The sequence below is a fragment of the Arthrobacter sp. SE2 genome (genome assembly GCF_058244265.1).
The window spans coordinates 1-91,389 of sequence record NZ_JBZAYA010000015.1 but is presented as its reverse complement, the minus strand read 5'-3'; the positions used below and the strand labels follow the sequence as shown (position 1 = coordinate 91,389).

The 91,389-nt window shown below is 64.0% G+C and carries 90 protein-coding genes, 1 tRNA gene and 4 riboswitches; of the genes, 38 read left to right on the top strand and 53 right to left on the bottom strand.

Annotated features, from left to right (window positions below):
• Positions 1-52: 52 nt before the first annotated feature.
• The 3 genes from AC4CS3_RS18585 to AC4CS3_RS18575 form a co-directional block, all read right to left on the bottom strand.
• Complete coding sequence (locus AC4CS3_RS18585) at positions 53-979, bottom strand: AEC family transporter (RefSeq protein ID WP_234750938.1); 927 nt, start codon at positions 977-979, stop codon at positions 53-55.
• Positions 980-1,123: 144 nt separating this feature from the next.
• Positions 1,124-1,552, bottom strand: coding sequence for an aspartate 1-decarboxylase (gene panD, locus AC4CS3_RS18580; protein WP_172465683.1), 429 nt, complete (start codon positions 1,550-1,552; stop codon positions 1,124-1,126).
• A gap of 55 nt (positions 1,553-1,607) precedes the next feature.
• Positions 1,608-1,964, bottom strand: a complete 357-nt coding sequence (locus AC4CS3_RS18575; protein ID WP_490784664.1) for a hypothetical protein — start codon at positions 1,962-1,964, stop codon at positions 1,608-1,610.
• 99 nt (positions 1,965-2,063) lie between these two features.
• Here AC4CS3_RS18575 and AC4CS3_RS18570 point away from each other — a divergent pair, with 99 nt between their 5' ends.
• A complete protein-coding gene (locus tag AC4CS3_RS18570; RefSeq protein WP_490784663.1) occupies positions 2,064-2,657 on the top strand; it encodes a TetR/AcrR family transcriptional regulator in 594 nt (197 codons plus the stop codon).
• Here AC4CS3_RS18570 and AC4CS3_RS18565 read toward each other — a convergent pair.
• The gene (locus AC4CS3_RS18565; RefSeq protein WP_490784662.1) at positions 2,641-3,495 is read right to left on the bottom strand and encodes a LysR substrate-binding domain-containing protein; all 855 of its coding nucleotides are present in this window, start codon (positions 3,493-3,495) and stop codon (positions 2,641-2,643) included. The two genes, AC4CS3_RS18570 and AC4CS3_RS18565, sit on opposite strands and share 17 nt — an antisense overlap.
• 150 nt (positions 3,496-3,645) lie before the next feature.
• Between AC4CS3_RS18565 and AC4CS3_RS18560 the strand changes: the two genes are divergently transcribed.
• Positions 3,646-5,043 (top strand): MFS transporter, encoded by a 1,398-nt coding sequence (locus AC4CS3_RS18560; RefSeq protein WP_490784661.1) that lies wholly within the window; start codon positions 3,646-3,648, stop codon positions 5,041-5,043.
• 78 nt (positions 5,044-5,121) lie between these two features.
• On the opposite strand, the gene AC4CS3_RS18555 is transcribed toward AC4CS3_RS18560, so the two are convergent.
• The 3 genes from AC4CS3_RS18555 to AC4CS3_RS18545 all read right to left on the bottom strand — a co-directional run bounded on the left by AC4CS3_RS18555 (position 5,122) and on the right by AC4CS3_RS18545 (position 6,567).
• Positions 5,122-6,276 carry a N(5)-(carboxyethyl)ornithine synthase gene (locus AC4CS3_RS18555; protein WP_490784660.1) on the bottom strand — a complete coding sequence of 385 codons (1,155 nt, stop codon included), beginning with the start codon at positions 6,274-6,276 and terminating at the stop codon, positions 5,122-5,124.
• Positions 6,273-6,407: a hypothetical protein gene (locus AC4CS3_RS18550; RefSeq protein WP_264637052.1), complete on the bottom strand. Its 135-nt coding sequence runs from the start codon at positions 6,405-6,407 to the stop codon at positions 6,273-6,275. The genes AC4CS3_RS18555 and AC4CS3_RS18550 overlap by 4 nt, the downstream gene beginning before the upstream one ends.
• Positions 6,408-6,493: 86 nt before the next feature.
• Positions 6,494-6,567 (bottom strand) — tRNA-Gly (locus AC4CS3_RS18545).
• 237 nt (positions 6,568-6,804) lie between these two features.
• On the opposite strand from AC4CS3_RS18545, the gene AC4CS3_RS18540 reads away from it, so the two are divergent.
• Positions 6,805-7,251, top strand: a complete 447-nt coding sequence (locus AC4CS3_RS18540) for an SRPBCC family protein (protein WP_345448491.1) — start codon at positions 6,805-6,807, stop codon at positions 7,249-7,251.
• A 3-nt stretch (positions 7,252-7,254) separates the two neighbouring features.
• On the opposite strand, the gene AC4CS3_RS18535 is transcribed toward AC4CS3_RS18540, so the two are convergent.
• Entirely contained in the window at positions 7,255-9,036 is a 1,782-nt protein-coding gene (locus tag AC4CS3_RS18535; RefSeq protein WP_490784659.1) for a CAP domain-containing protein, read from the bottom strand.
• A 134-nt stretch (positions 9,037-9,170) separates the two neighbouring features.
• Here AC4CS3_RS18535 and dcd point away from each other — a divergent pair, with 134 nt between their 5' ends.
• Complete coding sequence (gene dcd, locus AC4CS3_RS18530) at positions 9,171-9,746, top strand: dCTP deaminase (RefSeq protein ID WP_236813334.1); 576 nt, start codon at positions 9,171-9,173, stop codon at positions 9,744-9,746.
• A gap of 54 nt (positions 9,747-9,800) precedes the next feature.
• Here dcd and AC4CS3_RS18525 read toward each other — a convergent pair whose 3' ends face one another.
• The 7 genes from AC4CS3_RS18525 to AC4CS3_RS18495 form a co-directional block, all read right to left on the bottom strand.
• Positions 9,801-10,742 carry an endonuclease domain-containing protein gene (locus tag AC4CS3_RS18525; RefSeq protein WP_490784658.1) on the bottom strand — a complete coding sequence of 314 codons (942 nt, stop codon included), beginning with the start codon at positions 10,740-10,742 and terminating at the stop codon, positions 9,801-9,803.
• Between the two features lie 127 nt (positions 10,743-10,869).
• Positions 10,870-12,075, bottom strand: a complete 1,206-nt coding sequence (locus AC4CS3_RS18520; protein WP_490784657.1) for a cation:proton antiporter — start codon at positions 12,073-12,075, stop codon at positions 10,870-10,872.
• A 5-nt stretch (positions 12,076-12,080) separates the two neighbouring features.
• A complete protein-coding gene (locus AC4CS3_RS18515; protein WP_059389838.1) occupies positions 12,081-12,563 on the bottom strand; it encodes a cation:proton antiporter regulatory subunit in 483 nt (160 codons plus the stop codon).
• A 77-nt stretch (positions 12,564-12,640) separates the two neighbouring features.
• The gene (locus tag AC4CS3_RS18510) at positions 12,641-13,426 is read right to left on the bottom strand and encodes a glucosamine-6-phosphate deaminase (RefSeq protein ID WP_490784656.1); all 786 of its coding nucleotides are present in this window, start codon (positions 13,424-13,426) and stop codon (positions 12,641-12,643) included.
• 43 nt (positions 13,427-13,469) lie between these two features.
• A complete protein-coding gene (locus AC4CS3_RS18505; RefSeq protein WP_490784655.1) occupies positions 13,470-14,993 on the bottom strand; it encodes a glycoside hydrolase family 3 protein in 1,524 nt (507 codons plus the stop codon).
• A gap of 65 nt (positions 14,994-15,058) precedes the next feature.
• Positions 15,059-16,225, bottom strand: coding sequence for an ROK family transcriptional regulator (locus AC4CS3_RS18500; protein WP_490784654.1), 1,167 nt, complete (start codon positions 16,223-16,225; stop codon positions 15,059-15,061).
• A gap of 154 nt (positions 16,226-16,379) precedes the next feature.
• A complete protein-coding gene (locus tag AC4CS3_RS18495) occupies positions 16,380-17,783 on the bottom strand; it encodes an MFS transporter (RefSeq protein ID WP_490784653.1) in 1,404 nt (467 codons plus the stop codon).
• An 86-nt stretch (positions 17,784-17,869) separates the two neighbouring features.
• Here AC4CS3_RS18495 and AC4CS3_RS18490 point away from each other — a divergent pair, with 86 nt between their 5' ends.
• From AC4CS3_RS18490 to mnhG, 6 genes are read left to right on the top strand one after another with little or no spacing between them, the layout of a single operon-like run.
• Positions 17,870-20,947: a Na+/H+ antiporter subunit A gene (locus AC4CS3_RS18490; protein WP_490784652.1), complete on the top strand. Its 3,078-nt coding sequence runs from the start codon at positions 17,870-17,872 to the stop codon at positions 20,945-20,947.
• On the top strand, positions 20,944-21,399 hold the full coding sequence (locus tag AC4CS3_RS18485; protein WP_490784651.1) for a Na(+)/H(+) antiporter subunit C: 456 nt from the start codon (positions 20,944-20,946) through the stop codon (positions 21,397-21,399). Before AC4CS3_RS18490 ends, AC4CS3_RS18485 begins: the two co-directional genes overlap by 4 nt.
• Entirely contained in the window at positions 21,396-22,970 is a 1,575-nt protein-coding gene (locus AC4CS3_RS18480; RefSeq protein WP_490784650.1) for a Na+/H+ antiporter subunit D, read from the top strand. Before AC4CS3_RS18485 ends, AC4CS3_RS18480 begins: the two co-directional genes overlap by 4 nt.
• Positions 22,967-23,533, top strand: a complete 567-nt coding sequence (locus AC4CS3_RS18475; RefSeq protein WP_490784649.1) for a Na+/H+ antiporter subunit E — start codon at positions 22,967-22,969, stop codon at positions 23,531-23,533. The genes AC4CS3_RS18480 and AC4CS3_RS18475 overlap by 4 nt, the downstream gene beginning before the upstream one ends.
• Positions 23,530-23,808, top strand: coding sequence for an MrpF/PhaF family protein (locus AC4CS3_RS18470; RefSeq protein WP_078107371.1), 279 nt, complete (start codon positions 23,530-23,532; stop codon positions 23,806-23,808). The genes AC4CS3_RS18475 and AC4CS3_RS18470 overlap by 4 nt, the downstream gene beginning before the upstream one ends.
• Positions 23,798-24,268 carry a monovalent cation/H(+) antiporter subunit G gene (mnhG, locus tag AC4CS3_RS18465; RefSeq protein WP_490784648.1) on the top strand — a complete coding sequence of 157 codons (471 nt, stop codon included), beginning with the start codon at positions 23,798-23,800 and terminating at the stop codon, positions 24,266-24,268. Before AC4CS3_RS18470 ends, mnhG begins: the two co-directional genes overlap by 11 nt.
• Here the strand turns inward: mnhG and AC4CS3_RS18460 are convergent.
• Positions 24,265-24,525 carry a DUF4235 domain-containing protein gene (locus AC4CS3_RS18460; RefSeq protein ID WP_059389844.1) on the bottom strand — a complete coding sequence of 87 codons (261 nt, stop codon included), beginning with the start codon at positions 24,523-24,525 and terminating at the stop codon, positions 24,265-24,267. The two genes, mnhG and AC4CS3_RS18460, sit on opposite strands and share 4 nt — an antisense overlap.
• A 51-nt stretch (positions 24,526-24,576) precedes the next feature.
• Positions 24,577-25,323, bottom strand: coding sequence for an NUDIX hydrolase (locus AC4CS3_RS18455; RefSeq protein WP_490784647.1), 747 nt, complete (start codon positions 25,321-25,323; stop codon positions 24,577-24,579).
• Positions 25,324-25,536: 213 nt separating this feature from the next.
• Positions 25,537-25,673, top strand: a riboswitch (TPP riboswitch).
• Positions 25,674-25,747: 74 nt separating this feature from the next.
• Between AC4CS3_RS18455 and AC4CS3_RS18450 the strand changes: the two genes are divergently transcribed.
• From AC4CS3_RS18450 to AC4CS3_RS18435, 4 genes are all read left to right on the top strand, one after another.
• Positions 25,748-26,377: an ECF transporter S component gene (locus AC4CS3_RS18450; protein WP_490784646.1), complete on the top strand. Its 630-nt coding sequence runs from the start codon at positions 25,748-25,750 to the stop codon at positions 26,375-26,377.
• The gene (locus tag AC4CS3_RS18445; RefSeq protein ID WP_490784645.1) at positions 26,377-27,996 is read left to right on the top strand and encodes an ABC transporter ATP-binding protein; all 1,620 of its coding nucleotides are present in this window, start codon (positions 26,377-26,379) and stop codon (positions 27,994-27,996) included. Before AC4CS3_RS18450 ends, AC4CS3_RS18445 begins: the two co-directional genes overlap by 1 nt.
• Positions 27,993-28,799: an energy-coupling factor transporter transmembrane component T family protein gene (locus AC4CS3_RS18440; RefSeq protein WP_490784644.1), complete on the top strand. Its 807-nt coding sequence runs from the start codon at positions 27,993-27,995 to the stop codon at positions 28,797-28,799. Before AC4CS3_RS18445 ends, AC4CS3_RS18440 begins: the two co-directional genes overlap by 4 nt.
• Before the next feature lie 105 nt (positions 28,800-28,904).
• Entirely contained in the window at positions 28,905-30,428 is a 1,524-nt protein-coding gene (locus AC4CS3_RS18435; RefSeq protein WP_059389848.1) for a UDP-N-acetylglucosamine 1-carboxyvinyltransferase, read from the top strand.
• Positions 30,429-30,483: 55 nt separating this feature from the next.
• Here the strand turns inward: AC4CS3_RS18435 and AC4CS3_RS18430 are convergent, their stop codons facing one another.
• Entirely contained in the window at positions 30,484-30,618 is a 135-nt protein-coding gene (locus tag AC4CS3_RS18430; protein WP_490784643.1) for a hypothetical protein, read from the bottom strand.
• A 36-nt stretch (positions 30,619-30,654) separates the two neighbouring features.
• Entirely contained in the window at positions 30,655-31,065 is a 411-nt protein-coding gene (locus tag AC4CS3_RS18425; RefSeq protein ID WP_490784642.1) for a hypothetical protein, read from the bottom strand.
• A 466-nt stretch (positions 31,066-31,531) separates the two neighbouring features.
• Here AC4CS3_RS18425 and AC4CS3_RS18420 point away from each other — a divergent pair, with 466 nt between their 5' ends.
• Entirely contained in the window at positions 31,532-32,845 is a 1,314-nt protein-coding gene (locus AC4CS3_RS18420; RefSeq protein ID WP_490784641.1) for a glutamate--cysteine ligase, read from the top strand.
• Between the two features lie 9 nt (positions 32,846-32,854).
• Here the strand turns inward: AC4CS3_RS18420 and AC4CS3_RS18415 are convergent, their stop codons facing one another.
• The 4 genes from AC4CS3_RS18415 to AC4CS3_RS18400 all read right to left on the bottom strand — a co-directional run bounded on the left by AC4CS3_RS18415 (position 32,855) and on the right by AC4CS3_RS18400 (position 35,281).
• Positions 32,855-34,063, bottom strand: coding sequence for an O-succinylhomoserine sulfhydrylase (locus tag AC4CS3_RS18415; RefSeq protein WP_490784640.1), 1,209 nt, complete (start codon positions 34,061-34,063; stop codon positions 32,855-32,857).
• Positions 34,064-34,474, bottom strand: coding sequence for a rhodanese-like domain-containing protein (locus AC4CS3_RS18410; RefSeq protein WP_284752824.1), 411 nt, complete (start codon positions 34,472-34,474; stop codon positions 34,064-34,066).
• Complete coding sequence (locus AC4CS3_RS18405) at positions 34,471-34,728, bottom strand: DUF1737 domain-containing protein (RefSeq protein ID WP_490784639.1); 258 nt, start codon at positions 34,726-34,728, stop codon at positions 34,471-34,473. The genes AC4CS3_RS18410 and AC4CS3_RS18405 overlap by 4 nt, the downstream gene beginning before the upstream one ends.
• A gap of 10 nt (positions 34,729-34,738) precedes the next feature.
• Positions 34,739-34,851, bottom strand: a riboswitch (SAM riboswitch).
• A gap of 70 nt (positions 34,852-34,921) precedes the next feature.
• On the bottom strand, positions 34,922-35,281 hold the full coding sequence (locus tag AC4CS3_RS18400; RefSeq protein WP_490784638.1) for a hypothetical protein: 360 nt from the start codon (positions 35,279-35,281) through the stop codon (positions 34,922-34,924).
• Positions 35,282-35,336: 55 nt separating this feature from the next.
• Between AC4CS3_RS18400 and AC4CS3_RS18395 the strand changes: the two genes are divergently transcribed.
• The 3 genes from AC4CS3_RS18395 to AC4CS3_RS18385 all read left to right on the top strand — a co-directional run bounded on the left by AC4CS3_RS18395 (position 35,337) and on the right by AC4CS3_RS18385 (position 37,729).
• Complete coding sequence (locus tag AC4CS3_RS18395; RefSeq protein ID WP_059389854.1) at positions 35,337-35,768, top strand: Lrp/AsnC family transcriptional regulator; 432 nt, start codon at positions 35,337-35,339, stop codon at positions 35,766-35,768.
• 162 nt (positions 35,769-35,930) lie between these two features.
• The gene (gene ocd, locus AC4CS3_RS18390; RefSeq protein ID WP_490784637.1) at positions 35,931-36,962 is read left to right on the top strand and encodes an ornithine cyclodeaminase; all 1,032 of its coding nucleotides are present in this window, start codon (positions 35,931-35,933) and stop codon (positions 36,960-36,962) included.
• A gap of 209 nt (positions 36,963-37,171) precedes the next feature.
• On the top strand, positions 37,172-37,729 hold the full coding sequence (locus tag AC4CS3_RS18385) for a hypothetical protein (RefSeq protein WP_490784636.1): 558 nt from the start codon (positions 37,172-37,174) through the stop codon (positions 37,727-37,729).
• Between the two features lie 24 nt (positions 37,730-37,753).
• On the opposite strand, the gene AC4CS3_RS18380 is transcribed toward AC4CS3_RS18385, so the two are convergent.
• Positions 37,754-38,323 carry a hypothetical protein gene (locus AC4CS3_RS18380; RefSeq protein ID WP_490784635.1) on the bottom strand — a complete coding sequence of 190 codons (570 nt, stop codon included), beginning with the start codon at positions 38,321-38,323 and terminating at the stop codon, positions 37,754-37,756.
• Between the two features lie 107 nt (positions 38,324-38,430).
• Entirely contained in the window at positions 38,431-39,627 is a 1,197-nt protein-coding gene (locus AC4CS3_RS18375; protein ID WP_490784634.1) for an SLC13 family permease, read from the bottom strand.
• Between the two features lie 160 nt (positions 39,628-39,787).
• Here AC4CS3_RS18375 and AC4CS3_RS18370 point away from each other — a divergent pair, with 160 nt between their 5' ends.
• The 3 genes from AC4CS3_RS18370 to AC4CS3_RS18360 all read left to right on the top strand — a co-directional run bounded on the left by AC4CS3_RS18370 (position 39,788) and on the right by AC4CS3_RS18360 (position 42,797).
• Positions 39,788-40,234 (top strand): DinB family protein, encoded by a 447-nt coding sequence (locus AC4CS3_RS18370; protein ID WP_490784668.1) that lies wholly within the window; start codon positions 39,788-39,790, stop codon positions 40,232-40,234.
• Positions 40,235-40,570: 336 nt separating this feature from the next.
• A complete protein-coding gene (locus AC4CS3_RS18365) occupies positions 40,571-42,628 on the top strand; it encodes a polysaccharide deacetylase family protein (protein WP_490784633.1) in 2,058 nt (685 codons plus the stop codon).
• Positions 42,534-42,797, top strand: a complete 264-nt coding sequence (locus AC4CS3_RS18360; protein ID WP_490784632.1) for an LGFP repeat-containing protein — start codon at positions 42,534-42,536, stop codon at positions 42,795-42,797. Before AC4CS3_RS18365 ends, AC4CS3_RS18360 begins: the two co-directional genes overlap by 95 nt.
• Positions 42,798-42,950: 153 nt before the next feature.
• On the opposite strand, the gene AC4CS3_RS18355 is transcribed toward AC4CS3_RS18360, so the two are convergent.
• Entirely contained in the window at positions 42,951-43,892 is a 942-nt protein-coding gene (locus AC4CS3_RS18355) for an aminodeoxychorismate lyase (protein ID WP_490784631.1), read from the bottom strand.
• A gap of 120 nt (positions 43,893-44,012) precedes the next feature.
• On the opposite strand from AC4CS3_RS18355, the gene cls reads away from it, so the two are divergent.
• Positions 44,013-45,485 (top strand): cardiolipin synthase, encoded by a 1,473-nt coding sequence (cls, locus tag AC4CS3_RS18350; protein ID WP_490784630.1) that lies wholly within the window; start codon positions 44,013-44,015, stop codon positions 45,483-45,485.
• A gap of 4 nt (positions 45,486-45,489) precedes the next feature.
• Here cls and AC4CS3_RS18345 read toward each other — a convergent pair whose 3' ends face one another.
• Positions 45,490-45,939, bottom strand: a complete 450-nt coding sequence (locus AC4CS3_RS18345) for a MarR family winged helix-turn-helix transcriptional regulator (protein ID WP_490784629.1) — start codon at positions 45,937-45,939, stop codon at positions 45,490-45,492.
• Between the two features lie 112 nt (positions 45,940-46,051).
• Here AC4CS3_RS18345 and AC4CS3_RS18340 point away from each other — a divergent pair, with 112 nt between their 5' ends.
• Positions 46,052-47,149 (top strand): FAD-dependent oxidoreductase, encoded by a 1,098-nt coding sequence (locus AC4CS3_RS18340; RefSeq protein WP_490784628.1) that lies wholly within the window; start codon positions 46,052-46,054, stop codon positions 47,147-47,149.
• Between the two features lie 21 nt (positions 47,150-47,170).
• On the opposite strand, the gene AC4CS3_RS18335 is transcribed toward AC4CS3_RS18340, so the two are convergent.
• Together AC4CS3_RS18335 and AC4CS3_RS18330 are read right to left on the bottom strand one after the other, a co-directional pair.
• On the bottom strand, positions 47,171-47,875 hold the full coding sequence (locus AC4CS3_RS18335; RefSeq protein WP_490784627.1) for a hypothetical protein: 705 nt from the start codon (positions 47,873-47,875) through the stop codon (positions 47,171-47,173).
• Between the two features lie 194 nt (positions 47,876-48,069).
• Positions 48,070-48,534, bottom strand: a complete 465-nt coding sequence (locus AC4CS3_RS18330; RefSeq protein WP_490784626.1) for a DUF8821 family protein — start codon at positions 48,532-48,534, stop codon at positions 48,070-48,072.
• 137 nt (positions 48,535-48,671) lie between these two features.
• On the opposite strand from AC4CS3_RS18330, the gene AC4CS3_RS18325 reads away from it, so the two are divergent.
• The gene (locus tag AC4CS3_RS18325; protein ID WP_490784625.1) at positions 48,672-50,252 is read left to right on the top strand and encodes an NCS1 family nucleobase:cation symporter-1; all 1,581 of its coding nucleotides are present in this window, start codon (positions 48,672-48,674) and stop codon (positions 50,250-50,252) included.
• A 3-nt stretch (positions 50,253-50,255) separates the two neighbouring features.
• On the opposite strand, the gene pabB is transcribed toward AC4CS3_RS18325, so the two are convergent.
• The 5 genes from pabB to uriH all read right to left on the bottom strand — a co-directional run bounded on the left by pabB (position 50,256) and on the right by uriH (position 56,394).
• Entirely contained in the window at positions 50,256-52,328 is a 2,073-nt protein-coding gene (gene pabB / locus AC4CS3_RS18320) for an aminodeoxychorismate synthase component I (protein ID WP_490784624.1), read from the bottom strand.
• A complete protein-coding gene (locus AC4CS3_RS18315; protein ID WP_490784623.1) occupies positions 52,325-52,885 on the bottom strand; it encodes a low molecular weight protein-tyrosine-phosphatase in 561 nt (186 codons plus the stop codon). The genes pabB and AC4CS3_RS18315 overlap by 4 nt, the downstream gene beginning before the upstream one ends.
• Before the next feature lie 105 nt (positions 52,886-52,990).
• Complete coding sequence (locus AC4CS3_RS18310) at positions 52,991-53,935, bottom strand: ribokinase (protein ID WP_490784622.1); 945 nt, start codon at positions 53,933-53,935, stop codon at positions 52,991-52,993.
• Positions 53,932-55,359 carry a uridine transporter UriT gene (gene uriT, locus AC4CS3_RS18305; RefSeq protein ID WP_490784621.1) on the bottom strand — a complete coding sequence of 476 codons (1,428 nt, stop codon included), beginning with the start codon at positions 55,357-55,359 and terminating at the stop codon, positions 53,932-53,934. Before uriT ends, AC4CS3_RS18310 begins: the two co-directional genes overlap by 4 nt.
• Positions 55,360-56,394: a uridine-preferring nucleoside hydrolase UriH gene (gene uriH / locus AC4CS3_RS18300; RefSeq protein ID WP_490784620.1), complete on the bottom strand. Its 1,035-nt coding sequence runs from the start codon at positions 56,392-56,394 to the stop codon at positions 55,360-55,362.
• A gap of 222 nt (positions 56,395-56,616) precedes the next feature.
• Here uriH and AC4CS3_RS18295 point away from each other — a divergent pair, with 222 nt between their 5' ends.
• Positions 56,617-57,594: a LacI family DNA-binding transcriptional regulator gene (locus AC4CS3_RS18295; protein ID WP_490784667.1), complete on the top strand. Its 978-nt coding sequence runs from the start codon at positions 56,617-56,619 to the stop codon at positions 57,592-57,594.
• A 135-nt stretch (positions 57,595-57,729) separates the two neighbouring features.
• A complete protein-coding gene (locus AC4CS3_RS18290; protein WP_490784619.1) occupies positions 57,730-59,313 on the top strand; it encodes an HNH endonuclease in 1,584 nt (527 codons plus the stop codon).
• A gap of 53 nt (positions 59,314-59,366) precedes the next feature.
• Here the strand turns inward: AC4CS3_RS18290 and AC4CS3_RS18285 are convergent, their stop codons facing one another.
• From AC4CS3_RS18285 to AC4CS3_RS18240, 10 genes are all read right to left on the bottom strand, one after another.
• Entirely contained in the window at positions 59,367-59,990 is a 624-nt protein-coding gene (locus tag AC4CS3_RS18285) for a LysE family transporter (RefSeq protein ID WP_490784618.1), read from the bottom strand.
• A gap of 107 nt (positions 59,991-60,097) precedes the next feature.
• Positions 60,098-60,490, bottom strand: a complete 393-nt coding sequence (locus tag AC4CS3_RS18280; RefSeq protein ID WP_234751014.1) for a type II toxin-antitoxin system VapC family toxin — start codon at positions 60,488-60,490, stop codon at positions 60,098-60,100.
• Positions 60,487-60,711 carry a type II toxin-antitoxin system Phd/YefM family antitoxin gene (locus tag AC4CS3_RS18275; protein WP_490784617.1) on the bottom strand — a complete coding sequence of 75 codons (225 nt, stop codon included), beginning with the start codon at positions 60,709-60,711 and terminating at the stop codon, positions 60,487-60,489. The genes AC4CS3_RS18280 and AC4CS3_RS18275 overlap by 4 nt, the downstream gene beginning before the upstream one ends.
• A gap of 82 nt (positions 60,712-60,793) precedes the next feature.
• Complete coding sequence (locus AC4CS3_RS18270) at positions 60,794-61,255, bottom strand: hypothetical protein (protein WP_490784616.1); 462 nt, start codon at positions 61,253-61,255, stop codon at positions 60,794-60,796.
• Positions 61,256-61,303: 48 nt separating this feature from the next.
• Positions 61,304-62,557, bottom strand: coding sequence for an RNA polymerase sigma factor (locus AC4CS3_RS18265; protein WP_490784615.1), 1,254 nt, complete (start codon positions 62,555-62,557; stop codon positions 61,304-61,306).
• Positions 62,558-62,560: 3 nt separating this feature from the next.
• Positions 62,561-62,920 carry a YciI family protein gene (locus tag AC4CS3_RS18260; protein ID WP_345448446.1) on the bottom strand — a complete coding sequence of 120 codons (360 nt, stop codon included), beginning with the start codon at positions 62,918-62,920 and terminating at the stop codon, positions 62,561-62,563.
• 114 nt (positions 62,921-63,034) lie between these two features.
• The gene (locus AC4CS3_RS18255) at positions 63,035-63,850 is read right to left on the bottom strand and encodes a methyltransferase domain-containing protein (protein WP_490784614.1); all 816 of its coding nucleotides are present in this window, start codon (positions 63,848-63,850) and stop codon (positions 63,035-63,037) included.
• A 51-nt stretch (positions 63,851-63,901) separates the two neighbouring features.
• Positions 63,902-65,128, bottom strand: a complete 1,227-nt coding sequence (locus AC4CS3_RS18250) for a pyridoxal phosphate-dependent aminotransferase (protein WP_490784613.1) — start codon at positions 65,126-65,128, stop codon at positions 63,902-63,904.
• Positions 65,129-65,162: 34 nt separating this feature from the next.
• A complete protein-coding gene (locus tag AC4CS3_RS18245) occupies positions 65,163-65,825 on the bottom strand; it encodes a hypothetical protein (RefSeq protein WP_490784612.1) in 663 nt (220 codons plus the stop codon).
• Between the two features lie 72 nt (positions 65,826-65,897).
• The gene (locus AC4CS3_RS18240; RefSeq protein WP_490784611.1) at positions 65,898-66,410 is read right to left on the bottom strand and encodes a MarR family winged helix-turn-helix transcriptional regulator; all 513 of its coding nucleotides are present in this window, start codon (positions 66,408-66,410) and stop codon (positions 65,898-65,900) included.
• Positions 66,411-66,515: 105 nt separating this feature from the next.
• Here AC4CS3_RS18240 and AC4CS3_RS18235 point away from each other — a divergent pair, with 105 nt between their 5' ends.
• Positions 66,516-68,693, top strand: coding sequence for an MMPL family transporter (locus AC4CS3_RS18235; RefSeq protein WP_490784666.1), 2,178 nt, complete (start codon positions 66,516-66,518; stop codon positions 68,691-68,693).
• Here the strand turns inward: AC4CS3_RS18235 and AC4CS3_RS18230 are convergent.
• The gene (locus AC4CS3_RS18230) at positions 68,669-69,604 is read right to left on the bottom strand and encodes an NAD-dependent epimerase/dehydratase family protein (RefSeq protein WP_490784665.1); all 936 of its coding nucleotides are present in this window, start codon (positions 69,602-69,604) and stop codon (positions 68,669-68,671) included. The two genes, AC4CS3_RS18235 and AC4CS3_RS18230, sit on opposite strands and share 25 nt — an antisense overlap.
• A 157-nt stretch (positions 69,605-69,761) precedes the next feature.
• Between AC4CS3_RS18230 and AC4CS3_RS18225 the strand changes: the two genes are divergently transcribed.
• The 7 genes from AC4CS3_RS18225 (at position 69,762) to AC4CS3_RS18195 (ending at position 76,898) form a co-directional block, all read left to right on the top strand.
• On the top strand, positions 69,762-70,487 hold the full coding sequence (locus tag AC4CS3_RS18225; protein WP_490784610.1) for a TetR/AcrR family transcriptional regulator: 726 nt from the start codon (positions 69,762-69,764) through the stop codon (positions 70,485-70,487).
• A 52-nt stretch (positions 70,488-70,539) separates the two neighbouring features.
• Complete coding sequence (locus AC4CS3_RS18220; protein WP_490784609.1) at positions 70,540-71,331, top strand: oxygenase MpaB family protein; 792 nt, start codon at positions 70,540-70,542, stop codon at positions 71,329-71,331.
• 7 nt (positions 71,332-71,338) lie between these two features.
• Positions 71,339-72,208 (top strand): DUF817 domain-containing protein, encoded by an 870-nt coding sequence (locus AC4CS3_RS18215; RefSeq protein ID WP_490784608.1) that lies wholly within the window; start codon positions 71,339-71,341, stop codon positions 72,206-72,208.
• A 354-nt stretch (positions 72,209-72,562) separates the two neighbouring features.
• Complete coding sequence (gene dnaK / locus AC4CS3_RS18210; protein ID WP_490784607.1) at positions 72,563-74,443, top strand: molecular chaperone DnaK; 1,881 nt, start codon at positions 72,563-72,565, stop codon at positions 74,441-74,443.
• A 2-nt stretch (positions 74,444-74,445) separates the two neighbouring features.
• Entirely contained in the window at positions 74,446-75,129 is a 684-nt protein-coding gene (locus AC4CS3_RS18205; RefSeq protein WP_284983606.1) for a nucleotide exchange factor GrpE, read from the top strand.
• Positions 75,130-75,481: 352 nt separating this feature from the next.
• The gene (locus AC4CS3_RS18200) at positions 75,482-76,447 is read left to right on the top strand and encodes a DnaJ C-terminal domain-containing protein (protein ID WP_490784606.1); all 966 of its coding nucleotides are present in this window, start codon (positions 75,482-75,484) and stop codon (positions 76,445-76,447) included.
• A gap of 28 nt (positions 76,448-76,475) precedes the next feature.
• Positions 76,476-76,898 carry a heat shock protein transcriptional repressor HspR gene (locus AC4CS3_RS18195; RefSeq protein WP_490784605.1) on the top strand — a complete coding sequence of 141 codons (423 nt, stop codon included), beginning with the start codon at positions 76,476-76,478 and terminating at the stop codon, positions 76,896-76,898.
• 4 nt (positions 76,899-76,902) lie between these two features.
• On the opposite strand, the gene AC4CS3_RS18190 is transcribed toward AC4CS3_RS18195, so the two are convergent.
• From AC4CS3_RS18190 to AC4CS3_RS18180, 3 genes are all read right to left on the bottom strand, one after another.
• Positions 76,903-77,538, bottom strand: coding sequence for a CG0192-related protein (locus tag AC4CS3_RS18190; RefSeq protein WP_490784604.1), 636 nt, complete (start codon positions 77,536-77,538; stop codon positions 76,903-76,905).
• A 34-nt stretch (positions 77,539-77,572) separates the two neighbouring features.
• Positions 77,573-78,757, bottom strand: coding sequence for a Fic family protein (locus tag AC4CS3_RS18185; protein ID WP_490784603.1), 1,185 nt, complete (start codon positions 78,755-78,757; stop codon positions 77,573-77,575).
• Between the two features lie 102 nt (positions 78,758-78,859).
• Positions 78,860-82,252, bottom strand: coding sequence for a DEAD/DEAH box helicase (locus tag AC4CS3_RS18180; RefSeq protein ID WP_490784602.1), 3,393 nt, complete (start codon positions 82,250-82,252; stop codon positions 78,860-78,862).
• A 277-nt stretch (positions 82,253-82,529) separates the two neighbouring features.
• Between AC4CS3_RS18180 and AC4CS3_RS18175 the strand changes: the two genes are divergently transcribed.
• The gene (locus AC4CS3_RS18175) at positions 82,530-83,378 is read left to right on the top strand and encodes a DMP19 family protein (protein WP_236813182.1); all 849 of its coding nucleotides are present in this window, start codon (positions 82,530-82,532) and stop codon (positions 83,376-83,378) included.
• 114 nt (positions 83,379-83,492) lie between these two features.
• Here AC4CS3_RS18175 and AC4CS3_RS18170 read toward each other — a convergent pair whose 3' ends face one another.
• The gene (locus tag AC4CS3_RS18170) at positions 83,493-84,050 is read right to left on the bottom strand and encodes a COG4315 family predicted lipoprotein (protein WP_490784601.1); all 558 of its coding nucleotides are present in this window, start codon (positions 84,048-84,050) and stop codon (positions 83,493-83,495) included.
• Between the two features lie 153 nt (positions 84,051-84,203).
• On the opposite strand from AC4CS3_RS18170, the gene AC4CS3_RS18165 reads away from it, so the two are divergent.
• Complete coding sequence (locus AC4CS3_RS18165) at positions 84,204-84,704, top strand: sigma-70 family RNA polymerase sigma factor (RefSeq protein WP_059389901.1); 501 nt, start codon at positions 84,204-84,206, stop codon at positions 84,702-84,704.
• Positions 84,701-85,417, top strand: coding sequence for an anti-sigma factor family protein (locus AC4CS3_RS18160; RefSeq protein ID WP_490784600.1), 717 nt, complete (start codon positions 84,701-84,703; stop codon positions 85,415-85,417). Before AC4CS3_RS18165 ends, AC4CS3_RS18160 begins: the two co-directional genes overlap by 4 nt.
• A 35-nt stretch (positions 85,418-85,452) precedes the next feature.
• Here the strand turns inward: AC4CS3_RS18160 and AC4CS3_RS18155 are convergent, their stop codons facing one another.
• The 4 genes from AC4CS3_RS18155 to trmB form a co-directional block, all read right to left on the bottom strand.
• Entirely contained in the window at positions 85,453-86,265 is an 813-nt protein-coding gene (locus tag AC4CS3_RS18155) for a methylenetetrahydrofolate reductase (RefSeq protein WP_490784599.1), read from the bottom strand.
• A gap of 16 nt (positions 86,266-86,281) precedes the next feature.
• Positions 86,282-87,307 carry a lipoyl synthase gene (lipA, locus tag AC4CS3_RS18150; RefSeq protein WP_490784598.1) on the bottom strand — a complete coding sequence of 342 codons (1,026 nt, stop codon included), beginning with the start codon at positions 87,305-87,307 and terminating at the stop codon, positions 86,282-86,284.
• A 49-nt stretch (positions 87,308-87,356) separates the two neighbouring features.
• Positions 87,357-87,459, bottom strand: a riboswitch (glycine riboswitch).
• A gap of 1 nt (position 87,460) precedes the next feature.
• A riboswitch (glycine riboswitch) is annotated at positions 87,461-87,559 on the bottom strand.
• 484 nt (positions 87,560-88,043) lie between these two features.
• The gene (locus AC4CS3_RS18145; RefSeq protein ID WP_441431334.1) at positions 88,044-88,250 is read right to left on the bottom strand and encodes a DUF7336 domain-containing protein; all 207 of its coding nucleotides are present in this window, start codon (positions 88,248-88,250) and stop codon (positions 88,044-88,046) included.
• Between the two features lie 799 nt (positions 88,251-89,049).
• Complete coding sequence (gene trmB, locus AC4CS3_RS18140; RefSeq protein ID WP_490784597.1) at positions 89,050-89,973, bottom strand: tRNA (guanosine(46)-N7)-methyltransferase TrmB; 924 nt, start codon at positions 89,971-89,973, stop codon at positions 89,050-89,052.
• Positions 89,974-90,050: 77 nt separating this feature from the next.
• Between trmB and AC4CS3_RS18135 the strand changes: the two genes are divergently transcribed.
• Positions 90,051-91,337 (top strand): MFS transporter, encoded by a 1,287-nt coding sequence (locus tag AC4CS3_RS18135; RefSeq protein WP_490784596.1) that lies wholly within the window; start codon positions 90,051-90,053, stop codon positions 91,335-91,337.
• Positions 91,338-91,389: the final 52 nt, after the last annotated feature.

The following is a 91,389-nucleotide window of genomic DNA, read 5'->3' as shown; positions in this document are numbered from 1 at the left end:
CAAGGTTAACACTCAAAGCATCAACTATTTTGGAGACACACCACTAGTTGGGCTAAGTGAGCAGCAGGGCCACGGCGATCATTGCCGGGACGGCCACCACCGTGGTAATCAGGACCGTGTCCTTGGCCACGGTGATTCCCGTGTTGTAGCGGCTCGCGGCCACGAATACGTTCTGCGCAGTGGGCAGGGCCGCCGTGACCACCACGGCGAACAAGGCATGCGCCTCCAAGCCAAGGGCGAAGCGGGCGAACAGGTACGCCATTGTGGGGTGGACAAACAGCTTGAAGCCGCTGGCCAGGAGCGCGTCCGTCCGGCGACCTGTGTCCTTTTGCAGGGGACGGGAGCCATTCAGACTCATCCCGAACGCCATCAGCATCGCGGGAATGGCGGCACCTCCGATCAAGTGGATCGGGTCCATGATGAGCGAGGGCACTTGCCAGCCCGTTCCAGCCACCACCAATCCGAGGGCCGATCCCACGATCATCGGATTCCGCACGATCATCAGGACGAAGCGCAGAGGAGTGGTGCGGTGGGCGCTGGTGCTCGCGTCGAGCGCCATCAGGTACATGGGAGTGAAGAATGCGAGCTGGAAGATCAGCAGTGGAGCCACATAGCTTGCGTCGCCCAGGACGAACACGGCGATGGGGATGCCGAGGTTCGCTGAGTTGGCCAAGGAAGCGCTCATGGATGACATGAGCGATTCGGGCAGGGACCGTTTGAGCCAGAACTTCACGATGACGAAGAACAAACTGCCTGTGGCGACGGCGCCCACCGCCGTGACAAGGAGCGGGGCGGCAAAGATGTCGTGGAGACGGGCCTTGCCCAGGGTTTCAAAGAGGAGCGCAGGGCTCGCGACGAAGAAGGTCAGGCCGCTGAGGACCGAACGCGCATTGTCCCCCAGGATCCCGCGTTTGCCGACGAACATGCCCACCAGAATGATGGCCCACACCACGAAGAACCCGGAAAGGACGCCCAGCACTACGGCATCCGGAGGGGGATGGGCGCGGGGCGGCGTGGGTTCACAGTCCCAGCCTAAATCAGCTTTATTCGGCTGTAAGGCCCGACGGCGGCATGTTCCGCCATGTGGACCGCGAAGAAGGGGTGTCCGTGGGGGACTGGGAGTCTAGTTCAGCTGTGCGTTGTTGAGGGCATGAGGCGGGCGCATGATGCCCGGAGTAATGCCTTCAGCGGGATCACTGCCGAGCTGGACGATTTTGTTGGCCCTGTCCACATGGACAACCTTGGGCTGGTAGGCCTTGGCCTCTTCGGTGGTCATCTCGGCATAGGTGATGAGGATGACGACGTCACCCACGTGCACGAGGTGCGCTGCGGCACCGTTGATGCCAATGACGCCGGAGCCGCGTTCGCCGGCAATGGTGTAAGTTTCCAGGCGCGCGCCATTGGTCACGTCAACAATGGAGACGAGCTCGCCGGGGAGAATATCCGCGGCATCCAGCAGATCCAGGTCGACCGTCACTGAACCTACATAGTGCAGATCGGCATGGGTCACCGTGGCACGGTGGATCTTGGACTTAAACATTGTGCGGTTCATAACGTGACAAGTTTAGCGCGTGGCCGCTCGATCGCCTGGTGATACCTGACACAGGCTAGGCCTTGGCCGTGTCCTTTCCTGCCTGCCACCTCTTCAGCGAGCCGTAGGCAGCGAGCAGTTTCGGGACAACCACGTAGACGGCGGTAGGAACCACAACGAGGGTCAGGACGAGGGCGCGCAGCGCGGGGTGCCAGGACTCCGTGAGCGGAGCGAGGACCGTCATGCCGATCGCGACGAGGGGGAAGATGGCCAGCCACGTGATCACTGCACGCACGTGCACGGAAGGTATGTGCACAGAAGGCATGTGTATGGAAGGCAGGTGCACAGGGTGCGCAGAGTGCGGAGCGGGCGCGGGAACCGGCGCAACCGCGGCGCTATCCGCGTGTGCGGAAACGGGGATTTGGGTGCTCATGACATTCTCCAACTAATTGGTTGCTTTCGGCGTGAGTTCAGACTAGACCCCACCATCAAAAACTGCAACTACTTGGTTGGAATCTGTTAAGGTGAACACATGGCATGGGATACCGAGCGGACCAAGCGACTCCTCCTTGAGGCGGCGACTGCCGAGTTTTGCCAATTCGGACTCGCCGGCGCCAGGGTGGACCGCATCGCTGCTACGGCCGGAGTCAACAAGGAACGCATCTATCAGTACTTCGGCAAGAAAGATCTTCTCTTCGACGCCGTGATCGCGTCCCAGCTCAGCAAGGTGGTGGACGAAGTCCGCATCGAGGGCGCTGGTCCCGAAGCCTTGGCCGATTACGCCGGACGCCTGTTCGACCATCACCACCAAGATGCCACCCTTCCGAGGCTGCTGTTTTGGGAGGGTTTGGAGCGGGGCGAATATGTGGTCAACCGTCCGGACCGGGCCGCGAACTGCAGAAACAAAGTTGACGGCGTCATCCGAGCCATGCCGGGGACGTCCAGGGAAGATGCGGCCGATCTGATGCTCACCATCATTGCGTTGTGTGACGCCTGGCCGGTACTGCCCGAGCTGGATGGCCTCATGGCCGGCAGCAAGGGGTCAAGCAGGGCGGAGCGGCGCCGGAAGACGATTGTCGGGACCGTCCTCCTCGCCGCACAGTCGCTGGCTACGCCTGCTTGTTGAGCGTTCTGCCGATGATCGCCTGTGTCAGCGCATCCACTACCTCGGCGTTCGCCAAAGGGTTGCGGATCAAGGTGAAGTCGACGTCACCCACGGGCGGGAGGTCGAAGCGTTTGGTGATCACCGTGAGGTCCTCGGGAACCAGCGACGACGGCATGACTGCGACGCCGATGCCTGCGCGCACCGCTGCCAAGACGCCCGCGATCTGCTTGGTCGAGCAGGTGACCCGCCACGTCCGGCCCATGGCCTCCAGCGCGTCGATGGCAAGTTTCCGGCTGACGCTCGGGGCCGGATAGCAGATCAGCGGCACGGGGCTGGCGGGGTCCAGCGCCGTCTGTTCGACGCCCACCCAGGCAAACTTGTCGTGCCGGACGACCGTGCCGTCCTTCGCCTCGCCCACCCACTTCACGAATACGAGATCCAACTGCCCCGCATTGACGCGTTTGTAGAGCTGGTCACTCTGGCTGACCGTGAGCTCCAGGTTGATCTGGGGATACAGCTGCCGGAACTCGCGCAGGATCCGAGGCAAACCTGTGATGGCGAGATCGTCGGCGGTTCCGAACCGGAGGCGACCGCGCATCGCGGAGCCGGAAAAGTACCTCGCCGCGGAATCGTGCGCGGAGAGGATATTGCGGGCAAAGCCTGCCATGGCGTCGCCATTGTCCGTGAGCCGGACATCCCGGGTGTCGCGGGCTACAAGCGCCCGTTTGGCCGCCGTCTCCAGCTTTCTCACGTGCTGGCTGACCGTGGGCTGCGCCAAGCCGAGGCGCTCGGCGGCCTTCGTGAAACTCAAAGTCTCGGCCACGGCCAGGAAGGACCGCAGCTGCACGGGTTCGAACACGGGACTCCTTGAATAGCTACGTTCACCGCCGCTCACGCCGGTGTATTGCACTTCGCAATGCTAGTTATACGGCCAATTCACTTCCATAATCACCGCGGCCAACCCTAGCGTTAAAGGCATCCCAGCGAAACGTCTATCCAAGGACTACTTTTGGCACCCCCACCGCCCTCAGCGGCAAACGTCAGCCAACCCATCATCGATTCACTCGCCGCAAGCAGCCGAATTTCACACGCTGCCGAACCGGACACGGTCACCCAGCCAATCGCCGTCGTCAGCGAACGGTTGCCCTGGCGGCATACCTTCATTTCCCTCAAAGTACCCAACTTCCGGATATTCGCCGTGGGCCACTTCGTGGCTGTCATCGCACTTTGGATGCAGAGGATTGCCCAGGACTGGTTGGTACTCCAGCTCTCCGGATCCGTCACCGCCGTCGGAATAACCGTGGCATTGCAGTTCATGCCGTCGCTGTTCCTGGGCCCCTGGGGCGGCATGATGGCGGACCGCTTCCCCAAGCGACGCATCCTCATCCTGTGCCAAAGCGTGGCGGCCTCCCTGGCCGCCATCCTTGCCGTGTTGGCGTTGAGTCACCACATCGAGGTGTGGCACGTTTACGTGATCGCGTTTGTCCTGGGCCTTGTGACGGTCCTCGACCAGCCGGCCCGGCAGGTCTTCGTCAACGAACTCGTGGGACCGAAGTACCTGCGCAACGCCATCAGCGTCAACTCCACCACGTTCCAGCTGGGCGGCCTGATTGGTCCCGCCCTGGCTGGCGTGTTGCTGACCGCGGTCGGCGCGGGCTGGGCTTTCGCGGCGAACGCGGTGGCCTGCTGCTCCACCGTGACCATGCTCCTGATGCTGCGCAAGAACGAACTTTATGTCAGCACGCCCGTGCCAAAACGCAAGGGAATGCTGCAGGAAGGCCTGCGCTACGCCCTCAGCAAGCCCACCATCTACTGGCCGTGGCTCATGGCCGGCTTCGTAGCGGTCTTCGCGATGAGCCTGCCTGTGCTCCTCGCCGCCTTCGCGGACCACATCTACCATGCGGGTGCCGGCGGCTACGGCTTGCTCAACGCCATGGTTGCCCTTGGCGCGCTGGCCGGAGCAATCACTTCGGCCCGCCGCCGCCAATTGCGCCTACGCTCGGTGGTGCTGTGCGCCGGGATGTACGGCTTGATGCTGTGCCTGGCGGCGTTGGCACCGTCCATGGTGTGGCTCTCCGCCGCCATGGTTCTCTCCGGATTCTGGTGCCTCATGTTCCTGACTGCCGCCAACCAGCTGGTCCAGGTGAGCGCCAACATGAGCATCCGCGGTCGCGTCATGAGCCTCTACATCATGGTGCTCATCGGCGGCCAAGCCATCGGTGGACCCCTGATGGGCTGGCTTGCCGAGCACCTGAACCCGCACGCGGCTCTCTTGGTGTCAGGCGGGGTGCCGGCGCTCGCGGCAGCGACAGTCGCCGTCGTGCTCGCCCGGAAGTCTGAATTGCGGCTCAAAGTGAACGTCAGGGACCGACGCCGGATGGTGCGGATCGTCCCGCAGTCGGCATAGCGGAGTAACGCCTGAACGCGGTTGAGCCGGGCGCCCGACAGGCGCCCGCCTCAACCGCGTTCTTAGGCTACGAGTCGGCTACGCCGCAAGGTGCGGATAGTCCGCCGTGCGCCCTTGGAACTGCAGCACGTCCGGGTTGCGGATGACACCGTCCCGGATCTCGATGGCCCGGGAGATCGTTTCGCTGGCGTCCCAGGCCTCGGGGCCCGAAATGACCGTCCCAAGGAACGGCAGGAGCGCTTCGCTGATCTCCCAGCTGGACGAATTCCACAAGTAGGACGGGCTGTGGTCCACGGCGTAGTAGTTGATGTGGTCGCCCACCGTGAACATGGGTTCGGCGAACGTCGTGGTCCGCGCCCAACTGAAGCCCATGCCTTCGTCGCAGGAGACGTCAACAATCAAGCTGCCCGGCTGGAATGCGTCAAGGTCCTCGGTCCGCAGGTATGTCAGCGGCGAGTTGGGATCCTGAAGCGTGCAGTTGACCACGATGTCGCTCGCGGCAAGGAACGGCGCGAGTGGCAGGCGGCCACGATCGGTAATGACCTCGCTCAGGAAAGGGGCGTTCTGGTCGTGGTCGAACTGCACTATGCGCACCGAGTGGATGGGGGAACCGACCGCCGCAACGCCGCGGTTTGTCAGCACCTGGACATCGTGGACGCCGTGCGCGTTCAGGGCGGTGACCGCGCCGCGCGCTGTGGCTCCGAAGCCAATCACGACGGCGCTCAGCCGCCGCCCGTAGTCACCCGTCGAGCCCGTCAGGGCAAGGGCGTGGATGACGGAACAGTAGCCTGCAAGTTCGTTGTTCTTGTGGAAAACGTGGAGCCCGAAGCCGCCGTCGCTGGCCCAGTGGTTCATCGCCTCGAACGCGATCAGCGTCAGCTTCTTGTCGATGGCCAACTGGGTGATGGCCCTGTCCTGGACGCAGTGCGGCCAGCCCCAGAGAACCTGACCGTCGCGGAGGTCAGCAAGGTCTTCCGGCTGCGGTTTGGGCAGGAGAATGACATCCGAATCCGCGATCAGTTCTTCACGGCTTGCCATGCCAGCGACCAGCGGCTCAAGTTGGCTGTCCGAAAAGCCGAAGCGCTCGCCGTAGCCGCGCTCGAGCCGGATGTGCTGCCGGAGTTCGGGAGCAATACGCTCCAGGTGCAGGGGATGGACAGGCAGCCGGCGCTCGTCCGGCTTCCGCGAGGACGACAGGATGCCGAGCGTCTTGGCGCCTATATGGCCGCTCACTTTTTGTTGCCGGTTGCCGGCTTGGCCACCGTGGTTGCGGAGGACTCTGAGGCCCGCTTATCCGCGCGCTTTTCTTTGATGGATTTGCCGGATTTTTTCGATGCAGCTTGGCGAGGTGATTTGTCAGCCATGATCGCTCCCTTAGAGCAGAGCCGAAATGGCTCCTAGCTTCTGACGATACACCCAGGCGATGGGACGCCTTGTATCCGGTCAAAACTGGAGCGGGCGACGGGAATCGAACCCGCGTATCGAGCTTGGGAAGCTAGCGCTCTACCATTGAGCTACGCCCGCAATACTCCGCAAACCAGCCGGAGCAGATCCCAGCTTAGCGCAGATGGCGCGCCGATCCAGACACAGACTCACCGGTATCACGGTCTCATCAAATTCCCTACGGAGCTCGTAAAGATTCGGTTAAGGCTCGACGTGGGTGTGTTGCGCTGCGCCGCGCCTGACTATTCTGTAGCAGTTAGCTGCTGCGTCATGGGGAACCCGGCTATGTCCATGAGCCGTACGCCGAAAGAGGATTCCGTGGCATTTGCAGAGCATGAAGTACTCATTGGTCGCGATGCCATGACTGTCTATCAATTCCTGGTGGACGGACTCAACAATCCGCTGTGGCGCAGCGGTATCCGCAGCATTTCGCTCCGTTCGGGACACGCCGGCGAAAAAGGCGCCGTTTACCAGCAGACTTTGGCGGGCCCGGGCGGGCGGCCGATCGCGGCTGACTTCCAAATCACTGAAGCCAGGCCAGGCGCCGAAGTGCGTTTCGCCGTCGTCGCCGGTCCTGCGCGGCCCACAGGCGGCTACTACCTCAGCACCGAGGGGCCCAATACCCGCCTGCGCTTCGCCCTGGAGTACCACCCCAAGGGCCTGCAGAAACTCATGAACAGCATGATCCAGAAGACCATGGAAGATGAAGTGGTCCAGGTGGAGCAGCTCAAGTCGGTCATCGAAGAGCAAACCCCGGAGGCATGAGCGCTACTGCGCCAGCTTGAGTCCGCCCAAACCGGTTATCGGAGTGCTCGGCGTCGTGAGGCGTCCGCCGGTCAGGTCCCAATACTCGATCGTTCCATTGCTCAGCAGGCCCGCGATTCCGGCGGTGTTGAGGCCAGTGACACCCTTGAGCGAGCGCAATCCGGAGTAGTCGGTCCAGGCGGTTCCGACCACTAGATGTGCCTCTGCCCTCGGCGCGGTGAGCCCGGAGCCGCGGTAGAGTCGCAGGTTCCCGTTTGCTTCCAGAGCCAGCAGGTCCTGGAAGCCGTCGGCGTCGTAGTCCACCATGCTCAGCCGGATCGCGCTGACGCCCGAGCCCACTTGGGTCCGTCCGACCAGGGCGGTGAGCCCCAGGTTCCGGTACAGGTAGAGCGCGCCGCTGGAATCAGTGGCGAGGATTTGCGGGAGCCGGTTGTTGCCGCACCAAATGCCCACGGCCATGGTCATCGACTGCCAGCCCGATCCGCCTAACGTCACCGGCGCTTTGAATCCTCCGCTCACCGCTCCGGGGTAGAGCAGAAGCCGGCCGTCCAGCATTTGGACCAAGACGTCGATCACACCGTCGCGGTCCCAATCGGTGGTCATCACTTCTTTCGCCCCGGCGAAACCGGATCCGACCGTCCGGGCGGGACCGAACGTGCCGTTGCCGAGTGCCGGGTAGTCCCTCAAGTTGCCGGAGGGGTCGACGGCGACCAGGTCACCGGAGCTGCGGATGGCTGCGGCGCTGAGGTCCAGCGTGGGCGGCTGGTGCTTCGCGATGGGGTCGCAGACTGTCGGGGGCGGAAGCTGGGGAGGGGCTGTGCCGGCGCCCGGGCTGTTGACTGTGCCGGCAGGGAGCGTCGTATAGCCGAAGAGATTGACCACGCCCCACATCGTGTAGCTATTGGGGGTGGTCAGGTAGTTGCCGTCGGTGAACGTGATACCAACGCCGATCACGTTGAAACGGGGGTCACGCAGCAGCGCATCGTGGGCGGGTGAGCTTTTCCACCATTCGACAAGCTGGGCGGCATTCCGATCCCAGCGGACCGCGATGATCTCGCCTGCCCCGTTGTTGGGGTTCAAGGCCCTGGGGTCGGTCCAGAAGTTGCTGCGGTGTTCAATCACTTGGCGGCTGGCGATGTTGTTGGACCAGTCCTGGGAAAGAGTGGACACCGTGGGGTTGTACTTCACCGGAGTCAAGCCAAGCGACGTCCTGTAGGCATTGATGGCGTTGAACACGGCCAGCACCTGGGCGGAATTATCGTCATTGACCAATGCCTGCGTCGAGACCAGGGGCACAGCTGCGGGGGAGGACTTCGTAGGGGCTGGGGCCGGCTGTGTGGCGTCCCCCGCCCCGGTTCCGGGGAGCGGGTCCGGGCCGGATGCCGGCGGGATGGAGGGCAGCGGGGGCGGGCCGGCCACTGCCTGGGGTGAGGTGCCGTTGCCGGGCTCGATGACGGGGATCCCCTGCGCAGGGGAGGTCGCCGCCGGGACGGTTGAGGCGGTGCCCGCGCCAGCCGCGGCTGCAGCAGGGGCGGCTGCTTGTGGTGCGGGAGTGGCTGTTGGTGACCCCGGCGCGGGTGCGGCCTGCGGAAGGCTGGATCCCGACGGCGGTGCGGACGCCGTCGTCGTACTTTCAGCGCCTGCGGTGGTGTTTGAGGTGGGAGGCGCGGCAGCGGCGGCAGTTCCCGCGAGCGAATCCGGAACGGCGAGCGGGCCAGAGGCAGGGGCCGTCACCGTGAGAAGGCAGGCCACCAGCACGGCAACGGGCACCGCAATTCGTCTCAATGTTTCCCCAGATTCGCGTCGTGCCACCGTTCCCAAACACAACAGCGGTAACGGTAGTCTATGTGGTGCACTATAGTCCCATGCGCCACTCCGGCACCACGGGGTTGCGCGATGCATACGGTACTTTTGATCCTGTGCTGATCTCTGACCGCGACATACGTGCCGAAATCGACTCCCGACGTATCGTCCTGGAGCCCTACGACCCCGCGATGGTTCAGCCGTCCTCGGTGGATGTGAGGATTGACCGCTTCTTCCGGCTGTTCGACAACCACAAATACGCACACATCGACCCCTCGGAGGAGCAGCCTGAGCTGACCCGCCTGGTTGAGGTCGAGGGCGACGAGCCTTTCATCCTGCACCCGGGCGAGTTCGTGCTCGGTTCAACATACGAGACTGTGAGCCTGCCGGACGACGTCGCCGCTCGACTTGAAGGAAAGTCTTCGCTGGGGCGCCTCGGCTTGTTGACGCACTCCACGGCGGGCTTCATCGATCCCGGGTTCTCGGGCCATGTGACGCTGGAACTCTCCAACGTTGCGACGCTGCCCATCAAATTGTGGCCTGGCATGAAGATCGGCCAGTTGTGCTTCTTCCGGCTCTCGTCGGCCGCTGAGCATCCCTATGGTTCCGGCGGTTACGGCAACCGTTACCAAGGCCAGCGCGGCCCCACTGCGAGCCGCAGCCACCTGAACTTCCACCGGACGGCTGTTTAGCCCTTGCCGAGAGGTGAGATCTCGCCTCTTTGAAGGTACGAAAAGGCCGAGATCTCACGTCTCGCTGACCCAACCGGCGCGGGAAAGGGCATCGCGCACGCGCGGTACGACGCCGTCGAACCCCCACGCCTTCACGTGCCGTGCCGTAATGGTCACCGAGGTCCAGCCGATCGCGGCGATGGATTCGTCACGGCGAATGTCCGATTCCTTCTGCGTAGCAGTCAAGTGATGGCTACCGTCGTAATTGACGGCAACTTTGTACCGGGGGAAGGCCAAGTCCGGCCATGCCAGCTCCCAGCCGCTTGAATCCCTGACGACAAAGCGCAATACAGGTTCCGGCAATCCTCGCCGGCCGATGGCAAGACAGAGCTTGGTTTCCGGCACGGAGTCGGCTCCAACCCTCGCGAGTTCCAGCGCAAGCCGGGCGTTCCTGCGTCCACGGGTGCCTGGGTTTCCCTCAACTTGCGAACGCAAATCCTCAAGGGTACAAAGCGCGGAGCGGTTGTGGCCGAAACTGCGGGACTGACTGCAGATGAAGTGGTCGGCCGCGGCCACGAGATCGTCCAGGGGCAGCAACGCCGCCAAATCAAGCCACGTCCGGGCAGGACTCGTTACAGGGACGCCGTCAATGGTCCGGCGGTCGGCGGCCCCCAAAGCTACCCTGCGCCCGGCGACCCCCTTGCGAACTGGCCGGTTCCCGCCGTCCCACCGGAGCAAATGCACCAGCGGCTGGCGTTCGAGATCCAAGGGGAGGGGACAGCGCCACAGGATCGCCGCCGTCGGGCCGCAACACACGGTCCTGGGCGAGATGCGTGTCAGTAGGCGTGCTGTGTGGGAAAGCTCCTGGGCGGCGCTCCAATGAACACGGACTCCACGGCTGGCCACGCGAAGATCCTTGTTCCATGCCCGGTTGTCCGAAACCCCGGCAGCGCGTTGCTCGGAGAGCGTGAACGAGCGGCCCCTGAGGGTTTCAGGAAGAGGTCCAGGACTGCGCATGCACCAATTCTTGGCACAGCGTAGGCGCCCGTAGCCGGTTATCCACAGTGGGGAGGGATAGTGCCGGGCGGCCTACAGAGCGAGAGGTGAGATCTCGCCTCTTTGAAGGCTCGAAAAGGCCGAGATCTCACGCCTCGAAGGACGCAATAGGCTCGGATGCCTTCGGTTTGCGCGGCGACTTGCGGAAGGCCTTGACTGTCGGTTCCACGAAACGGGCCGCGAGCGGTCCGGTGATGGCCATGAGCAGCACATACGCGGTGGCGAGGGCGGCAAGTTCTCGCGGGACGACTCCCGAGGCCACGGCCAGGCCCGCAATGACTATGGAGAATTCGCCGCGGGCAATCAGGGCGGCCCCGGCGCGGAAACGGCCGGGAATGGCGATCCCTGCCCGCTTTGCCGCCCAGAATCCGGTCAGCACCTTGGTCACGGCTGTCGCGAGAGCAAGGAGCAGCGCCCAGCCCAGGACTGGCGGGATGCTGGACGGGTCCGTGTTGAGACCGAAGGCGACGAAGAAGATCGCCGCGAAGAGGTCCCGCAGCGGTTCAAGGATCCGCGTCGCGTTGTGGGCCGTTGCCCCCGAAATGGCGATGCCCAGCATGAACGCCCCGACGGCCGCGGAGACCTGGAGGGCGGACGCGATGCCCGCCACGAGAAGTGCGGCCCCAAGGAGATTGAGCAGGAAGACTTCGGAGTTTTCGCTGTGCACGGCCTGGGAAACCCGATGGCCGTGTTTCAGGGCCACCACCAGCACGAGGGTGACGACGGCCAAGGCAATGCCCACCGTCTGGAGCCCGCCTAGGAAGCCCACGCCTGCGAGGATCGCCGTCAGGATCGGGAGGTAGATGGCCATGGTGAGGTCTTCGAACACCAAGATGGCCAGAACCACTGGCGTTTCGCGGTTACCGATCCGGCCGAGGTCCGTGATCACCTTCGCGGCGATGCCGGAGGAAGAAATATAGGTGACACCGCCCATGACGATCGCGCCCACAAGTCCCCAGCCGAGCCACACGGCGATGCCCGCGCCCGGTAAGAAGTTCAACACCAGGTCCAGCACACCGGCTTGCCAGGAGCGGCGCAGTCCGGTGACGAGTTCCGCGGCCGTATATTCCAAGCCGAGCATCAACAGGAGCAGGATGACGCCGATTTCGCCGGAAAGATGGGCGAACTCGTGCATGCCATCGAGCTTGATCAGTCCACCCGCCCCGAACGCCAGTCCCCCCACCAGATAGAGCGGAATGGGGGACATGCCGATCCTGCCGGCCAAGCGCGCCAAGAGGCCGAGACAGAAAACGACTGCGCCCAGCTCAATGAGGGTCAGGGCCAGGGGGTCCATGGACGTCAGCCGTTGCGCAGAATCGCAGCCGCAGAGTCAAGACCTTCCTGCGTACCGACAGCCACCAGCAAATCACCCGTGTGAAGGACGACGTCGGGAGCCGGTGAGGGAACCACTTCGCCTTCGCGCATGATCGCCACGATCGAGACGCCACTGCGGGTGCGGATCTGGGCTTTGCCCATGGGCTGGTTGTTGAAAGGGGAGTCCGCGGTGATGGAGAACTGCCGCGTGACAATGCCGGGGATTTCCTTGTGGGCTTCGGCCAAACGCATCGCGATGTGCTGCCCGCCCAGCAGGTTGCCCAGTGCGGCGGCCTCGTCTGCGGTCAACGGGATGGATGCCTGGCAGGTATCGGGATCGTCCCATGTGGAGACGAAAAGCTCGGTCTCACCCTCCCGCATCTCGACAACACCGATCCGGCGTCCCGAGGCCGTGATGAAATCCTTGCGGACCCCGAGGCCTGGAAGTTCTGTCTCATCCACGTTCATAAGTCCACCCTAGCCCTCTTGAAGGGGCGGCGGAATGATGCCACTCGCAGCCGCCGCGCAAAGCGGTCCGCGACTTTCTAGGGGGTCAAAGCCAGGCCGCGCGCGGCGTCGTCGTAGTATCCGCGGTTCGCCAATCCGGCCGCTGCCGCCTCGTCCAGGACCACGACAGCGTCGGCATGCCATTGCAGGATCGAACCCGGGCACGACGCCGTCAGCGGTCCCTCGACGGCGGCTGCGACCGCGGCGGCTTTCGCGGCTCCGGTGGCGATGAGCACCAGCCGGCGCGCATCCAGCACGGTCCCCAATCCCTGGGTGATGCAGTGGGTCGGGACGTCGCCGTCGTCGTCGAAGAACCGGGCGTTGTCCTGCCTCGTGCGGGCCGTCAACCGCTTCAGACGGGTCCGGGAGGACAGGGAGGATCCGGGCTCATTGAAGCCCACATGGCCGTTGGCGCCGATTCCCAGGATCTGCACGTCGACGCCGCCGGCGGCACCGATTGCCGCGTCGTAGGCAGCAGCTCCCGCTTCGAGCTCGGCCTGGGTGGTGCCGGTACCGTCAGGGACATTCAGCCCGGCCAAGGGAAGTCCGATCACATCGCACACCTCGCGAATCAGGACCTGGCGGTATGACTGCGGGTGCTCCGCCGCAAGGCCTACATATTCGTCCAAGGCGAATCCCTTGGCGGCCGAGAAATCCACCCGGCCCGTGGCCGCAGCCGCTGCGAGCTCCGCGTACAGTCCCAGCGGCGACGAACCGGTGGCCAGACCCAGCACTGCCCCCCTGTCCGCAGGAAGTCCTGAAAGGACGGCGTGGGCGGCGGCCGAAGCGGCCGATTCCGGAGTGGGCGTGACAATGACTTCCATGGCAACTTTCTGTCGATGGGTGATGCGCGCTAGCTAGCCAAGTTCAGCTCTTGGCGCTGCCGTTCAGCAGCTCCGTCAGGGCCTGGGAGACCGTGAGGGACGCACCATAGGTGACAATGTCCGCCCCGCCGCGCGGCCAGCCGCACTCAACGGCGATCACCGCGTGTCCTTCCGCCCTCAATCGGGCGAAAACGGTCCAGAGCGGGTGCTCGGCATCCAAGCCGCGCCCGACGACGGCGACCCGCGCGCCGTCGGGCACCTCGCCTTCGCGGACCACGGCCGAAGTCGTGGCAGCGGGCCCCCACGGCATGCGGCCGACCGCGAAATTGGATCCGGTTTCAACCTGCACTATCGCCACGGGTTCCTCCCGTGCCAGCCACCTTTGGGCGGCTTCGGAGACCTCGAAGGCCTCTGCGATGCGCTCCCCGTCGAGCGCCTTCGGGTCGGCAGGCACGCCGGCAGGCTGCGGCTGGCCCGGCAGGCCGAGCTGGCCCCTGATGGCTGCCTCGTGGATTTCCGCAGCACCCGCAGCGGGGAACCGCGAGGAAAGTGCTGCCGTGCGTGCAACAGCGTCCGCGAGGCGTTCCATGGGCAAGCGTCCCTCTTCAACGGCATCGGTAATCGCGTCGAGCGTCTGTTCGAAGAGGGCCGGTCCTGTTTCGGAACCAAGGCACAGCAGGTCTGCCCCGGCGATCAGTGCGCGGACGGCTGCTTCCGGAACACCGGTCTGGGCGGACGCGCCGGCCATGTCCAGGGCGTCCGTGATGATGACGCCGTCGAATCCCATGTCACGGCGCAGCATGTCCTGCAGGATGCGCGAGGAGAAGGTGGCGGGATGATCCGGGTCCAGGGCTTCGACCAGGATGTGGCTGGTCATGACTGTGGCTCCGCGAGCTGCGACGAGTGCGCGGAACGGGACAAGCTCGCGTGCATCCAAAGTGGCGGCGTCGGCCGTGACCCGGGGAAGCGCCAGGTGGGAGTCCGTGGCGGTGTCGCCGTGGCCCGGGAAGTGTTTGGCGCAGGATGCCACACCGGCGTCTTCGAGACCACGGATCCAGGCAGCGGTATGCCTGGCCACCAAATCCGGTTCGGCCCCGAAGCTGCGCACGCCGATCACGGGATTGTCCGGAGCGGAATTGACGTCTGCGTCGGGGGCCAGGTTCAAGTTGATGCCCAGGCCTGCGAGTTCGTGGCCAATGGCGCTGGCGCTGGCAGCGGTCAGTTCGACGTCGTCCAAACGACCGAGCACCGCGTTCCCGGGCTGCGTTGATCCCGTGAGGTAGTGCAGCCTTGTGACGTCGCCACCCTCTTCGTCGACGGCGATGAGCGTGTTCGGCGAATGCGCGCGGAGTCCGGCGCAGAGCTCGCGTAATTGGACGGGAGACGCCACGTTGGTGCCGTAGAGGCACACAGCCGCCAGCCCGGCGTCGTAGGCTTCAAGGATCCAGACGGGGACGGCGATGCCGGTGAATCCGGGCATGAGGGTGCCTGCCGCGAGGCGGCGGAGGTGGGCGCGGGCGGGCCCGGTGGCAAAGGACTGAGTAGCAGGGGACTGAATTGTCTCCATGTCCGGCTCCTTCGAAGGGATGCTTGGCTGGTTAGTCAGGGCTGGAAACGGCAGCGGCGCGGCACTCAGGCCACACCAAGCTGGTTCCACAGGACCATCACGGCGGCTCCGCGCAGGACAATGTCCTGTGCGTCTGCCGCGAGACGGACGGACACCGGTGAAGGGTCCTGGTGCAATAGCCGCTCCAGCAGCGTCTGCTGGACGGCGTCGAGAAGTGGGCCTTCCAAAAGCTCCCGGGGTCCGCTGAGGACCACTTCGCCCAAATCGAGGGCGCCAACCACGGGTGCGAGGGCGATGGCGAGCCGCTCGCCTGCCTCCCGGAGTACGACGTCGGCCGCGGCCTCCGGTTCGGAGCTGCCTGCCGCTTCGGCCAGGGCCCGTTCGAGGCTGGGGACGGACATCCAGGTTTCGAGGCAGCCTGTTTTGCCGCACTTGCACGAGGTTCCGCCGTCGGTGCCGACCGTGACGTGGCCGATTTCGCCCGCCGCGGAGTGGGCCCCGCGGGCACGCCTGCCGCCCACGATGAGTCCTGAACCGACACCGCGCCCGATTTTCACGAGGACCATGTCGTCACTGCCGCCGCCGAAGGTGTGGTCCGCGTGGACTGCGGCGTCGGCGTCGTTGGAGACGAGGGTCGGCAGGCCAGTGTGTTCCTGCAGGAGATCGCGAAGGGGGATATCCTTCCATTCGAAGTTGGGGGCAGTGGTGACAACGCCGTCCGCGTTGACGATACCGGGGGTTCCGACGCCGATTCCGAGCAGTGTGGCGGTGGCTCGGCCGACGGCCTCCGAAGCGAGTTCGAGGACCTGGTTGACCACGTCGCGGCCGGTTTCCGAAGCAATGCTGCGTTCGACCCGTTCGAGAATATTGCCGTCAAGGTCGAGGACGGCCGCGCGCAGCACGGAATTTTCGGCCAAGTCCATACCGATCACCTGGAGGCCCCGCCGGTTGATGTCCACCAGGATGGCCGGCTTGCCAGGGCGGACTTCATCCGATTGGCCCAGCTCCACCACGTGGCCTCGTTCCAGGAGGTCCGAGACGAGGTCTGATACCGTGACGCGGGTCAGGCCCAGGGTCCGGGAGAGTTCCGCACGGCTCATCGCCCCTGCCGAGTGGAGCGTCTGGCGCACCAAGGAGAGGTTGTGGGCCCGCCCGTCGGAAGGCAGGGTTGCAGTGCCGGTTCGATCGGTGCGCTGACGGTCGGTGCGCTGACGGTCACGAAGGGCTTCCATGCAAGTTAGTAAACTCTACTAACAATCAAAGATCAAGGGTTTTCCGCAGATTGTGTGGAATCAAGGCACCCACTGATGACATAGGCACCCGCTAAGGACCTAGGCCCCCGGTTGACCTGGTGCGCCAATCCTTTTCGGGCGCGGGCCCCACCTCTCAGCTCAGCGGAACGGTGGCGATTTCCGTCTTGTTCGGTGACTTGACGGGCAGGATCACCAGCAGGCCGGCTAGGAGCACCACCATGATGCCCAGGATTCCCCAACGTTGGGCCGCGCCCGGGGCCACAAGAGGGGTCGCCAGGGTGATGCACAGGGTGAAGAGCGCCGGTGCCAGGAAGCTCACGGCCCGGCCGGTGGTGGCGTAGAGCCCGAACAGCTCGCCGGATTCGCCGTCCGGCGCCAGCCTCGCGAGGTAGGCGCGGGAGGAAGCCTGCGCTGGTCCCACGAAGAGGCAGAGGAATAACCCGAACACCCAGAACGTGGTGCTGCCTGCCCAATGGGCTCCGAAGAACACGTGGTCGCCGTTGCCGAGAACCAGGATCGCGGTGCCGGCTACCAGCAGTCCTAGAAGGGAGATGACGATGACGGCCTTGGGCCCGATCCTGTCGTCCAGGAATCCGCCGATCATGGCGCCGACGGCGGCCACCACGTTGCCGAAAATCGCGAAGAAGATGACTTGTTTGAGCTCGAAGCCAAAGGTCCCGGCAGCAATGACCCCGCCGAAGGTGAAGACCGCCGCCAGGCCGTCGCGGAAGATGGCGCTCGCGAGCAGGAAGTAGATGGTGTGCGGGCTGGTTCGATAGATGGCCTTGATCCTGCGGACCAGCAAACCGTAGGAGGCAAGGAACCCGAGACGGGATTCCGGTTTCTTGACGGAGAGTTCCGGAACCGCGAAAAGGACCGGTAGCGCGAAGATGAAGAACCAGAGTGCGGAGAAGACAGCCACGAGCCTGATATTCAGGCTGTCCTGGGTGGAGGCCCCGAACCACTCGAAGGACGGTTGGACGAATAGCTGCAGCACCACGAGCAGCGCGACAATTCCGCCCAGATACCCCATTCCCCAGCCGAAGCCGCTCACTTTGCCGATGTTGACCGGGGTGGAAATCTGGGCCAGCATGGCGTTGTAATTGACGCCCGCGAACTCGAAAAACACATTGCCGAGCGCGATCAATGAGACGCCCAGGAGCAGGAACTCCGGCTTGGGGAAAACAAAGAAGCACGAGCCAGTCAGGACGGCCACGAGCACGGTGTTGACTCCGAGCCACAGTTTCCGGCGGCCCCCCGAGTCGGAGCGTTGACCGGTGACCGGCGCGAGGAGCGCAATTGCGACGCCGGCAATCGCCAGCGCGGCACCCAACGTCGCCGACGCGGAGTCTTCGCCGCCAAACGCCTTGGACGTCAGGTAGACGGTGAACACGAAGGTGGTCATGACGGCATTGAATGCCGCGGAACCCCAGTCCCAGGATGCCCACGCAAGGATCTGGCCCTTGTTCGACAGGGCGGGCCCTGATGCAAGCTCGGATGCCGGGTGCCGGGCCTCAGGCGCAGTTGCCATGTTCATGGTTGATAAACTACCTGCACCGAACCCAACGTTTGACCGCCTGCTCCAACTTTTGACAATTCATTCCTGACTTTGCGGAGATTCCAGTGATCACAGTCCTTGCCGTGACCTTTGCAGCGGCAACTGTGGCGCCCTGGATCTTCCGGAAACTTCAGCGGAATGCCTTTTATGTCCTTGCGGCGGTTCCCGCCCTCGCTTTTGTCTGGCTGCTCCTGCAGTATGACCGGATCTATCCCGGAAAAGGCGGGGACCCCGCCGGCGGCTTCATTGAAGAAACCCTCCCGTGGATTCCGAACCTCAAGCTTGAATTCGCCTTCCGCATGGACGTCCTGGCGTGGGTGATGTCCCTGCTGGTCCTGGGGGTCGGCGCGCTGGTCCTGGTCTATTGCGCCCGGTACTTCAAGAACAAGGATGCCGACCTAGGCGGGTTCGGAGCGCAACTTCTTGCCTTCGCCGGGGCGATGTTCGGCCTGGTGACGGCCGACGACCTGCTGATGATGTTCATCTTCTGGGAACTCACCACCGTCCTGTCCTATCTGCTGATCGGCTATGCGCGAACCCGACTGTCCGCACGGCGCTCGGCTTTGCAGGCCCTCATGGTCACCACCGCTGGCGGCCTGGCCATGCTCGTCGGCCTCATCATTCTGGGCCAAGTGGCCGGAACATACCGGATATCGGCGATCATGACTCAAGCGGCCGCCCTCGTCGCGGGAACCGCACAAGGTGCGGTTGCTGCCGCCGTCGTACTCATCCTGGTAGGGGCGATTACCAAATCGGCGCTGGTCCCTTTCCACTTCTGGCTCCCGGGTGCCATGGCCGCCCCCACTCCGGTGAGCGCCTACCTGCACGCAGCGGCCATGGTGAAGGCCGGGATCTACATCGTCGCCCGCATGGCGCCCGGGTTCAGCGAAAGCCCTTACTGGTTGCCGCTGGTGCTCGGGCTCGGCCTGGCAACGATGCTTGTGGGCGGCTACCGGGCGCTCCGGCAGACTGACATCAAGCTCATCCTCGCCTATGGAACCGTCAGCCAGCTCGGGTTCCTCACCATGGTGGTGGGCCGCGGCCGGCCCGACGCCGCGCTGGCCGGACTCGCGCTTCTCCTGGCCCACGGGCTCTTCAAGGCTTCCCTATTCCTCGTGGTGGGCATCATCGACCACCAATCCGGCACGCGCGATATCCGCAAACTCTCGGGCGTGTACAAGTCCTCCAGGGCGCTCGCCATCGTGGCAGGCATCGCCGCCGCGTCCATGGCCGGAATACCTCCGCTTGCAGGTTTCGTGGCCAAGGAATCCGTGTTCGAAGCGTTCGTCCACTACGGCACTGGCCCTGCTTCCCAGCCATGGGGGCTGGTCCTCCTGGTCGGCTTGGTCCTGGGGTCCATCCTCACGTTCGCCTATAGCGCCCGCTTCATGTGGGGCGCGTTCGCCACCAAGCCGGGCGTGGACCGGACGCCGTTCAAGGCCATCCAGCCATCGTTCCTGGCGGCGCCTGCCATCTTGAGCTTCCTCACCATCGTGTACGGCCTGTGGCCGGATCCCGTTGACGGATGGATCCAGCCGTATGCCGCGCTATTTGTGGAACCCGCTGCCGGAACAAGCGCTGCCGGATCAAACGCAGCAAGCGCCAGCCACCTTGCGCTATGGCACGGGCTGACTCCCGCCTTGGGACTGACTGCCGTGACGTTCGCGGCCGGCGCCGTGATGTTCTATACCCGCAACCTGGTCTCCAGGGCGCAGGGCCGTGTCCCGGACTGGGTGGACGGTGACCGCGCCTACCAGCGCACCATCGGGGCCTTGGACGACGTCGCCGTGTGGGTCACCGGGCGAACGCAGCGCGGTTCCCTCTACTTCTACCTGGCGGTCATTCTCACCGTGGCTTTCGCCGTTCCGCTCACGGCGCTTATCGTCGCTAACAAGCCGCTCCCGGGCGGTCTCTATTTGATCGATCCGAATTCTCCGCTTCAGCTCATCGCAGCGGCAGGAATTGTTGTTGGCGCGCTCGCCGCGGTCCGTGCCAACAAGCGTTTCCTCGCCGTGCTCATGGTGTCCGTCACCGGCTATGGCATCGCGCTCATGTTCGCGTTGCAGGGAGCCCCGGACCTCGCGTTGACGCAGATGCTGGTGGAGACCATCATCCTGGTGGCCTTCGTGCTGGCGATGCGCAGCCTGCCTCCGGAGCTCCGGGACCGCACCGGCGGCAAATACCGGGTGGTTCGCGTCATTATCGGTGTGGCGTTCGCGGTCACCATGATCTTCGTGGCGATCTACGCGATGGGCGCACGCATCGCCGAGCCCGTGTCGCTCTCGTTCCCCCGGCTGGCCTATGAAGGCGGAGGCGGACTCAACGTGGTCAACGTGACGCTGGTGGACATCCGGGCGTGGGACACCTTCGGTGAGATCTCGGTGCTGGCAGTCGCCGCTACCGGCGTCGCGAGCTTGATCTTTGTCCGCGGCAGGGGTGAGCGCCTCAACAAGGCCGCCACGATTCCCGAGGGCACTGTCGGAAGGCGCGCCACGGCCGGGGGCAGTTCGCGCGACGACGCCTCGCTGGCACTCGTCCGCAAGTTCGCGGGCTCCCTGACGGACCCTTGGCTCGTGGCCGGCCGAACCCTTGCTCCGGAACGGCGTTCCATCATCTTCGAAGTGGTCACGCGGCTGATTTTCCACTCGATGATCGTCTTCTCCGTGTACCTCCTGCTGGCGGGACACAATCTTCCGGGGGGCGGCTTCGCCGGCGGACTCACTGCCGGGCTCGCCCTGACCATCCGCTACTTGGCCGGCGGACGGTTCGAGTTGCGGGAAGCCGCACCGATCAGCGCGGGCATGCTGCTGGGAACCGGTCTTGCAACGGCGGCCGCGGCAGGCTTCGTGCCGCTGCTGCTGGGCGGCCAAGTTTTCCAAAGTGCCATCATCGGGTTCTGGCTACCGCTGTTCGGTGACGTCAAGTTCGTGACCTCGACGGTCTTCGACATCGGCGTGTACCTCGTGGTCGTAGGGCTGGCCTTGGACGTGCTGCGCAGCTTGGGAGCCGAGATCGACGAACACTTCGAAGAGACCGTCGGCGGAGACGCTCAGGGTTCCGGGGAAGCCCGGTCCGAAGCCGCCACCGCCACCGCAACTGCGGCAACCACCGCAACTATTGCGCCAGGGAAGGGGACCCCATGAGCGTCAACTTGACCTTGTTGATCGTCATGGGAGTGCTCTATGCCTGTGGCATCTACTTGATCCTGGAACGCAGCCTGACGCGCGTTCTCCTGGGGCTCATGCTCCTGGCCAACGCAACCAACCTGTTGATCCTCGCCACGGGCGGATATGCCGGGCTGGCCCCGCTGTTCAACAAATCGACGGATCCTCGCGACTACAACGATCCTTTGCCACAAGCCTTGATCCTGACGTCGATCGTGATTTCCTTCGCGGTGACGGCATTCATGCTCGGCATCATCTACCGGACCTGGGCGTTGGCACGTCAAGACGACATCCAAGACGACGCCGAAGACCGACGTGTGGCGAAGACACCCAGCTTTGACGCCGAAGACGACTCCGTGGTTCCTGAGGAAACGTCCGAATTCCCGGTTACGGCAGTAACCGACGCAGCCAAGGAAGGGGGCCCCCAGTGAACATCGCCAGCCTGGCGCCGCTCGCCGTCGTACTTCCCATCCTCGGTGCCGCCCTGACGTTCGCCCTGAACAGGAATCCGCGGGCCCAACGCGCGGTCAGCATCGGTTTATTGTCCCTGACCTTGCTCCTGGAATGCTGGCTCCTTGCCTCGGTATGGACCACGGGCACAGCATCCGTCACCCTCGGTGGCTGGCAGCCGCCGTTTGGCGTGGTGATGGTGGTGGACCAGTTCTCCTCGCTCATGTTGGTGGTTTCCTCCGTCATCAGCCTCGCCGTGCTCATCTACGCCACCGGCCAGGGCATGGCCGACGGCGACCGCGAGGCGCCGGTGTCGATCTTCCACCCGACTTACCTGATCCTGGTGGCCGGCGTCTCGAACGCTTTCCTCACGGGTGACCTCTTCAACCTGTACGTGGGCTTCGAGATCCTGCTGACGGCAAGCTACGTGCTCATGACGCTGGGCGGCACCGGTCCGCGCATCCGGGCCGGGGTCACGTACGTGGTGGTTTCCGTCGTGTCTTCTGTGCTGTTCCTGATCGCTATTGCGATGATCTACGGAGCCACCGGGACCATCACGATGGCGGATCTCGCCATCAAGCTGGCCGAATTGGATCCGGGCACCAGGAACCTGCTCCACGTCATGCTGCTCGTGGCCTTCGGCATCAAGGCTGCCGTGTTCCCACTGTCCTTCTGGCTGCCTGACTCGTACCCGACCGCACCGGCACCGGTCACTGCCGTGTTCGCCGGCCTCCTCACCAAAGTGGGCGTGTACGCCATGGTCCGCACGGAGACCCTGCTCTTCCCGGGCGACACCTTGAATACCCCGTTGATGGTGGTAGCGCTCCTCACCATGCTGGTGGGCATTCTCGGCGCCATAGCCCAGAGTGACATCAAACGATTACTCTCCTTCACCCTGGTCAGTCATATCGGCTACATGGTGTTCGGACTGGCCATGTCTTCCGTTGCCGGGCTTGCTGCCGCGGTCTTCTATGTGGCCCACCACATCACGGTCCAAACGAGCCTGTTCCTGGTGACGGGCTTGATCGAGCGCCGAGGTGGCAGCTCGTCGATGGACAGGCTGGGTGGGCTCGCCAAGCTGTCTCCGCTCCTCGCGCTCTTGTTCTTCATTCCAGCTATGAACCTCGCGGGAATCCCGCCCTTCTCAGGGTTCCTGGGGAAGCTCGGACTCCTGCAGGCAGGCATCGCCCTCGGTACACCCCTGGCCATTACCTTGGTGGTGGGCGGCGTAGTCACCAGCCTGTTGACCTTGCTGGGGATTGCCCGCGTCTGGAACCGCGCATTCTGGCGGAAGCCCGAGGACGCTGAGTACCCGGCCGCCGTCCTCAAGGACACGGCAGCCGTCGGCCTGCTTCCGCGGACGATGGTGGGGCCAACGGCCGCGCTGGTGGTCTTCGGCGTGGCGCTGACCGTTTTCGCGGGTCCGTTGTTCCAATTGGCCGGGAACTCCGCGGAACAGATGCTGGACCGTACGGCGTACATCCATTCCGTGCTCGGCGGGAACGCCAAGGTTCCGGAGATCGCTGCGCCGGTGCAGGGAGGTGGCAAGTGAGCCGCAAGCGGATTTCGTTCCGCACCGAGTTGCCCCTGCTGGTCTGGCTCGTGGTCGTCTGGGGTGCGCTTTGGCGGGACTTCAGCCCGGGCAACTTGGTGTTCGGTGCGCTGATCGCAGTGGTGGTAGCCAGGGTCTTCTACTTGCCTCCCGTGGAGCTCAGCGGGCGTTTCAACGTGCTGCGCGCCATTCCTTTCGCCGCCGTGTTCATAGCCAAAGTGGTGGCCGCGAGCTTCCAAGTCATGTACCTGGCGGTATTCCGGGGGCCTTCGGTAACCAATGCCGTGGTCGCGGTTCCCCTGCGTAGCCATTCCGACCTCATGGTGACCGCCACAGGCCACGTGATTTCGCTGATTCCGGGGTCCTTGGTGGTGGAGGTGGATCGCTCCACGTCCACGCTCTATATCCACGGGCTCAATGTCCGCAACGATGTGGACACCGCCAAGCTCCGCAAGGAAGTCCAGGACACGGAGGCCTCGCTGATCCGGATCATGGGTACCCGAGCGGAAATGGACGCACTCCAGGCCGAAGGCTGGCCTGCAACGAGGGGAGTTCGCTCATGAAAGACATCGTGCTGATCGTCACGGCGGTGATTCTTAGCCTCGCGGCGGCAGGCGCGATCTACCGGATCGCCGTCGGGCCGTCCCTGCTGGACCGGGTGCTCGCCTCGGACGTGCTGCTCGCAATACTGGGCGCCGCGCTGGCCATCGACATGGCCGTCAACAGGCACCTCAACAACCTCGTGCTGCTCGTCGCACTGACGCTGATCGGGTTCGTTGGCTCGGTGACGGTGGCCCGTTTCGTGGCCGACCGAAGGGGACAGGTCAATGACTCCTAATGCCACCGGAGTTGACGGCGTGATCGATGCCGTCACCGCAGTGTTGCTGATTGCTGGTGCGCTCATGTCATTGGGCGCGGCAATCGGCCTGCTGCGTTTCCCGGACCTCATGAGCCGCATGCACGCGGCTACCAAGCCGCAAGTGCTGGGGTTGTTCCTTGTCTTGGCAGCCATCGGGCTGCAGATGCGCGAATGGTGGGTTTGGCCGATCCTGGCGGTGGCCTGGATCTTCCAGCTGCTGACAGTGCCTGTATCCGCACACATGGTGGGCCGCGCAGGCTACCGGACCAAGCACCTCCACCGCGAGTTGCTGAGCATAGACGAACTCGAGGCCGTGGTGCTGCGGGCTGCCGGTCAACGGGCAGCGGAGAAAGCTCAGGAAACGGAACCGGGAATGTCCCACACCGGGAACGGTGGGAGCTCAGCTGCGAACGGCCGGGACGGCGGGCCGTCAGCCTAGACGATGTCCTGCGTTTTCGAGAAACGCGAGATGGCGCGCTGGGTACTGCGGCTGGCGAAAACCTGGATGACTGCGCTGACGGTCGCCGAAATCAGCGCGAAGGTCAGTGCCGAGCGCAGGCTTGCCTCCATGTCGTCGTGACCCTTGGGGGGCTTCTTGCCGGTGGACTTTTCCCACAGCGCATTGACGAGCTTGGTGCCGACAAAGCCTGCGCCGATGCTGACGCCAGTGCCGAGCAGCTTGATGAGGAGGTTCATTCCGGGACTCCTTGCGGGAGGAAACAGGACCGTCCCCAGCCTAACCCCACTTCAGGGCAGTTCCGGAGCAACGGTTGGGGATTGGCGCCTCAGCCGGAAGAACTCATCCATGGCTCCAGGCTTTGGACGGACGGGCACGATGTCACGGTCCTCGGCCAGTATCGCTTCCACCGTGCCGAGGGCGAGGAGCTCGTCCAGCAGCGCCAACGTGGGCGGCATGAGCTTGAGGGTTCCGGCGGCTTCGGCATCCAGGATCCCGCGGACCGGCATCCACAAGGACGATGACGCTTCCGTGGTTTGGTGCCTTGGCTCGGCACCGGAAAGCGGGCAGGCAAGGTAGAAGTATGTGTCGAAGCGCTTGGGCTGGTCTGCCGGGGTGACCCAGTTGGCCCACGGGCGGAGGGTGGCGGCGTCGAGCTTCAGCCCGGCCTCTTCGAACACCTCGCGCTGTGCAGCCGCCAGCACCCGGCCGGCGTTGAACCGGGCCGAAGCGGGCTCGACGCCGATGCTGCTCCGGCGCCAGGCGTCGGCGTGCCGCTCGACGACGTCGTCCTCGAAGTCCCAGCCGGAGCTGTCCGTCTGGTCCACTCGTCCCCCGGGGAAGACGACCATGCCCGCGGCGAAATCCATCGTGGTCACGCGGTGCTGCACGAACACCTCCAGGCCGCGCCCGGCATCCGCCGGAACCTCCGGGTCTGACTGAACCGTGTGTACGGGGGCCTCGCGGACCAGGATCACGCTCGCGGCGAGCCTAGGTTCGGCCACCGTAGTGCTGTTCGCTTCGCCAATGCCTGCCAAGACCGCTCCTTTGCCCGCGCTGCGTCACATTCTGCTGGATCATTCTCCCAGCTTCTGCGCCCGCCCGCGCCATTCCGGACCCTGCCCGCGCCCGGCCGGCGAGTGATCCAGCAGAATCCGTCGTCCCACATGTTTGTGACCGTTCCGCGTAGGCCAGCACAGCGCCCGCAACCCCGCCAAGGTGTAAACTGAACCACGCCCAAAAGGGTGGATTGATAACGACAGGGGAGCGCCGCCGTCGGGCTCGCAGCAATGCGGCACGGATGACGGGCGCTGAGAGTGCGGACAGCCGCAGACCCTCGAACCTGATCCGGCTAGTACCGGCGCAAGGGAGTCGAGTTCTCATAGTGTCCGGACCGGGGCGGCGGAAACCGCTCGCAGGCAACCGGAAACACTTTCCCCTCCTGTTCCTCAGGAGGACAAAATGACTGGTATTTCTGCAAGGCCGGGCCTCACCAAGCCTGGTTACAACTGGCGCGTCGTGGACATCGTCGTGGCGGCACTGATCTCGATCGCCGGTGGCGTGATCTTCTGGGCATGGGACCAGATGGCTCTGGTTGCAACGCCGATGTCCGCCGGCTACCCGCCGCTGAGCGGCCTGATCGCCGGCGGCTGGATGATCCCGGCAGTCCTGGGCATGCTCATCGTCCGCAAGCCCGGTGCGGCAATTTTCTGCGAGACGGTGGCCGCCACCAGCGAGCTCATCATGGGTTCGCAGTACGGCACCACGGTCCTGATCTCGGGCGTGCTCCAGGGTCTCGGCGCGGAACTCATCTTCCTGGCCTTCATGTACAAGAAGTTCAACCTGCCGGTGTCCCTGCTGGCCGGTGCCGGCGCGGGCCTGTTCTGCGGTTTGAACGACTCCTTCCTGCCGTGGGGCTGGAACATCGCCTACGAACCGGTCGACAAGCTCGCGTACATCGTGTTCTGCACGATCTCCGGTGCCGTCATTGCCGGAGCCCTGTCCTGGATCGCGACCCGCGGCCTGGCCAAGACTGGTGTCCTGAGCGCGTTCGCGTCCCGCAAGGCCGCCTCGGAGCCCGTCTTTTCCTGATGCCCAGTCCTGATTCCGGCACCCCTGCTGTGGTGCGACCCGCCGCCATTTCCGCGCAAGGCTGGGGCTGGCGGCACGCTGGCCGCACCACGCAGGCCATCCACGCCCTGGACCTGGACATCCGTCCAGGGGAGCGTGTCCTCCTGCTCGGCCCCTCGGGCGCGGGCAAGTCGACGCTCCTGCATGCCCTGGCGGGCGTGTTGGGCGAGGAAGGTGACGACGCCGACGAGACGGGCTCGCTGCTCGTGGACGGCGTTTCGCCGAAGGCCCAGCGGGGCCGTGCCGGACTCATGCAACAGGACCCCGAAACCCAGGTGGTGCTTTCCCGGCTGGGCGATGACGTAGCGTTCGGCGCCGAGAACCTTTGCGTGCCACGGGAAGAGATCTGGAAACGCGTCCATGAAGCGCTCGACGACGTCGGGCTCCTGCGTAGTGCCGGTGGCAGTGCCAGCGGCAACTTCGCGCTCGACCACCCGACGTCGGCCCTCTCGGGTGGGCAGAAGCAACGCCTTGCACTGGCCGGCATCCTGGCGATGCGGCCCGGCTTGATCCTCCTGGACGAGCCGACCGCCAACCTTGACCCGGCCGGCGTCTTGGAAGTGCGCGATGCCGTGGGCCGCTGCCTGGACAAGACCGGCGCTACCTTGGTGGTGGTGGAACACCGGGTCTCCGTCTGGAAAGACCTCGTGGACCGAATCGTGGTGCTGCAGCCGGGCAGCTCCTCCTCCACGGGAGGGTCGACGCCGGCGGTGCTCCTGGACGGCGATCCGGACACCGTGTTGGTGCAAGCAAGGGACATGCTCATTGCTGCGGGCGTGTGGGTGCCCGGGTACGTGCCGGCCACCCGGCCACGTTCAGGAACAGGCTCTGGCTCGGGGGCCGGCCCCGGAGCAGGGGCCGGAGAGCTGCTGCTCGCCACGCAGGAGCTCGCGGTGTCCCGCGAACGGCCACGGCGCCGCGGGTTCAAAACCATCCCGCCCCTTCCTGTGCAGTCCGGACTCGACGCCGAAGTGCTCGCCGGGCAGGCCCTGACCATCACCGGTCCCAACGGCGCCGGAAAATCGACCTTCGCGTTGACCCTCGCGGGCTTGTTGGCGCCGGTGTCCGGCACGGTGACTGCCGCCGTCGGGCTCAGCGACGGCGCCGGTAATGACCCGTTCAAGTGGAAGGCCCAGCAGCTGATCTCGCGGATCGGGACCGTGTTCCAAGAGCCCGAGCACCAGTTCGTCACCGGCCGCGTGCTCGACGAGCTCATGTTCGGCCCCAAGCACCTTGGCCATGGCGAGGAGCGCGTGGACGAATTGCTGGAGAGGCTGCGCCTGGGGCATCTCGTGGACGCCAATCCGTACACGCTCTCCGGGGGCGAAAAGCGACGGCTGTCCGTGGCCACGGTGCTCGCCGCACACCCCCGCGTCCTGGTGCTGGACGAACCCACCTTCGGCCAGGACGCTAACACTTGGGCCGAGCTTGCGTCGTTCCTGTCCGAACTGCTCGACGCCGGCACCTCCGTGGTTTCCGTGACCCATGACCAGGAGTTCAGCTCCGTCCTGGGCGGCACCGAGATGCGGCTCGAGCATGCGTTCCAAGGCGGGGCCCGGCAGGAAGCGGGTGCGGCATGAGGGAAACCCTGACCCTGCGAGGCAACAATGCACTCCTGACACGCGCGAATCCGCTGGCCAAGTTCGTGTCGGTCTTCCTGATCACCCTGGTGTTGGCGCTGTCCATCGACCTGGTGTCAGCTTCGACGGCGCTCCTCGGCGAACTGGCCTTGTTCCCCCTCGCGGGGCTCACCGTGCGCTTGCTGTGGCAGCGCGGCTGGCCCTTGATTATCGCGGCCGCGCTTGGAGGCTGGAGCACCGCGATCCTGTCGGCGGACAGCGGAAGGATACTGCTCGACGTCGGGATCTGGTCTATCAGCGAAGGCTCGCTTCAGCTGGGACTCGGGTTCATGCTGCGCGGCCTTGCAATAGCGTTGCCGGCCATTCTCCTGATGAGTTGCACCGATCCGACGGACCTCGCCGATGCCCTGGCGCAGAAGGCGAAACTGCCGCACCGTTTTGTCCTGGGCACCTTGGCGGCGCTGCGGCTCGTGGGGCTCATGGCGGAGGAGTGGCAGACCATCGGCATGGCACGGCGCGCGCGGGGTGTCGGCTCGCACGGGAGCCCGCCGCAACGCTTCAAGGCCATGCTCGGCCAAAGCTTCGGGCTACTGGTCCAGGCGATCCGACGGGCGTCCCGCTTGGCCGTGACCATGGAGGCGCGCGGCTTCGGCGGTGGACGGCGGACCTGGGCGCGCGAATCGACCTACAGCCGCCTGGACGTCTGGGTTCTGGCCGGCGGGCTGCTCATCGCAGCCACGGCCGTGCTCGCGGCGCAATGGGCAGGGACATGGCACTTCGTCTGGCTGAAGCAGCCCAACTGATCCCCACCGCCGTGAATATCGCACGAGGCGACTATTCTGCGACAAAATCGGCGAGTTGCGTCACGAAACCTCCGATTGATAGACCATCCGTGATATTTATTGGTTATGACGCAACCGACTGCCGAACATGTAGGTCTCCTTCTTCGCGACGCCCGCGGCGAAAAGGGCTGGACACAAGGACAGCTCGCTTCGGAACTGGGCACCAGCCAAAGCGCCATTGCCCGCATGGAACAGGGCAAGCAGAACCTCAGCCTCCGCATGATCGAGCGCCTTGAGTCGATCTTCGGACGAACCATCGTCAAAGTCGGCAAACGGCAGATGACCCACCTGCGTGTGGAGGGCGGACGCACGCTCTCCGGCTCGGTGGACGTCAACAGCAGCAAGAATGCCGGCGTCGCATTGCTTTGCGCGAGCCTCATCAACCGCGGCACCACCACTTTGCGTCGGCTTGCCAGGATCGAAGAAGTCAACCGGATCGTCGAGGTTTTGACCTCAATTGGTGTCGAGTGCACCTGGCTGAACGGCAACGATCTTCGCATCCGCCGCCCGGAGACCCTGGACCTTGCCTCCATGGACGTGGAGGCGGCGCGCCGCACCCGCAGCGTCATCATGCTGCTGGGCCCCCTGTTGGATGAGGCGGCCTCGTATCAACTGCCCTACGCCGGCGGTTGCGATCTCGGGACTCGAACCGTGGAACCGCACATGCAGGCGTTGCGGCAGTTCGGGCTCTCGGTGGAGGCCAAGTCCGGCTTCTATTCCGTGCAGGCTCCACCGGCCGACGGCGAGCACCGCACCTTTGTCCTCACGGAGCGCGGCGACACCGTGACGGAGAACGCCATCATGGCCGCCGCACACCGCAGCGGTACTACCGTGATCCGCAATGCCAGCCCCAACTACATGGTTCAGGACCTCTGCTTCTACCTGCAGGGGCTCGGCGTGGTGATCGACGGCATCGGAACAACCACCCTGAAGATCACGGGCCGCCCGGCGATCGACGTCGACATTGAGTACTTCCCGTCCGAAGACCCGATCGAGGCCATGAGCCTCATCACCGCAGGCATCGTGACCAACTCGGAAGTCACCATTTGCAGGGTCCCCATCGAGTTCATGGAGATCGAACTGGCCACGCTTGAGCAGATGGGCCAGCAGCTCGACATCTCCGGGGAGTACTTTGCCCGCAACGGACGGACTCGCCTGGTGGATGTCACTACCAAGCCATCACGGTTGCGCGCCCCGGAAGACAAGATCCATCCGATGCCGTTCCCGGGGCTAAACATCGACAACTTGCCGTTCTTCGCGGTCATCGCCGGCAATGCCGAGGGCCAGACCATGATCCACGACTGGGTCTACGAGAACCGGGCGATCTACTTGACCGAGCTCAACAAGCTCGGCGCCCAGGTCCAACTCCTCGATCCGCACCGCATCTACGTCAATGGCCCCACCAAGTGGCGTGGGGCGGAAGTCGGATGCCCTCCGGCACTCCGACCCGCAGCTTGCCTGCTGTTGGCGATGCTGGCGGCCCGCGGAACGTCCGAGTTGCGGAACATCTACGTGATTGAGCGCGGATACGAGGACCTGGCCGAGCGGCTCAACACCATCGGCGCCAAGATCGAGTACTTCCAGGACTGACCGCGTCGGATGGCGGTTCTGAGTTCGGACTTCCAGCGGAATCCGGCGTTGCCCGTCACCGCCGGGCGTCGTCCAAGGCGAGGACGGCACGGATTTCCTCCATCACCAGCTCCGGATTGTTCCAAATCTTTTCGGGAGCGAAGCTCAGGACGTCAATGCCACGTGCCTGTGCAGCGTTCAGTCGGGCCATGTCCTTTCTCCAGGCCTCCCGGGAGCCGTGGAAGGCTTAGCCGTTGACTTCAACGATGAGCCGCCGTCCAATCAGGAAGTCCACACGTCCCACGCCGCGGATTTGGACTTGCCGGCGGAATGTCAGGCCTTCTGACTCAAACAGCAGACGGGGGCTGATCTCGGGCACGGATTCGGACAGGCCGTCGGCCTTGGCCAGAAGCCTTCTGGCGTTTCCGTAGTAGTTGGCGGAGACTTCGCTTTCTAGCATGGCCAGCGCGATACCGAACTGCTGCATGGCCGATTGCGCAATCGAAATGGCATCCACCTCGGATAAACAGACCAATGCGTGGATCACAGTATCCTCGACGGATGCCAAGGGGACGGAAGTCTCCGGAGACAGGCGAAGGCCGCCATGCCGGACGAAGCCCCTGCCCCGGCAGTGTCGCGTAGCCAGATGCAGACGCATGGGCTTGTCCTTTATCCACAGGCCGTAACGTAGGGCTGCACTTGCGCACGTGACATGCCCGTTATTGAGTATTGCCGCGAGGTATTCCGGATCCGCTGACGGGAGGGCCCCCACGCCTTTTCGTGGTTGGTGTGCCCCAGCGGAGGCAAGCTTGTGGATGGCTGAGGGCGTATAGCCGTTGGCGCGCAGCAGACCCACGCGAGTGACCCCACCCACTGAAGCAAGGAATTCCAAGGCATCCATGGATCCAGCTAGCCATGGAACTCCAGCTGATGCGCCAAGGAATATGGCGTATGTGGACGAATTGGCCGACATTCTGCTGGATCATCCCCGGGTTGGCTTTCGACCATGCCCGGAAAGTAAGGGTTGTCCTCTGCTGCTGCCGGAATGATCCGGCAGAATCCGTCGGACGGGCCGCAAAATCCCGATCTGTCTCCGCAAGGGTGCCATGGCGCACAATTGATCCGTGCGCACTTTTGGTGTGGAAGAGGAATTGCTGATCGTCGATCCCGTGACCGGCGAGCCGCTCGCGCTTGCCGACGCGCTCCTCTCGGCCCCCGCGCCCGCCCCCGACGGCACGGCCCACGACGGCCGCGACGGCACGGCCCACGACGGCCGCGACGGCACGGCCCACGATGGCCCCGCCCAGGACAGTCCCGACACCGGTCCGCCCCTTGAGGAGATCGACGGCCCCGATACCGGCCTAAGCCACGAGCTCAAGCTTGAACAGATCGAAACCCAGACCCGGCCATGCCGCAGTTACGCCGAGCTCCTGCACCAGATCCGCAGGGCGCGGGGCCTCGCGAGCCATGCCGCCCGGCGCCACGGCGCAAGGATCGCCGCGTTGGCCACCTCGCCCGTGGACGCCGCGTTGCACACCACCCCGGATCCCCGCTACGCCATTATGCTCGAACGTTTCGGCATCACGGCGCACGAACAGCTCACCTGCGGATTCCACGTCCACACTTCGATCGAGTCCCCGGAGGAAGGCGTGATGGTGCTTGACAGGATCCGGGACAAGCTCGCTGTCTTCACGGCGATGAGCGCCAATTCTCCTTACTGGCGGGGTCTGGCTACCGGTTTTGAGAGCTACCGGACGCAGGCGTGGAACCGCTGGCCTTCGTCGGGGCCGTCAGCCATCTTCGGTTCCTTGGCCGCTTACCGACGCGTTGTCAGGAGGCTCATCGAAACGGGAGTGTTGCTGGACGAGGGGATGGTCTACTTCGACGCCAGGCTGTCCCGGCACGTTCCCACGGTGGAGGTCCGGGTGGCCGATGTCTGCCTACGGGCCGAGGATGCGGCGCTCATCGCGGTGCTCGTCAGGGCCTTGGTCGAGACTTCTGTTCGTGAATACCATGCCGGAATAGAGCCGGCGGCCGTGCCCACGGCGCTTTTGCGGATGGCGTCCTGGCAGGCAAGCAACTTCGGACTTCGCACCGAACTGCTGGACTTCGGAACGTTCCGCCCGGAGCCCGCCGCGGACGTCGTCTGGTCGTTGGTGGAGTACCTGGAACCTGTCCTCGCTGAACAGGGCGAATTCGACTTGGTCCAAGCCGGCGTGGCGGCCATCCTGGGCCGTGGCAACGGCGCTATCGAACAGCGTGGTGTTGCCGGGCGCTGGAGCGAGACCAACGGGGGCGCGCCCGACGCCGCCGGGCTGGCCGCCGTCGTCGAGCACGCCGTTCAGATCACGATGCGCTCGGAGAGGGACGAGAGCGACACCAAGCCGCAGCCCGTCCTCACCTGGGTGCGCCAAGACTGGCGCGAAGCGCCGGGTTAACCCGCCGAGCTAAACCTCCTTGAGGGCCCGCTCCAGGTCCCCGATGAGGTCGTCCACATCCTCCAGCCCCACCGAAAGCCGCACGACGCCGTCGCTCAGGCCAATGGCCGCGCGGCCTTCCGGACCCATGGCGCGGTGCGTGGTGGTGGCGGGGTGGGTGATGAGGGACTTGGAGTCGCCCAGGTTGTTCGAGATATCGATCACGGCGAGCCCGTCCAGCAGCGCGAAGGCGGCCTCTTTCGCCGATCGCCCGGCAGAGGGGAGCAGCTCGAAGGTGAGCACGGTTCCGCCGGCCTTCATTTGCTTCGCGGCGAGCTCGAACTGCGGGTGCGACTTCAACAGCGGGTACTTGACCCAGCTGATGGCCGGCTGTTCCTCAAGCCATTCGGCGATCCGCAACGCAGACGCCGAGGAGTGATTGACGCGCAGCGCCATCGTCTCCAGGCCCTTGGTCAGGACCCAGGCGTTGAACGCGGAAAGCGACGGCCCGGTGTGCCGCATGAGCTGCTTCACGGGACCGTCGATGAATTCCTTGGTGCCCAGGATTGCTCCGCCCAGGACCCGGCCCTGGCCATCGATGTGCTTGGTGCCCGAGTAGACAATCACGTCCGCGCCGAGATCGCCGCAGCGCTGCAGCAGCGGAGTGGCGAAGACGTTGTCGACGACGACGGTAGCGCCCGCCGCGTGGGCTAGTTCGCTCACCGCTGCAATGTCCACGATTTCCTGCATGGGGTTCGACGGCGACTCGAAGAACACTGCCGTTGTCGGCTCGGACAATGCGGCACGCCACTGGTCCAGGTCCGGGCCGTCCACGAAGACGGTCTCGACGCCCCAACGGGGCAGGATCTCGTTGAGGATCACGAAGCAGGAACCGAAGAGCGAGCGGGCGGCAACCACGCGGTCGCCGGCGGCCAGCAACGCACCGAGGGCGGTGAAGACAGCGGACATGCCCGACGCCGTCGCGAAACACGCTTCGGTGCCTTCGAGCAGGCGGAGTCGCTCCTGGAAAGTGGCCACGGAGGGGTTGCCGTAACGGGAGTAGACGAAGCGCTCGTCCTCGCCCGTGAATGCGCGCTCTGCGGCTGCGGCGGACTCATAGACGAAGCCGGAGTTCAGGAAGACGGCCTCGGACGTTTCTTGGAAGTTGGTGCGGTCAAGACCGCCGCGGACTGCCTGGGTGTCAGGGCTCCAGCCGGCGGCGTCAGGATTGAAAGTCACTTAGATGTTCCCCAGGTTCGTCGGAAGTCCACGGTTTTTCCAGCCGTTCACGGTTCGCTCGCCGTAGCGGTCCGGTTCGCCCTCGAAGCCCTCGAGGACGTTGTAGGCGGTGTAGCCGGCCTGTGTTGCGGCGATCGCAGCGGCGATGGAACGCTGGCCGGAGCGGCACAGGAAGACCAGTTCGGTGCCGTCCGCTTCCGGAGCCTGCTGCTTCAGATCGTCGATGAAGCGTGAGTTGGGGATCCCGCCGGCCAGGTTCCACTGGATGAACAAGGGATCGTTCTCGGTGGCTTTGGTGTCCGGGATCCCGATGTGTGCCCACTCGCCTTCGGTGCGGACGTCCACCAGGATGGCGCCTTGTTCCAGTTTGGCCCAGGCGTCGTGCGGGCTGAGGTCGCCTGCATAGCTCATGCGTGGCCCTCGCCGTCGAACTCTTCATCAAGCTGGTCTACTGCATTGGCAACTGCTGCGTCCGCGCTGGCGATCGCTGCGGGGAGGACGATGGCCTGCGCCACAATCACGTCACTGCCGTTGAAGGTCGCGGCTGGGCTGCCGTGCAACACATATCCCTCCGCGAGGGCGGTGGAGATCCGCTCGCAGAAATCCTTCGTGTCAGGGCCCGTGATGAGACGGTACGAGAGTTTTTCTTCGGTGGGTTCAGGCATTGGTGCTCCTCAGTCACGCTTGCAGTTCGAAAGTGTCGATACGCCGAGTAGTCACCTGAGGCACCCCGCCGGAGAGAGGGTTGCCGACCAGCAAGTCAGGGCTTCGCGCTGGTGCTCATTACTCAAGAAGAAAATAACATCCACGACGGCGGCCTGCATCACCGGCCGTCGTCATGTTCCGTAACCGGGGGTCTTAGGCGTCGGTTTCTTTCGGCAGCGGTTCAAGGCTTGCCTGGATCCGGGGTGGAATGGCGTCAAACCGCGACGCTACTCCCGTAGGCGAGTAATGGAAAGTGGAACCTTGGTGCTTCCGGATTTCCAGCAACTCGTGCACGGATATCCCGGTGGCCGTGGCGAGCGCGTGCAGCGAGAGGCTGTTGTGATGAGCCAAGGCAAAAACCACACCCGACAGGGCTTCGAAACCTTCTGTCTCGTAGATTTCCTTCACCAAGTTGGACATGCCGTTTGCATCATCGATTGATCCCGCTGACGCACCAGTCGCCATGGCCGTCAGCGACCATGCAGCAGAGTCGGGGCTGATGTAGATGCTCATGTCGATACCCTACGGACTCAGGCCCGCTTGGGGAATGGGCGATACGTTTATCTTTATGGCAGCACTCACCGACCTTGACCGTCAGCTCCTCTCCGCCCTCCGGGAGGACGGCAGGGCGTCCGTGGCGAGCCTCGCGCGTAAGCTGGGCGTAGCCAGGGCCACTGTGAATAGCCGGCTCGAGCGTCTTGTCTCCTCGGGAACCATCGTTGGTTTCACTGCCAGGGTGCGCGACGAGGTCGATCCACTTGCGATTAGGGCTATTGCGCTCATAGCAGTGGAGGGAAGATCGGCCGACAAAGTCATTCGCCAGCTCAGGGGGCTTCCCGAGATTTGGGCGCTGCACACCACGAACGGCGGTTGGGATCTCGTGGCCGAGCTGCGCACGGAAAGCCTCAGCGACTTTGACCAGGTGTTGGGCAGGATCCGCGGCATCGAGGGGATCGTCAATAGCGAGACGAGCCTGTTGCTCAGTTCCGTCCTGCGGTAGCCGTCCGGATGACGGACGCCTGTATCCAATGAGCATTATGTAAAGACGTGTTCATCATTTTGTCCAGCTTTTCAATGAAAAGTACGTACTTTGGCAATTGTGGATGCATATCGCCGCTCCGTAGCCTCGTAGCAACAGTGCTTGTAAGGGAAAGGAGCGCACATGACGCGCTTTGTCGATGTCCGCAATATGGTTCGCTGGACGGCCGGGCGAGGCCCGGAGACCATCATCTCGGAGATGATTCGATACTTGGAAGACGACTTCCGGCGGTGGGAATCTTTTGACAAGACTCCGCGGGTGGCAAGTCACACGCCATTTGGGGTCATCGAGTTGATGCCCACCAGCGACCGGGAAACATACGGCTTCAAGTATGTAAATGGACACCCTTCGAATCCAGCGCGTGGCTTCCAGACGGTGACAGCTTTCGGTGTCCTGTCCGACGTCCATAACGGCTACCCGACGTTCCTCGCAGAGATGACTGTGCTGACAGCGCTGCGGACGGCGGCCACGTCCGGGATGGTCGCGAAGAAACTCGCCTGCCCCGATGCCCGCATCATGGCGATGATCGGGACCGGAACCCAATCGGAGTTTCAGGCCCTGGCCTTCCGGGCGGCCCTGGGCATAAACACTGTCAGGATCTGGGACACGGATCCGGCTGCGATGGAGAAGTTCGTCCGGAACATGTCTCCCCTCGGCTTCGACATCACCATCGCGGGCTCGGCGGCCCTTGCAGTGGAGGGCGCCGATGTCATCACCACCTGCACGGCGGACAAGGCGAATGCCACCATCCTGACGGCTGCCCAGGTCTCGCCTGGTGTTCACATCAACGCGATCGGTGGCGATTGCCCAGGGAAGACCGAACTCGACGCTGCCATCCTGGGCCTCGGCGATGTCTTTGTGGAATACGATCCCCAGACGCGGATTGAAGGCGAGATCCAACAAATGTCCGCCGAATTTCCCGTCACGGAATTCTGGCAGGTCCTGTGCGGGCACGCGCCGGGCCGCACCGCCACGGACCAGATCACGATTTTCGATTCCGTGGGCTTCGCGATCGAGGACTTTTCCGCCCTGCGGTATCTGCGCGATGCCGTTGAGGGTTCGGAATTTTTCGAGGAGATCGACCTCGTCGCGAACCCCGATGACCCCAAGGACCTTTTCGGTCTGGTGCGGGCACTTTCTCCCATCGGATCCTGAGAAGCCCAACTGACTCGCAGTTGTTGTCGTTTACAGGCCGCTAAACGACAACAAATGCGAGTTAGTTGGGGAAGTCTGGTGCGCCGGCCCCAGAACCGGCGCACCAGACGTTTAACAAGCTTGACCGGCCGCAACTAGTTAACTACTGAGGGCATGGCGGCACAATAGGGTCGCCATGCTAAATTTGCCTGCCCGCTACACTCGGATTCATGGTGGCTCATGGGGGAACCAGAACCGTAGCGGTATTACTGGCAGGGCTGCTGCTGGCGGCCGGTTTGTCCGGCTGTCAATATACCGACGCCGGCGATCCCCGGCCCGCTGCCGGGCCCACGCGGAGTTCCCCTCCGCGGGCGCCGTTGCCCACCAAGGATCAGGCAACCGTAGCGCTGGAAGCCAGGAACCTCGTTACCGCCAAGCAACTTCTCGGGGGAGCCTCCGGCGCGGTGATCCTGGAGGATTCCGGCGGTGTGGGCGGCGCCGTTAGCGGGGTTGGAAAGAGTGCAAGGGTCGAGGACGCGGGCCCGTATACTCTGACCGCAGCCTGTGTTGGCGCCTCGGATGTCCACCTTGTCATCGCCCAGGATCCACGGATCGGCCTTGCCCCGCAGGATCAGACGATCGATTGCGCTACGTCCTACTCGCGAGTTGTTCAGCTGCAGCCTGCGTCGGTCAATGTCCAGGTTCTAGTAATGCGGGCTTATTCAGGTGCTTCCGCCGCCTCAACAGGCGGGGGCGTCGCTGCTGTGAGGATCACGGCCGGTGGCTGAAATCCTCCGGCACGCGGGCGACGGTTATGGAATGTCTTCCGGTTCCGCCGAGGGCCCAGGTGGCCGATGCGGCGCGGGAGGGCCGGGGTGCGGGGGGTGGGGTACATGTTTGTGCAGGTGCGGCGGATGCGGACCGCCGTGCGGCGGACGCGGCGGATGCCGGGGCGGGGGTGGGGGGCCCGGTTCCGGCTCGGTCTCCCCAGCCGCGGACTCAGGCACCGTCCGTCCATCGTAGGCACCGGTTTCCTCCGCGGCACCTTCGTTGGGGGCCTCGGTCGCGAGCCCGTAATAGTTGTAGAGTTCCTGTTCCTGCGTCTCCGTGATCACGCCGCGGTCGCTCTCGATGCGCGGGCCGTTCTTCACTTTGTCCTTGGCGAAAGCCACCCTGATCACTGAATTCTCAAGGCTGGCTCCGGAAAGCGGGGCGAAAGACTCGGACATGCCGAACAGGCCGGTCCGCACGGTGACAAAGACAGGATCCCCGGAATCACCGCTGGTGAAAACCTGCTCCACTGAGCCGATTTTCTCCCCGGCGACGTCAACGACAATCCCTCCGTTGAGGACGATGTCATCGATGTCCTGCAGGCTGAGCATGAGGCAGATCCTTCTCGTGTCGGGGTTCCGGCGGTACGGCCGAGCTGTTCTATATTCTGTCCTGATTCTTCGCGCCCGGCGATGGGGCCGGCACGCGCCGAACGCCCTCACTGTCCGGTGACTGCCAGCACCGCTACTGCGGCAAACACGGTCAGAGGAGCAACCATCAGTCCGAAGATCGCGTAGCCCTTCCACGTAATCAGGACGTTCATCCGCATCAGACGGTCGTGCCACAGCAAGGTTGCCAGGGAGGCCCAAGGCGTGATGATCGGGCCCGCATTGACTCCGATCAGCAACGCCGCCATCCGCACTGGGGTCCCCGCCAGCGGTTCTGCGAGCAGGTACGCAGGCAAATTGTTGAGGACATTGGAGCCGGCGGCGCCCGTCGTGGCGAGCCGAACCAGATCCAGGAAGCCCTGGCCTTGTCCGGCCACCTGACTCAGCAACACAGAAGCCCCCAGATGCCTGGCGGCCTCCATCACCAGAAAGAGGCCGGAAGCGAACAGCAATAAGGACCAAGGAATCAGGGTCACCTTGAGAACCCGCGGGCGCCGGAACGCGAACACCACGCCCAGCACTACAGCCCCGGCCAGGGCAGGGATCCATACCGGGACTCCGGACACCAATGCGGGCAGCAGCAGCGCCAGAACCACGGCGCTGCACCCGAGCAGGACCCGGTCCGCCGCAGGCCTGGATTCAGCGCCGGCTGGCTGGTCAGGCCTGCTCCGCCCGACCGGGATCCGTGAATAGCGGTTGCGCAGATCCCGCCGGAAGACGATGGCGATGAACAGCAGCGGTACGACGACGGCCGCAAGGGAGGGCGCCCACATCAGGCCAGCAAACCCGCCAGGAGTAATACCGCCAAGACTGTGCTGCGCCAGAAGGTTCGTCAGGTTGGAAATGGGCAGCAGCAGGCTTGCCGTGTTGGCCAGCCAGACCGTCGTCAGTGCGAAAGGCAGGGCCGGCAGCCCGGCTTGCCGCGTAACGCTGACCACCACCGGGGTCAGCAGCACAGCCGTTGTGTCCAGGGAAAGGAAGACAGTGCTCAGCGTCGCAAAGACCGCGAGGAACAGCCACAAGAGAATGCTGTATCCGCGGCCCCAATAACGGAGCCGGCGGGCAGTCCAAAGGAACACCCCGGCCTCACTGCACAGCTCAGTCACAACCGTCATCGCGACGACGAACAGCAGAATGGGAGCCACTCGATCCACGAGTGCCATGAGATCGGTGAAAGGCAGGGCGCCCGTGGCGATCGCCACGGCACCCGCCAAAAGCAGGACCGCTCCAATGATCGCCAGACGCATGAACGGAGTCTATTCCCCAGCGTGCGATCCTCGGACCAAGGACGGCAATCATCGCCACGCTAAGCTCGTATCACGTCGATACTGACTGAGTCCCTGCCTGACGGAAAACATAGGTGCAACCGTGACGCTTGCCGAGAACATCTTCAACCAGCCCATTCGGATGCAATTCGAGGCATTTATCGACGAGCACCGGCGGGCGCTCCATGACTGCTTGAACGGGTTGACGGAAGAACAGTCCCGGCGGTCATTGGTGCCGTCCCGGACCACCTTGCTTGGCCTCGTGAAACACGCGACCTTCGTGGAGAAGGTCTGGTTCGACGAAGCCATAACGTGCCGTTCCCGGGCCGAGATCGGTATCCCTGCGACGCCGGATGAGTCTTTTATCCTCGATGACGGCGACACGATCGCCACGATCCAGCAAGCACACCGCGAGGCATGCGAAGCATCGCGCCAGGCGACATCGTCCTTGGGCCTCGACGACATGCTCAACGGCAACCGACGCGGTCCGCTCCCACTGCGCTGGGTGTACCTCCACATGCTCCGCGAGCTTGCGCAACACTGCGGGCACGCAGACATCCTGCGCGAGCAGATCCTCAGCCGGGGATAAAGACGAGGTGCTCGTCGCCGCGTTCGGGCGCTCTCGAGTCCCGGTGAGAGCGATTACTTTCCGGTAGGTAGTAGGGGAGTGTCGATTCTCGATTCCCGTAAGCAGTCCAGTAGCCATTACTCGCGACCCGTTGAGCCTTGGTCCATATGATCCGAATTGGGGCACTGGTTGTCCAAAACACAATTGTTCGGAATCCCGTGGGGATTGCGAAGCGTCAAAGCGTTTCGCGCGGAGACGCATCAGATTTATTTACTGCGGCTGAGACTTCGCTGGACCGGGGATTCGGGGTAATCCGGCGCACGCTAAAGTCGCGCAACCAAGTTATGGGATGCAGACATGAAATTGACGAGTCGCCAGCCCCTCATGAGGGGCTCAACAGATCCGGCACCGCGGCTTCCGGCGAAAGTCAGGCCTATGAGCAGATGGTTCGCCGCGGGCAGCGTTGCGGCTGTCATGGCCAGCTTCCTGGTGGGCGTTGTCGTCGCGGCGCCTGCACAGGCGGCAACTCCTCCGGTCATCACCTTGACGTTTGACGACGCCAACGGAGATCAAGTGGCTGCTGCCCAGATTCTTAACGGAGCGGGCCTTAAAGGGACGTTCTTCACGCCTTCCGGTTACCTGGATGCGAACGGCTATATGACGAAGGCCCAAGCCTTGGCAATCCAGGCGGCCGGGAACGAGATCGGTGGGCATACCGTGACCCACCCGGATCTGGCCCAGATGGGACCGGACGAGGTCAAGCGCCAGATCTGCAATGACCGCGTGAATCTGACCAACATGGGTTTCCGGATTACAAGCTTCGCGTATCCGTTCGCTTCGCTGACACCCGCGGTAGAGCAGACGGTGAAGGATTGCGGTTTCAATAGTGCCCGCAGTTTGGGCGATCTCGAAAGCAAAGTGCCCGGCTCGGCAGGCCTTGGATTTGCCGAGACAATTCCGCCAGCGGACCCGTGGCTAACTAAGGCCCCGGATGAGGTGGACAACACCTGGACATTGCTGGACCTGCAGAACCTCGTCACGAAAGCACAGCCCGGCGGCGGATGGGTTCAGATCACGTTCCACCACATCGGCACGGGCATTGATCCGACCACGGGCATTGCTGACCCCTTGACGGTAACCACAGCCCTCTTCACCCAGTTTGTACAGTGGCTAGCAGGGCAACAGACCTCAGGGCTTGCGTCCGTCAAGACCATTGACCAGGTGATCGGTGGGACTGTGCTGCCGCTCGTCAACGGCCCGGCTGCGCCGCCGCCCCAGACTAGCGGTAATCTCGCCAAGAACCCGAGCCTGGAAACGGCAGGGCCTGCCGCGACAGGGCTGCCACAGTGCTGGGCGGCTGGCGGTTACGGAACCAACACGCGAGCCTTCACCTCGGTGACTCCGGGCCACACCGGGACTGCAGCCGAGCAAATGGTCATAACCGGGTATGCCACCGGCGACGGCAAGCTTCTGCCGACTCTTGATCTGGGCGAATGCGCCCCAAGTGCAATCCCCGGCCACGTGTATACGATGTCTGCGTGGTTCAAGTCCACCGCTCCAACCCAGTTCGAGGTGTATTACCGCACGGGATTGGGCACGTGGAGCTATTGGGACGCCAGTCCCCAAGTCCTTGCCGCTAGTAACTGGACCCAGATTACGTGGACAACTAAGGCTGTACCCGCTGGTGCCTCGGCCATCAGTATGGGGCTGAACCTGAAATCCAACGGGACTCTGGTGACGGACGATTACACGCTCACAGACGCAGGCGCGGGGGCCGATGCCGCAATTGCGGCTGCGGCTGCTGGGCCTCCGAGTATCGGCACCGCCACCGGAGCAATGGTTTGTGGCCTGACCGCAGGCGGCTGCTACCAGTACTTCCAGGGCGGCGTGGTGCACTGGTCAACCGCGACCGGGGCACACGTCACGAAGGGCGCCATCGATGCGGCTTGGGCTGCAACGAATTGGGAGAACGGTATTCTGGGCTATCCGACCAGCAATGAGATCGGCGGGCTTAAGAACGGGGGCGTCTACCAGACGTTCCAGGGCGGCGTGATCCACTGGTCCCCGGCGACGGGTGCCCATTTCACCAGGGGCGCCATTGATGCGGCGTGGGCCGCCCAGAATTGGGAGAACGGGTTCCTCGGCTATCCGACCAGCAATGAGATCGGCGGGCTTAAGAACGGAGGCGCCTACCAGACGTTCCAGGGCGGCGTGATCCACTGGTCTGCTGCAACGGGAGCCCATATCACCAGGGGCGCCATTGATGCGGCGTGGGCGGCCCAGAATTGGGAGAACGGGTTCCTCGGCTATCCGACCAGCAATGAGATCGGCGGGNGGGCTGAAGAACGGCGGCGTCTACCAGAACTTCCAAGGTGGAGTCATCTACTGGTCCTCAGCCACCGGTGCCTTCCCTAACGGCGGAGCCATTCGCGTAGCCTACGCATCCCAGGGTTGGGAGAACGGTCGCCTTGGTTACCCGACCACCACCGAGTACGCGGTTTCGGGCGGAAGAGCGCAGAACTTCCAAGGAGGACACATCACCTGGTCGGCAACGACAAACGCAACCACCATTACTTACAACTGAGATTGAACGCATGCGGACGTCGGCCCTGCCGGCGTCCGCACCCTTGAACCGGCAGGGGGCGTAGCGGCAGACTGCATCTCTGACGCACGCCCCCTGCCGCTGCCTGCGGCGGAGGGCTAGCCTTCGCTCATTGTTTCTCAGGGGTCGAAAGCCCTACTCGATCCCCGAGAACAGCTCGTTGAGCTCGGCCGTCAGCTGCTTGCGCATTGCCGGGGTACCGATCTCCCTGCCGTCCACATGGTTGACCGGCGCGATGAGCCGGATGCTCGAGATCAGCCACACCGCATCGGCGTCGAACAGGTCTTCCGGCACCAGGGGCCCGTAGCCGAGCTCCCAGCCCGAGGCCTTCGCCTTGGTGAACAGCGCGTCCTGGGACGTGCCCGGCAGGATGCCGCTGTCCAGTTGCGGAGTGATGAGGCGCTTGACCGTGCGCACCGAGCCGGCGCCGTCGTCGACCGTTTCAACGTGGGCCAGCAACACCGTGGAGGTCGGACCCTCCAGAACACGGCCGTCTGTTGACGTGAAGATCGCGTCGTCAGCGCCTTGCTTGTGCGCGTAGCGCAGCGCGGCCATGTTCACGGCATAGGAGAGCGTCTTCGCGCCGAGCAGCAGCCAGGGGGCGCGGTCGCCCGCCTCCGTGTCGAAGCCACGGTCAAGAAGTACGACGTCGATGCCCGTCTCGCGCTGCCGGCGACTGCCCGCGGGGGACGGCGAGGCCTGGATCCAGCATGTGGGAGTCGAGGCGCCTTCGACTCCGCGCGTCACCAACAGCTTGACGACTACCTCGTCTTCGGCAGGGCTTGGCGCGGGGAAGGCGTCGCGGAATTCGGTGATCGCGGTGTCGATCGCGCGGCGCCAGACGTCCTGCCCGGGAATATTGAGGTCCAATGCGCGGGCTGAGCTCTCAAGCCTGTTCAGGTGCGCTTGGACCTTGCGCGCACGGCCTTCGACGGCGAGCAGCGACTCGAAGACGCCGTCACCCCGGGTGGCGCCCAGGTCGGTTGCCATGAGCTGTGGCTGGCTGGAATCGGCGACGCGGCCGTTTTCGAACGCTGGATCCAGGAAAACGAGGACCGTCGAGGCAGGTAAAGTCATGCTTCCAGCTTAGTGCTGCCCCCGGAGGGATGGTCAGGACGAGCAGTCGGGAGCGGTGCGCCAGATAGGCTGGGCTGACTGTTGGTTCTTTGATTAGCTATTCGATCATGGGGGTGTGGGGTGCTGTTTCCTTTTCAGTTCGGAACCGAGTGGACTTGGCTCCTCGGTGCGTGGGCCATCGTTGAGATCGGCTTGCGCGTCGTGCTACTTGGCGTCATCCCCGGAAACCGCCGTCCCACAACGGCCATGGCGTGGCTCCTGGCCGTCTTCCTCGTCCCGTCCGTCGGTTTCGTCCTGTTCCTGTTGTTCGGTAATTTCCGCTTGTCCCGCCGTCGTCGGGAGCAGCAGGAGCAAGTCAACGATCGGGTGCGTGCAGGCACTTCGGCGCTCGCCGACGTCGTAAGCACGTACGCGGGACCCGAATGGGTGACGTCGGCCGGTGAACTGAACCGGCGCCTGGGTTCCTTGCCGATGGTGGACGGTAACTCCGTGGAGCTCTTCCCCGGCTACGAGGAGTCGATCAAGGCCATGACGGAAGCGGTCCGGGGGGCCAAGAAGTTCGTCAATGCGGAGTTCTACATCATGAGCAGTGACTCCGTCACGGACGAACTCCTCACCGAGTTGGAAAACGCGGCAGCGCGCGGCGTCAGCGTCCGCCTTCTGTTCGATCACATCGGCACGCTGCGGATCCCCGGCTACCGGAGGCTGGTCCGTAGGCTCAGCAGCGGCCAGATCCAGTGGCGCCGCATGTTGCCGTTGCTGCCCATCCACGGACAGTGGCGCCGTCCGGATTTGCGGAACCACCGGAAAATCCTGGTGATCGACGGCGAAATTGCCTTCACGGGCTCGCAGAACCTGATCGAGCCCTCTTACAACAATCCCAAGCACCGACGCGCAGGACGTAAATGGGTGGAACTCATGGCGCGGATGGAGGGGCCGATCGTTGCTACCCTCAACGTCGTCTTCGCTACCGACTGGCTCAGCGAAACCGATGAATCCCTGGAAAACCAACTGCAGGTCGCGGTCCAGGCAACACCCGGCCGAATGACGGCCCAGGTGGTTCCCAGCGGCCCGGGGTTCGTCACGGAAAACAACCTGCGCCTGTTCAATACGCTGATTTACTCGGCCCAGCACCGCATCTCAATTTGCAGCCCGTACTTCGTGCCCGACGATTCCCTGTTGTACGCCATTACGACGGCGGCCCAGCGTGGCGTCGACGTGGAACTTTTCGTCTCCGAGAAGGGCGACCAGTTCCTGGTCCACCATGCCCAGCGCTCCTACTACGAGGCGCTGCTGGAAGCCGGGGTGCGGATCTACCTGTACCGCGCCCCGTACGTCCTGCACGCCAAGCACTTCACCATCGACGAAGAAGTGGCCGTCCTAGGCTCCAGCAATATGGACATGCGCTCCTTCTCGCTCAACATGGAGGTGTCCGTGATGCTCCTGGGCGCCGAAGCCGTGGACAGCATGCGCTCCGTTGAATCGAGCTACCGGGAAATGTGCCGCGAGCTCACCTTGGAGGGCTGGTTGCACCGGCCGATGCTTGCCAAATATGTGGACAATGTGGCGCGATTGACCGCCACGCTGCAGTAGGGGCTCAGTCCTCGGCGCAGGCCTCGTCCGCAGGTTCGGCATGGATCCTCGACAGCAACCCATGGAGTTGCTGGAGCTCATCGGCCGAGAACCCCGCAAAGGCCTCTTGCTCGACGTCGGCCACCGCACCTTCAATGGACGCCACCGCGAGTTTGCCTGCCGCGGTGATTTCAACGATATGACGACGACGGTCCGCGGGATCGCGGCGACGTTCCGCCAGCCCTTCGCGTTCAAGGTCGTTCAGGACCGCCACCAGTCCGCTCGCGTCGATGGAGAGAACATCGATCAGGCCCTGTTGACTGAGCGGCCCGGACTCCTCAAGCTGGCACAGCAACACGGCATGCCTTGGGCTGAGCCCGGAGGAGTCGAGCGCTTGGCGGAGGCGGGTATTCATGATGCGCCCGTGGCGCGCCAAGAGAAACCCCAGTTGCTTTCCCGCTGCCGAAGAACTCATCAGCAAAATCTTATCACTGAGGAAATTATTGATCATTCACAATCGTTGTCCTTCATAAACGATCTGAGCGGCACGAGCCGAGCAGCGTGAGCTTTCTACCTAAGGAGTTGCCATGAATGATCAGGCTCCGCACGCCACTGTGGTGGTTATCGGTGGAGGCTACGGCGGGATCTCCGTAGCCAAGGCCCTGGACGAACACGCGACGGTTACCTTGGTGGAGCCCAAGGACGCTTTCGTACACAACATTGCTGCCCTCCGATCGGTGGTCCAAACCGATTTCCTGCCGCGGATGTTCCTTCCCTATGACCGCCTGCTGGTACACGGCAAGGTACTCCGGGACCGCGCTGTCCGGGTGGACGGGCACGCCGTCGAGTTGGCTTCGGGTGCCAGCCTGGCGCCGGACTACATTGTGCTGGCAAGTGGTTCCAGTTACCCCTTCCCGGCCAAGAGCGATCGAATGGTCACCACTGACGCCATCGCCCGCTACCAAGCAGCACATAACGACCTTAAACGCGCCGATAGGGTGATGCTGCTGGGCGCCGGGGCAGTAGGCCTTGAATTCGCGGGCGAGATCGCGGCGGCATGGCCGGAGAAGGACATCGTGATGGTGGATGTGGCGCCGGACATCCTGCCAGGGCCGTACGATCCACGGCTGCGGATTGAGGTCAACCGGCAGCTGGATGAACTCGGCGTACGGCGGATCCTGGGGAATCCGTTGGTCCAGTTGCCGCCCGTTCCCGCGGGCGAATTCGCCACCTTTACCGTGAACACCGCGGACGGTACGGACATCCAGGCGGACATTTGGTTCCGCTGCTATGGAATAGCACCGCAGACGGACTATGTGGCGGGAGACCTCCTGGCCGCACGGACTGCCGAGGGCTACCTGGACGTCACCCCCGAACTCCGCGTCGCGGGCTTCGAGAACGTCTACGCCTTGGGCGACATTTCGGCGATCGACGTGAACAAAGCGGGCGTCGCGGGACGCGAGGCCGTGGTGGTTGCCAAGAACATCCAAGCCCAGATTGAGGGCTCGGCGGAACTCTCCGCTTACGCGCCGTCGAAGCCGGTCATCATCCTTCCCTTGGGGCCGTCCGGCGGTTCGGGCCAACTGCCCGACGGCGAGATCGCCAGCCCGGAGCTGATCTCCCAGATCAAGGGTCAACACATGATGATCGACCGCTATGTCGAAATGTTGAACCTCGGCGCATGAGTTGACTGCTTACGCCGGCTGCTAGCCGAGGACGGTGTTGACGAGTTTGACCAGTTCCGCCGCGGAGCCGGCGGTGACAGTGGCGCCGGTCTTGATCGCCGTGGCCCCGAGGTTGCCTTTCACGCCGGTCACGGTCAGTGTGGTCACCTTCTGGCCGGAGGGCAGGACCTGGGTGCTCAACGCTCCCGTCGACTGATCCCCGCTGGTCTTTTGCGGCAACGGCTGGGTCTGGGTCGTGACCTTCTGCCCCTCTACCTCGATCGTGAAGGTCGAACACTGAGCCAGCGCATCAGTGGCCTTCTTTGTCTGACCGGTCAGCACGCTGGGATCCTTCACCGCCAGGGCAGTGATCACGGTGACGGACTTATCCGCGGCGGAAATGCTCTGCCCAGCGGCATACGTCGCCCCCTCCGGGACCTGCGCGCTGTTGTTCGCCAAGGCTGCGCATGCCGGGGGAGTGATGACGGCGGACGCGAGCATCTGCTTCGCCGCGCTCATGCCCTGGTCGATCTGCGCAGCGGGTACGACGGTCAACGGCTTGCCTTGGTCATCCTTCAACTGCGCGACGATCGAAGCAAGTTCCTCGTTTGTATACGTCTTCAGCGTAGGTGTTGGCGTAGGAGTTGGTGTCGAGGAGGAAGCGGCGGCGCTCCCCGGATTCGCGGGACCCCCGCAACCGGTCAGCGCCAGTACGGCAGCAAAGAGAATCCCGAGCGGTGCGAGCACCTTTTTTATTTATGAACCCCAATTTTTGTGACGGCACGACATTCCCGGTGGTAACCGGCACGGCCTTGCCTCAACCGCCCGGCCGGTCTTTCCCCGCACCGATCCCGGGCAGTAATGAATAAGATGGTTGCCACGGTATATAATCAGTAGGCTTCCTAAGTAGAGTGTTGTCTACTTGGATGCCGTGAACAGGGTCAGTACTCGCCTTTGATCACGAAGAAAGAGCCGCGAATAACGCCTGCCAGCTTCGACTTCTGGCGAGCGAATTTGAAGCGTGACGCCAGTTCTTCCGGGATCTCCATGCCGTCGGCGAGTTTGAATCCGACCGCTCGCTTCCCGCCGGCCTCGATGCTGTACATGACGTTGATCGACAGTCCCGACTCGTAGAAGACGTACGCCATCCGCAAACCGTCGACGTCGAAGGAAGTTGCTTCCAGCGGGCGGGAGCTGATGACGATGTCGCGCTCCTCCTTCAGGATGCGGCTCACCCGCTCGACCACCTCCGGAGCCTCGCTGGCTGGGCTCACGGTGAAGACGTGGTCGTATTTGTTTCGGTAGTAGCGGCCCTCGTTGGCGCGCAACCCGGCAAGCGCCTCGGCAACCGGAGACGATTCCAGGCCAACGGTAGAAACGTTCTCGAAGTCGACGATGTACGGCATGCACCCTCCTAGTAAGACATGGTTGGACCAATGCTAACGTGACGGCGTTTCAGCGCTCCCAAGGGGGCTTTCCATCCAGGAGCAATGGGGCGATTCTGTAAGTCCAAGCATGTTTGGAAGCGTTCTTCGGAGGTATCATGGCGCGGAAAAACGAGTCCCCGGCTGTGCAGGCACCGCCCGAGCCGGGAGACGAATACCCTGAGAAAGTCCGGATCCTGGCCGAGGGCCGATTGGTCAGCGACAGGCTCTGGAATGCGGACCTCGCACCGGCCCGGCAACGCAACTGGAGAGTCCGCAGCCTCTTCGCCCTGTGGATGTGCGACGTCCACAGCATCGCCGGTTACACTTTCGCGGCCGGTCTCTTCATCACCGGCCTGGTGGGCTGGCAAGTCTTCCTGGCCTTGGTCCTCGGCATCACCCTGGTCTACTTCCTCATGAACTTTGCCGGGACGGCTGGCCAGAAAACCGGAGTACCGTATCCGGTTCTGGCGCGGATGTCCTTCGGCCTCTTCGGCGCCAACTTGGCCGCCCTTATCCGGGCACTCATCGCCATCGCTTGGTACGGCATCCAGACTTGGCTCGCCTCGGAAGCCGTGCTGGTGCTGCTGTTTTCCGTGTGGCCCCAGCTGACTTCGCTCGACGGTCCGGACGTGCCACGCATCCTTGGCCTGACGCCGCTCGGTTGGGCGGCTTTCCTGGTCCTCTGGGCGGTCCAGCTGCTGGTCATCCGGCGCGGTATGGAGACCGTCCGGAAGTTCCAGGACTGGGCCGGTCCTGCCATTTGGGTGGCCATGTTCGCGCTCGCGGTGTACATCCTGACGCAAGCGGGCAACAAGTTCAGCCTTTCGATCCCCGGCGTCGCCCCATTGGACGGCCCGGCAGCCTTGACCCAGTTCTTCTCGGCCATCGCCCTGACCGTCACCTACTTCGCTGCGCTGCTCCTGAACTTTTGCGATTTCTCGCGGTTCGCACCGGACCGCAAGACCATCCTCCGCGGCAACTTCTGGGGCCTGCCCGTGAACTTCATCGCGTTCGCCCTGGTCACAGTGGTGGTCACCGCCGGCGCGGCGTCCTACTTCACCGCAGAGCAGTACGCCGGCCAGGACATGTTCAAGGTGATCACCGATCCCGTGGCGATCGTCCAGGCGATCAAGAATCCGTGGATCACCATCATCGCCGCCATCACGTTTGTGGTGGCAACGATCGGCATCAACGTGGTGGCCAACTTCGTCTCGGCCTCCTACGACCTGGCCAACGTGGCCCCGCACCGGATCGACTTCCGCCGGGGCGGTCTCATCAGTGCAGTACTCGCAATCGTGATCCTGCCGTGGAACCTCTTCAGCAGTCCCGTGGTGATCGTGTACTTCCTGGGCGGCCTGGGCGCGTTGCTTGGTCCGCTGTTCGGGGTCATCTTCACGGACTTCTTCCGCATCAGGCACCAACGATGCAAGGTCTCGGACCTGTACCACGAGGACGAGAAAGGCCTCTATTTCTACACCAAGGGCTGGAACCTCAAGGCCGTCGCCGCATTGGTGCCGGCTGCCGTCGTCGCAGGTGTTTTGGCCCTGGTGCCGTCACTGCAGACTTTCCTCCCGGGAGGCTCGGGGCTGGGCCCGTATTCCTGGTTCGTGGGGGCAATCTTGGCCAGCCTGATCTACTACACGATCACCCGCAACGACCCCCGGACAGTCCGCGCCCGGACGGAGGAGCACGACTGATTCTCAGGTAGTGGGAAACTCCGCGCCGAGGGCGGAGAGCACGCCGAACGCCTTGGTACGGATTTCGTCGTATTCGTCCTGGGGCGTCGAATCCGCCGTAATGGCACCTCCGACGCCGAGACTGAGCGTGCGTCCGCCGTCGCCGTCGGGACTCATCACCAGAGTCCGGATCACGACGGCGAGGTCCGTCGCCGAGTTGAGCGAAAAATACCCGATCGCGCCGGAGTAGACCCCGCGCGGTCCGGACTCCAAACCGTCAAGGATGTCCATGGTGCTGATCTTCGGGGCGCCTGTCATGGACCCGGCAGGGAACGCGGCCGCCACGGCTTCGGCCCGGGGTGCTCCGGGTCGCAGCCGGGCGTCGATGGTGCTCACCATCTGGTGCACTGTGGCATAGCTTTCCACCTGGCACAACCGGCTGACGGTCACTGACCCCGGCACGGCGAAGTGGCTGAGGTCGTTGCGGAGCAAGTCCACGATCATGATGTTCTCGGCACGGTCCTTGAGCGAGGATTCAAGGCCGCGCCGCAGCGCCTCGTCGATGGCGGGATCGTTGGCCCGGCCCCTGGTGCCCTTGATCGGCTCGGCCCGCATGCCGCCGTCGGAGGTTATCCGCAGGAAGCGTTCCGGCGAGGTACTCGCGACCGTCAGCTCGCCGAACCTCAAGTAGCTCGCGAACGGCGCCGGGTTGCGCTTGCGCAGCGCGAGGTAACTCTGCCACGGGTCCATCCCGGGATCCGGCGCCGTCACTGTGGTGGTCAGGCAGACCTCGTAGGTGTTGCCCTCGGCGATCTGGTGCTGGGCTTCAGTGATTTTGCTTTTGTATTCGTCCTCGGTGTCGCGGCTGGAGAACTCGAGCGCCACTGCGGAACTCCCGACGGCGGGATCCCCGGCCGAGTGCCTCGGCGAACCGGCCGCTTGGGGTGCCGACGCCGCGGACAGCACGGTCTCGCGCGCAATCCCAAGCCATTCGCCGGCGTCGGGAGCATCGATGGCGAGCAGCCAGACGGCAGCGTCACGGTGGTCGATCACGACGGCCCGGCCGGCGAAGAGCAACGCCGCATCCGGGGTGCCGGCTTGGACGTCGCTGCCACCGGTCTCCCGCTTCAATTCGTAGCCGAGGTACCCCAACCAGCCGAGCGTGAATTCGCAGTCGTAGCCTTCCGGCGCCCGCAAGGCCTTGCGGCCCCACACGGTGTCCAGCCAGCGGAAGAAGGGACCGGTGGTCTCCACGGTGGCGCATCCGGCGCTGAGGCGGGTGTTTCCGGATCTATGGGTTACAGCTTGGCCGAAAGCGCCGCCGTCGTCCGCAAGGATACTGAAGCGGCTGCGTTCGGCGGCGTTGGAGGACCCGGCGTCGCCGGCAATGGCGGCATTGGAGGAATCGAGCCAGACGGCGTTGGCGGACTGGGCGTAGAGAGCTTGGAACAGGGCAGCGGCGTCGGGCGTGGCATCGATCCGTTCGGCCTTGAGCTGCAATCCGCGGCGTGCCGAGAGTTCGGGAGCCAGCACAGGGGAGAGCGCAGGGAGGTAGTTCAGCGCCTGCAGGGCGTCATCCGGGGCCTGGCCGTCCGCCCGGTTCAGCACCCGGACGTCGATGTGGTCGAGGACGTCGTCGGACTCCAGCCACTCGTCCTCCTGCGCCGCCCAGCTGTCCCAGAACGGTTCGTAGCTGCTGCCGTCCCGGGCCATCGCACGGTGCCGGCGGTCGTCGTCGGGAGCGTCTACCCAGACCACGGCGTCCAGCATGGGCCGGGCCGCACTCGCGGCGGCACCGACGCCCTCGACGATGACTATTTCGGCAGGCAGCGTCACATGGCTGCGGCCGTCGTAGTGTTTCTCCCAGTCCCAACTGACCCACTCGGCGGCGTCGCCGTGCCGCAGCGGTGCCAGGACCGTGGTGACGTACCGCTCGACGCCCGAGGCAAGGCCGTTCCAGCCTGGATAGATGTCCTCAAGATGGAACAACGACACCTTGTGATGCATGCGGAGGCGGGCGGCGAGTTCGACGGCGAGAGTAGTCTTTCCCGCGCCGGACCGGCCATCGATGGCGATGATCACGGGTGCTGGGGTCATGAAATAGAGCGTACCTGCTGCGGGTCGTGCTGCTGCGTGTGCTGCCTGGCGGCAAGGGTTTCCCGCGTGTGCGTGACGATGCCAGGGAGGGCCGCGCGAATGAGGTCCCAGGTGACGTCGAAGTCGTGGTGGCCCCCATACCAGGGATCCTCGATGCCCAGGTCCAAGGTGCTCCGGCCCGTTACAGACGGGTCGAAACTGCGCAGCATCCGGATCTTGGCGAGTGTTTCCGAATCCGGGGCGGCCTCGTGCAGCCAGCCATAGTGATCCACGTCGAGGGCTAAGATCAGGTCCCGCTCCCGGAACCACTCCGGGCGCCAGATCCTGGCAATGTGACTCTCGGAACGGATGCGATGTGCCGAAAGGACCCGGGCTGCGCGTGGATCGATGGGGTGCCCGGCCTCGTAGGACGTAGTTCCCGCGGAGTCCACAACAACAGCTTCACCCAGCCCTCCGGCGTCGAACGCTTCAGTCAACATCAGTTGCGCCATGGGTGAGCGGCAGATGTTTCCCGTGCATACGGTGATGATGCGGTATGGGCTCGACGCTGAGTACATGGAGCAAGCATGGGGGATGCCACCCTGTCTTGGCTAGTCAAAAAGGAAAGGAGATTACGGGATTTGTAAAGTCGCTGGTGGAGGCGTAGAAGCGCGGGCTGCGGCTCAGGAAATCCGCAAGTGCTCCAGGACTTCCTCGGCGCCGGGGTAGGCGGCCTGGGTGCCCTTCTTGGTGGTGGCGAGCGCTGCGGCCACCGAAGCGAACGCCGCGGCTTCCGCCAAGGTTTCGCCCGCGGCGAGGCGGGCAGCGACGGCACCGGTGAAGGCGTCCCCTGCACCGGTCGTATCCACCGCATTGACCTTGGTAGGTGCGATCCGGGAGATCTGTTCCCCGGATGCGGCGAGTGAATCCAACACCACCGAGCCGTGGGAGCCGAGGGTAACCAATACCCGTTGCAACCCGCGCTCGGCGAACTGGCTTCGGACCGGCTCCCAGGCGCTTGCATGCGCCCCCGGGTGCGGCATTTCGGCGTCGCCCAGGAACATGGACGCTTCATGGGCGTTCACCAGCAGTACATCGCTCAAGGCGGCCAGGCTTTGCGGGATCTCGGCGTACGGCGAGAGGTTCAACAGAACGGTTGCGCCGGCGTCGTGCGCTGTTTTGGCTGCTGCCTCGACAGTCTCGAGGCTGACCTCCAGGCAGAGGCAGAGCACTGCGGCGTCGTCGAAGGCGTCCGCTGACACGTCCGCCGGGGCGAGCGTTCCGTTGGCACCGGCCGAAATGATGATGTTGTTCTCACCATTGGCGTCTACCGCGATAACCGCGACGCCGGTGGCCACATCCGCGGAACGGCGGACGCGCGAAACGTCCACGCCGGCCCCTTCGGTGGAGGCGAGGAGCATGTCACCGTTGGAGTCGTTTCCGACTGCGCCGATCAGGCTCACCGTGCCGCCCAGCTTGCTCGCCGCGACGGCCTGGTTGGCGCTCTTGCCGCCGGGATTGACCGCGAAACCGTTGCCGTGGACTGTTTCACCCGGGAGCGGGAGCCGCTCGCAATAGATGGTCAGGTCCGCGTTCAGGGACCCGACGACGACGATCCTGCGGTTCACTTTTCAACCTCTGCTTCGAGGGGCTTGGGGATGAGCAGCGACGCTGCGAAGGCGGCAACCGTGATGGCCAGGCCTACGACGACGACCGTCAGGTACGAGGCCTTGGCGTCGCCGAGCGCCGAGGTCGCCACAAGGACCGCAGGCAACACCAGGAAACTCAGGCCAGCGCCGAGGTTGAAGGCTCCGGCGTTCATGCCGGGCAGGAAGCCGGGGTTTCCGGCGGGGGAGAGGACAACTCCGAGTCCGTTGAGCATGATGTTGACCGTACCGGCGTACATGATGCCGAGCAAGGCCGTTCCGACGATCATGAGGGGCAGGCTGCTGAGTCCGAAGAACGCGATGATGGCCAGGGCCGCGATGCTGCCCAGCATGCCGATGCGCAGGACTTTGGTGTACCCGAGTACGGGTGCGAGCCGGCCGCTGATTGGTCCGAATACCCAGCCGAGCAGGGCGTACGGGGTGAGGATCATGAGCGACATCTCGGTGGGGCCAACCCCGAATCCCGGTGCCGCGGCCTGGACGTAGGCCGGGACGATGCCGTTGATGACTGCGAAGATGCCGGTCATGGCGAGGGTGGTGGTCAGCAGCGGCGCCCAGGTGGAACGCTGGCGAAGGTGGATCGTTTCCACCATCGGCTCCTTGGAGCGCTTCTCCACTGTCCAGAACGCGGCGAAGGCGGCAGCAGCGACCACAATCAGCCCGATGGCCAGCATCAGCGTTCCGGAAGAGAAGGCGCCGACCAGCTTGGAGCCTTCGTTGAGGGCCGTCAGGAGTGCGCCCACCGCGATGACAATGAAGAACACGCCCAGCCAGTCCATGCTGGTGCCTGCGGCAGGCTTGCTCTCGCCGGCAAGGATGGCGACCAAAGCCGTGGCCACGATGGCGAGGCCAACCATGAGCCAGAAGATGCTCCGGAAGCCGAAGTGCTCGGCGAAGTAACCGCCCACGAAGGAGTCGACGCCCGCAACGCCACCGTTGACTGCCGTGATGAGGCCCATCAGGGCTCCGTACTTGCGCGGGTTGTTGACCGCGGAGCGCAGCATGATGAGGCACAGCGGCACGGTGGGGCCACTGACGCCCTGGACGATGCGGCCCACGAAGAGCCATGTAACGTCGGGCGCCATGGCTGCGATGACCGAGCCGACGGCCATCAGCAGCATCATGCCGAGGAGGATCTTCTTGCGGCCGACGATGTCGCTCAGGCGCGGCAGGAAGAGCGAGAACAAAGCTGCTGCCGTGAAGAACCAGGTCTGGGAGAGGCCGATGACCGCCTGGTCCGTGTGGAGCTCGTTTCCCATGGTGACCAGGGCCGGGCTGAGCATGGACGCGTTGAGCTGGAAGGCTACGCAGGCTGCCAGCAGGGCGATCATGAGGGCCGCGACGTTGCCGCGGCTTGTCTTGGTTTCGTTGATGAGGGTGGTCATTTACTTGGCCTCTCCTGCGATCCTGCTGGCGACGACGGCGTCGCCGCTAATGGTGGCGGGAGCGCCGGCGTCGGGCTCCCCGATGCGGATGATCGCGTCGGTGACGAGGTTCCAGAACTTCTCGTGGTCAAGGTCAACGGCGACGGAGGTGTGGCAGTCGGCCGGCGCGGGGGCGCGGAAATCTGCCACGGTCATGCCAAGGGTGAGCTTGCCCTGCAGTTCGATGTCAACGGGGACTTTGCGGGTAGTCATCACGGTGGGGTCGATGACGTAGGCCACGGCGCAGGGATCGTGCACCGGGGGATAGTCGAAGCCCTGTGCATCCTTGTAGGTTTTGGTGAAGAACTCCATCAGTTCCATGACGAACTTGGCCGGCTTGGTGCCCACGGCGGCGATCTTCCCGACGACGTCGGGAGTGGCCAGCGCCTGGTGCGTGAGGTCCAAACCGACCATCACCACGGGCCACTTTTCGTTAAAGACGATGTGTGCGGCCTCGGGGTCGATGATGATGTTGAATTCCGCCACGGCGCTCCAATTGCCAACGTGGTAGCCGCCGCCCATGAGGACGACTTCCTTGACGCGCTCAACGATGCGCGGCTCCTTGCGGGCGGCCATGGCGATGTTTGTGAGTCCCGCTGTGGGGACGAGGGTAACGGTGCCCGGCTCGTGCGCCATGATCGTTTCGATGATGAGGTCGACGGCGTGGCGCGGGTCCAGCTCGATGGTGGACTGGGGCTGTTCGGGGCCGTCCATTCCGGTTTCGCCGTGGATGTCCGGCGCGGTTTCGATGGAGCGGACCAGCGGACGGTCGCAGCCGGCGGCAAAGGGAACGCCTGTGATGCCTGCGATGGTTCCCACCGAAAGGGCGTTGCGGGTGACCTTTTCGAGGGTCTGGTTGCCGACCACCGTGGTGACGGCGAGCAGTTCGATGTCCGGGTTGCCGTGGGCCAGCAGCAGGGCCACTGCGTCGTCATGCCCGGGATCACAATCCAGGATGATCTTCTTGCGTTCACGGGTCATGGTGTTGGGGTCCATGTTCATCTCCACGTCATTGGGGCCTGCCGAGGCAGGGTGCTAAAGCATTCAGAGGAATTCTGGCACTGGTTTGCGTGTCACGTCAAACGCTTAACGTTTGGCGCGTCAAGCGCTTGATGCCTTGCGGCGTGGGAAGGGGCTGATTCCCGCTACGATCGTTGTATGGAATCCGTGGAACCAGTGCATCGGGCCTCAAGCCGTACGCAGCGCGTCACCGCGGCGATGGTGGCCTCCTTGGCAGGGGTCTCGACTGCGACGGTATCCCTGGTTGCCAATGGCAAAACCCAGGGCAGGGTGTCCGAAGACAACATTTCGCGGGTCCGCGAGGCTATCGCCGAACTCGGCTACGTGGTGGATGGCATCGGCAGTTCTTTGGCGAAGGGCGTGAGCTCGATTGTGATCCTAGTTGCGCCGGACATCTCCAACCCCTTTTTCGCCAAAGTCATCGCCGGAGTCCGGGAATCGCTCGGTTCCGAGTACCAGTTGCTGCTCTCGGTGACTGACGCCGGTGAGTTCCCCCGTGCGGAGGACGTCCGAAAGCTCCTGGCCCTTCGCCCTGCCGGCCTGCTGGTGGATGCGCCCAACGCAAGCTTCCTGGAGGATCTGTCCGTTGCCGGGCCGCTGGTCCTTCTCGATGCGCCGGGCCTCGAAGCCTACGCTCCGTCCGTGAACCTCGATGTAGCCCATGGCGCCCGTGAATTGGCCGCGCATCTTGCGGCATCCGGGCACAAGCGAGTTGCCTACGTGGACAGTGTGACGGGCACGGCCACGTTCGAGGTGCGCCGGGCGGCGTTCTTGGATGAAGCCAATTCCTGCGGTATTTCCGTTGCCGACGCGCACATCATCAGTACCACCATCGACGTCGGCGCTGCCGCGGCTGCCTTCGCCGCCGCGTGGCCGGACTGGCAGCGCGCCGGGGTCACCGCCGTCGTTTGCGGAACGGACACCCACGCCTACGGTGTGTTGCAGGAAGCCCGCGTGGCTGGCGTCCGGATTCCGGAGGAACTCGCCGTTGCCGGCTTCGATGACCTGCCGTATTCTGCGACGAGCAACCCGAGCCTGACCAGTGTGCATTTGCCGGCCACTCCGTTGGGACTCAAGGCTGGCGAACAACTCCGGGGGCTGATGGAGGGGCGTGAGCTGGAACAGCCGCAACTGACGCTGGAGAGCTCGTTGGTGGTGCGCGGATCCACGGCGTAGGAGGCAGGGCTGGTTTGGTGAGGTCCATCGAACTGTCGGCGATTCTTGCTGGAAAGTTCCGCTGATTTTCGGGGATTTTGTGCGGGAGGGTTTCCGCGAGCTAAAAATGTCGTACCCCTCTGGAATGCTTTGGGCATGGCGGGGAACCGGCGAACACAGCTGATCGGATCAAGCGCGGCTTCGGGCGGGGCGGGTCCGGAGGCTGTGCCCGGTGTTGCTGTCCCGTGCGTCCGGGTGCAGGACCTGATCGACGCAGTGAAGTCTCTTCGCCCGACCGCTCCGTTTGAACTGGCCGGCGGCACCGAACTGGCCGACCGCGCCGAGTTGATAGACCAGTTGCGTGGTCTTGAGGATCTGAAGTCCGCGGCCGCGGCCGCGCAGGCGAGGATCGCCGTCGTGTTCGATGCCGCACAGCGCAGCGCCGACGCGGCGGCGGGTGTTCCGGCCGACGAGCAGGGACGCGGCGTCGGAGCACAAATCGCCCTTGCCCGGCGGGAGTCCCCGGCCCGCGGATCCCGGCTCCACGGCCTCGCGAAAGCCCTCGTGACCGAAATGCCGCACACCCTCGCCGCCCTGGACACCGGGCGGCTGTGCGAATGGCGGGCGACGCTGCTGGTGAAGGAAACAGCCTGCCTGTCCGCCGAGGACCGCTGCGCCGTGGACGAGGAACTCACCGCCGACACGGGAACCTTCGACGGCGCCGGGGACAAGGCCATCATCGCGGCGGCCAGGAACGCGGCCTACCGGCGGGACCCGCGTTCGGTCACGCAACGCGCCAGCCACGCGGCGGCCGAACGGCATGTGAGCCTGCGCCCGGCGCCGGACACCATGACCTACCTGACCGCCCTGCTTCCCGTTGCGCAGGGCGTGGCCGTGCACGCGGCCCTGACCCGGCACGCCGACACCCTCCGCGCCGGAGGGGAGACCCGGTCCCGGGGCCAGATCATGGCCGACACCCTCGTCGAACGCACCACCGGGACCCCCGCAGGGATCAGCGGGGTGGAGGTCCAGCTCGTCATGACCGACCGCACCCTCTTCCAGGGCGACAGCGAGCCGGCACGCCTGCCCGGCTACGGCATCGTCCCCGCCGGCTGGGCCACGACACTACTCGCCGGGAACAAGGGCCCAGCCGATCCCTGCCAACCCGGCCAACCCGCCCAACCCGGCCAACCCGGCCAAGACCAGGACCTGAAGGTCTGGATCCGGCGGCTCTTCACCGCCCCCGGGACCGGAGACCTCGTCGGCGTCGATTCGAGGGCACGGTTCTTCCCGGCGGGCATGCGGCGCTTCATCCAGGCCCGCGACGACACCTGCCGGACAGCCTACTGCGACGCGCCCATCAGGCACTTCGACCACATCATCCCCTGGCACGACGGTGGCACAACGAGCCTGGCCAACGGCGCGGGCCTGTGCGAAGCCTGCAACCACACCAAAGAACTCAACGGCTGGACAGCACGAACCGAAACAGCAACAACACGCCCCGGGGCACGGCACGTCCTCGACATCCGCACCCCCACCGGACACCACTACCGATCAACGGCCCCGCCCTTGCCAGGCACCCACCCGAAAGCCACCGACGAACCCGGCATTGACTTGTCCGGCGCCCAACTGGCGGGGGCATCCCAATCCGGACGTCACCGACGCAGGCTCCGAGCACAAGCCAAAGCCCTTAGATATGGCCGCGCCATCGAACCCGGTACTAGGCTGCACGCCGCCTAGGTTCTTAGACGTGGACATCCTAGGATCGCCGCTGCTATCTGAGCTTGGGTGCCCTAGTGGATGACGGCGAGTAGAACGCCCACAGACATGAACAGCACGCCGAAAGTGCGGTTCAGGACCTTTTGCCCGGGCTCGTTGTGCGTGAACCGTTGGAATGACCGGGCTGCCAAAGCGAAGAAGAACCACATCACGCAGATGTCGATGAAGACGATCGTGCTGCTGAGGACCAGATACTGCGGAATCAGGGGCTGCTCGGGACGGATGAATTGCGGCATGAAGGCCAGGAAGAAAACGATCGCCTTAGGGTTGAGCAAGTTGACCCAAACGCCTCGCTGGAACATGGACCACGCTGGCTCGTTCCGCCGGGCCTCCACTTTTTCCTTGTCCAGGTCCGGCCGGTGCAGGAACTGCCGGATGCCCATGTACACCAGATATGCCGCCCCCGTGTAGCGGATGACGTTGAAAACCACGGGTGAGCTCGAGACCAGAACACCTACCCCGAGAGCCACGATCAGGATATGGATGATCAGTGCCGCCTGTTGGCCCAGGATTCCCCAGATGGAGCGGCGGAATCCGGAGTTGAGCGAGTTGCTCATAGTGGAGATGGCGCCTGCGCCGGGAGTGAAACTGATCAGGGTGCCGGCGCCTACCAGGGCCAGCCAAAGCGAAATTTGCACCAATCCAGCTTATGCCCGCGGGACTCACAGCCCGGACGCGCTGATGCGCGGCGCCCTGGACTACCAAGAGGTGCCGCTACTCGATGCGCGGTTCCTCCCGTGCGCGGCTACCAGATCGTGCTGACGAGCCGGAATTCCTGGAGCGCCCGATCGGACGTCACAAGCGTCAAGCCTTCGACGGCGGCCTGCGCAGCAATCATCCGATCGAAAGGGTCCCTGTGCGGCCAGTCAAACGATGCCGCAGCCAGGGCATGCTCCGCGGTAAGGCTCAATTCCTCGGTGACCACACGTTTTACGTGCTGACGGTAACCAGTCATGATCGGATCCAATGCAGCGAGGCGACCGCGTGAGTACTTGTAAGCCAGTTCGTAGGCCGAGGCAGCTGAGGCAAAAGTTCGATTTTCGAGATCTTCGATGATCGACCTGGCCGTGCTGGACAATTGTTCTGGCCTGGTCATGGCGAGCACCAACGCGTTGGAATCCAAGAGAAACGCAGTCATTCCCACTCCGCCAGTTCTTGCTCCGTCAGAGGGTCGAACAGGTTGTCAGGAAGATCGATCTGACCCAGAAAGCCCAACTCGCGCTTCCGAGGGTGCTCGATACGAACTATTCGTGCGACGGGCGTGCCGGCCTTGGCGATAATCACTTCTTCGCCCCGTTCAACCCTATGGAGAAGTTCAGAGAGGCGGGTCTTTGCTTCCTGGACGTTGTACTGCGCCATGTTGACCAAGTCTAGATGGTCAACCCGTACGGCGTAAGGCTCAGTGGCGCGTTGGATGCTCGTGGCCCCCGCTCGCCGAAGCTCAGGCGCACTTGCCAAACCTCGAATGCACCCAGTGAAGCATCGTCTCCGGGAGATCGTCGCCAAGTAAATATTGGTCGAAATAAGAGTGCGGGCCATTGGACATGTATCCGGTCTCGTCGATGCCAAAATGGCCGATCATGTGAAGCCCGCGCTCCTCGGCAATACCCTTGAGTTTCTTCGCTTCCTGGAGGATTGGCTGCTCATCGTAATAGTCGTTCTCGGCCCAGATCCCGGCGTGCACGATCGCAAAATACTTGGAACCCTCGAGATCCAGATGTTCCAGGATGGCGTCCTGGAACGGATTCAAGCTGCCTTCGAAGGACTCTGTGACAACCCGGATGCTTTCCAGCTGCATCTCGGCGTCGAGGCCGATCACCACGAGCCTTGGGTAGAGCTTTTCTTCTTGGTCGATGAGCGGACGGGCGAGAATCTGGAGGTCAAAGCCTGCTTGAATGATCATGGTTTGAGGCTATTCGCGGCCGAGGAGCACAAACAGAGACCACTTTGCCTATGTGGACAACTGCCCCAGCTTGGCCGCCTTCACCAGGAGATACTGCCGCTCCTGCAGGCTCCCCGTTTTCCTTGCCGCGGCGAGAAAGCAGTCCCGGGCGCCCGCAAGGTCACCGGACATTTCGAGCAAGTGCCCGCGAACGGCGTCGAGCCTGTGCCAACTTTTCAACTCGACATCAAGCCCATCCAGCAGTTGAAGGGCCACCTGCGGCCCTTCAACCATTGCCACGGCAACTGCCCGGTTCAGTGCCACCACCGGGCTCGGGGCCATGGCTTCGAGGACCGTGTACAACGCCAGGATCTGCGGCCAGTCGGTCTGCCCAGCGGAGGCCGCCTCGGCATGGACCGCCGCGATCGCGGCCTGCAGCTGGTAGGGTCCCGGACGCCCAGCCCCCAGCACGGCCGACAAGAGTTCAAGGCCCTCGGCGATCTGCGTCGTGTCCCACAGCCGGCGATCCTGCTCGGCTAGCGGCACCAGCATCCCGTCCGGGAGGGACCTCGCCCGGCGTCGCGCATCTGTAAGGAGCAGGAGGGCCAGCAGCCCGCCTACTTCGAGCTCGCCCGGGAGCAGTCCCCGCAGGAGCCGTGCAAGGCGGATGGCCTCGGCGGTGAGGTCTTCGCGCTGCATGGAGGGGCCGGAACTTGCCGCGTAGCCCTCGTTGAAGATCAGGTACAGGACGTGGAGTACGACGCCGAGCCGCGCCTTTCGCTCGCCCGGTTCCGGGAGCTCGAAATGGGCTCCGGCCTTCTTGATGTTCTGCTTGGCCCGGCTGATCCTCTGGCCCATGGTGGCTTCCGGGACAAAGAACGCGCTGGCGATTTCCGCCGTCGTGAGCCCTCCGATGGCCCGCAATGTCAGTGCCAGCTGCGAGGGTGCTGAGAGGGCGGGGTGGCAGCAAAGGAAGAGGATGGTGAGGGTGTCTTCTGCGAACCCTTCCGCGTCACTGGCCGAGGAAGGCGACTCGCGAGGCGGCGGTTCCAGGGCCGCCGCGCGTTGTTCGCGTGCCTGCCGGGCACTTTCGCTGCGCCAGTAGTCCACCAACCGCCGTGTGGCGACCGTGAGTAGCCAGGATCTGGGGTTGTCCGGGACGCCGGAGTCCGGCCATTGCAATGCTGCCTCGAGCAGGGCTTCCTGGACGGCATCCTCGCACTCGGCAAATTGGCCGTGCCTGCGGACGAGCACGCCTAGGACCTGCGGCGCAAGCGTGCGCAGCAGGTCCTCCACCGTGGATTCCCCGGAAGGCTCGGCCAAGCGCTAGACCTCTGGCGGCGCGTCCTGGACGCGGCGCAGCTCCACAACCGGTGCGTACTTCACGATGCTGGAGCAGATTTCCACTGCCCGTTCCTCGCTGGCGACGTCCACCACCCAGTAGCCGATGAGGGATTCCTTGGCTTCGGCGAAAGGTCCATCGGTGGTGATGACCCCGCTGTCCGTCTGCTTGACCAGCTTGGCAGTGCCGGGGTCGGCCAGTCCGGCGTTGAACACCATCTCGCCTGAATCGCTGAGATCCTTGTCGATCTGGATCATGAACCCGATCATTTCCCTGATCCATTCGGGATCCGCAGCCTCCATCATGCCCTCGGCGGAACCAAACATCATGATCATGTACTTCATCTCGAACTCCTTATCAGGGGCGCTCCGTGTGGGCGCTTTCGTTCATGGGTCGGAACTACGGGACGGTTTTCGACATGGGTTGATGGAAAATCCCAAGAAACTTTTGGCGGCCGGCTACGCCCGCGCGATGACTTCCCCGTTCGGGATCAGGAAGTAGCCATCATCCGTGGAGCCCCAACGGTGCCAACCGGCGGCGATCCTGGCCAGGTCAGCCTCGTTGGCCAGCCCGTATTCCAGGGCCTGCTCGGCAAAAGCGGAGTGCAGGACGCGCTCGCTCCACACCCGCGACTGCCAGCGGCGCTGCTGCGCGGTGGCGTAGAGCCAGTTGCTGCTGGAGGGCGCGACGTCGGTGAAGCCCGCCTGCTGTGCCCAGGACACGAGCCGCCGTCCGGCGTCGGGTTCTGCACCGTTCCGTCGGGCGATCTTCTGGTAGAGCTCCATCCAATCGTCGAGCTCGCGCACCTCCGGGTACCAGCTCATGCCGTGGAAATCGGCGTCGCGCACTGCCACGATGGCGCCGGGCTTGGCCACGCGCCGCATCTCGCGCAGCGCGGCAACGGGGTCGGTCAAGTGCTGCAGGACCTGGTGGGCGTGGACGAGGTCGAAGGTCTCGTCCTCGAAGTCCAGATCGTAGATGTTGCCGGTCATGAATTCCACGTTTTCCACGCCACGTTCGGCCGCGAGAGAGGCAGCCTGGGCCACGATGTCGGCGGAACGGTCGAGCCCGACGACCTTCGCGGGAGCCACCAGCTCCGCGAAGTCGCAAGTGATGCTCCCGGGCCCGCATCCGACGTCGAGCACTGATGTCCCGGCGGTGAGGTGCGGGATGACAAACGCGGCAGAGTTCTCGGCTGTGCGGGAGGCGTGGGCGCGTACGACGGACTCGTGGTGGCCGTGTGTGTAGACGTCTTCAGGCTTCTGCTCGTTCATAGGGAAACGCTACCCCGATGGAGCGCAAAGCGGGCGGAACTTGGCGTGGCCTTACTCCTGGGGCCGGTTCCGATATGCCGCCAGGAACGTGGCGATCCTGCGCACGGCCTCTTCGATCTCGCGGACGGATGGCAGGATGACGAAGCGGAAATGGTCCGGGTTTGGCCAGTTGAAGGCCGAGCCGTGGGAGACAAGGATCTTCTGGTCCTGCAGGAGGTCGAGGACGAATTTCTCGTCACTTTCGATCGGGTAGACGTCAGGGTCCAGCCGCGGGAACAAGTACATTGCCCCGGCTGCGGGAACGCAGCTCACGCCGGGGATCGCAGTCAGGAGCTTCAAGGCCAGGTCCCGTTGTTCGCGGAGCCGGCCACCTGGCCTGATGAGTTCCTCGATGCTCTGGTAGCCGCCGAGGCAGGTCTGGATGGCGTGCTGCGCCGGAACGTTGGAGCACAACCGCAGGGACGCCAGCAGCTCCAGCGCCTCACGGTACTCAGCGGTTGCCGCGTGCGGGCCGGTCACAGCGACCCAGCCGGCCCGGTAGCCGGGCATACGGTAAGCCTTGGAAAGGCCGCTGAAGGTCAGGACGCAGATGTCGTCTGCCACGGATGCCGTGTGGATGTGCTGGGCGTCCTCGTAACGGATCTTCTCGTAGATCTCGTCCGAGAAGAGGACAAGATCATGCTTGCGGGCCAGGGCCGCGAACTGCTCCAGGATGTGGCGGGGGTACACCGCGCCCGTGGGGTTGTTCGGATTGATGATGACGATGGCCTTGGTGCGCTTGGTGATTTTGGCTTCGACGTCGGACATGTCCGGCCACCAATTCCGGCCCTCGTCGCAAAGATAGTGCACCGGAGTGCCGCCAGTGAGGGTCACTGTTGCCGTCCACAGCGGATAATCCGGCGCGGGGATGAGGACTTCATCGCCGTTTTCCAGGAAGGCCTGCAGCGTCATGGAAATCAGTTCGCTGACGCCGTTGCCGATGAAGATATCCTCGACGCCGATATTCATCAGGTTCTTGGTCTGGTAGTACTGCGAAATCGCTGTCCGCGCAGTGAAGATGCCTTTGGAATCGCTGTACCCTTGGGCTCCGCGAAGGTGGTGGATCATGTCCACCACGACCGACTCCGGAGCTTCCAGTCCGAACGGTGCGGTGTCGCCAAGATTCATCTTGAGGATGCGGTGTCCTTCTGCCTCCATGGTCTTGGCCGCTTGGAGGATGGGCCCACGGAGTTCATAACGGACGTTCTGTAGTTTGCTGGAGTGCTGCATCGGACGCATGGTTGATCATTTCATGTCCGGCGCCTGTTCTCCCTTATTCCCATCGGATGATGACAGGCAGGCTGCTCGTATTGGCTGAGACTTCACGTTCGGTGCCGCGGACTGCCACGACAAAGTGCTGGAGATCGTCCGCCGAGGTCAGGACCTCGAAATGGCCGGTGGGATCGCTCACGACGGCCGATGCGGAGGAATGCGGGCGGATATACGCCTCAGGGATGCCTTTGTTGTGGACGTCGACCAACCTGCCGTGGATGAGGCGGTCCACGGTGGTGGCGGCAATCAGGGGTTCAGCGGCCGGAGGCCCGGAAGGCTCGTTGAGGCTTATGCCAATCGGGACGCGGACGAGGAAACCGAGGCCTTGGCGGATGCCGGAGTCGTATTCGTCGGGCTGGAATTCACCACTGGAGACCACGGAGTATTGGGTGTTTTGCTCGATCGCGACCAGGAGCTTCTCCATGTTGTCCAGTTGCGTGGGACCATGGCATTCCACGGCCACCTTGAGCTCAAGGTCCAGCAGCGGCCCCTCCCGCCGGGAACGGCCCACCCTGTTCATGGCGACCGCATGGACCGTGACAGGAGCGTCGGTGGATTGACCTGTGGGTGGTTCAGAACCGTCATCGAAGCGGACGCGCACAGGCGAGACGGCGTCGGAAAGTATCCCGAGGAGCTCGGTCAGCGATGATCGCACAACACCCACGGTGACACTCCAGTCCACAAAGTGGTCCAGCTAGCCGTTGTGCTCTACGTTACTCCCGCACTGGTCCACGAGTCACCGGGGTTCAGGGATAGCTCCATTCGATGGCTCACTGGTGGGCTCTACATCGTTGCGGGCCGTCATGGTTGCCTCGATGACGCCCTGCATGAAGGTCATGACTATGTGGAGTTCTTCCGGCGAAAGCGCGTCGATTACCGGGGCGATGGCGCCCGCCAGGGGAGAAAACAATTCGCTGCCGGTGGCGCGCGCGGAATCGGTCATCTCCAGATGAACCTGGCGGCGGTCCTTCTCACTGCGGCGGCGCTCCAAGTGGCCTGCCCGGTCGAGCCGGTCCACAAGTGCGGTTGTTGCCGGCGAACTCAGGTTGAGTGCCGCCCTGAGCGCCCCGGGAGTCATGGTCTTGCCCTCCCGCGCGGCAGCCACCATGGCAGCCAATGCGTTCAGGTCCGTTCGATGGAGGTGGTGGCGGTTGCTGATGGCCTCCACATACCGCTCCGTTTCGACCGTGAACTGCTGGAGTAGCCCGAGGAGTACAGCCGCGGACCGGACGTGCTGATTGTCATCCATGAGGCCTCCTTCAGCCTCAAATTATCCCACCGGGGTGCCATTGACCAATTATCTCCATGGTAGATATATTTCATCATGGAAGTAATTACGAAAGGTACGGGCATGATGGACAAGGGGCCTCGAGTCGGTCGACGCAGCAGTTCGAGGTTGTGGCTGGCGGGGGCGGTGCTATCGCTCGTGGCGTGGATGGTGGTTGGCGGCATTGGCGGCCCTACCTTTGGAAAGCTCAGCGAGGTGTCCAGCAACGACCAGGCGTCCTTCCTGCCTGCGAGCGCCGAATCCACCGAAGCCCGTGAATGGCAAAGCAGGTTCACTTCCAGCGGCAGTGTTCCCGCGGTGGTGTTGATCGAGTCTCCTGAGAAGCTTTCACCCGTTCAACTGGCCGGATTGGCATCCCTCGGCACCCAACTGTCTGCCGCCGACGGGGTCAGCCACTCGACGTCGACGGTTGGGCCGATTCCGTCCGCGGATGGCAAGGCGGCGCAGTTCATCGTCCCGGTAGAGGAAGGAAGCGGTATCAAAGGGAGCATCCAATCGCTTCGTGCGAAGGCGACGGATATTGCGGCCGGGGCGGCACTTCCCGCTGGAACAACCACCTACGTGACGGGACCGGCGGGCTTCCTCGCCGATCTGGTCAGCGCTTTTGGGGGCATCGACGGGATACTGCTTTTCGCGGCACTCGGTGCCGTCTTGGTCATCCTGCTAGCCGTCTACCGATCCGTGGTGCTGCCCTTTGTGGTGCTCCTTACTGCCGTTTTCGCGCTTTGCGGTTCCATTCTGGTGGTCTTTGCCTTGGCGAAGGCGGGCGCAATCCAATTGACGGGACAAAGCCAAGGGATCCTGTCCATCCTGGTGGTCGGCTCAGCCACTGACTACGCCCTCCTCTTTGTGGCCCGATACCGTGAGGCCTTGGGCCACATGACGAACAAATGGTCGGCTGTGGGACGCGCATACAAGGGCAGCTTTGAGGCGATCCTGGCATCGGGGACAACTGTCGCCTTGGCGCTGCTTTGCCTGCTCTTCTCGGAACTGAATTCAAACCGCGGACTGGGGCCCATCGGCGCAATCGGAATCGGCTTTTCAATGTTGGCCAGCCTGACACTGCTTCCTGCTGCGCTTGGCTTGCTCGGCAGGTCCGCATTTTGGCCGCGTACCCCGAGGAAAGTCCCAGCCAACTCCGGCATTCCCCGGGGCTGGAGGCTTCTGGCAAGCATCATAGCCAGGCGGCCCAGGGCAGTATGGCTGGGCGCAGCTGCCGTTTTAGTGGTCTGCGCCGCGGGCCTGTTGCAACTCCAGGCCAGCGGTGTTCCACAGTCGGCGCTCATCCTAAGCAAATCCGAGGCAGTAGACGGCCAAGTGGCATTGGGCCGGCACTATCCCGCCGGTGCGGGAAGCCCGGTGGTGGTTGTGGCCGACGAAAAGGCGGCGGCCGCGGTACTTGCCGGGGTCAAAGCCCAGGAAGGCATCTCGGATGCATCCGTGGTTGCCGCTCAACCGGATTCCGGCGTCCGCCCGCTGGCGGAAACCGCGATGGACACTGTCCCCTTGGTGCGGGACGGCCGGGTGCTGATCAACGCCACCCTGTCCTCCGAGGCCGATTCGGCGAAGGCCGAGCAGACCATCGCCACGCTCCGGCTGAAGCTTCATGACAAGGCCCCCGGGACCCTGGTGGGAGGAACCACCGCCACTGCCGTGGACACCAATGCCAGCGCACAGTCTGATTTGTGGCGCATCATCCCGATCGTCTTGGCGGTCATCCTGTTGGTGCTCATGGCATTGCTGCGGTCCGTTTTGGCGCCACTGTTGCTGATCGGCACCGTAGTGCTGTCCTATGCGGCGGCGTTGGGCGTGTCGGCCTGGGTGTTCAACCATGTGTTTGGATTCCCCGGAGCGGATGCCTCGGTTCCGCTTTTCGGTTTTGTATTCCTCGTGGCCCTCGGCGTCGACTACAACATCTTCCTCATGACCCGCGTCCGGGAAGAGTGGAGGCTCGACGGAACCCGCGCCGGTATCTTGAAGGGCCTCGGTGCAACTGGCGGGGTGATTACCTCGGCGGGCGTCGTTCTTGCCGCCACTTTTGCTGCCCTTGGGGTCATCCCGATCCTCTTCCTTGCGCAGATCTCTTTTATTGTGGCGTTCGGAGTGCTGCTCGACACCACGATCGTGCGCTCGCTGTTGGTGCCTGCCTTGGCTTACGACATTGGCGGGCGGATCTGGTGGCCGGGACGCCTGGCACGCGATCCGGCGTCGAAGGAGAATCAGCGGGCAGCCACGGCTTCCTGATCCCGCCACCAGGCCACGGTCGCCGCCATCGCGTCCGCAAGCGGCGTCGGTTCCAGCCCGAGCTTGGCCTGGCTCGCTGTGGAGTCCATGACGAATGGACGCTCGAACTGGTACAACATTTCGGCCAGCTCCCGCATGTCGGTTGAAAACAGGCCGAGGGTCCGGAGCAGCCAGTCTGGGACCACGCTCAGCTTCGGTTCGGGCATGCCGGCCGAGCGTGCGAAGTTTCCCGCAATTTCCCGCATCGTCATTGCCGGTCCCGTGGGAGCGTGCAATACCGAGTTCCAGAGTTCGGGCTTATGGGCCGCGGCGATCATGGCTCCCGCAAGATCCGGGACGTACGTGAAAGAGTGCGGCTGATCGGCGCTTCCGAGAACCTGGACCGTCTTGCCCTTGAGGACGAGGGGGACCATGCGCTCGCCGGCGTGCGCCATGCGGGCTCGTGGCCCGAAGAAATCGCCCGCCACCACGCTGACGGTATTCGCCGGGTGGGCTTGCCGGGCCTTCAACAGGGCCGAGCGGATGCCGCGCTTGCCGCCGGTCGCTTCGCGGGGGCTGCTTTCGGTGATGGTCTTGTCCGGCTCGCTGTAGGAGTAAAGGCTCTCAGGGAAGACGACGACGGCGCCTGCCGCCGCAGCGGCGTCCATCACCACTTGCTCTGCTCCGGGAAGCTCGGCCGCCCAGGCTTTGGCCCGGTAGACAGAACCGTGGATGCAGTGGAAGACGGCCGTGGCGCCGTCGAAGGCTTGCGCCAACTTGGCCGGGTCCGAAACATCGACGCGGAGCCTTTCGACCAGCGGGTGGTCCGGTCCGCTGCCTGAGCGCGTCAGGATGCGCACGTTTTCGCCGCGGTCCGCGAGTTGCTCGGCGATGGTCCATCCCACGGGGCCTGCTCCTGTGACGACGTACATGGTGTTGCTCACTTTCTGCTTGGGGGATTTAGTTCTTGGGCTGAAATCTAATTCGAGAGCAGTGCTCTCTGAAGTCAGGATGAGCCCTTTCGAGTTCCATGTCAAGAGCACTGCTCACATTTGTTTCCAGTGCTCTCTTTTGTGGCATGCTGGATGGATGGAACATCCCTTAGCCGCAGCGGCCAGACAATCGACGCCCCGCGACCGGGCCCGGGCCCAGACCGTGGCGGACATCATCCGGCTGGGTCGCCAACACCTTGCCTTGCATGGCGCCGCGGGCTTGTCCCTCAGGGCTGTCGCGCGCGATCTTGGCGTGGTGTCCTCCGCCGTGTACCGGTATGTGGAGAGCCGCGACGAACTCTTGACCCTCTTGCTGATTGACGCTTACGGCGAGCTGGGCGATGAGGTGGATGCCGCCGTAGACGCCCTCCCCGAGGACGACTACAGCGGCAGATTCCTGGCGCTCGGGCGGGCCGTTCGTCAGTGGGCCCTGCGCGAGCCGGCAAGGTATGCCCTCCTGTTCGGCAGCCCGGTCCCCGGATACCAAGCGCCCGCCGAGCGCACTACGGAACCCGGAACGCGGGTGATCTACCGGATGGTGGGGATCTTCGACGCCGCGTACCGCGCAGGTGCCCTGGCCGCCGACGCGGCGGCCGCCGTCGTCGTTCCTCCAGCCCTTGCCGCGGACCTGGCGGCCATCCGGGCCGAACTGGGAGTGGCCGTTCCCGAACCCGCGTTGGCCAGGGGCGTGCTCGTGTGGACGTCGGTTTTCGGGGCGGTCAGCTTCGAGGTGTTCGGCCAATACGGGGCCGACACCTTCCCGGCCCGCGACGAGTTGTTTGAGCACCAGCTCGAGGTGCTGCAGGGGATCGTGGGGCTGTAGCCGCTCCCCGCAACCGTGCATGAAAGACGGTGCCCGAAGGTAAAGTAACTGCATGGCTCGCGGACTTGCTGACATCGGCGCAGAGGGCGTTTTGCTCGCCGGAGCAGGACGCGCCATCCTGATGCAGATCGCCAATCCCGCGGTCGGTCACGGCGTCGCCGAGCACAGCAACTTCGCCGAACGGCCGCTGGACCGGCTGCGCGCCACCATGACGTACGTCTACGCCGTTGTCTATGGCTCGAACGAGCAATTGGCCGCGGTGCGCCGGGCCGTGAATCGTGCGCACGCCCCGGTTCGCCGGCCAGCGGACGATTCCGCCCCCGGATACAACGCCTTTGACGCGCAATCCCAGTTGTGGGTGGTTGCGACCCTCTATGACACCGCCATCACTGTTTACGAAAGGGTCCATGGAGTCCTCGATGACGACACGGCCGATCGTGTCTACCGTGAGTATGCGCGGATCGGGACGGCGTTGCAGCTTCCCGCCGAGCTCTGGCCGGCCGACCGCTCGGCCTTCGCGGGCTATCGGGATGAATACCTGCGGAACCTTGAACCGGATGCAGCCGCTTTGCGGGTGGCCCACGAGCTCCTTTACCCCACGAGCGGGCCGTTTTTGATGCGCATGAGCATGCCGTTGGTCCGGCTGCTGACCGCGGGCCTGCTGCCGGAGCAGCTTCGCGCGGGATTCGGGCTGCCTTGGAATGCCCTGCATCGGCGCAGCTTCGACGGCACCATGCGCTTCTTGGCAGCGGCTTACCCAAAGCTGCCGGAGAAAGTCAGGCATTGGCCGAAGAACTACTATCTTGGCCGGCTCGGACCGGGCGAGCTCGGCCCTGGCGAGTAGGGCGCCGATGCGTGAGCTCACCGCGGTTGAGGAACTTATCGACGGGAGCGCGAGCCGCTTCCTGGGCGGTGCCCCGGCCCGAGGACTTCGATCCAGGCTCACTGAGTTCACCGTCTTCGGCCTCAAGCAGGCGTGGGCGTGCATCTTCGGCGCTTCGCTCCTTGCCGTCATTTTCGGTGCCCACCTCTGGTATCCAGCCAACGCCGGCCTCGCGAGGAACGATTTCCTGACGATCGCCGCCGTCGTGATCCAAGTCCTGATGGTGGCCACGAAGCTGGAAACCTTGCGCGAGCTCAGGGTGATCGTGCTCTTCCACATGGTGGGAACGGTCATGGAGTTGTTCAAGACAGACGTCGGCTCGTGGTCGTATGAAGCCGAGGGTGTTCTCCGCGTCGGCGCCGTTCCGCTCTTCAGTGGCTTCATGTACGCGGCGGTCGGCTCGTACATGGTGCGGGTTTACCGGGTTTTCGACCTGCGCTTCGCCGGGTATCCAAGGCGTTGGATCACTGCGGTCCTGGCTGCGGCCATCTATGTGAACTTCTTTTCCCACCACTACATCGTTGATGCCCGATGGGTTCTGCTGGCCGCCGTCGTCGTGATCTATGGCCGGTGCGTCATGTACTTCCGGGTGTTTCGGCATCGACTCCGGATGCCGCTGGTCCTGGCATTCCTGCTGGTGGCGCTCTTCATCTGGATTGCCGAGAACATCGCCACCTGGTCGCACGCCTGGCTGTATCCGAGCCAACTGGATGGCTGGCACTTGGTGTCCCCGGACAAGCTCGTCTCGTGGTTCCTCCTGATGATCATCTCCGTGGTGCTGGTGGCATGGGTGTACAAGCCGATGCCGCCGGACGAGGCGTTGGCCGCCTCCGGCTGACGGAACACCCGCCGTCGACATCGCCGGAACGCTGCGGAGTCGCCGGAGCGCTCACGCGAACCGGCACTCTTCCCGCGAGTTCGACGTCGGCCCTCAACCCAAGCCCCGCCGGCGGGCGTTCTCCCACGGCGAAATCGGCCTTAAATCCCCGTGTTTCCTGGGTTTCTTGACCCGCATTCGGCAGAGTTGAGTGTACTCGACTCAACTTTAGATTGACATTGAATGAGGCCTGAGTACAGTTGAGTGCAGAACGCTCAACTAGCCGAAGGTTGAGTGCTCCCCGCCCTCCAATCCCCTCACGGGTAGCGGAATCGGGTGAAATCTCGATCGTCGGCCATTGAAAGGAAGCAACATATGTCACGCGCTGTAGGTATCGACCTCGGAACCACTAACTCCGTCGTCTCTGTTCTCGAAGGTGGCGAGCCCACCGTCATTGCCAACGCCGAGGGTGGGCGCACCACGCCGTCGGTCGTTGCATTCTCCAAGTCCGGTGAAGTCCTGGTCGGCGAAATCGCCAAGCGCCAGGCCGTCAACAACATCGACCGCACCATCGCTTCCGTGAAGCGCCACATGGGCACCGACTGGTCCGTCGCCATTGACGACAAGAAGTACACGCCGCAGGAAATCTCCGCGCGTATCCTCATGAAGCTGAAGAACGACGCCGAGAGCTACCTCGGCGAAAAGGTCACCGACGCTGTCATCACCGTCCCGGCCTACTTCAACGACGCCGAGCGCCAGGCCACCAAGGAAGCCGGCGAAATTGCCGGCATGAACGTTCTCCGCATTGTCAACGAGCCCACCGCCGCAGCACTTGCCTACGGCCTGGACAAGGGCAAGGAAGACGAACTCATCCTGGTCTTCGACCTTGGTGGCGGAACGTTCGACGTCTCCCTGCTGGAAGTCGGCAAGGACGAAGACGGCTTCTCCACCATCCAGGTCCGCGCCACTGCCGGCGACAACCGCCTCGGCGGCGACGACTGGGACCAGCGCGTTGTTGACTACCTGCTGAACCAGCTCAAGATCAAGGGCATCGACCTTTCCAAGGACAAGATCGCCCTCCAGCGTCTGCGCGAGGCTTCGGAGCAGGCCAAGAAGGAACTCTCTTCCTCCACCAGCACCAACGTCTCCCTCCAGTACCTCTCCGTCACCCCTGACGGCCCGGTCCACCTGGACGAGCAGCTGACCCGCGCCAAGTTCCAGGACCTCACCAAGGACCTGCTTGAGCGCACCAAGAAGCCGTTCCACGACGTCATCGCCGAGACCGGCATCAAGCTCTCCGAAATCGACCACATTGTGCTCGTGGGCGGTTCCACCCGCATGCCCGCCGTCTACGACCTCGTCAAGGAACTCGCCGGTGGCAAGGAGCCCAACAAGGGCGTCAACCCGGACGAAGTTGTTGCCGTTGGCGCAGCACTGCAGGCCGGCGTGCTGAAGGGCGAGCGCAAGGACGTTCTCCTGATCGACGTCACCCCGCTGTCCCTCGGTATCGAAACCAAGGGCGGTGTCATGACGCACCTGATCGAGCGCAACACGGCCATTCCCACCAAGCGTTCCGAGACCTTCACCACCGCTGACGACAACCAGCCGTCCGTGGCCATCCAGGTCTTCCAGGGCGAGCGTGAATTCACCCGCGACAACAAGCCGCTGGGCACGTTCGAACTGACTGGCATCGCTCCGGCACCGCGCGGCGTCCCCCAGGTCGAGGTCACCTTCGACATCGATGCCAACGGCATCGTCCACGTCTCCGCCAAGGACAAGGGCACCGGCAAGGAACAGTCGATGACCATCACCGGCGGCACCGCGCTGTCCAAGGAAGACATCGACCGCATGGTCCGCGAAGCCGAGGAGCACGCAGCCGAGGACAAGGCCCGCCGCGAGGCTACCGACACCCGCAACACTGCCGAGCAGCTCGCCTACTCCGTGGACAAGCTCATCGCCGAAAACGACGACAAGCTGCCTGAAGAGGTCAAGACCGAGGTCAAGGCCGACGTCGACGCCCTCAAGAAGGCCCTCGAAGGCACCGATGACGCAGCAGTGAAGACCGCTTTCGAGAAGCTGCAGCACTCGCAGTCCAAGCTCGGCGAAGCGATCTACTCGCACGCGGGTTCCCCGGACGGCGCAAGCAGCGCCGCTGGTGCTGAAGGCGCTCCCGCCGGTGCCAAGGCTGGTTCTGCCTCCGGCGATGAGGACATCGTCGACGCCGAGATCATCGACGAAGACGAAAAGAAGAAGTAAGCATGCCTCACCACGGCAACGACGCAGAGCACTCACCTTCCAACAACGAGGGCAAGCACGACGAGCGTGAAGGCGCCGGTCAGCAGAAGCCGGTTATCCGGGACAACCGCAAGGTTGACCCGGAGACCGGGGCCGCCCGCCACCCCCAAGGATCGGCAGCTGATTCCAACGCCGCTGCCGCCGAGGGCGACGCCCTGTCCCAGGCTGAGGAAATCCTCAACGGCATGGAGGTTCCGGCTGAAGAGTCGGTAGCCCCCGGTGCCGCTGCAGAAGCAGAGGCCGCGGAACTCCGCAACGACCTCCTGCGCCTGCAGGCTGAGTACGTCAACTACCGCAAGCGCGTCGAACGCGACCGTGCCGTCGCAGGGGAAATGGCCGTCATCGGCGTCCTGAACTCCCTGCTGCCGGTGCTGGACGACGTCGACGCCGCCCGCCAGCACGGTGACCTCGTGGACGGCCCGTTCGCCGCGATCGCCGCCAAGCTGGAGAACGCGCTGAAGACGTACGGCTTGGAGCGCATCGCGGAAACCGGAGTCGACTTCGACCCCACGATCCACGAAGCCCTCATCCAGCAGCCGGGCGAGGACATCGAAGTAGACACCGTCAGCCAAGTGCTGCGCTCCGGCTACCGGTCCGGCGACCGCGTGCTGCGCGCGGCCCAGGTGATTGTGGCTGTGCCGGCCTAGGTCCCGCCTTAGTGTGCTCGCCGCGCCTTCGCGGATGAGGGGGCCCCGCCCCTTCGCCGGGTGGCCTAGGATCTGCGATCCTTGGCCACCCGGCTTCGGCAGGCCCGATGCCACTCCCAGGCCCCCTCATCCGCTACGGCTCAAGCGGTTGGCTCGCCTAAGGCTTGTCTCACCTAAGGTGGGATGAGCGCAGCGCAGCTGGATAGGGGGCCGCGGCGTGGCGGGCACCGCGATGGGCCCCCGGCGGCGAGGGTCCCGACGTGAGCTTGCGAACGTTGGGAGCCGCAGGGGACGGGCACGGCCCCCTATCCAGCGGAGCGCAAACTTAACCAGAACGAGAAAGGAAACGCCCTTGGCCAGCCAGGACTGGGTTGAGAAGGATTTTTACGCCATCCTTGGTGTCGCCAAGGACGCCTCTGACGCTGACATCAAGAAGGCGTACCGCAAGCTTGCGCGGAAGTACCATCCGGATACCAATTCCGGGGATGCTACTGCGGAGAAGAAGTTCAAGGACATCTCGGAGGCCTATTCGGTGCTCTCGGATGCCGAGGAGCGTCAGCAGTACGATGCCATTCGCGCCATGGGCGGGGCACGCTTCGCTCCGGGCGCAGCTCGCGGCGGGCCGGCCAATGGCGGCTTCGAGGACCTGTTCGGCGGCCTTTTCGGCGGCGGCGCACGCCAGCCTGCAGGGGCCGGTGGTATCCCTCCCGAGTTCGCCGACCTCTTCGGCGGCGGCTTCGGCGGTGGACAAACCGGTTTCCAGCGCGCCCCCCAAAAGGGCAGCGACCGCACGGCGTCGACCTCAATTTCCTTTGCCGGCTCCATTCACGGCACCACGGTGAGCCTGCGCGAAAGCAACGGCAACGTCATCGACGTGAAGATTCCCGCGGGTATCAGGGACGGCCAGAAGGTCCGCCAGCGCGGCAAGGGCAACCCGGGTGCCGCCGGCAACGGGGACCTCATCATCACGGTGAACGTCAAGCCCCACGATTTCTTCAACCGCGACGGCGACAACATCCGCATCCACGTGCCGGTCACTTTCGCGGAGGCAGCCTTGGGTTCCAACATCCACGTGCCAACGCTCGACCGCGACACCGTCACCGTCCGCGTCCCGGCCGGCACGCCTTCCGGGCGCACGCTCCGGGTTAAGGGCCGTGGTGTCAAGACATCGAAGGGCACCGGCGATCTGCTGGTGACGATCGACGTCTCCGTCCCGCAGAACCTCAACAAACAGGCCGAGGAGGCCGTCAAGGCATTCGCCGCAGCCACCGCTGACGCCGATCCTCGTCACGACCTGGCAGCCAAGGCCCGCTTGTAGCGGAAGAAGACACGGGAGGGACGTAGGCATGGGCATCGACATCAACCAGCCGATCTTCGTCATCTCCGTCGCGGCCGAACTGGCTGAAATGCACCCGCAGACCCTGCGCCAGTACGACCGCCTCGGCATCGTGTCGCCGAGCCGTGCCCCGGGCAAGTCCCGGCGTTACTCCCAACGCGACATCGACCGCTTGCGCGAGGTCCAGCGACTCTCCCATGAGGGTGTATCTCTCGAGGGAATCAAGCGCATCCTTGAGCTCGAAAACCAGGTGGCCGCGCTGCAGTTCCGTGTGGTCGAGTTGACCGAGGAATTGCAACGCCGGCGGAGCCCGATGGAGGCCCGCGTTTTTGCGGCAGGAGCAGCGGGCGACGTCGTCAGCCTCGCCCGCGGGCAGCGCCCCCGGGCGCGGTCCCAGGCAGTTGTGGTCTGGCGGCCGCGACCGGAGGAGTAGTCCTCTAGGCCTGCGAGAGCGACGCCAGCAGTACCGGCGCTTCCTGCCCGGCCCACGTACCATTAAGGACAGCAGAATCATCCGAGCCAGGCGTCCCCAGATCCAGGACGCGATTGACCAACAGTGTGAGCTCGCCGGCGTCGATGCTGGTGACGGCGTCTTTAGTGGTCTGGGCGGCCGGGGTCACCAAAGGGACTTCGCTTCCAGGCGTTCCGCTACCTTTGACCTCGACGGAGCTGGTGCGCGGCTCCAGGGCACCGTCCACTTCCACGAACTGTTCGGCTTCCCGCTGTCCCGTGAGGATGGCGGTGGCCAAGGCAGCGACATAGACGGGATCGGCGCACGCGTCGTACACCCACCTCCTGCCCAGCACGGAGTGTTCCATGGTGCCAAGAAGCGAGTCTTCGGCACCAGCCAATTCAGAACCCCGGTAGCTCAGGGGAACCTGATAGATCTTGCCGCCGTGGGAGACCAGATGGGTCTCTAGGCCGACTTCGCCGTCCGGATCATCGAAGCGGTACGCGCCGAGCAGCTCGGTCAGCGCGGACCCGTCCTTGGTGAACCACGGCTGGACGGGCAGATACTTCTCGATGAGTTCAAGTTTGCTGGGACTCAGGGTTGCTCGATGGATGATAGCCATGCGGTCCAGCCTAAGCCACCTCGAAGCAGTTGCTTCAGGGGCGGCATCCAGCCAGACGTCCATTAAGCCGGTCCACTTCGTCCAAGACTTCGGTTGCTGCCCATGCGCGATTCCGTTGCGACTGGGTGATCTGCGTCAGAATGCCGGCGTTCGTCAGCCTGTCCAGGACCCTGTAGATGGATCGTTCTTCGATGCCCGCGATGTATGCGGCGCTGTGCGCTTCGAACACCGGCCGCTCCAAGAGCCAAGGAATGATCTTCTCGTCTGCGGAGCCTTTTCGGGGCCGGGCCGCCTCCGTCCATGCGGCCGGGAGGGCGTCGAGGGATGCCACTGACTCGCGGGCCGCTTCCGCCGCGCGGAGTGAGGATTTGGCGAGATACAGCACGAACGGATCTACGTCGCCATTGCGGTAGTTGTTTAGCAAGGAAAAGTAGGTCTCCACGTCCGCAACCATGGCCGAAGCGATCGGAATTACCGTGTTCTTAGTCAGCCCTCGCCGGCGGGAGATCGCTCCGATCAACGCCCGGCCAATACGGCCGTTGCCGTCGGTGAAGGGGTGGATGGATTCGAAATGGGCGTGCGCAATAGCCGCTTGGGCCATGATCGGGACGTCCCGCCGGGCGGAGAACGCCATGAGATCGTCCATGAATCCGGGGACGAGTTCTGCAGGCGGCGGCACATGGATGGCCCCTCGGGGTGAATAGTCGCTTCCACCAATCCAGTTCTGGACGTCCCGGAATGAACCGGCGTGCCTGCCGTCCGTGGGGTCATCCTTCATGAGCATCTTATGCGCGGCAAGCAGGGCCTCCAGCCTGACCTCGCCTGTGGTGCCCGCATCGTTGATCATGCTCTGGACGGCTTCGGCGGCAGCCACCATCGAATTGGCCTGATCCGTTGCCTTCAGCCCGATCAGGGCGCGGGCGTAGTCATTTCGCTTGGCGTCCACGTGCTCGATCTTGGATGAAGAAACCGCCTCGCTGCGAAGTAGAAATCCACTGACTGCCGTCATGCGGGTGCCGGCGGTTACGTCCAAAGATGCGATGGCAACTGCAGCCTCTTCGAGCGCCACGATGGTTTCACGTCCGGGCTCGAACCAGAGATCCGCTATGAACGGCGGTAGCGACACCTCTACCTCTGTGAACTCCCGATCCTCGCGGGGCGGTCGTCCGGATGACTTCCATGGCACAATCTTGCTTCCGTGCGCGGGCCAAGCAGCCATGTAGTCTCCTGAAAACGGTGAGTTAGTCGCTCGCTACTCACATTTTATGGCAAAAAGGTGAGTAATGGCGACCTTGGTGGTCGTTTCTCAGACCGAGAAGCCTTACTCCGCGAACAAGCCCGCCAGATCCTCCGCCGTCAAGGCGCCACCGGTCAGCGCATCGCCTTCCATCACGTCCGCGAACAGCTGCGACTTCCTGGTCTTGAGCGCCATGACCTTTTCCTCGATGGTGTCCTTGGCGACCAATCGGTAGACCATCACGTTCCTCGCCTGCCCGATCCTGTGGGTCCGGTCCACGGCCTGCGCTTCGGACGCGGGGTTCCACCATGGGTCCAGCAGGAACACGTAGTCGGCCTCGGTCAGGTTCAGGCCGAAGCCGCCGGCCTTCAAGGAAATAAGGAACACAGGCGCCGCGCCGTTCTTGAATTCGCTCACGACGTCGGCCCGGTTCCGGGTGCTGCCGTCGAGGTAGCAATACTCGATGTCCTCCGCGTCGAGCCGCTCGCGGACCTTGCCCAAGAACCCCGTGAACTGGCTGAAAATGAGCGCCCTGTGCCCCTCGGCAACAATGTCTTCCAGCTGTTCGAACAGCACATCCAGCTTGGACGAGCGCACGGCGGACAAGGACTCGTCCACGAGGGAGACATCCAGGCTGAGCTGCCGCAGGAGGGTGAGCGACTGGAAAATGGTGAAGCGGTTCTTATTGACGTCGTCGATGAGCCCCAGGATTTTCTGCCGCTCACGCTGCAGGTGCGTCTGGTACACCTTCTGGTGCCGCGGGTTCAGTACCACTTCCAGCACCTGCTCCTGCTTGGGCGGCAGGTCCTTGATGACTTGCTCTTTGGTGCGGCGCATCATGAGGGGACGTACCCGACGGCGGAGCTTGGCGAGCTGGGCCTTGTCTCCGTTCTTTTCGACCGGCTTTTGGTAGTACTCCGCGAAACGGCGGGGGCTGGAGAACAGCCCGGGAGCGACGATCGAAGTCAGCGCCCAGAACTCCATGAGGTTGTTTTCCAGTGGCGTGCCGGTGATTGCCAGCTTGAAGGATGCCGGGAGTTTCCGGGCGCACTGGTACGCCTTGGACTGGTGGTTCTTGACGAACTGGGCTTCGTCGAGCATCAGCCCGGCCCATTCCTTGGCCGCGTAGGCCTCGTAGTCGATCCGGAACAGCGCGTACGAAGTGATGACGACGTCGGTTCCGGCCATGGCTTCCTGCGGATCGGCGCCGCTCTTGGCGAAGGTCTCTCCGACGGTCTTGATGCTCAGGCCCGGCGCGAAGCGCTGCACTTCCGCGGCCCAGTTTCCCACGACGCTGGTGGGCGCCACTACCAAGAAGGGGGCGCCGCCGCCCGAGCCGCCCGCGGTGCCGGCGTCGGATTCAGCCTGCTCCTTCGCCGCACACATCAAAGCAATTGCCTGCACTGTCTTGCCGAGGCCCATGTCGTCGGCCAGGACCCCGCCCAGGCTGTGACGGTACAGGAAACTCAGCCAGTTGAAGCCCTCCAGCTGATAGGGACGGAGCTCGGCATCGAGCGAGCCCGGCAGCGGGAGCCCGGTCACGCCGTCGTCGAGCAAGCCGCCCACGGCCTCGCGCCATGCCGCCGCCTGCTCGTCGACGATCCCCAATTGCGCGAGCTCATCCCAGAGCCCTGCCTGGAAGCGGCTGAGCTGCAGGGTGCCGTGCCGGTCCGGGCTGTCCTGCAGAGATCTGGCCTCGTCGATCAGCGCGCGGAGCTGGTGCAGCTCGGGCAAGTCCAGTGAGAAGTAGGCGCCGCTCGGCAGCAGCATCCGGCTCTGGCCCGCCGCGAGCGCGGAAAACACCGCGGCGAAGGACACAGGTTCGCCCTCGAGCGTGATGACGATGCCGAGATCGAACCAGTCGCGGCTGTCGGTGGCCTTGGTCGAGATTGAGACGACGGGAGCCTCGGTTGCCTCGCGGTAGTCGGCGATCTCGCCCGAGGTGTCCACGACGACGTCGGGCAGCTCGCGCAGCCGGGGCAGCACCTCCTCGGTGAAGGCGAGGGTGTCCAGGCCGTCCAGCGCTACCGAGGCGGCCAGCCGTGGAGCCCCCCATCCGCCGCTCGAGGATTCACCCAGCGCGGCGACTACGTCCCAAAGCCGGCCCAGGGACTCAAGGATCCGGGCCTCCTCGGCGTCGTCGCGGTAGCCGTGGTCGTCCGGGTGCCGCCAGAGGGGCTGGGCAGTCACGAGCTTGCCGGCCTTGTAGTGCCACTCCCAGTGCAGCCGCACCCGGTGGTCAGCACCGTAGTTCGCCAGAAGGGACAGCGTGGGCACGGCGAGGACCGGCAACTCCACTGAATGGTCCGCTGCCGTGACCCGGGTGGACTGCTTGAGCTTCGGATAGAACGCCGTGAGGAACCGCTCTTCGTCATTCTCCGGGATCTGGAGCCGGGATGCGCCCATGACGAAATCGAGGAGTTCCTGCGACTCACCGCCCTCCAACGGAGCCAGCGTGATGAGGTTCTCGGGTGCCGATACCCCGGGCAAGTGGCCCTCGCCGGGACCCGTGAAGAACAAGCCATGTGCCGGGCGGCCGATCAAGCCCAAGGTCGCCGGATCAAGGGCGTCCGCGCCCAAGGTCACCGACGGCGCGAGCTGCAGTCCGTCGTCGGGCCGGCTAAGGTCAAGCCCGACGACGGCGGGCTCCGCAGCAATACGGACCGGCTCGGTCCCGCCGGAGTGGATGAGCGAAACCCCTATCTTGTCGGCTTCGACCAGGAGGCTCCACAAGTTCTTGCCGGCGAATTCGTTGAGGAGCATCCACATGCTCGAAGTGAGCTGCCGGTAGTCCGCAGTGGAATGCGCGGCCAGGAAGTTCTGCATCCAGTCGATATGGGCTTCGTTGAACTCGCGCTTGTAGCCGAGGTAGTTCAGGTTGGTCCAGGAAACATCGCCCCGGATCCACTTGCCCTTGGCGCCCATCATCACCGGGCGGGCCTTGAGCTGGCGCACGCTGCGGAGCGGATCGCGCCGGCCTGTGTAGGAGAAGTGCGGGGCAGGTTCTTCCACTTCGAACGCCAGTGCCAAGGGGAGGCCCTGGCCTTGCGGGGCGGTCCCCGGAGTGGCGATGAGCTTGCTGAGTGCCTGCTCCCAGGCCGGTCGCTGCACGATTCCCCCCGGCTGGGCCGTCTGTCCGAACGCAGGCGCGCTGAGCAGCTGTGCGCGCACGGCAGGATGGTCTTCCGCGGCGAAGAGAAGGGCGGCCACGTGTTTGCAGTCCTTGCGGACGGGGCAACTGCATACGCCAACGGTGCAGCTCCAGCCGCCGGGCTTGCGGACCAGCTTGGCCGACGTCGAATACGCTGACGGGCCACTGCCCCTGACCTTGCCCATCATCAATCCCGTGGCGGAATCGAAAGTGATGCTGCTGACCCGGCTTCCCATGGCATAGGCGAGGCCGGCCGCCAGGGAGCGGTCGTTAATGGCGGGTGTCTGAATCGCCAGTTCCCAGGAGTCGTCTGAGTGGGAAGGCATTCGTTCGGGCTACTTTCGGCAGGAGGCTATCTATGAATCCTAGTCCCCGCCTCCTCCCTCACTTCGCTCCGCTCAGTCAGGGAACCCGGGAGGCGTGGGCCCATACCTCCTCCCTCACTTCGCTCCGCTCAGTCAGGGAACCCTGGAGGCGTGGGCCCAGGGAGCAGCCCTGAAACTTTGCCGGACGTTCACCTCTGCCTAGCTTGCCCGACAACCGCCCCCGCGTACGTTGAAAGGGTCCGGAGCAGCACAAGCTTCCAAGCAGTGAGGAAATCCCATGACCAGCAATGAGAACCCCGTCGTTCTGACGAAGGACAGCATCGAGGCCGACAGCGCCGACGTTGTGGACGCGAACGTCACCGTGGTCAACGAGATGTACGAGGAGCTCCTCAACCATGAGGAAATCGCTACCAATGCTCTGCGCAGCTACTTTGTGGACTACTACCTGACCCAAGCACTCGCGGGCGGTTTCGCGCAGTACGTGTTCACGGTGCCGGAACGCGAAGAGGTGGATGCGTTTGTCCGCGAAGGCCTCGAAGGAATGGGCGCCAAGGGCCACCTTGAGCTGTTCAACCGCACCGCCGCAGCTTTCGACGCCCTGTCCGAGGAAGACGCCGAGGCCTACCTGGACGGCGATCTTGACGAGTCCGAAGTGGCACCGGAAGCCGTTGCTGAGCTCGAAGCCCTCGACGGCGAATTCGAATCCCTCCTGGAGACCGAAGACATCATCGAACTCAACGCAGCGTGGCTCCGCAGCCAGGACGGCGTGCTCTACCTGGACGAGGAGCAGCTGAAGGCTCACATCGCCGAGCGCGTAGCCCTCATCCCGAACCTCGAAGAGCGCCAGGCCGAGGCAGCCGAAGCGGAACTTGAGAACGCCCCTGAATTCGAGCTCATCATCCGTGAACTGTGCGACGTTGCCGGCTACCAGCTTGAGAAGATCACCATGGGCGATCCCAACTACGAGCACGACGGCGAGACGATCCTCGCCTGGCACTTCACCACGGACCACGGCAACTACATCATGATCGAAGAGGACGACGAAGCCTTCATGATCCACCCGGAGACGAAGGAAATCATCGCCGCGGTGGAGTTCGAGGACGCTGAAGAGTTCGAAGACGCCTAAAACGCCCGCTCACCTTTAAGTCCTCCAGGACAAACGCTCGCTCAGATCTGCCGGCCGGGCCGGCGAGATCTGAGCGAGCGTTTGCCTTTTGGGCTGCAAAGGTGAGCGAGGGTTTCAGTAGCCCATGCTGCTCCCGCTTGGGGTGCTGCTGCTGCTCGGGGTCACCATGGAGCCGGACGGGCTGACCAAGGACCAGACACCGCCCACGCCTTGGCCGTAGGTGTCACTGGAGTCTTCGTCCTTGGCGTAGAAGTAGATGGGCATGCCGTTGATGGTGATCTGCATCTTGCCGTCTGCCGTGGGGATGGTGCCGATGGTTCCGCTCACCCCGTCAACCGCCGGCATGGCCGACGTCGTTGTCACAGCAGGCCAGTTGGTAGCGCAGCCTCCGGTGCAGGCGCTCTTGCCGGAGCCCTTGACGTCCTTCGCGAAGATGTAGACGCTCTTGCCGTTCGCCGCAACCACTCGCTCGCCGACGCTCGACGACGCCGTCTTCAGCTCCGGCGCGCCAGCAGGAGTGCTCGACGCCGGAGCGCTTGAACTCGCTGACGCCGCGGAGCTGGGGCTGGTGGCGCTTGAGGAAGTGGAAGACGCGCCGGGGCTGCCTCCGCAGGCACTAAGGACAATAGCCAGCGCAATGACGCCCAGACCGGTGCTGAGTTGCTTCTTCAAAGTGTGCTCCTTTGCTTGGACCGGCGTCGACGTGCCGGAAACTAATCCGTACGACGCCGCGGGGTGAAGAATGGTTCACAGGGCTGAACCTTTTTCGTGGCGGGCACGTCTTATCGCAGGAGAAGGGGAAGCCGCAGCAGACAGGAGGCGCCGATGCCGCTCGACGAGGACGTCGTGGCCGCGATCTACCGCGACCACGGCACAGCCCTGCGCCGCTTCGTGCTGAGCTGCACGCCGGACGCGCATTTGGCTGAAGACGTGGTGCAGGAAACCATCCTTCGCGTGTGGCAGCACGCCCCGCAGATCACCGGCAGCCTGCGCAGCTATTTGTTCCGCACTGCCCGCAATGTCATCATCGACAACTACCGCAAGGCCCAGCGGCGCCCGGCAGAGGCTGCCGAACGCGACATGGCGGACCCGGAGGAGGCCACCGAGCGCGTGGATGAGCTCCTCAACCGGGTCCTTATGGAGGAGGCGCTCCTGCGGCTCAGCACCGAACACCGGGAGGTCCTGGTAGCCCTGCATTACGAACGTTTCACGGTGAACGAGGCCGCGCTGAGGCTCAACATCCCCAGCGGCACGGTGAAATCCCGGGCCTTCTACGCCGTCAGGGCGCTTCGCACGATTCTCGATGAAATGGGGGTGCAGCGGTGAACGAAACCGGACTTCACCAATTGCTGGGCGCCTACTTGCTCGGCGGCCTCGAACCTGCCGATGCCCGGGTTTTTGAGGAGCACTTGGCAAGCTGCGCTGATTGCCGGCTTGAGCTGGGGGAGCTGGAGAGCCTCCCGGCCCTCCTCGACGCCGTCCCCGTGCCCGACGCCGTCGCGCTCGCCGCCGGGCGCCCCGCCGTCGTGCCCGCCGCGGCAGTTCCGGCCGCTACTTCCGACGCTCGCTCACTAATGGGGGCTTTTTCGGAAAGGCTCCCGCAGCCGATTCTCTTGAAAATGGCAGCACGCCGACGGAAATCCCGACGCCGGTGGGCGGCTCTGGTGGGCGCCGTAGCCGCCGCTTGCCTTGGGTTGGGCGTACTGGCGGGGCCGGTGTTGAACCAGCCACCTAAGCCTGACGCCAGCTACTCTGTGCAGACGGACAATGGCCTGCAGCTCACTGTCGGGCTCGTCAGGAAGGCGTGGGGGACCGAACTGCAACTGGAAGGCCGCAGCATGCCGCCGCAAGGCACGATGTACCTGTGGGTCAAGGGCCGCGACGGCACGGAGGAAATGGCTTGCGGTTGGACCGCGACCTCCAGCGGCCACATCAAGGTCACGGGCGCGACGCCGGTCCAGCTCGCCGGGATTTCGGGTGTGGAACTGCGCGATGACAACCAGAAGATGGTCGCGGTGATTTCGGTCCCGGGGAGCTAGGGGTTCCCGGAACCTAGGTGGTCAGCGGTGAGCGGTCAGGCGGACGCTGGCTCGCTGGCCTCAGAATCGGGCAGATCGCTTCGCTCCCAGGTGGGCATGTCCAAGCGGTTGAAACTGTAGAGGTGAATTCCCGCGACACCATCCGGGTGCGCCATGAGTTCGGAAACCAGGCCTTCTGGTGAGTACTTGTCCACGCCTAGGAGCTTGCGGGCAAGGGTTCCTTTATTGCTGAGGAACTTCAGGGACGTCCCGACGCCGATCTGGGTCGCCAACGCCAGCAGTTTTGTCCGCGGAACGGCTCCGGCAACACCGGCCCACAGCGGCAGTTCGAGCCCTTCGCGGCGCAGGAGTGCTGCGTAATCGAGGACCTTCGGGGCGGAGAAGCACATTTGCGTGACAACGTGCGTGGCCAGGCGTTGTTTCGCCAACAGGGCATCCAGCAAGTCCAGCCCGCTCACGGAAGGATGCCCCTCGGGGTAACCGGCGATGCCCGCGGTGATGCTACCGGCGGAGTACTCGGCGATGTCCGCCAAGAGGGGAAGGCTTGATCGATAGGGGCCGGCACCTTGCGCTCCGTCTCCGCCGATGGCGAAGACCTCCGTGATCCCGGCGGCCTCGCAATCCCGGAGGATGCCGGAAAGCTGCGCCCGGTGCTCCAGCCCGCGTGCCGAGAGGTGCGGAATCACGTTGTAGCCGAGAAGACTGAGCTCGACGGAAGCCTCTATGGTCCGCGCGATGCCGTGATGGGGCAGGCAGGTAACGGTGAGCGTAGTGGAAAGCGGCACAGCGGCCTGGACTTTCTCAACGATTCCGTCCGAGGGAATGATTTCAATCCGGGTGGGGAACATGCTGGCTCCTTGCGGATCAGGCCGTCGCGTGGTGTGCGAGGAGGGTGCGTGCTTCCTGGCGGGTGGTGCCGGAGTCCTGGATGCCTTCGGCGATGTGGGCCAGGTGGGCGGGGATTTCGCGGCCTTTTTTGCGCATCGCGGTGGCCCAGAGGCGTCCGGCGCGGTAGGAGGAGCGGACCAGGGGGCCGGACATGACGCCGAGGAAGCCGATTTCCTCGGCTTCGGTGGCGAGGTCGACGAATTCCTGGGGTTTGACCCAGCGGTCCACGGGCAGGTGCCGTTCGGAGGGGCGCAGGTACTGGGTGATGGTGATCAGGTCACAGCCCGCGGCGTGCAGGTCGGCCAGGGCTTCGGAGATCTCTTCCCGGGTTTCGCCCATGCCCAGGATCAGGTTGGATTTGGTCACCATGCCGGCGGCCCGGCCCTGGGTGATGACGTCCAGGGAGCGGTCGTAGCGGAACGCGGGGCGGATGCGTTTGAAGATCCGGGGCACGGTTTCGACGTTGTGCGCGAAGACCTCGGGGGCGGAGTCGCAGATCGCACTGATGTGTTCGGGTTTGCCGGAGAAATCGGGGATGAGCAGTTCGACGCCGGTGCCGGGGTTCAGTTCGTGGATCTTGCGGACGGTTTCGGCGTAGAGCCAGACGCCTTCGTCTTCCAGGTCATCGCGGGCGACGCCGGTGACGGTGGCGTAGCGCAGGGCCATGGCCTGGACGGAGCGGGCGACCTTGGTGGGTTCGAACATGTCCACGGGGGAGGGTTTGCCGGTGTCGATCTGGCAGAAGTCGCAGCGGCGGGTGCATTCGGAGCCGCCGATCAGGAAGGTCGCTTCCTTGTCTTCCCAGCACTCGAAGATGTTCGGGCAGCCGGCTTCCTCGCACACGGTGTGCAGGCCTTCTTTTTTCACGAGGTTCTTCAGGCCCACGAATTCAGGGCCCATCTGGACCTTGGCTTTGATCCACTCGGGCTTGCGTTCGACCGGGACGGCTTTATTGCGCTGTTCAACGCGCAGCAGCTTACGGCCTTCAGGTGCCAGGGTCATGAGGAACTCCATAATTCAGGTGGCGCGGACGCACCACGATGATTCGGTTCCTCCCCGCTCTGTATTGGACCTGAGAGTTTCCGCGTCCCGCCTCGCGGCTGGACGCTTGCACCGTCGGTGAGCCCGGTTGCCCGGGCTGCTTTCCAGAGTTGCCTTGCCGCGGCGGTACATGGGCCTGAGAGATTCCTGGGGAGGATTTGCTCCTACGGCGCCTGCTGAAACGTACCGGCAGGGCTCTCCCGCCGCAGATCATAAGCACATGCCGCCTTTCGGTGACACGTCTCACATGATATCCGGTGCCTGTGCGGTGCGCAAAGATGCGGCCTTTTCCAGCCGGGGCTCCCCGGACTTGGCTGGATGGCGTTCAGTGTTTCGCGCTGGGTTCGGCGAGGCACCGTTAGCGTACTTCCATCACGCAGTGTCAAGGGTTTTGCTCTTGCTTGAGCCAGTCGATATGCAAAATTGAGTGCTCGAAAACAACAAATTGAGTAGTGTTTGGATTGGGGATTGAGTATCGGGAAAAATCTAGAGGTCGAAATAACCGAGTACCGATTCTAGAATTCCGCGATAAAGTCCTCCGACCTGTTTAATAAAAGGTTTTGCTTAATTTGCCTTTTCTGCATAATTTAATCGTTGAGCATTTGCTTCAACGGGCGTCCCCCCGATAACACTGGCAGGAGGACAGCGTGAATCCAAAGTCAAGAACCTTAAGAATGACCGGTGCAGTTGCCGCCAGTCACTGGTCGCCGGGGCCGAAACTCGCGTGTCCAGGTCCCCTGTTGTAGCGGTATCCGATCTCATAGCGGGAGTAAATGACACCTCTGGCGTACTCATGCTTGATTTCCTCGGCGAACTCTTCCGCCTCGTCTTGAGATGCGAAGACGCCAAGCACGGCATTAAATGGTTCCTCTTCATCGTGTTGGACGATCCACACCGCAGCCATGCTGACAGGGTACCTGAAAACTTGAGCGCCTTGACCTTTTTATAACGCCCGGTTGTCTTATCGGACCGTTTTACGCATAGCAAATAGCAAAGGGAGCCATGAACAAAATATCCGTACTTGCCACGTCAGCCCTGTTGCTGGCCTCGTTGTTCGCGGCAGGGCCGTCAACTGCCCTTGAACAGTCGCCGAAGGCGCCAGATGCCCCGGCCGATGCTCCGGCATATGACCCAAAGGTCGCGGCACCGAAACCTGGCGACCTGACCTGGGCCGAGGTAGCCACACTCGGGGAGAGCTTGGGAACGTTCACCAAAGAGACACCGCAGAACCAAACCTTGAAGGAAGTCGCTGCTCCCGCCACCGTGTCGCCGATCGCCGGTACAAGCGGCCAGCGTTGCACCATTGACACCGGAAACGTTTATAAACGGACATCTGGGAGCATCTATCCGTATGGAACTGTTGGCGGTCACCCAAAGACGACCTGCAATGTCTTCATGATCAGCATCTCCCAGACTACAACTCTGTATAAGACGGTCTGGTGGGGGCTCCAGCGAGTGGCAGGTCCGTTCAATAGCTTTAACCAGGGACAAGCATCCTTGACCCAGACATCTCCTCAAGTCGTTTGCGCGGACCTTCGCGAAACGACATTCAGGATGTTCGTCCGTAGTACTGGGACGTTCCCGACCAGGGCACTGGGTTCAGCCAGCGCTTGGGAAGGCGCCACCTTGAGGTGTGGGATCAACTAGTAACTCAAGGAGCCATACAAGCTGGACGCCTTCATTGCCCCACCAAATATCTACCGCTAGACCTTGCGATAGCTAAGGTCGAAGATCATGCGTCCGGCCTCGTGGGCCTTGTTTTCGAAGCTGGTGCGGATGCGGCCATGGAAGCGCGGAGCCCACCCGCCCACGTGGTCCACTCCCTCGTTGGGGCCGGTGTGCTCGGTGCTGACCGGGGCGCGGCCTTCCTTGACAGGTGCCCCGCCAACCATGGATTCGACTCCGGATTCCCACACCTGGGTGAGGGGGCTGTCAGCGCCGGTCCTCTCGCCGTCGTGCAAGTTCTCAAACTCGGTGGAGCCGGCAAGGACCTCGCGGACGTGGATGGCGTAGTTGGACCAGTCGGTGGCGATACGCCACAACCCGCCCTTCTTGAGGCACCGTGCTGCGAGTTTGGCGAACGCGGGCTGGATGAGGCGGCGTTTGTGGTGCCGGGATTTGTGCCACGGGTCGGGGAAGAAGACCCAGAGCTCGCTCACCGAACCCGCAGGGAGCATGGTGGCGAGGACCTCGGGGGCGTTGGCCTCCACCACGCGGACGTTGCTGAGCCCGCGGCTGTTGATCTTGATCATGGTGTTGGCCAGGCCCGGGGTATAGACCTCCACGGCGAGGAAGTCCTTGTCCGGGTTCTCCTCCGCCGCGTGGCATACGGCGTCGCCGAGTCCCGAACCGATTTCGACGATCAGCGGCGCCTTGCGGCCGAACTCCGCTTCGACGTCGAACACGTAGTCCGGGTGCACGGAGGTGTTGGCGACATGCCGCGGAACCTGGATGGCCCAGCGGTCCGAGTGCTCTTCCCACGCTGCCTGGCGGCGGCCCTGAAGGCGCGTCCCGCGGCGCACAAAACTGACCGGTCGGCCGCCGTACGTGCCGAAGGAGGCCTGGCTCCCTGGGGTCACGGGGCGCGAGGACTGCGGTGTTTCAGGGGAATCTGGGGTTTCACTCATCTCCTCCAGAATACCGTTGCGCGGCCAAACGCCCGCGGCGGAACCTGCGTACGTGGACAAACTGCCAGAATGGCTTAGTGACCCGCGCTTCAAGCTCCCCCGAGAACACCAAGCCGCACTCCGGCATCCCCGAGATCCTCATCGACGCCGAGATCGACGAGCTTCCCGCTGCCGAGCCCACGCAGGTCAAGACGCGAGGCGGACTCGTCTTCCTCGGGATCTGCCTGGTGCTCATCGGCCTCAACCTGCGGACGGTGTTTTCGAGTTTTTCGGCGGTTCTTCCGGAAGTCACCGCCGACGCCGGGTTGCCGGGCTGGGCGGTGGTGGTCCTGACCACTGTGCCGGTGACCTTGTTGGGCGTCTTCGCGCCGCTGGCGCCGATCCTGGCCCGCCGTTTCGGTGCCGAGAGAGTATTGCTCGGCGCGATGGCAGTGCTGACGGCGGGGCTTTTGCTGCGTCCGGTGGACCTCGCCGGCGCCGGGCACTTGCCGGCCCTCCTTGCCGGTACTGCGGCGTGCGGCGCCGCGATCGCGCTATGCAACGTGCTGCTGCCCGGCGTGGTCAAGCGCGACTTCCCGCATCGGCTTGGGCTCATGGGTGGGCTATATACGACGGCGATTTGCGCGTCCGCAGCGCTTGGCGCCGGTTTCACCTATCCCGTCTTCACCGCGGCCGGGCACTGGACCTCGGCGCTGTGGTTCTGGGCGCTGCCCGCCGCCGTCGTACTTTTGCTTTTCCTACCGCTGGCGATCCGCCAGCATCCCGTCCGGCACAACGCTGCCGACGGCGGTGCGAACGTCTGGCGTTCCGCCGTCGCCTGGCAGGTCACCATCTTCATGGTGTTGCAGGCGATGATGTCCTTCAGCGTGTTCGCTTGGTTGGCGCCGATCCTGCGCGATCGCGGAATCGACGGCGGGACGGCCGGCTTGATCGTGTCCGTGTCGATTGTGCTGCAGATGCTGGGTTCGTTCATTGCCCCGGGGCTCGCGGCCCGTTTCAAGGATCAGCGCGTCATCAATGCCGCGGTGGCGCTCATGACCGGCGGCGGCTTCGCCTTGAGTATTTTCGGCCCCACGGATCTGATTTGGGTGTGGACCGGGCTGTTGGGCCTGGGGCAGGGGAGCCTCACGGCCGTGGCGTTGACCATGATCATGCTGCGTACCCGCGATTCCCACACCGCGGCCCACCTTTCCGGCATGATGCAGGGCGTCGGCTATGGCTTGGGATCCACGGGAACCCTGATGGTCGGCCAGTTGCACCAAGCGACCGGTGGCTTCGCGGCTGCCGGCATCCTGTTCCTCGTGGTGGGATCCCTGGCGGCCTTCTTCGGATTCCGCGCCGGCCGGAACCGCTACGTCGGCTAGCCCAACTAGTGGTGTGTCTCCAAAATAGTTGATGCTTTGAGTGTTAACCTTG

Coding starts and splice junctions, on each gene's coding strand:
- AC4CS3_RS18230 (WP_490784665.1), bottom strand. CDS start 69,604: ATGTACGTCGTCACAGGAGCAGGCCCCGTGGGATGGACCATCGCCGAG.
- uriT (WP_490784621.1), bottom strand. CDS start 55,359: ATGACCACCCTCATCAACGAAACCAAGACAAGCCGCGGCAACGTCGCG.
- AC4CS3_RS18250 (WP_490784613.1), bottom strand. CDS start 65,128: ATGCGTCCGATGCAGCACTCCAGCAAACTACAGAACGTCCGTTATGAA.
- AC4CS3_RS18270 (WP_490784616.1), bottom strand. CDS start 61,255: ATGATCATTCAAGCAGGCTTTGACCTCCAGATTCTCGCCCGTCCGCTC.
- AC4CS3_RS18510 (WP_490784656.1), bottom strand. CDS start 13,426: ATGGAAGTCATTGTCACGCCCACTCCGGAATCGGCCGCTTCGGCCGCC.
- AC4CS3_RS18215 (WP_490784608.1), top strand. CDS start 71,339: ATGCGTGAGCTCACCGCGGTTGAGGAACTTATCGACGGGAGCGCGAGC.
- AC4CS3_RS18385 (WP_490784636.1), top strand. CDS start 37,172: ATGGTGGCTCATGGGGGAACCAGAACCGTAGCGGTATTACTGGCAGGG.
- AC4CS3_RS18155 (WP_490784599.1), bottom strand. CDS start 86,265: ATGTTCCCCACCCGGATTGAAATCATTCCCTCGGACGGAATCGTTGAG.
- AC4CS3_RS18185 (WP_490784603.1), bottom strand. CDS start 78,757: ATGGCTGCTTGGCCCGCGCACGGAAGCAAGATTGTGCCATGGAAGTCA.
- AC4CS3_RS18460 (WP_059389844.1), bottom strand. CDS start 24,525: ATGAACCTCCTCATCAAGCTGCTCGGCACTGGCGTCAGCATCGGCGCA.
- AC4CS3_RS18410 (WP_284752824.1), bottom strand. CDS start 34,474: ATGAGCTATGCAGGCGACCTCAGCCCGCACGACGCCTGGGCCAAACTG.
- AC4CS3_RS18400 (WP_490784638.1), bottom strand. CDS start 35,281: ATGAGCATCTACATCAGCCCCGACTCTGCTGCATGGTCGCTGACGGCC.
- AC4CS3_RS18505 (WP_490784655.1), bottom strand. CDS start 14,993: ATGGAGACAATTCAGTCCCCTGCTACTCAGTCCTTTGCCACCGGGCCC.
- AC4CS3_RS18220 (WP_490784609.1), top strand. CDS start 70,540: ATGGCTCGCGGACTTGCTGACATCGGCGCAGAGGGCGTTTTGCTCGCC.
- AC4CS3_RS18190 (WP_490784604.1), bottom strand. CDS start 77,538: ATGGCTATCATCCATCGAGCAACCCTGAGTCCCAGCAAACTTGAACTC.
- AC4CS3_RS18205 (WP_284983606.1), top strand. CDS start 74,446: ATGCCTCACCACGGCAACGACGCAGAGCACTCACCTTCCAACAACGAG.
- AC4CS3_RS18330 (WP_490784626.1), bottom strand. CDS start 48,534: ATGCCGTACATCGTCGACTTCGAGAACGTTTCTACCGTTGGCCTGGAA.
- AC4CS3_RS18370 (WP_490784668.1), top strand. CDS start 39,788: ATGCAATTCGAGGCATTTATCGACGAGCACCGGCGGGCGCTCCATGAC.
- uriH (WP_490784620.1), bottom strand. CDS start 56,394: ATGGACCCCAACACCATGACCCGTGAACGCAAGAAGATCATCCTGGAT.
- AC4CS3_RS18500 (WP_490784654.1), bottom strand. CDS start 16,225: ATGGAAGCCCTTCGTGACCGTCAGCGCACCGACCGTCAGCGCACCGAT.
- AC4CS3_RS18315 (WP_490784623.1), bottom strand. CDS start 52,885: ATGTACTCAGCGTCGAGCCCATACCGCATCATCACCGTATGCACGGGA.
- mnhG (WP_490784648.1), top strand. CDS start 23,798: ATGACTCCTAATGCCACCGGAGTTGACGGCGTGATCGATGCCGTCACC.
- AC4CS3_RS18375 (WP_490784634.1), bottom strand. CDS start 39,627: ATGCGTCTGGCGATCATTGGAGCGGTCCTGCTTTTGGCGGGTGCCGTG.
- AC4CS3_RS18520 (WP_490784657.1), bottom strand. CDS start 12,075: ATGGACCCCCTGGCCCTGACCCTCATTGAGCTGGGCGCAGTCGTTTTC.
- AC4CS3_RS18175 (WP_236813182.1), top strand. CDS start 82,530: ATGACCAGCAATGAGAACCCCGTCGTTCTGACGAAGGACAGCATCGAG.
- AC4CS3_RS18340 (WP_490784628.1), top strand. CDS start 46,052: ATGAATGATCAGGCTCCGCACGCCACTGTGGTGGTTATCGGTGGAGGC.
- AC4CS3_RS18240 (WP_490784611.1), bottom strand. CDS start 66,410: ATGGATGACAATCAGCACGTCCGGTCCGCGGCTGTACTCCTCGGGCTA.
- AC4CS3_RS18525 (WP_490784658.1), bottom strand. CDS start 10,742: ATGCGCAGTCCTGGACCTCTTCCTGAAACCCTCAGGGGCCGCTCGTTC.
- AC4CS3_RS18225 (WP_490784610.1), top strand. CDS start 69,762: ATGGAACATCCCTTAGCCGCAGCGGCCAGACAATCGACGCCCCGCGAC.
- AC4CS3_RS18570 (WP_490784663.1), top strand. CDS start 2,064: ATGGCATGGGATACCGAGCGGACCAAGCGACTCCTCCTTGAGGCGGCG.
- AC4CS3_RS18495 (WP_490784653.1), bottom strand. CDS start 17,783: ATGAACATGGCAACTGCGCCTGAGGCCCGGCACCCGGCATCCGAGCTT.
- AC4CS3_RS18275 (WP_490784617.1), bottom strand. CDS start 60,711: ATGGCGCAGTACAACGTCCAGGAAGCAAAGACCCGCCTCTCTGAACTT.
- AC4CS3_RS18235 (WP_490784666.1), top strand. CDS start 66,516: ATGGACAAGGGGCCTCGAGTCGGTCGACGCAGCAGTTCGAGGTTGTGG.
- AC4CS3_RS18515 (WP_059389838.1), bottom strand. CDS start 12,563: ATGAACGTGGATGAGACAGAACTTCCAGGCCTCGGGGTCCGCAAGGAT.
- AC4CS3_RS18470 (WP_078107371.1), top strand. CDS start 23,530: ATGAAAGACATCGTGCTGATCGTCACGGCGGTGATTCTTAGCCTCGCG.
- AC4CS3_RS18180 (WP_490784602.1), bottom strand. CDS start 82,252: ATGCCTTCCCACTCAGACGACTCCTGGGAACTGGCGATTCAGACACCC.
- AC4CS3_RS18165 (WP_059389901.1), top strand. CDS start 84,204: ATGCCGCTCGACGAGGACGTCGTGGCCGCGATCTACCGCGACCACGGC.
- AC4CS3_RS18575 (WP_490784664.1), bottom strand. CDS start 1,964: ATGAGCACCCAAATCCCCGTTTCCGCACACGCGGATAGCGCCGCGGTT.
- AC4CS3_RS18295 (WP_490784667.1), top strand. CDS start 56,617: ATGGTGGCCTCCTTGGCAGGGGTCTCGACTGCGACGGTATCCCTGGTT.
- AC4CS3_RS18255 (WP_490784614.1), bottom strand. CDS start 63,850: ATGAACGAGCAGAAGCCTGAAGACGTCTACACACACGGCCACCACGAG.
- AC4CS3_RS18450 (WP_490784646.1), top strand. CDS start 25,748: ATGACTGGTATTTCTGCAAGGCCGGGCCTCACCAAGCCTGGTTACAAC.
- AC4CS3_RS18280 (WP_234751014.1), bottom strand. CDS start 60,490: ATGACTGCGTTTCTCTTGGATTCCAACGCGTTGGTGCTCGCCATGACC.
- AC4CS3_RS18445 (WP_490784645.1), top strand. CDS start 26,377: ATGCCCAGTCCTGATTCCGGCACCCCTGCTGTGGTGCGACCCGCCGCC.
- AC4CS3_RS18290 (WP_490784619.1), top strand. CDS start 57,730: ATGGCGGGGAACCGGCGAACACAGCTGATCGGATCAAGCGCGGCTTCG.
- AC4CS3_RS18425 (WP_490784642.1), bottom strand. CDS start 31,065: ATGCGTCTGCATCTGGCTACGCGACACTGCCGGGGCAGGGGCTTCGTC.
- AC4CS3_RS18430 (WP_490784643.1), bottom strand. CDS start 30,618: ATGGCCCGACTGAACGCTGCACAGGCACGTGGCATTGACGTCCTGAGC.
- AC4CS3_RS18435 (WP_059389848.1), top strand. CDS start 28,905: ATGACGCAACCGACTGCCGAACATGTAGGTCTCCTTCTTCGCGACGCC.
- AC4CS3_RS18325 (WP_490784625.1), top strand. CDS start 48,672: ATGGCGCGGAAAAACGAGTCCCCGGCTGTGCAGGCACCGCCCGAGCCG.
- trmB (WP_490784597.1), bottom strand. CDS start 89,973: ATGAGTGAAACCCCAGATTCCCCTGAAACACCGCAGTCCTCGCGCCCC.
- AC4CS3_RS18380 (WP_490784635.1), bottom strand. CDS start 38,323: ATGCTCAGCCTGCAGGACATCGATGACATCGTCCTCAACGGAGGGATT.
- AC4CS3_RS18355 (WP_490784631.1), bottom strand. CDS start 43,892: ATGACTTTACCTGCCTCGACGGTCCTCGTTTTCCTGGATCCAGCGTTC.
- dnaK (WP_490784607.1), top strand. CDS start 72,563: ATGTCACGCGCTGTAGGTATCGACCTCGGAACCACTAACTCCGTCGTC.
- AC4CS3_RS18145 (WP_441431334.1), bottom strand. CDS start 88,250: ATGGCTGCGGTGTGGATCGTCCAACACGATGAAGAGGAACCATTTAAT.
- AC4CS3_RS18440 (WP_490784644.1), top strand. CDS start 27,993: ATGAGGGAAACCCTGACCCTGCGAGGCAACAATGCACTCCTGACACGC.
- pabB (WP_490784624.1), bottom strand. CDS start 52,328: ATGACCCCAGCACCCGTGATCATCGCCATCGATGGCCGGTCCGGCGCG.
- AC4CS3_RS18405 (WP_490784639.1), bottom strand. CDS start 34,728: ATGCCTGAACCCACCGAAGAAAAACTCTCGTACCGTCTCATCACGGGC.
- AC4CS3_RS18395 (WP_059389854.1), top strand. CDS start 35,337: ATGGCAGCACTCACCGACCTTGACCGTCAGCTCCTCTCCGCCCTCCGG.
- ocd (WP_490784637.1), top strand. CDS start 35,931: ATGACGCGCTTTGTCGATGTCCGCAATATGGTTCGCTGGACGGCCGGG.
- AC4CS3_RS18345 (WP_490784629.1), bottom strand. CDS start 45,939: ATGAGTTCTTCGGCAGCGGGAAAGCAACTGGGGTTTCTCTTGGCGCGC.
- AC4CS3_RS18550 (WP_264637052.1), bottom strand. CDS start 6,407: ATGGCTGACAAATCACCTCGCCAAGCTGCATCGAAAAAATCCGGCAAA.
- lipA (WP_490784598.1), bottom strand. CDS start 87,307: ATGACCCTGGCACCTGAAGGCCGTAAGCTGCTGCGCGTTGAACAGCGC.
- AC4CS3_RS18260 (WP_345448446.1), bottom strand. CDS start 62,920: ATGAAGTACATGATCATGATGTTTGGTTCCGCCGAGGGCATGATGGAG.
- AC4CS3_RS18485 (WP_490784651.1), top strand. CDS start 20,944: ATGAGCGTCAACTTGACCTTGTTGATCGTCATGGGAGTGCTCTATGCC.
- AC4CS3_RS18195 (WP_490784605.1), top strand. CDS start 76,476: ATGGGCATCGACATCAACCAGCCGATCTTCGTCATCTCCGTCGCGGCC.
- panD (WP_172465683.1), bottom strand. CDS start 1,552: ATGAACCGCACAATGTTTAAGTCCAAGATCCACCGTGCCACGGTGACC.